This is a genomic window from Streptomyces sp. RKAG290 (assembly GCF_023701695.1).
Taxonomy (GTDB): domain Bacteria; phylum Actinomycetota; class Actinomycetes; order Streptomycetales; family Streptomycetaceae; genus Streptomyces.
On the sequence record NZ_JAJOZC010000001.1, the window covers coordinates 2,068,421 to 2,183,763 of the forward strand.

The 115,343-nt window shown below is 70.2% G+C and carries 89 protein-coding genes, 2 tRNA genes, 14 pseudogenes and 1 riboswitch (2 of these 106 running past the window's edge); of the genes and pseudogenes, 43 read left to right on the forward strand and 62 right to left on the reverse strand.

Annotated elements, in window-relative coordinates:
- Together LNW71_RS08625 and LNW71_RS08630 are read right to left on the reverse strand one after the other, a co-directional pair.
- Window positions 1–216: the 5' portion of a SigE family RNA polymerase sigma factor gene (locus tag LNW71_RS08625; RefSeq protein WP_250967702.1), read on the reverse strand. 273 nt of this gene lie to the left of the window's left edge; only the first 216 of its 489 coding nucleotides appear in the window; it begins with the start codon at window positions 214–216; the stop codon falls past the left edge of the window.
- A 176-nt stretch (window positions 217–392) separates the two neighbouring features.
- Window positions 393–1,154: a class I SAM-dependent methyltransferase gene (locus LNW71_RS08630; RefSeq protein WP_250967703.1), complete on the reverse strand. Its 762-nt coding sequence runs from the start codon at window positions 1,152–1,154 to the stop codon at window positions 393–395.
- Window positions 1,155–1,244: 90 nt separating this feature from the next.
- Here LNW71_RS08630 and LNW71_RS08635 point away from each other — a divergent pair, with 90 nt between their 5' ends.
- Complete coding sequence (locus LNW71_RS08635) at window positions 1,245–1,874, forward strand: CGNR zinc finger domain-containing protein (RefSeq protein WP_250967704.1); 630 nt, start codon at window positions 1,245–1,247, stop codon at window positions 1,872–1,874.
- Here LNW71_RS08635 and sodX read toward each other — a convergent pair.
- Window positions 1,778–2,236: a nickel-type superoxide dismutase maturation protease gene (gene sodX / locus LNW71_RS08640; RefSeq protein ID WP_250967705.1), complete on the reverse strand. Its 459-nt coding sequence runs from the start codon at window positions 2,234–2,236 to the stop codon at window positions 1,778–1,780. The two genes, LNW71_RS08635 and sodX, sit on opposite strands and share 97 nt — an antisense overlap.
- Before the next feature lie 180 nt (window positions 2,237–2,416).
- Between sodX and sodN the strand changes: the two genes are divergently transcribed.
- A complete protein-coding gene (sodN, locus tag LNW71_RS08645; protein ID WP_033298259.1) occupies window positions 2,417–2,812 on the forward strand; it encodes a superoxide dismutase, Ni in 396 nt (131 codons plus the stop codon).
- A gap of 7 nt (window positions 2,813–2,819) precedes the next feature.
- Here the strand turns inward: sodN and LNW71_RS08650 are convergent, their stop codons facing one another.
- Entirely contained in the window at window positions 2,820–3,974 is a 1,155-nt protein-coding gene (locus LNW71_RS08650) for a site-specific integrase (protein ID WP_031091380.1), read from the reverse strand.
- Between the two features lie 24 nt (window positions 3,975–3,998).
- Entirely contained in the window at window positions 3,999–4,499 is a 501-nt protein-coding gene (locus LNW71_RS08655; protein WP_250967706.1) for a helix-turn-helix transcriptional regulator, read from the reverse strand.
- Between the two features lie 120 nt (window positions 4,500–4,619).
- Between LNW71_RS08655 and LNW71_RS08660 the strand changes: the two genes are divergently transcribed.
- From LNW71_RS08660 to LNW71_RS08675, 4 genes are all read left to right on the forward strand, one after another.
- The gene (locus tag LNW71_RS08660; protein ID WP_031091378.1) at window positions 4,620–4,814 is read left to right on the forward strand and encodes an AlpA family transcriptional regulator; all 195 of its coding nucleotides are present in this window, start codon (window positions 4,620–4,622) and stop codon (window positions 4,812–4,814) included.
- A gap of 143 nt (window positions 4,815–4,957) precedes the next feature.
- Window positions 4,958–6,397, forward strand: coding sequence for a DUF3631 domain-containing protein (locus tag LNW71_RS08665; RefSeq protein WP_250967707.1), 1,440 nt, complete (start codon window positions 4,958–4,960; stop codon window positions 6,395–6,397).
- A 314-nt stretch (window positions 6,398–6,711) separates the two neighbouring features.
- Window positions 6,712–7,281: a MobC family plasmid mobilization relaxosome protein gene (locus tag LNW71_RS08670; protein ID WP_250967708.1), complete on the forward strand. Its 570-nt coding sequence runs from the start codon at window positions 6,712–6,714 to the stop codon at window positions 7,279–7,281.
- A complete protein-coding gene (locus tag LNW71_RS08675; protein ID WP_250967709.1) occupies window positions 7,271–8,971 on the forward strand; it encodes a relaxase/mobilization nuclease domain-containing protein in 1,701 nt (566 codons plus the stop codon). The genes LNW71_RS08670 and LNW71_RS08675 overlap by 11 nt, the downstream gene beginning before the upstream one ends.
- A 31-nt stretch (window positions 8,972–9,002) precedes the next feature.
- On the opposite strand, the gene LNW71_RS08680 is transcribed toward LNW71_RS08675, so the two are convergent.
- From LNW71_RS08680 to LNW71_RS08700, 5 genes and pseudogenes are all read right to left on the reverse strand, one after another.
- Window positions 9,003–10,427, reverse strand: coding sequence for a hypothetical protein (locus tag LNW71_RS08680; protein ID WP_250967710.1), 1,425 nt, complete (start codon window positions 10,425–10,427; stop codon window positions 9,003–9,005).
- 123 nt (window positions 10,428–10,550) lie between these two features.
- Window positions 10,551–11,095: pseudogene (locus tag LNW71_RS08685) on the reverse strand (hypothetical protein).
- A gap of 15 nt (window positions 11,096–11,110) precedes the next feature.
- Complete coding sequence (locus LNW71_RS08690; protein WP_031091367.1) at window positions 11,111–11,803, reverse strand: cyclopropane-fatty-acyl-phospholipid synthase family protein; 693 nt, start codon at window positions 11,801–11,803, stop codon at window positions 11,111–11,113.
- Window positions 11,804–12,715, reverse strand: coding sequence for a phosphotransferase (locus tag LNW71_RS08695; RefSeq protein ID WP_250967711.1), 912 nt, complete (start codon window positions 12,713–12,715; stop codon window positions 11,804–11,806).
- A 79-nt stretch (window positions 12,716–12,794) separates the two neighbouring features.
- Window positions 12,795–13,544: a hypothetical protein gene (locus tag LNW71_RS08700; RefSeq protein WP_250967712.1), complete on the reverse strand. Its 750-nt coding sequence runs from the start codon at window positions 13,542–13,544 to the stop codon at window positions 12,795–12,797.
- Between the two features lie 194 nt (window positions 13,545–13,738).
- On the opposite strand from LNW71_RS08700, the gene LNW71_RS08705 reads away from it, so the two are divergent.
- Complete coding sequence (locus LNW71_RS08705; protein WP_250967713.1) at window positions 13,739–15,094, forward strand: tetratricopeptide repeat protein; 1,356 nt, start codon at window positions 13,739–13,741, stop codon at window positions 15,092–15,094.
- A 1-nt stretch (window position 15,095) separates the two neighbouring features.
- Window positions 15,096–15,626, forward strand: coding sequence for an NUDIX domain-containing protein (locus tag LNW71_RS08710; protein WP_250967714.1), 531 nt, complete (start codon window positions 15,096–15,098; stop codon window positions 15,624–15,626).
- A 154-nt stretch (window positions 15,627–15,780) separates the two neighbouring features.
- Here the strand turns inward: LNW71_RS08710 and LNW71_RS08715 are convergent, their stop codons facing one another.
- Both LNW71_RS08715 and LNW71_RS08720 read right to left on the reverse strand, forming a co-directional pair.
- Window positions 15,781–20,883, reverse strand: coding sequence for an ATP-binding protein (locus tag LNW71_RS08715; protein WP_250967715.1), 5,103 nt, complete (start codon window positions 20,881–20,883; stop codon window positions 15,781–15,783).
- A 428-nt stretch (window positions 20,884–21,311) separates the two neighbouring features.
- A complete protein-coding gene (locus LNW71_RS08720; protein ID WP_250967716.1) occupies window positions 21,312–22,787 on the reverse strand; it encodes an MFS transporter in 1,476 nt (491 codons plus the stop codon).
- A 101-nt stretch (window positions 22,788–22,888) separates the two neighbouring features.
- On the opposite strand from LNW71_RS08720, the gene LNW71_RS08725 reads away from it, so the two are divergent.
- Window positions 22,889–23,500 (forward strand): TetR/AcrR family transcriptional regulator, encoded by a 612-nt coding sequence (locus tag LNW71_RS08725; RefSeq protein ID WP_250967717.1) that lies wholly within the window; start codon window positions 22,889–22,891, stop codon window positions 23,498–23,500.
- Between the two features lie 12 nt (window positions 23,501–23,512).
- Here the strand turns inward: LNW71_RS08725 and LNW71_RS08730 are convergent, their stop codons facing one another.
- From LNW71_RS08730 to LNW71_RS08750, 5 genes are all read right to left on the reverse strand, one after another.
- On the reverse strand, window positions 23,513–24,127 hold the full coding sequence (locus tag LNW71_RS08730; protein WP_250967718.1) for a nucleotidyltransferase domain-containing protein: 615 nt from the start codon (window positions 24,125–24,127) through the stop codon (window positions 23,513–23,515).
- A gap of 86 nt (window positions 24,128–24,213) precedes the next feature.
- Window positions 24,214–25,146 (reverse strand): SDR family oxidoreductase, encoded by a 933-nt coding sequence (locus LNW71_RS08735; protein WP_250967719.1) that lies wholly within the window; start codon window positions 25,144–25,146, stop codon window positions 24,214–24,216.
- Window positions 25,143–25,499, reverse strand: a complete 357-nt coding sequence (locus tag LNW71_RS08740; RefSeq protein ID WP_250967720.1) for a DUF952 domain-containing protein — start codon at window positions 25,497–25,499, stop codon at window positions 25,143–25,145. The genes LNW71_RS08735 and LNW71_RS08740 overlap by 4 nt, the downstream gene beginning before the upstream one ends.
- A gap of 227 nt (window positions 25,500–25,726) precedes the next feature.
- Window positions 25,727–26,728 (reverse strand): NAD-dependent epimerase/dehydratase family protein, encoded by a 1,002-nt coding sequence (locus tag LNW71_RS08745; RefSeq protein ID WP_250971936.1) that lies wholly within the window; start codon window positions 26,726–26,728, stop codon window positions 25,727–25,729.
- A 152-nt stretch (window positions 26,729–26,880) separates the two neighbouring features.
- The gene (locus LNW71_RS08750) at window positions 26,881–27,831 is read right to left on the reverse strand and encodes a LysR family transcriptional regulator (protein WP_250967721.1); all 951 of its coding nucleotides are present in this window, start codon (window positions 27,829–27,831) and stop codon (window positions 26,881–26,883) included.
- 265 nt (window positions 27,832–28,096) lie between these two features.
- On the opposite strand from LNW71_RS08750, the pseudogene snpA reads away from it, so the two are divergent.
- A pseudogene (gene snpA, locus LNW71_RS08755) lies at window positions 28,097–28,766 on the forward strand (snapalysin).
- A 265-nt stretch (window positions 28,767–29,031) separates the two neighbouring features.
- On the opposite strand, the gene LNW71_RS08760 reads toward snpA, so the two are convergent.
- The 5 genes and pseudogenes from LNW71_RS08760 to LNW71_RS08780 all read right to left on the reverse strand — a co-directional run bounded on the left by LNW71_RS08760 (window position 29,032) and on the right by LNW71_RS08780 (window position 34,442).
- On the reverse strand, window positions 29,032–29,391 hold the full coding sequence (locus tag LNW71_RS08760; protein ID WP_250967722.1) for a GntR family transcriptional regulator: 360 nt from the start codon (window positions 29,389–29,391) through the stop codon (window positions 29,032–29,034).
- Between the two features lie 2 nt (window positions 29,392–29,393).
- Entirely contained in the window at window positions 29,394–30,377 is a 984-nt protein-coding gene (locus LNW71_RS08765) for a DUF1648 domain-containing protein (protein WP_250967723.1), read from the reverse strand.
- 252 nt (window positions 30,378–30,629) lie between these two features.
- Window positions 30,630–31,298 carry a DUF6304 family protein gene (locus LNW71_RS08770; RefSeq protein WP_250967724.1) on the reverse strand — a complete coding sequence of 223 codons (669 nt, stop codon included), beginning with the start codon at window positions 31,296–31,298 and terminating at the stop codon, window positions 30,630–30,632.
- Window positions 31,299–31,841: 543 nt separating this feature from the next.
- Window positions 31,842–32,884, reverse strand: a pseudogene (locus tag LNW71_RS08775) (family 2 encapsulin nanocompartment cargo protein polyprenyl transferase).
- Window positions 32,885–33,035: 151 nt separating this feature from the next.
- Window positions 33,036–34,442, reverse strand: coding sequence for a family 2B encapsulin nanocompartment shell protein (locus tag LNW71_RS08780; protein ID WP_250967725.1), 1,407 nt, complete (start codon window positions 34,440–34,442; stop codon window positions 33,036–33,038).
- Between the two features lie 433 nt (window positions 34,443–34,875).
- On the opposite strand from LNW71_RS08780, the gene LNW71_RS08785 reads away from it, so the two are divergent.
- Window positions 34,876–35,466 carry an N-acetylmuramoyl-L-alanine amidase gene (locus LNW71_RS08785; protein WP_250967726.1) on the forward strand — a complete coding sequence of 197 codons (591 nt, stop codon included), beginning with the start codon at window positions 34,876–34,878 and terminating at the stop codon, window positions 35,464–35,466.
- Between the two features lie 41 nt (window positions 35,467–35,507).
- Window positions 35,508–36,449 carry a 1-aminocyclopropane-1-carboxylate deaminase/D-cysteine desulfhydrase gene (locus tag LNW71_RS08790; protein ID WP_250967727.1) on the forward strand — a complete coding sequence of 314 codons (942 nt, stop codon included), beginning with the start codon at window positions 35,508–35,510 and terminating at the stop codon, window positions 36,447–36,449.
- On the opposite strand, the gene LNW71_RS08795 is transcribed toward LNW71_RS08790, so the two are convergent.
- Window positions 36,425–38,023 carry a Na+/H+ antiporter gene (locus LNW71_RS08795; RefSeq protein WP_250967728.1) on the reverse strand — a complete coding sequence of 533 codons (1,599 nt, stop codon included), beginning with the start codon at window positions 38,021–38,023 and terminating at the stop codon, window positions 36,425–36,427. The genes LNW71_RS08790 and LNW71_RS08795 overlap by 25 nt on opposite strands.
- Window positions 38,024–38,058: 35 nt before the next feature.
- Between LNW71_RS08795 and LNW71_RS08800 the strand changes: the two genes are divergently transcribed.
- The 3 genes and pseudogenes from LNW71_RS08800 to LNW71_RS08810 form a co-directional block, all read left to right on the forward strand.
- Window positions 38,059–38,319 (forward strand): UBP-type zinc finger domain-containing protein, encoded by a 261-nt coding sequence (locus LNW71_RS08800; RefSeq protein WP_250967729.1) that lies wholly within the window; start codon window positions 38,059–38,061, stop codon window positions 38,317–38,319.
- Window positions 38,320–38,551: 232 nt separating this feature from the next.
- Window positions 38,552–38,965 carry an anti-sigma regulatory factor gene (locus LNW71_RS08805; protein ID WP_003966375.1) on the forward strand — a complete coding sequence of 138 codons (414 nt, stop codon included), beginning with the start codon at window positions 38,552–38,554 and terminating at the stop codon, window positions 38,963–38,965.
- Window positions 38,926–39,942, forward strand: a pseudogene (locus LNW71_RS08810) (RNA polymerase sigma factor SigF); the annotation flags it as partial. The gene LNW71_RS08805 and the pseudogene LNW71_RS08810, both read left to right, overlap by 40 nt.
- 70 nt (window positions 39,943–40,012) lie before the next feature.
- Here the strand turns inward: LNW71_RS08810 and LNW71_RS08815 are convergent.
- Window positions 40,013–40,402 (reverse strand): hypothetical protein, encoded by a 390-nt coding sequence (locus LNW71_RS08815; protein WP_250971938.1) that lies wholly within the window; start codon window positions 40,400–40,402, stop codon window positions 40,013–40,015.
- Between the two features lie 235 nt (window positions 40,403–40,637).
- On the opposite strand from LNW71_RS08815, the pseudogene LNW71_RS08820 reads away from it, so the two are divergent.
- Window positions 40,638–41,605, forward strand: a pseudogene (locus LNW71_RS08820) (diacylglycerol kinase family protein).
- A 318-nt stretch (window positions 41,606–41,923) separates the two neighbouring features.
- The gene (locus tag LNW71_RS08825) at window positions 41,924–42,181 is read left to right on the forward strand and encodes a WhiB family transcriptional regulator (protein ID WP_003953983.1); all 258 of its coding nucleotides are present in this window, start codon (window positions 41,924–41,926) and stop codon (window positions 42,179–42,181) included.
- A 207-nt stretch (window positions 42,182–42,388) separates the two neighbouring features.
- Here LNW71_RS08825 and LNW71_RS08830 read toward each other — a convergent pair.
- Window positions 42,389–43,854: pseudogene (locus tag LNW71_RS08830) on the reverse strand (sensor histidine kinase).
- Between the two features lie 364 nt (window positions 43,855–44,218).
- Window positions 44,219–45,287 (reverse strand): annotated as a pseudogene (locus LNW71_RS08835) (SIS domain-containing protein).
- A 217-nt stretch (window positions 45,288–45,504) separates the two neighbouring features.
- Between LNW71_RS08835 and nagB the strand changes: the two are divergent.
- Window positions 45,505–46,290, forward strand: a complete 786-nt coding sequence (nagB, locus tag LNW71_RS08840) for a glucosamine-6-phosphate deaminase (protein ID WP_250971939.1) — start codon at window positions 45,505–45,507, stop codon at window positions 46,288–46,290.
- Window positions 46,291–46,535: 245 nt separating this feature from the next.
- On the opposite strand, the pseudogene LNW71_RS08845 reads toward nagB, so the two are convergent.
- From LNW71_RS08845 to LNW71_RS08860, 4 genes and pseudogenes are all read right to left on the reverse strand, one after another.
- Window positions 46,536–48,106, reverse strand: a pseudogene (locus LNW71_RS08845) (glycoside hydrolase family 3 protein).
- 8 nt (window positions 48,107–48,114) lie between these two features.
- Complete coding sequence (locus LNW71_RS08850) at window positions 48,115–48,945, reverse strand: carbohydrate ABC transporter permease (protein WP_250967730.1); 831 nt, start codon at window positions 48,943–48,945, stop codon at window positions 48,115–48,117.
- A pseudogene (locus LNW71_RS08855) lies at window positions 48,942–49,927 on the reverse strand (carbohydrate ABC transporter permease). Before LNW71_RS08855 ends, LNW71_RS08850 begins: the two are co-directional and overlap by 4 nt.
- Before the next feature lie 81 nt (window positions 49,928–50,008).
- A complete protein-coding gene (locus LNW71_RS08860) occupies window positions 50,009–51,295 on the reverse strand; it encodes an extracellular solute-binding protein (RefSeq protein ID WP_250967732.1) in 1,287 nt (428 codons plus the stop codon).
- 306 nt (window positions 51,296–51,601) lie between these two features.
- Between LNW71_RS08860 and LNW71_RS08865 the strand changes: the two genes are divergently transcribed.
- The 6 genes from LNW71_RS08865 to LNW71_RS08890 all read left to right on the forward strand — a co-directional run bounded on the left by LNW71_RS08865 (window position 51,602) and on the right by LNW71_RS08890 (window position 58,929).
- A complete protein-coding gene (locus LNW71_RS08865; protein WP_250971940.1) occupies window positions 51,602–52,366 on the forward strand; it encodes a GntR family transcriptional regulator in 765 nt (254 codons plus the stop codon).
- A gap of 261 nt (window positions 52,367–52,627) precedes the next feature.
- Window positions 52,628–52,882, forward strand: a complete 255-nt coding sequence (locus LNW71_RS08870) for a DUF3311 domain-containing protein (RefSeq protein ID WP_250967733.1) — start codon at window positions 52,628–52,630, stop codon at window positions 52,880–52,882.
- Window positions 52,879–54,513 carry a monocarboxylate uptake permease MctP gene (gene mctP, locus LNW71_RS08875; RefSeq protein WP_250967734.1) on the forward strand — a complete coding sequence of 545 codons (1,635 nt, stop codon included), beginning with the start codon at window positions 52,879–52,881 and terminating at the stop codon, window positions 54,511–54,513. Before LNW71_RS08870 ends, mctP begins: the two co-directional genes overlap by 4 nt.
- Before the next feature lie 130 nt (window positions 54,514–54,643).
- Window positions 54,644–55,156, forward strand: a complete 513-nt coding sequence (locus tag LNW71_RS08880; protein ID WP_250967735.1) for a GNAT family N-acetyltransferase — start codon at window positions 54,644–54,646, stop codon at window positions 55,154–55,156.
- A 52-nt stretch (window positions 55,157–55,208) separates the two neighbouring features.
- Window positions 55,209–55,346, forward strand: a riboswitch (cobalamin riboswitch).
- Between the two features lie 140 nt (window positions 55,347–55,486).
- Window positions 55,487–57,913, forward strand: a complete 2,427-nt coding sequence (locus LNW71_RS08885; protein ID WP_250967736.1) for a ribonucleoside-diphosphate reductase subunit alpha — start codon at window positions 55,487–55,489, stop codon at window positions 57,911–57,913.
- On the forward strand, window positions 57,913–58,929 hold the full coding sequence (locus LNW71_RS08890) for a ribonucleotide-diphosphate reductase subunit beta (RefSeq protein WP_250967737.1): 1,017 nt from the start codon (window positions 57,913–57,915) through the stop codon (window positions 58,927–58,929). Before LNW71_RS08885 ends, LNW71_RS08890 begins: the two co-directional genes overlap by 1 nt.
- Before the next feature lie 44 nt (window positions 58,930–58,973).
- Here the strand turns inward: LNW71_RS08890 and LNW71_RS08895 are convergent, their stop codons facing one another.
- The gene (locus LNW71_RS08895) at window positions 58,974–59,186 is read right to left on the reverse strand and encodes a hypothetical protein (protein WP_250967738.1); all 213 of its coding nucleotides are present in this window, start codon (window positions 59,184–59,186) and stop codon (window positions 58,974–58,976) included.
- Window positions 59,187–59,267: 81 nt separating this feature from the next.
- On the opposite strand from LNW71_RS08895, the gene LNW71_RS08900 reads away from it, so the two are divergent.
- Together LNW71_RS08900 and LNW71_RS08905 are read left to right on the forward strand one after the other, a co-directional pair.
- Window positions 59,268–60,242 carry a GlxA family transcriptional regulator gene (locus tag LNW71_RS08900; RefSeq protein WP_250967739.1) on the forward strand — a complete coding sequence of 325 codons (975 nt, stop codon included), beginning with the start codon at window positions 59,268–59,270 and terminating at the stop codon, window positions 60,240–60,242.
- Between the two features lie 280 nt (window positions 60,243–60,522).
- Window positions 60,523–62,253 carry a family 20 glycosylhydrolase gene (locus tag LNW71_RS08905; protein ID WP_250967740.1) on the forward strand — a complete coding sequence of 577 codons (1,731 nt, stop codon included), beginning with the start codon at window positions 60,523–60,525 and terminating at the stop codon, window positions 62,251–62,253.
- 46 nt (window positions 62,254–62,299) lie between these two features.
- Here LNW71_RS08905 and LNW71_RS36100 read toward each other — a convergent pair.
- From LNW71_RS36100 to LNW71_RS08955, 9 genes and pseudogenes are all read right to left on the reverse strand, one after another.
- Window positions 62,300–63,027 (reverse strand): annotated as a pseudogene (locus tag LNW71_RS36100) (D-Ala-D-Ala carboxypeptidase family metallohydrolase).
- Between the two features lie 162 nt (window positions 63,028–63,189).
- Window positions 63,190–63,828 (reverse strand): peptide deformylase, encoded by a 639-nt coding sequence (def, locus tag LNW71_RS08920; RefSeq protein WP_250967741.1) that lies wholly within the window; start codon window positions 63,826–63,828, stop codon window positions 63,190–63,192.
- Between the two features lie 105 nt (window positions 63,829–63,933).
- Window positions 63,934–64,926, reverse strand: a complete 993-nt coding sequence (locus tag LNW71_RS08925) for a hypothetical protein (RefSeq protein ID WP_250967742.1) — start codon at window positions 64,924–64,926, stop codon at window positions 63,934–63,936.
- A 91-nt stretch (window positions 64,927–65,017) separates the two neighbouring features.
- On the reverse strand, window positions 65,018–66,295 hold the full coding sequence (locus LNW71_RS08930; RefSeq protein ID WP_250967743.1) for an HD domain-containing protein: 1,278 nt from the start codon (window positions 66,293–66,295) through the stop codon (window positions 65,018–65,020).
- Between the two features lie 370 nt (window positions 66,296–66,665).
- Window positions 66,666–68,081: pseudogene (locus LNW71_RS08935) on the reverse strand (HD-GYP domain-containing protein); the annotation flags it as partial.
- 103 nt (window positions 68,082–68,184) lie between these two features.
- Window positions 68,185–68,504 (reverse strand): annotated as a pseudogene (gene rsrA, locus LNW71_RS08940) (mycothiol system anti-sigma-R factor).
- Window positions 68,501–69,157 carry a sigma-70 family RNA polymerase sigma factor gene (locus LNW71_RS08945; RefSeq protein ID WP_250967744.1) on the reverse strand — a complete coding sequence of 219 codons (657 nt, stop codon included), beginning with the start codon at window positions 69,155–69,157 and terminating at the stop codon, window positions 68,501–68,503. The pseudogene rsrA and the gene LNW71_RS08945 overlap by 4 nt, the downstream one beginning before the upstream one ends.
- Before the next feature lie 273 nt (window positions 69,158–69,430).
- On the reverse strand, window positions 69,431–70,081 hold the full coding sequence (locus LNW71_RS08950) for an alpha/beta family hydrolase (protein WP_250967745.1): 651 nt from the start codon (window positions 70,079–70,081) through the stop codon (window positions 69,431–69,433).
- Between the two features lie 120 nt (window positions 70,082–70,201).
- Window positions 70,202–71,017: an SOS response-associated peptidase gene (locus LNW71_RS08955; RefSeq protein ID WP_250967746.1), complete on the reverse strand. Its 816-nt coding sequence runs from the start codon at window positions 71,015–71,017 to the stop codon at window positions 70,202–70,204.
- A 65-nt stretch (window positions 71,018–71,082) separates the two neighbouring features.
- Here LNW71_RS08955 and LNW71_RS08960 point away from each other — a divergent pair, with 65 nt between their 5' ends.
- From LNW71_RS08960 to LNW71_RS08975, 4 genes are all read left to right on the forward strand, one after another.
- On the forward strand, window positions 71,083–71,796 hold the full coding sequence (locus LNW71_RS08960) for a M50 family metallopeptidase (protein ID WP_250967747.1): 714 nt from the start codon (window positions 71,083–71,085) through the stop codon (window positions 71,794–71,796).
- Window positions 71,797–71,887: 91 nt separating this feature from the next.
- Window positions 71,888–73,228 carry a 3-phosphoshikimate 1-carboxyvinyltransferase gene (gene aroA / locus LNW71_RS08965; protein WP_250967748.1) on the forward strand — a complete coding sequence of 447 codons (1,341 nt, stop codon included), beginning with the start codon at window positions 71,888–71,890 and terminating at the stop codon, window positions 73,226–73,228.
- Between the two features lie 3 nt (window positions 73,229–73,231).
- Window positions 73,232–74,248, forward strand: a complete 1,017-nt coding sequence (rsgA, locus tag LNW71_RS08970; protein WP_250967749.1) for a ribosome small subunit-dependent GTPase A — start codon at window positions 73,232–73,234, stop codon at window positions 74,246–74,248.
- 167 nt (window positions 74,249–74,415) lie between these two features.
- A complete protein-coding gene (locus LNW71_RS08975) occupies window positions 74,416–74,739 on the forward strand; it encodes a multidrug efflux SMR transporter (RefSeq protein WP_250971941.1) in 324 nt (107 codons plus the stop codon).
- A 77-nt stretch (window positions 74,740–74,816) separates the two neighbouring features.
- Here LNW71_RS08975 and LNW71_RS08980 read toward each other — a convergent pair whose 3' ends face one another.
- Window positions 74,817–75,437 (reverse strand): TetR/AcrR family transcriptional regulator, encoded by a 621-nt coding sequence (locus tag LNW71_RS08980; protein WP_250967750.1) that lies wholly within the window; start codon window positions 75,435–75,437, stop codon window positions 74,817–74,819.
- A 121-nt stretch (window positions 75,438–75,558) separates the two neighbouring features.
- Between LNW71_RS08980 and hisN the strand changes: the two genes are divergently transcribed.
- Window positions 75,559–76,359: a histidinol-phosphatase gene (gene hisN / locus LNW71_RS08985; RefSeq protein WP_250967751.1), complete on the forward strand. Its 801-nt coding sequence runs from the start codon at window positions 75,559–75,561 to the stop codon at window positions 76,357–76,359.
- Between the two features lie 229 nt (window positions 76,360–76,588).
- Entirely contained in the window at window positions 76,589–76,990 is a 402-nt protein-coding gene (locus tag LNW71_RS08990) for a cyclic nucleotide-binding/CBS domain-containing protein (RefSeq protein WP_250967752.1), read from the forward strand.
- Between the two features lie 60 nt (window positions 76,991–77,050).
- Here LNW71_RS08990 and LNW71_RS08995 read toward each other — a convergent pair whose 3' ends face one another.
- Together LNW71_RS08995 and LNW71_RS09000 are read right to left on the reverse strand one after the other, a co-directional pair.
- Window positions 77,051–80,371, reverse strand: a complete 3,321-nt coding sequence (locus tag LNW71_RS08995) for a S8 family peptidase (protein WP_250967753.1) — start codon at window positions 80,369–80,371, stop codon at window positions 77,051–77,053.
- A gap of 175 nt (window positions 80,372–80,546) precedes the next feature.
- The gene (locus LNW71_RS09000) at window positions 80,547–81,539 is read right to left on the reverse strand and encodes a helix-turn-helix domain-containing protein (protein ID WP_250967754.1); all 993 of its coding nucleotides are present in this window, start codon (window positions 81,537–81,539) and stop codon (window positions 80,547–80,549) included.
- Window positions 81,540–81,630: 91 nt separating this feature from the next.
- Between LNW71_RS09000 and LNW71_RS09005 the strand changes: the two genes are divergently transcribed.
- Window positions 81,631–85,878 carry a S8 family serine peptidase gene (locus tag LNW71_RS09005; RefSeq protein ID WP_285802074.1) on the forward strand — a complete coding sequence of 1,416 codons (4,248 nt, stop codon included), beginning with the start codon at window positions 81,631–81,633 and terminating at the stop codon, window positions 85,876–85,878.
- Between the two features lie 99 nt (window positions 85,879–85,977).
- Here the strand turns inward: LNW71_RS09005 and LNW71_RS09010 are convergent, their stop codons facing one another.
- Window positions 85,978–87,447, reverse strand: a complete 1,470-nt coding sequence (locus tag LNW71_RS09010) for a catalase (protein ID WP_285802075.1) — start codon at window positions 87,445–87,447, stop codon at window positions 85,978–85,980.
- Window positions 87,448–87,598: 151 nt separating this feature from the next.
- Here LNW71_RS09010 and LNW71_RS09015 point away from each other — a divergent pair, with 151 nt between their 5' ends.
- The 4 genes and pseudogenes from LNW71_RS09015 (at window position 87,599) to LNW71_RS09030 (ending at window position 91,196) form a co-directional block, all read left to right on the forward strand.
- A complete protein-coding gene (locus LNW71_RS09015) occupies window positions 87,599–88,018 on the forward strand; it encodes a Fur family transcriptional regulator (RefSeq protein WP_250967756.1) in 420 nt (139 codons plus the stop codon).
- A 310-nt stretch (window positions 88,019–88,328) separates the two neighbouring features.
- Window positions 88,329–89,150 (forward strand): ABC transporter ATP-binding protein, encoded by an 822-nt coding sequence (locus LNW71_RS09020; protein WP_250967757.1) that lies wholly within the window; start codon window positions 88,329–88,331, stop codon window positions 89,148–89,150.
- Window positions 89,147–90,015, forward strand: a pseudogene (locus LNW71_RS09025) (ABC transporter permease). The gene LNW71_RS09020 and the pseudogene LNW71_RS09025 overlap by 4 nt, the downstream one beginning before the upstream one ends.
- A 32-nt stretch (window positions 90,016–90,047) precedes the next feature.
- The gene (locus LNW71_RS09030) at window positions 90,048–91,196 is read left to right on the forward strand and encodes an ABC transporter substrate-binding protein (RefSeq protein WP_250967758.1); all 1,149 of its coding nucleotides are present in this window, start codon (window positions 90,048–90,050) and stop codon (window positions 91,194–91,196) included.
- Window positions 91,197–91,259: 63 nt separating this feature from the next.
- On the opposite strand, the gene LNW71_RS09035 is transcribed toward LNW71_RS09030, so the two are convergent.
- From LNW71_RS09035 to LNW71_RS09050, 4 genes are all read right to left on the reverse strand, one after another.
- A tRNA-Met gene (locus tag LNW71_RS09035) sits at window positions 91,260–91,333 on the reverse strand.
- A gap of 156 nt (window positions 91,334–91,489) precedes the next feature.
- Complete coding sequence (locus LNW71_RS09040; RefSeq protein ID WP_250967759.1) at window positions 91,490–93,547, reverse strand: sel1 repeat family protein; 2,058 nt, start codon at window positions 93,545–93,547, stop codon at window positions 91,490–91,492.
- Between the two features lie 213 nt (window positions 93,548–93,760).
- A tRNA-Met gene (locus LNW71_RS09045) sits at window positions 93,761–93,834 on the reverse strand.
- Between the two features lie 52 nt (window positions 93,835–93,886).
- Entirely contained in the window at window positions 93,887–96,835 is a 2,949-nt protein-coding gene (locus tag LNW71_RS09050) for a UPF0182 family protein (RefSeq protein ID WP_250971943.1), read from the reverse strand.
- A gap of 127 nt (window positions 96,836–96,962) precedes the next feature.
- On the opposite strand from LNW71_RS09050, the gene LNW71_RS09055 reads away from it, so the two are divergent.
- The gene (locus LNW71_RS09055; protein WP_250967760.1) at window positions 96,963–97,532 is read left to right on the forward strand and encodes a PPA1309 family protein; all 570 of its coding nucleotides are present in this window, start codon (window positions 96,963–96,965) and stop codon (window positions 97,530–97,532) included.
- Between the two features lie 30 nt (window positions 97,533–97,562).
- Here LNW71_RS09055 and LNW71_RS09060 read toward each other — a convergent pair.
- The 4 genes and pseudogenes from LNW71_RS09060 to LNW71_RS09075 all read right to left on the reverse strand — a co-directional run bounded on the left by LNW71_RS09060 (window position 97,563) and on the right by LNW71_RS09075 (window position 100,952).
- Window positions 97,563–98,650, reverse strand: a pseudogene (locus LNW71_RS09060) (PDZ domain-containing protein).
- 145 nt (window positions 98,651–98,795) lie between these two features.
- Window positions 98,796–98,984 (reverse strand): hypothetical protein, encoded by a 189-nt coding sequence (locus LNW71_RS09065; protein WP_250967761.1) that lies wholly within the window; start codon window positions 98,982–98,984, stop codon window positions 98,796–98,798.
- A 126-nt stretch (window positions 98,985–99,110) separates the two neighbouring features.
- Window positions 99,111–99,572 carry a molybdenum cofactor biosynthesis protein MoaE gene (locus tag LNW71_RS09070; protein ID WP_250967762.1) on the reverse strand — a complete coding sequence of 154 codons (462 nt, stop codon included), beginning with the start codon at window positions 99,570–99,572 and terminating at the stop codon, window positions 99,111–99,113.
- Window positions 99,573–99,809: 237 nt separating this feature from the next.
- Window positions 99,810–100,952: an SDR family oxidoreductase gene (locus LNW71_RS09075; protein WP_250967763.1), complete on the reverse strand. Its 1,143-nt coding sequence runs from the start codon at window positions 100,950–100,952 to the stop codon at window positions 99,810–99,812.
- A 190-nt stretch (window positions 100,953–101,142) separates the two neighbouring features.
- Here LNW71_RS09075 and LNW71_RS09080 point away from each other — a divergent pair, with 190 nt between their 5' ends.
- The gene (locus tag LNW71_RS09080) at window positions 101,143–102,693 is read left to right on the forward strand and encodes a zinc-dependent metalloprotease (protein ID WP_250967764.1); all 1,551 of its coding nucleotides are present in this window, start codon (window positions 101,143–101,145) and stop codon (window positions 102,691–102,693) included.
- Entirely contained in the window at window positions 102,690–103,238 is a 549-nt protein-coding gene (locus LNW71_RS09085; protein WP_250967765.1) for an NUDIX hydrolase, read from the forward strand. The genes LNW71_RS09080 and LNW71_RS09085 overlap by 4 nt, the downstream gene beginning before the upstream one ends.
- A 78-nt stretch (window positions 103,239–103,316) precedes the next feature.
- Here the strand turns inward: LNW71_RS09085 and LNW71_RS09090 are convergent, their stop codons facing one another.
- The 4 genes from LNW71_RS09090 to LNW71_RS09105 form a co-directional block, all read right to left on the reverse strand.
- A complete protein-coding gene (locus LNW71_RS09090; protein WP_250967766.1) occupies window positions 103,317–104,072 on the reverse strand; it encodes an AIM24 family protein in 756 nt (251 codons plus the stop codon).
- A 19-nt stretch (window positions 104,073–104,091) separates the two neighbouring features.
- Window positions 104,092–104,772: an AIM24 family protein gene (locus LNW71_RS09095; RefSeq protein WP_250967767.1), complete on the reverse strand. Its 681-nt coding sequence runs from the start codon at window positions 104,770–104,772 to the stop codon at window positions 104,092–104,094.
- 11 nt (window positions 104,773–104,783) lie between these two features.
- The gene (locus LNW71_RS09100) at window positions 104,784–106,385 is read right to left on the reverse strand and encodes a TerD family protein (RefSeq protein ID WP_250967768.1); all 1,602 of its coding nucleotides are present in this window, start codon (window positions 106,383–106,385) and stop codon (window positions 104,784–104,786) included.
- Window positions 106,386–106,491: 106 nt separating this feature from the next.
- Complete coding sequence (locus LNW71_RS09105) at window positions 106,492–107,115, reverse strand: M48 family metallopeptidase (RefSeq protein WP_250967769.1); 624 nt, start codon at window positions 107,113–107,115, stop codon at window positions 106,492–106,494.
- A 187-nt stretch (window positions 107,116–107,302) separates the two neighbouring features.
- Between LNW71_RS09105 and LNW71_RS09110 the strand changes: the two genes are divergently transcribed.
- Together LNW71_RS09110 and LNW71_RS09115 are read left to right on the forward strand one after the other, a co-directional pair.
- Window positions 107,303–108,448, forward strand: a complete 1,146-nt coding sequence (locus tag LNW71_RS09110) for a ThiF family adenylyltransferase (protein WP_250967770.1) — start codon at window positions 107,303–107,305, stop codon at window positions 108,446–108,448.
- A 41-nt stretch (window positions 108,449–108,489) separates the two neighbouring features.
- Window positions 108,490–109,983: an AarF/ABC1/UbiB kinase family protein gene (locus LNW71_RS09115; RefSeq protein WP_250967771.1), complete on the forward strand. Its 1,494-nt coding sequence runs from the start codon at window positions 108,490–108,492 to the stop codon at window positions 109,981–109,983.
- Between the two features lie 120 nt (window positions 109,984–110,103).
- Here the strand turns inward: LNW71_RS09115 and LNW71_RS09120 are convergent, their stop codons facing one another.
- From LNW71_RS09120 to LNW71_RS09140, 5 genes are all read right to left on the reverse strand, one after another.
- The gene (locus tag LNW71_RS09120; RefSeq protein WP_250967772.1) at window positions 110,104–110,307 is read right to left on the reverse strand and encodes a hypothetical protein; all 204 of its coding nucleotides are present in this window, start codon (window positions 110,305–110,307) and stop codon (window positions 110,104–110,106) included.
- Window positions 110,308–110,608: 301 nt separating this feature from the next.
- Window positions 110,609–110,932, reverse strand: coding sequence for a hypothetical protein (locus tag LNW71_RS09125; RefSeq protein ID WP_250971944.1), 324 nt, complete (start codon window positions 110,930–110,932; stop codon window positions 110,609–110,611).
- Window positions 110,933–110,964: 32 nt separating this feature from the next.
- Complete coding sequence (locus tag LNW71_RS09130) at window positions 110,965–111,333, reverse strand: WhiB family transcriptional regulator (protein ID WP_250967773.1); 369 nt, start codon at window positions 111,331–111,333, stop codon at window positions 110,965–110,967.
- Between the two features lie 172 nt (window positions 111,334–111,505).
- Window positions 111,506–111,841 carry a hypothetical protein gene (locus LNW71_RS09135; RefSeq protein ID WP_250967774.1) on the reverse strand — a complete coding sequence of 112 codons (336 nt, stop codon included), beginning with the start codon at window positions 111,839–111,841 and terminating at the stop codon, window positions 111,506–111,508.
- Window positions 111,842–112,005: 164 nt separating this feature from the next.
- Window positions 112,006–114,195 (reverse strand): ATP-dependent DNA helicase UvrD2, encoded by a 2,190-nt coding sequence (locus LNW71_RS09140; RefSeq protein ID WP_374119370.1) that lies wholly within the window; start codon window positions 114,193–114,195, stop codon window positions 112,006–112,008.
- Between the two features lie 373 nt (window positions 114,196–114,568).
- Between LNW71_RS09140 and LNW71_RS09145 the strand changes: the two genes are divergently transcribed.
- Window positions 114,569–114,811, forward strand: a complete 243-nt coding sequence (locus LNW71_RS09145) for a mycoredoxin (RefSeq protein WP_123523692.1) — start codon at window positions 114,569–114,571, stop codon at window positions 114,809–114,811.
- Between the two features lie 75 nt (window positions 114,812–114,886).
- On the opposite strand, the gene LNW71_RS09150 is transcribed toward LNW71_RS09145, so the two are convergent.
- A protein-coding gene (locus LNW71_RS09150; RefSeq protein WP_250971945.1) for a bifunctional 5,10-methylenetetrahydrofolate dehydrogenase/5,10-methenyltetrahydrofolate cyclohydrolase crosses the window boundary here: on the reverse strand, window positions 114,887–115,343 show its 3' portion. Its footprint extends 377 nt past the window's final position; the window shows 457 of its 834 coding nt (coding positions 378–834); its start codon lies beyond the right edge, outside the window; its stop codon occupies window positions 114,887–114,889.

Consider the following 115,343-nt stretch of genomic DNA (forward strand, 5'->3'; position numbering starts at 1 on the left):
CGCGATGAAGGTGTTGACCAGGGTTTTGCGGGCGTACGCCTCGATGTTGTCGAGCCGCCCGTGCCGCCGTCCGCCGAGCACCACCTTGACCAGGGTCGCCTGGACCAGGTCCTCGGCCTCGTGACGGTCGCCGCAGAGCAGGTACGCGCTGCGGAACAGCGCGGTACGTCTGCTCTCGACGAAGGCGTGCAGCGCGGCGTCGTCATCGCTCCGCATCGTCAGCGCCCCTCTCCCGGTCCGCGGGTGCGGACCGTCTCACCCTTCCAGTGCGGTGAGGGGTACGGCAGGTTGCGGCAGCGCGCGGAAACAACGGCAGGGGCGGCCCGGACCGTCGTCCGCACCGCCCCTCCCGGGCCTTGCCGCCTCTACTTCACCTACTTCACCTACTTCACCTACTTCACCGCGAGCACCAGGCTGTCCGAGGGTGAGGACCAGACGGGCCGCGCCTCGGCGAACCCGGCCGCGCGCAGGGTGTCGGCGTGCCACTGCACGGACGGCATGTCGCCGTCGGCGTGCTCGCCGTAGATCTCGTAGCGCTCGGCGGTCGGCCCGGCGAGCACCGGGTCCTTCGCGGCCAGGGCCCACCAGTCCGCCCAGTCCAGGGCGCCGTCGGCCTTGTGCGCGTCCATGGCGGCGTGCCGGTGGGCGCGTTCGGCGGCGTTGATCCGGGGGGTGCCCGTATCGATCATGTGGTCGGCGTTCATGAACACCCCGCCGTCCGTGACGAGGCCGCCGATCTGGCCGTAGAGGGCGGCGAGCGGTTCACTGTGCAGCCAGTGCAGAGCGGTGGCGGTGAGGACCGCGTCGTACGAGTCGTGCGGCAGTCGCGTCGTCCACCGCGGGTCCTTGAGGTCCGCGGTGACGAAGGTGGCGCGCGCGTCGCCGGCGAAGGAGCCGCGGGCGATGGCGAGCAGGGCCGGGTCGAGGTCGACGCCGGTACTGGTGGCGTTCGGGAACCGTCGCAGCAGCCGGTCCGTAATACTTCCCGTACCGCACGCGAGGTCGAGCACCCGCGGTTCGGGGCCCACGAAGGCCTCGACCATGTCGAGCATCACGCGGAAGCGTTCCTCGCGGTCGGGCATGTACCACTCCTGCTGCCGATCCCAGCTCTCCTGCCAGGCCTGCCAGTCGGTACCCCGCACAGTCTCCGTCACTCGAAACCCTCCCATGTAATACCCTGGACCCAGTAAAGCCCATTACTTCTTCGCTGCATCGACCTTAGACCGACGCTGTAAGGACTACAAGTGGAACTGGCCTATTACTCGGACTACGCCGTGCGCCTGGTCAACACCGAGGAGCCGGCCCGCAACAAGGACGCCCTCAACTCGGTCGACGCGGTGCGCGAGCTGTTCGGCACCAACGGGCAGGCCGCCCGCCGGGCGACCGACGCGGACGTGACCCGCTTCAGGTCCGTACGGGCGCGGCTCCGCTCGGTCTTCGAGGCGGCCGACGGCGGGGACGAGACACTCGCCGTCGACCTGCTCAACTCGCTGCTGCTGGAGTTCCCGGTCAGCCCGCAGATCTCCGGCCACGACATCCGGGACGCGGACGGAAAGCCGGACTGGCACATGCACCTGGCCGACCACCCGTCCAACGTCACGGCGGGGTACGCCGCGACCGCGGCGATGGGGCTCGCCTTCCACCTCACCTCGTACGGTGTGGACCGGCTCGGCCTGTGCGAGGCGGCACCGTGCCGCAACGCCTACCTCGACACCTCGACCAACCGTTCCCGCCGCTACTGCTCGGACCGCTGCGCCACCCGCGCCAACGTGGCCGCCTACCGGGCCCGCAAGCGCCTGGAGACGGAGCGCGCCGCCGAGACCGGCCGCAACGCCGAGACGGCCCAGCCCACCACTCCGAGCACCGAGCGCTGATCCTTCGTCAGCGGCCGGTAGCGGGCCCGGACCCTGGCCAGTACGAGCTCCTCGGGAACCGTCCCGTAGTCCGTACTGTCGCCGCCCGCGAAGCGGTTGTCACCGCGCACCCACCAGCCGCCGGTCCGCCGCTCGACGGCTCGTTTGACCACCAGCAGGTCCTGCTGGAACGGATGTCGCAGGATCACCACGTCACCGGGGCGCACCGGCGCCCCGTACTGCACGAGCAGCCAGTCCCCGTGGTGGAGCGTGGGCACCATCGAGGGCCCCGTCACCTCCACCACCTGGAACGGCACTCGCGCCGACAGCCCCCGTGCGGGCTGTTCATCGGTCAGCTCCGGCACCTCCGGCACCTCCCGCATCTCTCCGGCACCTCCCCGGTCCGTCCAGTACACCGTCCACTACAGGGTTCCGTACATTCGGCCACTGGTCCCATCCTCACCCTGGACTTTTGGCCTAAGCCCACGGGGGCACCCGCCAAATCACACTTCTCACGGAGTAATGTCCCACCTGAGAAGACGATCACGAGGAAGGACAGCTCCATGCTTTCCCGCCTGTTTGCCCCCAAGGTGAAGGTCAGCGCCCACTGCGACCTCCCCTGCGGCGTTTACGACCCGGCCCAGGCCCGCATCGAGGCGGAGTCCGTCAAGGCCGTCCAGGAGAAGTACCAGGCCAACGAGGACGCGGACTTCCGCACGCGCGCCGTTCTGATCAAGGAACAGCGTGCCGAGCTCGCGAAGCACCACGTCTCCGTGCTCTGGAGCGACTACTTCAAGCCCCCGCACTTCGAGAAGTACCCGGAGCTGCACCAGCTGGTCAACGACACCCTGAAGGCGCTTTCGGCGGCCAAGGGCTCGAACGACCCGGCCACGGGCCAGAAGGCGCTCGACCTGATCGCCCAGATCGACAAGATCTTCTGGGAGACCAAGAAGGCTTGATCTCTAGTTAGGCGGTCTGACCTGCGGTTTCGCTGGTCGGACTCCCTACTGGTCCGCACCCGGTCCGCAGGCCGCCGAGAACGGCGTCCATCACGGACCGGGTGCGGTCTTCTTCGCCCGGCCACAGGTGCGCGTAGATCCGCAGCGTGATGACGGCGGACGCGTGGCCGAGGACCATCTGGACCTGCTTCACGCTCGCCCCGCCCGCGATGAGCGCGGAGGCGTAGAAGTGCCGCAGGTCGTGGGTCACCATGTGCGGCAGCTCGACGGGTTTGCGGCCCTCACGCTTGGCTGCATCGCTCTCCGCCGCCTGGAGCGCCCTACGTGCGCAATTCCACTCGGTTTTCCAGCGGCGGTAGTTGAGCGGTTCCCCCTCCTCCATCGTGAACAGCCACTCCGTGGAGGGGCGCGCGGCGAGGTGCCCGAGGAGCGCGTCGGTGACGACCTCCCCGACCGGAACCGTACGCCGGGACTTCGCGGTCTTCGGCGGGCCGATCTTCCCCGACTGGAGCCGCTGCCGCTCCACGCGAATGCTGCCGGCCTTGAAGTCGACGTCCGACACCTTCAGGCCCAGCAACTCACCTATGCGCAAGCCTGACCCTGCGAGCACGACGACGGCTGCCCGGATGTACGGCGGCATCACGCGTGCCATGTCCTCCACCTGGGCGACGGTGGGCGGAGTGACCTCCTCGTCCGGCATGACCGGAAGGGTGATCCGGCGGCACGGAGTGGATGCGATGACCTTGTCGTCCACGGCCGCGGTCATGACGCGCACGAGGACGTCGTGGACGTTACGGACGCTGCCGGGGCCGAGCTGGTCGGACAGGTGCTTGAAGAGCACCTGTATGTCATTACGGCGTATCGCCGCCAGTGAGCGGGCGCCCAACGCCGGTACGAGGTGGAGCCGGAGCGCGTTGTCGGTGATGCGCTCACCCGCCTCGCTCGCGATGAGCGAGCCCTGCCACCTCTCGGCGTACTTCTGGAACGTGATGCGACCGGCGCGCGGGTCGACGTACTGACCGGTGACCACGCTGGTCGTGACTTCGTCGAGCCAGCGCTGGGCGTCGAGCTTCCGGTCGAAGTGGCGGGCGTGCTCCTTGCCGTCGAGGTCACGGTATCGGGCGCGCCATTTGCCGTTGGGGCGCTTCTGGATGTTCGCCAAGTGGCTTCTCCTCTGTGCTGGTTGTCAGTAGTGGCCCCCGTCCTCGATGTCGCCGCTGAGGACGCGGGCGTCTCGCCCGTCCCCCATGAGGCGGAGGCATTGCTCATGGATCGCCCGCGAGCTGTCCGGGTGGGCCTTGATGTGGCCGGCGACGGCGACCACGGCACGGTGCAGACGGTCGCGGGCGTCACGGGTTTCGTAGAACGCTTCGACGGCTTCCTGGACGAGCCGTCGGCTGTCGACGTCGAGCCCCTCCAGGGGCGGCGACATCAGCTCTTCGAGGGGGAGCTCGAAGACGCGGGAGAAGGCGAGCGCCTCGTCGAGGTTGATCCGGCGACGGGGTGAGCCGTTCTCGATGCGCCAGACGGCCGTCTGGTTCATCTTCACGCCGGCTCTGGTCACCCGTTCGGCCAGCTCGGTCGTGCTCCACCCTCTGACCTCGCGCTCCAGGGCCACGCGGCCCGCCACGTTGCCTTCGCTGTAGAGCAGCGGCACCTCGCCACCCTCGGGCTTCTCGCTTGCCATCGAACCTCCATCGCGACCATCGCTATCCAAATTGAAACACGGGCTTCCCGGTTTGGCTAACCGCCGATCATGAGGTACTGATTATGCAGATCGAATCACCACCTAGCCGAATGGGAACGCATGCGATACCTGACCACCGCCGAGGTAGCCGAGCGCTACCGCACCGCCGAGAGCACCGTCCGCTACTGGCGCCAGCTCAAGAAGGGGCCGCGCGGCATCAGGGTCGGCAAGCGGGTGCTCTACCCCGAGGCCGAACTGCTGCGCTACGAGCGCGCGCTTATCGACGGCGGAGACGAGTGGGGCCTGGCCTCATGAGCCGCCGGACCGCCCGGACACAGGAACGGCCCTCGGCGCGCCTACGCCGAGGGCCGGAGATCCCCTTGCACCTCGCCCATCCCTGAACGAACTGGTCGGGGGCGAGACCTTGCCCGTCTCGCCCCCACCTGAGAGGAACATCTATGAAGGACCCTACGTCCCCCGCCACCTCGAAGGCATCCGGTGTTGCCTGGCCACCGATCGCGGTCCCGGGCCAGGGTCTGCCTCGCGACCGAGAAGCACGCCCCGCCATCGGAGGCCCGCCCGCCGATGCTCCGAGCCGGAGCTCACGCGACTCGCGACCTGCCGAAACTAGTGCCCCGACAACAGCGTCGGACAGCGCAGGCGTTCCTGCTCCAGGCGGACCAGAGTCCCAAGATAGCGGCGGGCCGGCAGGCGAAGGCAGCGCGCTGCTGGACGACCTCCGTACCGCGATCGGGCGGTACGTGGTGCTGCCGAGCGACGAGGCCCTGACCGCGGTCACCCTCTGGGTCGCGGCCTCCCACATCCAGCCCGCCCTCCAGCACGCGCCACGGCTTGCCGTGGTGGGACCGACCAAGGGGTGCGGCAAGTCCCGTCTCCTGGACGTTCTCTACGAGACCGTCCACCAGCCGATGATGACGGTGAACACCTCCCCCGCGGTCGTCTTCCGCGTCATCGGCAAGAACCCGCCGACGCTGCTGGTGGACGAGGCCGACACCATTTTCGGCCCCAAGGCGGGCGACAAAGAGGACCTGCGCGGCCTGCTGAACGCCGGGCATCAGCGCAACCGGCCGGCCTGGCGGATCTCCGGGCCGGAGCACAAGCCGACCGCGTTCCCCACCTTCGCGATGGCAGCTCTGGCCGGTATCGGCGACCTGCCGGACACGATCATGGACCGCGCGATCGTCATCCGCATGCAGAAGCGCAAGCCGGGCGAGCGGATCACCCCGTTCCGCTCGCGGTACTCCGTGCCGGAACTGCACGCGCTTCGCGACCGGCTGGCCGACTGGCTGGTCCCGCAGCGCGGCACCGTCGCGGGCGCGGTGCCGAAGATGCCCGTCGAGGACCGCGCCGCCGACACATGGGAGCCGCTCGTCATCGTCGCCGACCTCGCCGGCGGGCACTGGCCCGCGCGGGCACGTGCCGCTTGCCTCGCGATGACGCGCAACGAGGTGGTCCAGGACGAGCAGACGACGCTGAAGACGCGGCTGCTGCGTGACATCCGCCGCATCTTCGACCAAGAGGCCGGCAAGGAGGCCATGCGCAGCCAGGACCTGCTCGCGGTCCTCATCCAGGACGCCGAGGCCCCGTGGGCGGAGTACGGCACGAAGGGGCTGAACGCCTACCACCTGGCGAATCTGCTGCGCGACTTCGGTATCAGCCCGGCCAACTACCGATTCGAGAACGGCAGGCAGGCCAAGGCGTACGCCCGCAACCAGTTCGTGGACGCATGGGCCCGCTACTGCCCCGACCCCGCCCTGTCGGCACCCACCGCCGAGGTCCCGGCACATCCGACCCGGGGCAGGCCGCCCGCCCCTCCGTCCGGGACGCTGCCCACCGGCCCGCCGGGAGGGCCCGCAGGCCCCAGGCCCACTCGCTGACACCAGGTCCGCATCAATCCGTCGCATCCGTCCCCGCGCAGGTCAGCGCGGGGACGGATCTCCTCGGCGTTACGGATCACTCCGTACCTGCCTCCGTCTCCGTACCTGTGCTGACCAGCCACGCGACGGATGCGACGGATGCGACGACGGGCCACCCCACACGACTGACGGAGCACCACCATGCCCGAATCGAACGCCGACGACCCCGCCTCCCGCCGACGCAGGAAGTTGTTCAGGCTCACCCGACGACCAGCAGCAAGCTGGAGCGAACGAGCCTCTAACGAGGCTTCGTCCGCGCTTGCCCCCGCCCAGGGGTGGCGGAGGACAAGGCCGAGCGCCAGGGGGCGCCCGAGCCGAAGGAGGGGGCGGCCGAGGACTCTGGCCGGCCCGCAGCCGACTCCGCTCCTCCCCGTACGCCTACCGATGCCCAACCACTCGTCGAGCAGCCCTCCTGGCGGGATCTCGACGCCCCCGCCCTGCCCGCGCAGATGAACCGCAAGCGCACCGTGGAGAAGCGCGACCAGGAGAAGAACATTCGCTTCACGCGCACTGCGGTCCAGGTGATCAGCGCCGCCGCTCAGCAGCGCGGTCAGAGGTTCGCCGGATTCGTCGGGGACGCTGCCCTGGCTGTTGCGCAGGGCAAGGCGGGGATGGTCGGCAGTCCGGAGGACGATCCTCTGCGCCCGCTAATCGAGGCCGTCGAGGTGCACACGGTCGCGCTGAACCGCATCGGCGGCAACCTCAACCAGATCACCGCAGCAATCAACCGGGGAACCGTGCCCGATCGCGCCGAGGCGGTTCTGGACCGCGTCGAGCAAGCAGCACAGAACAGCTTCCACCTCATCGACCAGCTCCTGGCGAACGGCACGCCTCATGGTTCCTGACGTCTCCACCGGCTCCGACAGCCGCGGACTGATCGCCTACCTCTTCGGCCCCGGCCGCCGCGACGAGCACACCAACCCCCACATCGTCGCCGCCTGGGACATGGCCGGCGCTGCCGACCCCGGCCGCGACCCGGCAGCCACCTACTCCCAGCTCGCCAGGCGACTCGACCACCACGTCGACCTGCGCACCCGCGAGCTGGACGGCAAGAAGCCATCGCAGCACGTCTGGCACTGCCCGGTCCGCACCGCACCCGGCGACCGCTACCTCACCGACACCGAGTGGGCCGAGGTCGCCCGCCGCGTAGTGCACGCCACGGGCATCGCCCCCGAAGGCGACGAGAGGGCATGCCGATGGATCGCGGTACGCCACGCCGACGACCACATCCACATCATGGCCACCACCGTCCGCGCCGACGGACGCCGCCCACGCACCCACCAGGACGGTCGACGGGCACAAGCGGAGTGCCGCAGGATCGAGACCGAGTTCGGCCTGCGCCGCCTGAAGTCCGGTGACCTCACAGCCCCCCGTACCCCCACCAGCGCCGAACGCGCCAAGGCCGAGCGCCAGGGCCAGACAATCACGGCACGAAAGTGGCTGCGCGAGCGGGCGTACGCGGTCGCCGCCGCCGTACACACCGAGGCCGACTACTTCACCGTGCTGCAATCCCTCGGCATCAAGGTCAAGACACGCCTCGGCCCCGAGAGCGGCGACGTGATCGGCTACAGCCTCGCCGCACCCGGCGTCACCAACGCAGCCGGCGAACCCGTTTGGTACGGCGGCTCGAAGCTCGCCCCCGACCTCTCCATCAACCGTCTCCGCGAACGCCTCCCCGACCAGGAGATAGCCGACCGCCCCCGGTATGCGGCGGATCCTGCCGAGCCGTGGCAGCACGCCACCGCCGCCATGTTCGAGGCAGGGACCGCCCTCGACTCCGACGACGATGCCGCCGCCGCCCAAGGCCAGCTCGCCGCCTTCGGCGATGCCCTATACAACATCGCCAGCGCCACGCCCGGCCCGCACCGGGCAGAGCTGCGCGCAGCAGCCATGGCGTTCAACCGCGCCCGCCGATCGACCACCCTCGCGGACCACCAAGCAGCTCACGCCCTACGCCAAGCCGCCAAGGAACTCGCTTACGCCTCCAACGAGCCCGGAGGACTCGGCATCGCCCTACTCTTCGCCACCGTGCACCTGGCGCGCGCCGCCGCCAAATGGCACGAGCAGCGAGGCCACGAACAGCAGGCCGCAGCCGCCGACGAAGCCTTCCACCACCTCCAGGCGGGCTACGAGCAGGCCGCCGCGCCCGTCTTGGCGGACTTGGCCCGCCGCGCACCACGAGCCGCGACCGCCAGCCGCTACGAGCAGTACGTTCGTGCGACTCTCCCCGACCACGCCGACCGGATCCTCGCCGACCCCACTTGGGCCGCTCTGACCACCACCCTCGCCCAAGCCGAGACCGCCGGCCACAATCCCCGACGTCTCCTGGCTGAGGTGGGTACCCAGCGGGAACTCGACAGCGCAAAGCACCCCGCCGAGGTCCTCAACTGGCGCATCTCCGCACAGCCGAACAAACGCGTTCAGGCAGCACGTAGGCGAAACACCGTCAGCGGCCCATCTCCCATGTCCACTGCGCCACACCTTCCGGCCACACCAGTGGCCATGAGGCTCGGAGAGCGCAGTCGGCACCACTGACGGCCTGGGCAGATGCTCTCCCCACGCCCTTTTAGGCGAAGTTCCACTCTTCGCTGGGCAGCGAGTGCCACAGGTCGAGCCAGTCATGGAGCAGGAAGAGCGGTCGGGTCAGGACGACGTCGCCGGCCCGCTGGGACCGGATCGCCAGGCCGAGGTCGGCGAAGACCGGATCGCCGGCGACGCTGTACGCCAGGCTGCCGGGCCGTGTGGTGCGGTGGACGAGCCACTCCTCCACGTGGGAAGGCACACAGCCGGTCAGCGGGGCTGCGTCCAGTCTCACCTGGGGGCCGGTGAGAGCGTCTGCGGCGATGCACCCCAGGCGGTCGTCATGGAAGAGGGCTCTGATCCCGCTCTCAGTGAAGTCGGCGTAGTTGAGCTGCTGGTCTTCGCCGTGGTGGGAGTAGGACGAAACGGCTGGCCCTTCTCCGAGGGCACTGGTGATCTCCTCCAAGGTCATCCCGAAGTGCAGGGGGCCGACTCCTACGTACGGCGTGAACGTCCACTCGGCGCGCTCCTTTGCCCTGGCGATTCGCCATGGGCCGCAGTGCCCCACCTCGCTACCTGAGGCGGCCACGGGCGGCTCAGGTGCCGGCTCGTGCGGGGCGGCCGGTATGGGCGCGGTCCGGTCCTCACGCCGGTGGCCGAGTCGTTCCGGGGCTGCGGTGTCCTCGGGTTGCTCTTCCAGCCAGCGGATCGCCTGCTCCTGGTCTTGGCCGAACGGGTCCTCCGCCAACTCGCCTGCCCGGTCCAGGGCCGCGCGGCGCTCCTCCTCCGCAGTGACGAGACCGGTGACGTCCTCGCCCCAGGCAGCCAGCCGTTCCCGGGCGATCCACCGGTAGTACGAGTCCGCGCTCACGGCAAGGCCCTCGCGAACGGCGGGCGCATACAGGGGTACGGACGAGGCGAGGGCGGGGTCGGCCAGGAGCAGTGCGGTGGCCGCGAGCGCGGCCTCCTTCACCAGCGGATCGCCAGCGTCGCAGAAGTCCGCGATGCGGTCGTGGAGTAGCGGCCTGGCAGTTCGGGCGGCGGTCAGATTCTGCGCCGTGCCGCCACCGTCCTCAACGTCCAGGCGGGCGATGTCGGCGAACGCAGCCAGCCAGTTCAGCAGTTCGGCGCGAAGTGACCGGCGACCGGCCCTGCGCTCCCACCGGTCTTCGGCGAGGGTGCGCGGATCGTCGAGAAGACAGGCCAGGACCAAGGCTGCCGGAGCGGTCGCCGGAAACACCTGCTCCTGATTGAGGAGCAGCCGATATAGGTCGTCCACCGCCCGTACTCGGCGGGCCGGGTCGGCTGCGAGCACAGCGCCGAGGATGCCCGCCGTGTCAGGCACACCGTGACGGCCCGTACAGACGTGCGGCAGCTCTTCCCAGGCGGTGCCGGCGAGCTCTGCCTGTGCTCTGGGCGGCAGGGAGCCGGCGGGAGCACCAGAAAGGTCCGGGGTTGATTCGTTGATCACGGCCGCAGTGTTTCAGCCGACTCCGACATCAGGGGTGCCGATACGTGCTACAGACCGCAGACGGCTCACGCACGAGCAATACCCTGATGCCCTCGCTGCTCGTGGCCGCGACGGCATCAGTCGTCAGACGGCGCGGGCTGTGGGTAGCTGCGAGACCCATGTCGTGAGCTCGGTCAGGTGCTCGGGCTGCAGCCCGAAATGTGGGTCGGGCTGAACGAGAAGGGTCGGCGTTCCCCTGGCAGTGCGCTCCGCCGCCCAGGCGTGGTCGAGGCCGGTGAAGTCGTCGTCGATCCAGACGGCCGGGGCGTCTGCCAGCCAGATGTCAACGTGGTCGCGTTTCCAGAGGTAGCCGTCGGGGTGGCTGGTGGTGATCTGGGGGCGAGGCAGGTCGAGGTAAGGGAAGTCGGGCAGCCCCAGGAGAGGGCCGATGATCGTGGTGGCGTCCCTGCGCCAGCTCGTGCACCACACGGGGTGACGAGTCCGCTGGTCAGGAGGTCGGTGAGCATGCCGCCCTGGCTCGGGTCGAGCCAGATGGGCACGGGGTCGTCGGGGTGCCGACCGGTGGGCAGGACGGTGTGGCGGACGTGGGTGGGCGGGGTGCTGCCGTCGGCGGCCGGGAACGGGATGAGGACGCCGTCGATGTCCAGGAGTAGGTAGGGCAGGGGCATCGTTGCCTCCATCGGTCAGCGTTTGCGGGCGGTGATCAGGAGCGTGGTGGGCCACGGGTCGCGGCGCGGGTGCCGCAGCTCCAGCGCCGATGTGATGCGCAGGCCGGTCCGGGAGAGGTGGGCGTCCCAGCGGCGGGCGTCGAACTCCCATCGGGCGAGGGGCAGTCGGGTGCGGTCGGGCATGGTGACGTAGTCCTCGCGCGGACGGTCGTCCGTGGATGGATGTCTTCCGGCCCGTGCCGGGTGAGGGACGGAGAAGGCCAGCACACCGCCAGGTTTCAGGCGTCGGGAAACGGCGGTGAGGAGGAGTTCGGGGGCAACGAGGCCGACGGCGCCGAAGACGGAGTAGATCGCGTCGAAGGTATGGCCGGTGGCCTGCAGGTGGTGCAGTGCGTGGCCGGCGGCGAAGGTGGCGCCGTCGATGTGGCCGTAGTGGGAGCGGGACCGGCGTACCTGGAGGCCGACCAGGTCCACGCCGGTGACGCGGGCCTGGTGGTGCTTTGCGAGGTGGGCCACGTTGTGGCCGGGGCCGCAGCCCAGCTCCAGGACACGTTTGCCACACAGGTCCCGTCCCAGGATCTCGGCGCCGGGACCGATGCCGGCGTGGGTGCTCCATTCCATCCGGGCCGGTGCGGTGAGGGCGTGCGCGGGGGCAGCGGCTGTGCGCTGGGCTGCGTGGGCGTACCAGGGGGAGATCCGGGCGAGCACCTAGACCTCCAGGAGGTGGACCACGTCGTTGAGGTGGCGGCGGACGACGGGGATGTACGCGGGGTCCTTGGCCGGGTCGTCGATCCAGCGGATGGCCTGCTCCATGAACCACTCCACGGCCCACATGCGATGCCAGCCCAGGGCCCATGCCTCGGCGCTCAGGCCGCCCCGGGTGGCGAGGGCGTCTTCATGACCGCCTGCGGTGACGTACTGCTCCAGGAACACCCGCATTCGGAAGGGGCTCGGCACGTCGGTGGTGCCGTGGTAGGAGGCGAGGTCGATCAGGCCGGGTCCGGTGAAGGCGCGGGCGAAGTCGAGGAGGTGCCAGCCGTTCTCCCCGATGTGGACGCTCGTGGGGTGGAACTCGGAGTGGACCCATCCGAACGGGTCGAGCGTCGTACCTTCGACGCGGGCCTCAGCTGCGGCGGAGATCTTCCCCAGGGCGATCTCGACGTCGTCGCAGTCCGTCCATCGGTCGGCTTTCCGCAGCCGTTGGAGGTGGTTGAGGGCTCGACCGGGCAGGGCTGCGAGGCCCGCCCTGTCGAGGAGGGGTAGACCGCCTGCCGGGCGGGCGGCATGGAGCATCACGGCGGCGGCGACACCGTCGAGGTCGTCGGCGTCCCGTACGGGGGTGCCAAGATCGTCCATGAGCATCCCGAGCCAATTGTCCTGCATCGCGGTGGCGTGGAGCGCGGGGACCGGGAGCCCGCGCTGGTATGCCATCCGCAGGGCCTGGGCCTCGCGGTCGAAGGGCTCCTTGGCGTACTTGAAAACGGCCGTGGTGCCGTCGGGGAAGGTGACGCGTTCGACGCCGGACATGCCCCAGACGCGAATCTCGGCACGTTCGGGGAGGGGCTTGCCGACGAGGGCGCACAAGTCGTCCAGCAGGGTGGCGGACAGGCTCTGGTCCATGGGGGTCTCCAGGGGACTGGTGGGCTCCGGGGCGGGCGCGCGCGAGCTGGCCCGCCCCGGAGCCGTACTGGGGGCGGGGTTACTCGGCTGCGGTCACGCGGTGGGCGTAGACCTGCTCGATCCAGCCCGCCTTGAACGCGGCGAGGTCGTCGCGGAAGTTCGCCATCGAGGCACCGTAGGGTGCGACCACGCCGCCGGACTGGTCCGGCACGGACTGGCAGCCGTGCACGAGCCGTCCGCCGAGCGCCGCGTGGGCCTTGATGGACTCGATCCGGCGGTGCTCGTTGAACCAGCCGCCGTGGTAGACCTCGTCGAGCATCCCGCCCGTCGCGTCGTCCAGGTCGAAGACGACGGAAGTAGCGGCGGGAAAGAACCAGCACGGGCCGACGTTGGAGATGTGCCCGTCCAGCTCCACCTTGTTGAGCGCCATCAGCGTGGCCGCCTCGCGAAGCATCCGCAGGTGCTCGGCGGTGACCTGCGGGAGGCCGAGGCCGGCCAAGTGCTCCTCGCGGAAGAGGTACGAGTACACCCCGTACGCCGTCGCCAGCACGCGGGCCGCGTCGGAGGTGGACTCGCCGTGGTTCTTGATGAAGTCGAGCGCAAGCTGCTCGACCGCGCTCCCGGTCGTCTCGTCCACGTCGAGAAGCTGGGCCTTCACCAACTCCCAGTCGGCGACGAGCCAGGTGCTGGACTCGAAGCGGAAGAAGTACTCGGCCGAGTCGATGGTGATGCGCCGGCCGTCCACCTGGATGCCGGGCAGGCGGTTCCAGCGCGGGTCGAAGGCGTCGGGCAGCTCGACCGTGATGGTCGCGGTGTCGATGGTGGTCACCGTGTCTCCGTCTCTGATCGTCCGGGCCGGGGCATAGGAATGCCCGAGCCCGGTGGGGCGTACGGAACTTGGGGGCCGCCCGGCCCGAGAGTGGGGCGGCTGTCGATAAGTGAACCGCCCGCTACGCAGAGTGGGTACGGTGTGAGCGAGGCCATGCGGTATACACGGTTTACGGACCCGGAGCGGAGGCGACCGTGCCGACACCGACCAGCGCCAACTCCCGCCTGCGCGACACGATCAACGCCGCCGGGTGCACATACGACGCACTCGCCAAGGACGTACGCCGCATCGCCGCCGAGAACGGCGAACTACTCCAGACCAACAAGTCGGCCATCTCCCACTGGGTGGGCGGTGCCCGCACACCGTCCGGCCAGGCAGGCCAGTACCTCGCCGAAGCCCTCTCCCGGCGGCTGGGACGCGTCGTCACCCGAACCGAGCTCGGCCTCCACTCACCCGACACGGAGTCGCCACCGGACACCGACCCCGTCACCGCGGTCACCGACCTCGGCCGCGCGGACGTCGAGCGCCGCCGCTTCCTCGCAATCGCCGCCTTCACCACGGCCGGCGTGGCCATGCCGCTCCTGCACGATCAGGAAGCCACCTCGCGGATGCTCCGCGCCCGCACCGCACGCTCCCTCGTCGGAAGCGACGACATCGACGTCGTACGACAGATCACGGCAGCCTTCAGCGCCGCCGACGAACGCCTCGGCGGCGGCCACGGCCTGACCACTGTTACTGCCTACCTCGCCGACACCGCCGCCCCCATGCTGCGCGGACGGTTCCCCTCCGAACCCTTACGCCAGGCCGCCTTCGGCGCTGTCGCTGAACTCGCTTACCTCGCAGGGTGGAAGCACCACGACCTCGGCCACGAAGGCGCCGCCCAGCGCTACTACCAGGTCGGCTACCAACTCGCCTGCGAAGCCGACCCCCACGGCCACGCCGCCTGGATGATGCGTGCCCTCGCCCATCAGTCCCTCAGCCTCAAGCAACCCCACTACTGCGTGGACCTCGTCAAAGGCGCGCTCGCCCGCGGCCTCGGCCACGTGGACGGCCAGACCGAAGCCCTCCTCCACATCACGCACGCCCGCGCCTACGCAGCGGTCGGCGAGAACCCATTGGCCGCCCGCGCTCTCCTCGCCGCTGAAGACGCACTTCTGCGCGAGGACGGGCCCCAGCCCAGCTTCTCCCGCGTCAGCGGTCCCGCCGCCGGCACCGTGGCCAGCCACACCGCACGCACGCTGACCGACCTCGCCGACCACATCGGTACGGAACAGCAGCACCGCGACGCGCTCACCCGCTGGGACCCGGAGAAGTACAAGCGAGTCCACGCCCTCACCCACGCCGACCTCGGCGACAACCTCGCAGCCCAAGCCCGAGCCGACGAAGCGGTCGGGGCCTGGACCCAGGCCCTGGTCCTCATGGAGGGCATGACATCCGACCGCACCCGCAAGGCGATCACCTCGATCCGCTCCACGCTCGCGGTATACCAGCGCCGCCGCGTCCCAGGCGCAGCAGATCTCGCCCGCCGAGCCCGCGAGGCCCTCGCCTAACATGCCCAACAACCCGCCCGACGAAGGGAACCCCGTGGCCCAGCAGACCGACAACCGCCCCCCGGCCCTCAAGCCGGCACTCGACTCCATGACCCTGCTTGTCGCGGCCGTCATCGTCCACGACAAGGCCACCAACCGCGTCGTCCTCCTCCAGCGCAGCGAGAACGCCAAGTTCGCCCAGGGGATGTGGGACCTGCCCGTCGGCAAGAGCGAACCGGGCGAGCCCATCACTGAGACGGCAGTCCGCGAGCTCTACGAGGAGACCGGCCTCACGGTGAAGCCGGAGGCCCTCAAGGTCGCCCACATCATCCACGGAGCCTGGGGCGTTGAGTCCCCCAACGGCTTCCTCACGGTCGTCTTCGCCGCCTATGAGTGGACCGGCGAACCCGAGAACCGCGAACCCCGCAAGCACGCCCAGGTCCGCTGGGTCGACGCGAACGCCATCCCCGAAAACTTCGTAGTCACCACCTCAAGCGCCCTCCACCATTATCTAGGGGGAGACTCAGAGGTCTCCCTCGACGGCTGGCAATAGCAGTACGAACCCGCCCCGGCTATAGCCAGGGCGACCGTTCGCAACAGGCGGACGCGCGCCACGATCGTTCGCACGTCGTCAAGGCATCAAGCCCGTCGCCTCCGAGCCAAGCGATCCGGAAGTGTCGCAGGAGATCTGACGGGTCCCTGAGGCATCACCTGCTGTACGGCGCCAGCGTCTTATTTCCGGCGACCACCAAAGAGTCGACGAGCATCTGCCATTCATCCAAGTTGCCGAGTTCCTCGGCCGCTCTGCGAATGTCCTTGAGCCAGCTATCCGAAAACCACGACTGCTTGACTGTGACACGTCCATCTTGAATGCACAGATCGGAGACCCAGGAAATGCCGCGGGTGGCTTGCACTTCCTTCGGGAGCTTTCGCAGGATGCCGATGAGCGCATCGACAGGCTTGGCCTCCCCGGGAGCGGTCAACAACCAATCCTCGATAGACCCAACGAGGTCTTCAGCACGGGCCCAGTCGATGGGAAGACCGACGACCTCGTTGTACAGACCTTGCACCCACGGAAGAGGGTCCGGTAGTAGCGCAGCAGCGGCCCATGCGCCCCAGTGACGGTCGCGGTAGGGATTCAGGTCGTCACTCACGTAGCCAACGGCGTGGCGCAGCAAAGATGGCCAGACACCTCGGGCAGCTGCGGCTAGCCGCTCGTTCTCTGCACCTGCTGCGGCAAGGCCGTGCAGAAAGTTCGACATCAGTCCCGCATCTGCGCGAAGAGCATCGAGGTGCTCGAGCATCGGTCCGGCGTCACTGCCCGTTGCGAAGCATCCGAGCAGAGCTCGTGCGGCGGCCAGGGTATGCGTCCCGCGGTCGTCCGCGGACCAGCCCTCGTTTGCCTGCACGACCATGGCGCGCCGCTGGACGTGGAGGAACACGGTGAGCAGCATGGCTGCGTCGTCGGTACAACAATGACCTGTCGACGCAGCGGCGCCGAGTCCGCGAATGGCTGCGTCGAGAACCGCGATGTCGACGGAGTCACCCGGTAGTTCCTGGAGGCGTCGGGCAACATCGCCGGTAACTCGGACCCTCGACCGTCGCTGGCCGTCCTGGTCCCACGGACCGATTTCTGCGCCACGGGCGGTCTCAAGCAACCAGTTCAACGCGGTCCGGTGGGTGCAGGGATCGAAGTGACATGGGGATCTCCAGACGACATCGCATCCACGAGCGAGGTATAGCCGAGTCTCCAGGGACGCCTTGCCTGCCATCGCAAGACCAGCCTCGGCAATATCTTCGATCGAGCCGTCGGCCGCTGCCAGCGGCGCAGCCAGTGCGGGTGTTAGGAACGCCGGCACGGCTTGTGCCACGGCTCGGTCGGCACCAAGATCGAAAAACTGGTCCTCGTGACGTTGGTCCTCGGCCTCCTGGAAGGACAACGCGATGCCGACGACAAATTCCGTTGCGAACTTCGCTTCGTTGCCCAGCACCCCTGTATCACCAGTGGCAGCTCGTTCCACCGCTGCCCGGACAACGTGAGAAACGGCATTCAAATACCGGCTCGGGCTCACAGCTTCATCGTCTTCCAGCAGGGCACGGCCCGCCGCTAGGTCCGCGGCGATCTCATCCGACGGAGGAGGCATGTGATTGGCGCCAGTCTTGGCCGATCCCCAGTATCGATTCTGTATCCGCAAGCTAGTCTGCACAGTCTCCTGGTAGGCCGCTTCCTTTTCTAGGGCGGCTCGCAACTCAGACGGGGGTTCGACCTCGATGTATACCTCATTGCCCTGTCGCTTGAGTCGATATTGGTCCGCGTCCAGGCTGGCGGCCCAGTTCTTCGTAAGCTCCTGACTTATACCGATCCGGTCGCCATTTTCGACAAGCTTGTGGCCGACCTCCTTCAAAGCTGGGAAACGCTCCTGCCCGCCGTGCACCATCAGTTGCATGGCTACCTCACGCGGCGTCCATTGGCGACGTTCGAGGTTCTCAAGCCCCTCGGTTTTTACACTCAGCCCTGAATGCTCTCTCGTCACACGACCGAATTCCAACTCCCAGACGATCGGTTCGGCGAGGAACAGGTCAAGTTCGGTGTCGACATGCTGCATGTGGCGTGCGAGCAGCCCGAACAGCAACCCCGGAACCGCTAGATTCTCGCAGCCATTTAGGAGTACCTCAACGATTCTTTTCGGGGCTACGCCTCGGCTCAACCACATGTCGGCAATCCGCTCCATTGCCTGAAGCGCGCTCATCGCCGAGTATGGGCCGACCGACGCGCCCCGGTACCAACTCCATACATGACTGTCGCCGACGTACAAGCGGGCAGTGCCGTCAATGTTCAGAATGGCACCGCGGTCCTCACCCTGCGGCTTCTCCGTATCACCACCAACACCCTCACCCTCGCCATCAAATGGATCACTCAACACAAAAGGCGGACTAGGGCGCGACAGCATTTCCACTCGCGCCTTCGCGCCACTATTCAAGATATTGTTCAACACCCGCACCGAAGTAGCCGGAGACGCCGTCTGGAATAGCTGCCAGAATCCACCAAAATAGTACTGAGAGAAAGGTACTCCGACCCCCTTCCACCGACCCTGGTGCTGTCGAACACCCTCATCTCGGTGCCAGAGTCGCTCGTTGTCAACGTAGTAGGCCATCATCAGCGTCGCCAATAGCTCCGGATCCCTCTGCGTCAAGGCTCGGGCACTCAACGGCGCGTCTGCTGCCGGGGCCAGGAAGGCTGGCGCGTCTTCCCCGATAGCCCGAAGGCAAGCTTCGACGGCATCATCGATGTCCGGACCGAGCAGCGCCAACGTTTCGACGAACTCCTCGCCAGTCAGGTGGTGATCCAGATCGCGCCGGCGTCGACGACGTTGCAGCATCCGTCCGGACGGTGCGTCCCCTTGGGCCTTGCGTAGAGGAAAGGAGTTCCAGTGCGCAAGTAGACGTTCCCGCAGACGGATTCGCAGTTCGTTACCAGCAGAAATGTTTGCCAAGGACAGAGCTTGCAGCCAATCCGCGAGCAGCTCGAAGGACTCTTTCGAAACGTCCCACGGTTGCTCGGAATCAAGGAGAATCCGCACAACGGGATTCGCGCTAGGCCGGTCGATCAGCCCATTGACCTTATGCCTCTGCTGGATAACCCGAACCACGTCGCCGAGCACCAAGCCGACAGACTGATCCTTGCATGCTGACTTCAGGCATTCGTACGCGAATGGCGTCTCCAGTACCGCCTCCACTGGGACATCACTCCATCGGATTCCGCGCGCAGCAGCGAACTCATCAAACTGCGAGCGCAGTTCGATGAACTTCCGGACGGGCCGAGCACCCGGCGCTTTCAGCAGTCCTTTGCACGCAAGAGTGGCCGCCGACAGTGCCCACCGGGGCGCCCCCGCTGCCTGAAGCAAATCGGTCGGGCTCTGGCCACGGACGAGAAGGATGGCAGTCGCGTAGCGTCGGACTTCGTCATGTGCAAAATCCGGCTGGTTCTGATATCGGCTCGGTGGCGCAAGCAGATGATCCCGACGCAGTGAGTCGACCGCTGCAGCATCGATGCCTGTGCTGGGTCGACGGCCCTCGGGCAGCTCCATGATTGCTGCGGCTACCGCGAGCAATGTCTGTTCGCGCGCCTCCGCCGAGCCGACACCGGGCCGCCCATCGCCCCGAACCATTCTGCTCCACACCAGATCAAGGCACTCCCACTCACCCAGTGACCTATCTGGCTCCGCACCGGTCCGAGCCAGAAGGTCCAGCACAACGGGTCTGCGCAGCAGCGAGTTCACGGGCAGGTCTCTTAGGACCGTACGCAAGAGTGGAAAGCGGCCTGAGACGACCGAGATGTCCTCATCGCCCAACGGTCGCATCGCAAAAGATGAAACGGACTTCGCGAACCCCAGCTCCACCTGCTCCCGTACGAAGCCCAGTGCCACGTCAGATGTCACCGCGACGAGCCCCAAACCCGCCGCAGCCGCTGCCAGCACCAGGTCGCTCAAGAGGCCGGCGGACCGCTCCAGAGCAGCATCAGCCGCGTCGATGACCAAGACCCGAGACGGTGCCGATGTCTCTGCGAGCACGTCTTCCAGCGACATCCCAAGTGCAGCTCGCAGCTCCAAGCTCGACTGCGGCAGACCTCGGAAGTTCACGACCACCCCTTGGAACCCGGCGGGGTCTGCGGCTTCCAGCTCTGCGACGGCCGACAGCGTCAGCGCACTCTTGCCGATGCCCGACTCGCCGGATACCAACAGAGCCGAAGCACGAGTACCGGCATCGCGCAGGGCCTCAGCGAGTTGCTCACGGCGGTCGGCGAACGAGATCTCGACCGGTCCGCCGGATGACTCATCACCGATAGTGGTCCGAACGCCAGCGATAGCGAGCTTGCGTTGTTCAGCGAGCACCGACCACGCGTGTCGGCTTCGAGTCGCGGTCGACTCCAGGACCACATGAATGTCACGGCGAAGCATCTTGAGGTCCACCACGCCGCCCGTCGCGTCGTAGCGGGTTGCCTCGACCTCTAGCTGGTTCCGGACCTCCACCCCGTCGGCTGCAGCCGAAGCCACGACATCCAGCGACGTCGCGGCCGCCGCGCGGTCACCTTCATCCGGGCTCTGAACCGCGAATCCGAGGATGTGTAGCCGACCAAGCAGCCGCCACGCCAGGCGCAGGGCCTCTTTCGGCGTGGTTTCGCCTTCGACCACCTTCTCGACCATTTTCAGGAAATGCTCATGGCGCTCGCGTACCGGCTTCGACCAGCGGCCATCGACGTCCATAGACGCTTGAAACGCCTCCAGGTCGGCATGAGCACGCGCGATATCGCAGAGCGTTGCGAGCTCGTCCCACTGGTTGCGCCGACCGGCGGTCGCGACAGCCACCTGGTGAGCATCAGTGTCGAACTTCTCGACCTCGGCGAGCAGCGACCCAACCAGCTTCACCGTATCGTCATGGCTCTGCACGAAGTTTGGCGTTGCTCGACATGCCACGGCAAGGACGACCTTGGCTGCTTCATCACCGCACTCAACGAGAAGGTCATCCACCGGGTGTGCCGGACCGGTTTGGAATGAGACCCTCCGAACCGGCAGTTCAGATACCTCCGCCCGTCTTGCGCCGGTCAACATGCCAGCGAGATAGACGGCCGCGACGCGGTGCGCGAACGAAACGCCGCCACCGCCTGTGGCGTAGGTGCTCGATCCTCGCTCCGTTTCACCGGCCGCAGCGGTGGCGCCCCGGGCGGTCGCATCCTGGGGAACAGTGGCAGATCCAAATGTCGCCTGGCCCTCGGACCGAGCAGCAGCATCCGGTGCAACAGACTCGTTCATGTGTTCCTCGGTGGCATCGTGCTATCAGTGGCCGCACTGCTCACCGTAGCCGTGCGTCGAGAGCCGTGAAGTGGTATCGCATCAGTCCCTTCCCGGTCCGCACACAGTCCGCAGGACACCCGATCAGGACCGTCACGACCCATCGCTGGCCAACGGTAAACGGCCAGGTCAACGGCCCGCAGGGAAAATCCCTGCAGGTCGCCGACCTGGCCCATTACTAGGAGACCAAGAAGGCCTGATCTCCGGCCAGGCCCAGTGACCCGCGTTCGCGTGGGCCATGTCGCCTACCTGACCGCACCCGGCCCGCAGGCCGCCTCACAACGGCGTCCATGCGGGGCGGGTGCGGTCTTTTCTGCGGCTTTCGCCTCTCCCCTGGGGGTAACTCGTCCGCCGCCGAATAACTGCCGATCACCGTAGGCGAGTTCCGATCACGGCCGCTCCGGACGCGCCCGCCGCGGCCGCAGGAAGACGGCCGCGAGCAGCGCGCCGGCCAGGACCAGTGCCGAGTTGACCAGGATGGCGAGCGAGACGCCGGACAGGACGGCCTGCGGGCCGCTGTCGCCGAGGCCGGACATCCGGGCGGTGGCGACGGCGCTCATGACCGGGATGCCCAGGGTGATGCCGACCTGCTGGGTCATGGTGGCGAGGCCGGTGGCCAGGCCCTGTTCCTCGTCGGGGAGTCCGGAGGTCGCGGTGACCATGAAGCCGACGATCACCAGCATGTTGCCGATGCCGCCGACGAACGTGGCCGCCAGCAGGAGCCAGATCCAGAGGCCGGACGTGCCGAGCGCCACGAGCGAGAGCGTGGCGACGGCCTGGACGACGCCGCCGGCGACGATGGTCGTCCGGTTGCCGAAGCGGCCGACCGCACGGCCGCCGAGGGTGCCGCCGATGACGGTGCCGACGCCCAGGACACCGAAGGCGAGACCGGTGGCCAGGGGCGAGTAGCCGAGCACCTCCTGGAGGTAGAGCGTCAGCAGGAAGACCAGCGAGGTCTCGGTGACGAAGGCGATCAGCCCGGCGGCGTTGCCCCAGATCACGCTGCGGCGCTTGAGGATGCGTACGGGCACGAGCGGTGCGGTGGCCCTCTTCTCGACGAACCAGAAGCCGATGAGCAGAGCGACGCCGGCGAGGAGGGCGGCCAGGGTGGTGGGCGTGGTCCAGCCGGTCGCACCGGCCTGCGTGAGCCCGTAGACCAGGAGCAGCAGTCCGCCGGTGACGGTCACGGCTCCGGGCACGTCGAGCCGGGGGCGGTCGGCCGGGCGCGAGTCAGTGATGACGGCCGGGGCCAGCGCGACGACGAGGGCGGCGACGGGGACGTTGACGAAGAAGGCCCAGCGCCAGGAGAGCAGATCGGTGAGCAGCCCGCCGAGGATCGCGCCCGCGGTGAACCCGGCCGACATCAGGGCCCCGTTGAGGCCCAGGGCGCGCTCCCGCAGCGGCCCCTCCTTGAACGCGGTGGTCAGCAGGGCGAGTCCGGCCGGGGTGACGGCCGCGGTGGCGAGGCCCTGGAGGACGCGGGCGGCGAGCAGGACCTCGGGCGAGTTCGCCAGTCCGCCCAGCGCCGAGGAGAGGCCGAGCACGACCATGCCGCCCACGAAGAGGCGCTTACGGCCGACGAGATCGGCTACGCGGCCGAACAGGAGCGTGAACCCGGCGGCGGCCAGCGCGAAGGCGGTGGCTATCCACTGCAGGTCCGGGAGGGAGAAGCCGAGCCCCTCGCCGACGACGGGAAGCGCGACGTTCAGGATCGAGAAGTCCACGGCGATCATGAACTGGGCGCCGAGGAGAAGAGCGAGGACGAGCTTCTGCCGGCCGGTCATGCGGGGTGCGGCCGCCGACGGAGCGGTGCCGGCCTGAGCGGTGCCGGTGGTGCGTGAGGGGGTCTCGCTGGGTGCGGACATGGTCGGCCTTCCTCGGAGAGAGGTTTTAACGGAGCTGTGGTTCCGTTAAGATGAGGTGACCGTAGCAGAGCAGAGTGAATTAATGGAACTGGAGACCCGTTATGACCTCGGAGAGCGTGGAACCCGGTACGGTCCGGCCCGGCGGCCGCACGGCCCGGGTCCGGGAATCCGTCCTGCGCGCGGCGGGTGACGCGCTGGCCGAGCACGGCTTCGACCGGCTCGACCTCGCCGATGTCGCGCGCCGCGCGGAGGTCGGCAAGACGACCGTCTACCGCCGCTGGTCGACCACCACCGGGCTCATCGCGGATCTGCTCGACGACATGGCCGAGCAGTCGTCGCCGCGTACGGCGACCGGCTCACTGGCCGAGGACCTCAGGGCCAACGCCCGGCTCGTGCTCAAGACCCTCACCGACCCGCGCCAGGGCGCCCTGTTCCGGTCCGTGATCGCGGCGGCGGCGTGCGACGCGCGCACCGCCCAGGCCCTGCACCGCTTCTACGCGATCCGCATCAAGGAGTGGTCCGGCTGCGTCGCCGAGGCCGTCGAGCGCGGCGAACTCCCCGCGGGCACGGATCCGGACGAGGTGATCCGTGCCGTGTCGGCGCCGCTCTACTACCGCCTGCTGGCCAGTGGCGACCCCCTCGACACGGCCGCCGCCGACCGCGCCGCCGAGGCCGCGGCGGCTGCCGCGAGGGCCGGGGCGTACGTGAGCTGAGCTCCGGTCGGGTCAGCCCGCCCGGAGCCGGGCCGCCCAGGGGTGGTCCGCGCCCTCGGCCAGGGTGATCGTCTCGGTCAGCCAGGAGCGCCGGTCCTCGTCGAGCACCGGCAGTGCGGCCTCGAAGTCCTGTTCGTCCTTGGGGCGTCGGGACCTCGACTTGTAGAGGAGCTGGACCTCGGGGACGACGTAGGGGACGCCGTCCCCGGAGATCTCGCCGAGCCGGTCCAGCGGGAGGCGGATCCTGGGATCGCGGCGGAACACCCAGTCGGCGCCCTCCGCGTCATCGAGCATGAACTGGACGCGCCACGGTTCGGCCGGGCCCGGCCGGCACCAGATGTCGTGGACGTGCGCCGGCAGGATCTCGCCGGGGCGCCAGGGCCGCAGCGTGCCGGGCGGGTCGGCGGCCCACCACTCCCAGCCCGGCAGCACCTGCTGGGCGGCGAGCTGATCGCGGCGCAGCAGGAGCACGTCGATGTCGCCGTGTTCCCGGTAGGCGCGGCCGACGGCCAGTTCGACCGCGTAGCCGCCCGCGATCCACCACGGCGTGCGCAGCGGGGAGAGCAGGCGGACGGCTTCGCCGAGCGGCGGCGGGTCCCAGGGGCCCCAGGGGGTTTCCGTACGCATCGGGTTCCGGTCGGTTCGTGGCGTCGGTCAGCCGGTCGTTCGCTCAACCGTCGTGACTGTCATTCGACTATTCGGCTGTTCGTCCGTCAGGCCGGTGTGAGGAGGTGCCGGTAGCTGTCCGGGTGTTCCTTGAGGTACGTGGCCAGGCTCTTGGCCGGGCGGCCGGTGAGCCTCGGTACGGCGTCCGAGACCGTGGCCATCTCTCCGGCGGCAATGGCCTCGTAGGACGTGACCCAGCCGGCCACCTCCCAGTCCTGCGCGCCGTAGCGGGACCGGGAGGCGTAGGCCTCCTCCCGCGTCTCCGGGGCGTAGGTGATCGTCCGTCCGGTGACCCGGCCCAGCTCCTCGGCCGCTTCGGCGAGGGTGAACGCCTCGGGGCCCGTCAGGTCGTACGTCTGCCCGTCGTGGGAGGGGCCCGAGAGGTCGGCGCCGGCCAGCAGGACCGCCGCGGCCGAATCGGCGATGTCCTCGTGGGCCACCGCTGCCACCCTGCCGTCACCGGCCGGTCCGCGCAGCACGCCGTCGGTACCGGTCATCGCCGGGAGGCCTGCGAGGTACCAGCTGTCACGCAGGAAGGTGTACCGGATCTCGGTCGTACGGATGTGCGCCTCGGTGTCCCAGTGGTCCCGGGCGAAGGTGAACGTCGCGTCGGGTGCGGCCCCGAGAAAGGAGACGTACACGATCCGTTCCACGCCGGCCGCCACCGCCGCGTCCACCGCGGTCATGTGCTCGCGGACCCGGTCCGGGCTCTCGTGCGCCGAGACGAGGAACAGCGTGTGCGCCCCGGCCAGGGCGCGGCGCATCGCCTCCCCGTCACCGTAGGCAGCGGCCGGAGCGGTGTCGGCGCCGGGCAGTTCGGGCAGCCTGGACGGGTCGCGCCCCAGGAGCCGCACCGGAACACCTGCGCGGGCCAGCCGCTTCGCGACCCGGCCGCCGAGCGCGCCGCTCGCACCGGTGACCGCGGTGAGGGGGCCGCTCGTGAGGCCTTCGGAACCGTGCGGGTGGTCTGTCGGGGTCATGCGGGATCACCTTCCTTGCGCTGCCAGGGGCGCACCTCCACGACCGCGTCGACCGGAACGGGTCCGTAGATGTGCGGGAACTCCTCGCCGCCCGGTGCGGCCGGCTCGTACCGGACGGGCGCGGGAAGCCGCTCGGTGTCGATGACGAGCACCACGAGGTCCTGGTCGCCGGCTCCGGCCCGGCACCCGGCGCCGTACAGCATCTCGGCCACACCGGCGAGCTGGTGGGGCAACGAGCAGTGGATGAAGCCCTCTTCGTGCAGGGTGCGGCCGCGGGTGGACATCTCGTACGTCCCGATCCCGCGGGCCGCCTCCCACAGCGGGCCTTCGGTGAGGTGCAGCAGTTCGGCCATGGGCCAAAACTAGTCGCGGTGACGCGTCCGCCGGGCCATCGGCGTGGCCGCCGATCCCGCGATCGACAGCACGGCCGCGATCCCGCCGGTCCCCTGTTCACCGCCGCGCGAACCCGTGTTCGGGAGTTCGCCTCCGGGCCCTCGGTCGCCGCGGCGGCCTCCCTGACCTGGCCACGACGCCCACGAAGGTGCCGGTGTTGCTGATGTGGGTTCCGCCGGCGGCCCCCTCAGCCCGCCAGCAGCTTCGCCTCGATCTGCGGATCGAGGCCCACCGGGGGGCGGTCGGGCCGCTGCGGTGCGGTGCCGCCCTGTTCGCACAGCCACGTCCAGGTGTCGGCCACCGTCTCCGCCACCGGCCTGCAGTGCAGCCCCGTGGCGTACGCCCTGCTGACGTCGCCCTGGTGCAGGGTGTCGTACAGCTCCCCCGGCGGCAGCCAGACCGGCAGGTCGCTCCAGGGCTCGACGCCCGCCGCGAGGATGGTCTCGGTGTCGGTCCAGCGCAGCTCGGCTCCGGAACCGGTGGCACGTACACAGGCGTCGAGCAGTTCCCCCATCGTGGTGTGTCCGGGGCGGCTGACCAGGTTGTACGGGCCGTGCAGGCCGCCCTCCGCGGCATCCAGCAGCCATGCGGCGAGGTCGCGGACGTCGATGTACTGGAGCGGCAGATCCGGTGTTCCCGGTGCCAGCACGGGGCCGCCGCGGGCGATCCGGTTCAGCCACCACGGCAGCCGCCCGATGTTCTCCCAAGGGCCGATGACCAGCCCCGCCCGAACCAGGAGCGCGCGGTCGCCGAAGGCGTCCAGCGCCGCCAGTTCACCGCCGCGCTTGGCCTGGGGGTAGGGGACGTCGCCGCCCGCGTCGGGCGAGGCGCCCTCGACCAGCGGTGCGTCTTCGTCCAGGCCCGCCGGTGTCGGGTAGTCGTACACGGAACGGCTTGAGACGTACGCGTACCGCGCGGCCCGGCCGGACAGCAGCCGGGCCGCGTCCCGTACGACCGACGGGGCGGCGCTCCAGGTGTCGACCACCAGGTCCCACGTGTAGGTGCCCTCGGCCGGCGCCTCCACGGCCGCGAGCGCGGCCAGACCGTCCTCGGCGGTGCGGTCGCCGAGCAGTTCGGCCACACCGGGCGGCGCTCCGTGGTGGCCGCGGTGGAACACCGTGACCTCCCACCCCCGCGCCAGCGCATCGTCGGTGACGGCCCGGCCGACGAATTCCGTACCACCCAGCATCAGAAGCCTCATGATCTCGACTCTGCCCTTCGGCGCCGCGATCCGGAAAGGTCCTCGCTCTGGGCTGAATCACCCCGGACACGGGAAACCAAGGGGGAATCGGGGCCCGAGCATGAGCGGGTGTCGGGGCCCGGCCGGGAAGGGCGCCGTGCTCAGGAGAGAGCGAGCGGGCTGCGGTTGCGCAGCAACCACTGGTGGTAGCCGTCCGCCCGGCGCGCCGCCTCCCGGTAGGCGGCCTCCAGCTCGCCGTACACCGCCGCCATGTCGGCGCCGGGCCGGGAGACCAGCAGCAGCCGCACGGCGAGCGGGTCGTCGCGCAGCGGGCGGATCGCCATGTCGTCGCGCGGGCCCGAGGTCGGCTGGCAGGGGGCGACCGCCTCGCCGAGAACGACCAGGGAGGCGGCGGTGAGGTAGTCGCCGTGCAGCACGGTCGGCTCGACACCGGCCGCGCCGAACACCCGGCGCAGACCGTCCCATTCACCGTCCACCGTGGGATCGACCATCCACCGGTCGGCGGCCAGGTCGGTCAGGTCGACGACGGGAAGGGCGGCGGCCGGGTGGTCGCGGGCCATCGAGACGAACTGCGGCTCGCGGTCCACCAGCACCCGCTGCACCAGGCCGTCCGGCATGTACAGCGGGCAGCCCTCCACCTCGTGGACGAAGGCGACGTCGAGCCGCCCGGCCTCGACGGCCCGCAGCAGGGCATGGGCCGACACGTCGACCCGAAGGGAGATGTCCGTCCCGGGCAGCCGGATCCGCAGCCTGCGCAGCCAGCCGCCGATGACCCGGCTGGCGGTACAGCCGATCCGCAGCCGGGGGCCGCCGGAGCGGGCCGCGTCGGCCTCCGCCTTCGCGTCGGTGACCAGGGCCCTCATCCCGTCCACGAGCGGACGGGCCCGGCTGAGGACGGCGTGGCCGAGCAGAGTGGGGCGGCAGCCGGTGCGTTCGCGGCTGAACAGCTCGGCCCCGAGGGAGTTCTCGATCCGCCGCAGCTGCGTGGTGAGCGAGGGCTGGCTCACGCCCAGCCTGCGGGCGGCCCGGTGCAGGCTGCCCGTGTCGGCGATGGCGCACAGCGCCCTGAGGTGCCTCACCTCAAGCTCCATGTGCCGAGGGTAGGACGGCGGGACCCTACCGCACCAGACACCCCAACCCCACCAAACGCCGCCAATTCAGCGGTCGTCGGAATGCACGGCACCGTTTGTGTCCGCTCGCGGCCCTCCGGTTCTCCGCGGGGTGATAGGGCCGTGCTATCCCCAGTTGGCATCATCCGCACCGGCTCCGATTCGCCGACACTCTCTCCGTACCGCCCCCGTCCGAGTCCGATCATCGGACGGGTTCCTCTGACAGGTAACTGGTAGGAGATCCCCCATGAGACACCCCAGGACCGTCACGTCTGCCGTGCTCGGCCTCGGCTTCGGCCTTGCCGCCGCGCTGGGTACCACCCCGCGCTCGCCTCTGCCGCCCCGGCGCCTGCCGCTCCCTCCTCGGCCCCCACGCCGCGTACACCGCCCACGCCGGCTCGCACGAGAGCGCCGCCGCCAACAAGGCGTTCTTCGATGCGGTGGTGAAGTCCGTTGCCGAGAAGCGCGCAGCGAACCCCGGCCTCAAGTCGGTCACGATCGTCTACAGCACCGCCAACGCCCCCAGCTTCCGCACCCAGATAGCCAACAGCGCACAGATCTGGAACAGCTCGGTCTCCAACGTCCAGCTGCAGGAAGGCTCCAACGCCGACTTCACGTACTACGAGGGCGACGACCCGAGCGGCTCGTACGCCAGCACCGACGGGCATGGCAACGGCTACATCTTCCTCGACTACGCGCAGAACCAGCAGTACGACTCGACCCGCGTCACGACCCACGAGACCGGGCACGTGCTCGGCCTGCCGGACGACTACTCGGGTCCGTGCAGCGAGCTGATGTCGGGCGGCGGCCCCGGCCCGTCCTGCACCAACCCGTATCCGGACACGAACGAGCGCAACCAGGTGAACTACCTGTGGCAGAACGGCTTCGCGGCCGCGCTCGCCCGCAGCGGTTCCTGACCCTGCCACCCGGGGCCACCTCGCAGGACGAGGTGGCCCCCTCGTGACCCAGGGGGTCCCTCTCCGATACGGAGGGGGACCCTCGTGCACGGACGTTGCCACCTTCCGGCACGGAGGCGGGCCCTTAGCAGCACGCACGGACGTTGCCTCCCGGTACGGCGGCGGGCACTCGCGGCACGGAGGTGCCCTTCGTGGCAGTGCACGGACGTTGTCCCTCCCGGCACGGAGATGCCTGCTCCCGCGGCATGGAGCGTCGTACCGGCCGCTACCCGGCGTTCAGTTCGGTACGGACGAGGGCCAGGAGTTCCTCCTCCGTCATCCCGATCTCACGGGCGTCGACGACCACCGCGCGTACCCGCTCCAGCAGCCGGGCGCGGTGCGGGGAGGCACCCGCGGTAACGACCGCGCCGCGTCCCCGGCGCAGTTCGATCAGGCCCTCCTCGCGCAGCCGCTGGTAGCCGCGCAGCGCCGTGTGCACGTTGACCCCCAGCGACTCGGCAAGGACCCGGGCGGCGGGCAGTCTCTCGCCGGGAGCCACCGCCCCGTCGACGACGGCACGGCGCACGCAGGCCGCGATCTGGTCCCCCAGCGGAACGGTGGAGGTGGGGTCGACCCGGAAGAGCATGGTCAGTGTTCCGTTCGGCGTTGGTCGATCAGGGTGTTGAGGAGCGCGGCAGCGGTCGCCGAGTCGTCGACGGTCACCGCGAAGTCCCGGCCGCCGGACAGCCGCGCCACGAGCCCCTCCCCGGAGCGGATCATGACCCCGGTGCGCCCCGCCCGGACCCGGTACCCCCATCCCCCGTACTCCGCCAGGGCGTTGATGTTCCGGCTGGTCGCCGTCTCGATCCGGTCCAGCGGGACCCTTATGCGGGGCCAGGGCAGCACTCCGGAGACGGTGATGCCCCGCCGGTCCACGCTCACGTACGGGTGGGCGAAGCTCGCCAGGACCGCGCCCACGAGGAGAGCCGGCACCGCCGCCGCCCAGCCCGCGGTGAACAGCAGGATGAACCCGCTTCCGACCACCACGAGCGCGACCGCCGGCGGCCACCAGGTCCCGGCACTGCGCGCCCACCCCGCGACCTCCCCGTCGGCCAGCACGATCCGTTCGCCCTCCCCGGCAGGCCCGGCGGCGGACGGGCCCTGCGGCACCGGAAGGAGCCCGGCGATCAGCAGCCCGAGCCCGAAGGCGAGCACCGCGACCCCGATCCCCGCGGCCAGGTGCCACATCGGGAACGAGACCGCCTGGGCCCGGCCCTTCGCGTCCTCGGCGGCATCCACGTTGATGAGCAGGACGACCGCCATCAGGTAGCCGAGGAATCCCGCGACGGCGTAGCCGCCGGCGACCAGTCTGCGGTGAGCGGCGCCGGAGAACTTCCCCGCGACCGTCATCAGGGTCGACAGCGTGCCTGTACCGACCAGCAGCAGCACGGTGACCACGACGTAAGAGGTCTGGCTCGCATGGTCGTTCGCCCTGCCGTTGCCCACGAAATGGCTGGCCAGCTGCGCGGGCAGCCGGTCCCGGCGGGTGGCGAAGAGGGTCAGGTCGGCGGCGGTTGCGAGCAGGAACGGCAGCGCGGCAAGGGCTGCACGGGCGGCATTCTTCCGGTTCATTAAAACCTCCATTGTTCGCATGCTAGTAGAACAATGGAGGCGCGGCAATGCCGAACCCGCCTGACGGTGACGCGCTGTCAGGCGGGTTCGGCGGTAGGGGGTTCGGTGGTAGGCGTTCCGGGATACGTGAGCCGGTGCGGGCGCTCAGGCCCGGTTCAGGCGGTCAGCACCGGGACGGGTGGACGGAACCGGGTCGGGCGGTCCGCATCGGGGCGGGCGGTCGGAACCGGGGCGGGGCGGTCCGGGCGGCGGTCAGGCCAGTTCGAGCGGGAACGCGCCGCGGTGGCCGGTGCCCGCGCCTGCCGCCGGACGGGGTTCGAACTCCCGGCAGCTCCAGACCTCCTGGACGAAACCACTGCGCCGGTCCCACAGGTCCAGGACATCACCCTCGCCGTCCGCGCCGCGGTATGCCTCCTTGGCACCGCGGAAGCAGGCGAGGCCGCCGGAGAGACCGCGTCCGGGCGCCGGGAAGTAGTCCGAGAAGGCACAGGCGATGCAGGTCTGGAGGCGGACCCCGGCCGGCAGGACCCGCTGGATGGTCGCGAGCGCGGCCCCGAAGTCGCTCTCGGCCCGGTGGGAGCGGAAGGCCGCTCCGCCGAACTGCAGCTCCAGGTAGAGGTAGGGGTCCGGCCTGCGCAGCGACAGCAGGCAGCTGAGGGTCGCCCGCTGGGCCGCCCCGTCCACGGTGACCGGGAACGGCAGGTCCCATTCCAGGACACAGTCGTTGAGCACACCGTCCGCCAGGGCGAACATCTCGCTCCCGGGCGGCATACCGGCCACCGGGCAGAGGTTGTCGAAGCTCTCGCCCTCGAAATCGACGCCCCTTACGCGGAGGCGGAGTTGCTGTCCGTCGGTGGTGAGGATGACGGCATCGGAGCCCTGCCGGTCCCGGTACCACCCTGCCCACGACTCATCTGTCATGGGCACGGACTGTAGCCCGTGCCTCCGACACTCCCGGTGCCGCCCTCCGTTTCCTCGCGTTCCTCGCGCGCCCGGTGACCTCGCCGCTGACGGACGGCCCCGCTCGACCGCCCCGGCCCGGACCCATCGCACCGCCCCGGCCCGGACCCATCGCACCGCCGCGCCCGCGGCTCTCCCGCCCGGCGGTCACGGGCTGACGCACCCACCCGCGCGACCGAAAGCCACCCCGCCCGCCATGTCCGCCCCGCCCGCCACGCCGCCGGGCGTCCGCCCACCGCACCGTGGCCCTTCGCTCCGGCACCCGGCACCGGCACCTGGCACCGACAGCCCCGCATCGCCCGACCGCCCCAACCGGTGTGACCCGCTGGTTGCGTTGAGGTCGTACGGACTCCGCGAGGGCTGCCCTGCTCCCTCCTCCGTTCCCCGGCCCCGGGACACGGATCCGATCCGATGTACGGGCTTCGTCCTGGGCTCCTTCCTTCACGGCCGCTTCCGTGTACGGCCGGCCGGCCGGTCTCCGCCGCCTCCTCTCCGTCTGTTCGGTCAGTGCGTCCGGCGGGTGACGAACTCCGCCAGGGCAAGGAGGTCGCCCGCCGCGGACAGGTCGGGCACCGCGCGGGACAGGTGGTGCACCGCGCGTGCCATCCGGTCCGCGGCGCAGACCTGGGCCCAGTCGCGGCCGCCGGCCCGGTCGACTGCGTCGGATGCCCGGCTCACCTCGCCGGCCGTGCTCATGGCGCCGCGGTAGAGCGCGGCGAGCTCCGCCGCCGCCGGGGTGCCGGAGGTGAGTGCGGCGACCACGGGCAACGACTTCTTGTGGGCGCTGAGGTCGGCGCCGACCGGCTTACCGGTCTGGGCCGGGTCCCCCAGATGCCGATCAGGTCGTCGATGAGCTGAAAGGCCAGTCCGGCCTCCCTGCCGAAACCGTCCATCGCGCCGACGGCCCGCTCATCCACACCCGCGTAGAGCGCGCCCATCGCGCAGGCGCAGCCCAGCAGTGCGCCGGTCTTGGCCGTCGCCATGGTGAGGCACTCGTCCAAGGTGACCTCGTCCGGGCCGCGTTCCTCGAAGGCGCAGTCGGCCTGCTGGCCCGCGCAGAGCTCGATGACACAGGTCGAGAGCCGGGCCGAGGCGCGCGCCGACACCGATCGGGCGTCCTCGGCGAGGAGCCGCTGGGCGAGGGCGAGCATGGCGTCCCCCGCGATGACGGCATCGGGGATGCCGAAGACCGTCCAGGCGGTGGCGCGGTGGCGACGGGTCCGGTCCTCGTCGATGACGTCGTCGTGCAGCAGGGTGAAGTTGTGGGCCAGTTCCACCGCGACGGCCGCCCGCACGGCGTCCCGGGGGTCGCCGCCGAGCGCCCGGGTGGTGGCCAGGACGAGCGCGGGTCTGATCGCCTTGCCCGCACCGCCCCCGGCCGGGCTGCCGTCGGCGTGCTGCCAGCCGAAGTGGTACATGGCTACGCGCCGGATCGATCCCGGCAGTGAGGCGACCGCGGCCCGCAGGTGCGGGTCGACGAGGGATCGGGTGTATTCCAGAAGTGCCGCGGCCTCGTTGCCCTCGGTCGCGGCATCTGTACGGGTCATGGTCAATCGGTCACCCCGGTCGTTGCCGTCCCGGCCCCGGTCAGTGTCGTCCCGGGGCCGGGACGTGGGTGGTAGCTGTGGGTACTGCGCGCCGTGGCCGACGAGGGCCGGACCGAAGGCGGGCTGCCCCGGCGGTCCGGTCCCCAGGGGCTTACCGCCAGCGGCTGACCTCGACGTTCTCCAGGACGCCGAGGGCGTCCGGCACGAGTACGGCCGCCGAGTAGTAGGCCGTCACGAGGTAGGAGATGATCGCCTGCTCGTCGATGCCCATGAAGCGGACCGAGAGGCTGGGCTCGATCTCGTCCGGGATGCCCGTCTGCTGGAGCCCGATCACGCCCTGCTCGGACTCACCGGTCCTCATGCAGATGATCGATGTGGTGCGGGCGTCGCTGACCGGGATCTTGTTGGACGGGAAGATCGGCACCCCGCGCCAGGCCGGCACGTGGTGCCCGCCCACGTCCACGCTCTCCGGGACCAGACCGCGCTTGCTGCACTCCCGGCCGAAGGCGGCGATGGCCCGCGGGTGGGCCAGGAAGAGCTTCGACCCGCGGCGGCGCGACAGCAGTTCGTCCATGTCGTCGGGGCCGGGCACCCCGTCGTGCGGCTGGATCCGCTGGCCGTAGTCGCAGTTGTTGAGCAGGCCGAACTCCCGGTTGTTGATCAGCTCGTGCTCCTGGCGCTCACGCAGCGCCTCGACCGTGAGCCGCAACTGCTGCTCGGTCTGGTTCATCGGCTGGTTGTAGAGGTCGGCGACCCTGCTGTGCACCTTCAGCACCGTCTGCGCGACGCTCAGTTCGTACTCGCGCGGCGCGGACTCGTAGTCGACATAGGTGTGCGGCACGACGGCCTCGCCGACGTGGCCCGCCGACAGGTCGATCTCCGCCTCGCCGTAGTTGTTGGTGCGCTGGTGCGGGATGGTCAGCAGCCCGGCGAGATGGGTGCGCAGTGATTCGGCCCGCTCGGCGAGGTTGAGCACGTCCGCGCGCCGCAGCGTCAGTACGGTGCAGGCGGTGACGGCGCGGGCCGAGTACTCCCAGAGGGCGTCTCCCTCGATGAGGGAGTGGTCACCGAAATAGGACCCGTCGGCATGCACCCCCAGCACCGTCTCGTCCCCGTACTGTCCGGTGCCGATCTTCTCGACCCTGCCGTGCGCGAGCAGGAAGACCCGGTCCGCGGCCTCTCCGGCCGTGGCCAGGAGCTGACCGGCCGGGATGTCGCGCTGTTCGCACCTGCGGGCCAGCTCGGCGAGCACCTCCTCGTCCCCGAAATCCCTCAGGGCCGGAAGTTCGCCGAGCTCGGCGGGGATGACCGCGACCCGGTCCCCGGTCTGCACAAAAGTCACCCGGCCGTCCCCGACCGAGTAGCTCAGCCTGCGGTTCACCCGGTATGTGCCGCCCTGCACCTGGACCCACGGCAGCATCTTCAGCAGCCACCGTGAGGTGATTTCCTGCATTTGCGGGGCGGACTTGGTGGTCGTCGCGAGGTTCCGCGCGGCTGCCGTGCCGAGACTCTGCTGCGGCGGCAGCTGCACGTTCTGAACCTCTTCGCCAACGGACATCTGACGTCCTTTCGATCTTCGACTGACCTGCGAGAAGAAGCCTTTCAGCAGGAGGACTCGGCACGCCATTACACAAAAGAGTGTGACTAATCGGGCTTTGGGCTGGGCACCACGCTGCGCGATGCCCGCTGGCCCGGATCACTTGCTGCCCGTACCGGAGTCCGCGAAGGCCCCGCCCCTCGCTCAGCTCCCCGGTCACCGTCGTGCACGGCGACCGCTCCCCCGGCGACCCTTCGACATCCGCCGCAAGGTGCTCGGCCCCGACCTGTGGCTCGCCCGGGACCGAACCGGGTCCGGTGGGCGCGGATTTGACCGGATCGGCTCGCACACGGCCCGAACAGACTCGCTCAATCGGCCCGCAACCGGTCCGGGACCCCGTTCCTCGGGTAGAAGCGCTGTACGGACATACTCCCCACGCACAAAGGAGACGGCCATGTCCTCACCCATGTCCGCGAGCACCTTCCTCGCCGCCCTGAAGAACGAAGGGCTCACCGTCGTCCAGGTCGGTGACTGGCGTACCCACAACCGCAACCACAAGGGCGCCTGGGGCCCGGTCAACGGCGTGATGATCCATCACACCGTCACCAAGGGCACCGCCGCCACCGTCCGGATCTGCCGCGACGGCTACGCCGACCTGCCGGGGCCGCTGTGCCACGGGGTCATCGCCAAGGACGGCCGGGTCCACCTGGTCGGCTACGGCCGGGCCAATCACGCCGGCCTCGGCGACGACGACGTCCTGCGTGCCGTCGTGGCCGAGAAGGGCCTGCCGTCGGACAACGAGGCCAACACCGACGGGAACCGGCACTTCTACGGCTTCGAGTGCGAGAACCTCGGCGACGGCAAGGACCCCTGGCCCGCCGTCCAGCTCGAAGCCATCGAGAAGGCGGCGGCCGCGATCTGCCGCCACCACGACTGGACCTCCAAGTCGGTCATCGGACACCTGGAGTGGCAGCCGGGCAAGGTGGACCCGCGCGGCTTCACGATGGCTTCGATGCGTGCCCGGATCCACGACCGGCTGAAGTAGCCCGCCCCGCCGGCGGCCCGGAGCACGTCCACAATGGAGGCATGCCCTACCCACCGCCCGGCCTCTCCCGACTGCAGCCGGTACTCCCGTCGCCGCTGCAGCCGGCCGAGGACGAGCGCTTCGCGCGGCACGGCGTGCGGCTGCTGCTCAAGCGCGACGACCTGATCCACCCGGATCTGCCGGGCAACAAATGGCGCAAGCTCGCCCCCAATCTGGTCTCGGCCGCCGGGCGCCCCGTGCTGACGTTCGGCGGGGCGTACTCCAACCACCTGCGGGCCACGGCCGCGGCGGGCCGGCTGCTCGGCTTCCGTACCGTCGGCGTCGTCCGCGGCGACGAGCTCGCCCACCGCCCGCTCAACCCCTCGCTCGCCCGGTGCGCGGCCGACGGCATGCGGCTGCACTTCGTGGACCGCGGGACCTACCGCGCCAAGACCGATCCGCAGGTCCTGGCCGGGCTGCTGAGCGTCCACGGGGACTGCGAGGTCATCCCGGAGGGTGGCAGCAACGCCCTGGCCGCACAGGGCTGCACAGAGCTCGGGCGCGAGCTGCGCGGCCGGGCCGACGTGGCGGCGGTGGCCTGCGGCACCGGCGGCACCCTCGCCGGTCTCGCCGCCGGACTCGCACCGGGACAGCGCGCCCTCGGCGTCCCGGTGCTGCGCGGCGGGTTCCTGGGGGACGAGGTGCGGTCCCTGCAGCAGGAGGCGTTCGGCGGCCCGGCCGGCACCTGGTCCCTGGACGAGCGCTTCCACTTCGGCGGATACGCCCGCACCACTCCCGGGCTGCACGCCTTCGCGGACGACTTCGAGGACCGGCACGGGCTGCCGGTCGAGCGGCTCTATGTGGCCAAACTCCTGTACGCGCTCACGGTGCTGGCCGAGGAGGGCGCCTTCCCGGCCGGCAACGCGGTCGCCGCCGTCATCACGGGCCGCCCGGACCCGGCCGAGCCGACACCGCCCGCTCAGCCGTCCGCCTCCTCCCGGTAGGCCGCCGCTTCCTCCAGGTCGAGGCGCCTGAGCAGGGTCCGCATCATCTCGTCGTCGATGCTGCGCTCGTCCCGCAGCCTCACGAAGACCTCGCGCTCGGCCTCGATCATCTCGCCGGCCAGCCGCCGGTAGGTGTCGTCCGCCGACTCCCCCGTCACCGGGTTGGACGCCCCGAGCCGCTCCCACACGGCGTTGCGGCGCCGCTCCAGGACGGTGCGCAGCCGGTCGGTCAGCGGCTGGGGCAGGGAGTTGCGCTCGTCGGTGAGCAGATCCTCCAGCCGCGCCTCGGCGGCCGTGGACGCCTCGCTCTGCGCCTGCGCCTCGGCGAGCGTCTCGGCCTGCCTGTCGCGCCCGGGAAGCCGCAGGACGCGCACCAGGAGCGGCAGCGTGAGGCCCTGGATGACCAGGGTGCCGATGACCGTGGTGAACGTCAGGAAGAGCACCAGGTTGCGCGCCGGGAAGTCCTCGCCGTCGGACGTGAGCATCGGGATGGAGAAGGCGATGGCGAGCGAGACGACACCGCGCATCCCGGCCCAGCCCACGATCAGCGGCGCGGTCCAGTCGGTCTCGGGTTCCCGCTCCCTGATCCGTTTCGACAGCCGGGGCAGATAGGTCGCCGGGTAGACCCAGATGAACCGGACCACGACGACTGCCAGGAACACCGCCACCGCATACCAGAGGGCCTCCGCCACGGCGTAGGTACCGAGCCCCTTCAGTACGAAGGGCAGCTGGAGGCCGATCAGTGCGAAGACCGCGGACTCCAGGACGAAGGCGACCATCTTCCAGACGGCTGCCTCCTGGAGCCTGGTCGCGAAGTCCACCTGCCAGGAACGGTGTCCCAGATAGAGCGCGACGACGACCACCGCGAGCACTCCCGAGGCGTGCACGCGCTCGGCTGCCGCGTACGCCACGAAGGGGATCAGGAGCGACAGGGTGTTCTGGAGCAGCGCCTCCCTGAGGTGCGTGCGGAGCCAGTGCAGCGGCACCATGAGCACCAGGCCGACCCCGACGCCGCCGACCGCCGCCAGGAGGAACTCGCCGATCCCCGCGCCCCAGCTCATCCCCTCGCCCACGGCGGCCGCGAGCGCCACCTTGTACGCGGTGATCGCGGTGGCGTCGTTCACCAGGGACTCGCCCTGCAGGATCGTCGTGACCCTCGCAGGCAGGCCGACCCGGCGGGCGATCGCCGCCGCCGTGACGGCGTCCGGCGGGGCGATCACGGCACCCAGCACCAGCGCGGCGGTGAGCGGCAGATCGGGCACCAGCCGGTACGCCAGCCAGCCCACCGCCACGGTCGCGAACAGCACGTAGCCGACGGAGAGCAGGGCGACGGGGCGCAGATTGGCCCGCAGGTCGAGGTACGAGCTGTCGACGGCGGCCGTGTACAGCAGCGGCGGCAGCAGGAGCGGCAGCACGATGTGCGCGTCCAGGGTGTACGTCGGCACCCCCGGCACATACGCGCCGATCAGCCCCAGCGCCACCAGCCACAGGGGGGCCGGCACCGGCGTGCGGCGGGCCAGCCCCGCCACCGCCGCACTGGCGGCGACCAGTGCCACCAGGGGCAATGCGTCCATCTCACGGTCCTCGCATCCGTCGTAACCTGGCCATCATGAGTGAGTGCCCGCACGTATCCGAACTGCCCCGCCCCGAGCCCGCGCCCCTCAGTGAGACCTGTCTCGAGTGCGAGGCGACGGGCACCCACCCCGTGCAACTGCGACTCTGCCTGATCTGCGGCCATGTCGGCTGCTGCGATTCGTCACCCCTGCAGCACGCCACGACGCACTTCAAGGAGACCGGTCATCCGGTGATGCGGAGCTTCGAGGCCGGCGAGAACTGGCGCTGGTGCTTCGAAGACGGTTCGATCGTCTGACGTCTGGGTACGTCAAACCGGCGCCTGTTGTTCGTAATTGACCGCCGCATACCTCTAGCCACTGTGTGTACTCATGGGCTTACCATGAGTGACAGTCATGGGACGGGGTCCCGGCGACACGGCATCATGGATCGCGATAGCGTCGCCGGACCAATAACCGAAGACGTACCGCATGGCTCCGGGGCACTCTTCCCGGATCCTCGAATGAGTTTGTGCCACCTTGGAGGTGAGGGTGTCCCAGATCGCAGGCGAGCCCGGGAATCAGGACTTCGTAGAGGTCCGGCTGCCCGCTGCGGGTGCCTACCTGTCGGTGCTGCGTACGGCTACGGCCGGACTCGCAGCGCGTTTGGACTTCACTCTCGACGAGATCGAGGATCTTCGCATCGCGGTCGACGAGGCCTGCGCGATCCTGCTTCAGCAGGCCGTGCCCGGCTCCGTCCTCAGCTGCGTCTTCCGTCTCGTCGACGATTCACTCGAGGTGACGGTTTCGGCCCCGACGACGGACGGCCGGGCCCCGGAGCGCGACACCTTTGCCTGGACGGTGCTCTCCGCACTGGCGGGCAAGGTCGACTCCACGGTCGCCGATGACCGGACGGTCAGCATCAGCCTGTACAAACAGCGCGGCGCGGGACCCGGGCCGGCGTGAGCAACGGGAACGGGGACGGTCCCGTGCGGGACGAGACGATCCGACCGGGGGTGGTGCGCCCAGCAGGCATCCCGGAACAGCAGGCCCTGCCTCATCCGGTGGACGGGGCGGACCTGCCCCGTGCGGTGGACGGGGCGGACGGGCCCGCTGGACGTACGGTCGCGGTGGAGCAGTCGCAGGCGGAGCGGGCAGGCCAGATGAGCGAGCACGGGCACCACGATCCACACGACCGCAGCGCGGCGCGGGCGCTGTTCATCGAGCTGGGCAAGCTCCCCGAGGGCTCACCCCAGAAGGCGGAGCTGCGCAACCGGCTGGTGCGGATGCACCTGCCGCTCGTGGAGCACCTGGCGCGGCGCTTCCGTAACCGCGGCGAACCGCTGGACGACCTGACCCAGGTGGCCACGATCGGCCTGATCAAGTCGGTGGACCGGTTCGATCCGGAGCGGGGTGTCGAGTTCTCGACGTACGCGACACCCACGGTCGTCGGCGAGATCAAGCGCCATTTCCGTGACAAGGGCTGGGCGGTGCGGGTGCCGCGCCGGCTCCAGGAACTACGGCTCTCGCTGACCACGGCGACCGCGGAACTCTCCCAGCAGCACGGCCGCTCACCCACCGTGCACGAGCTGGCCGAGCGGCTCGGCATCTCCGAGGAAGAGGTCCTGGAGGGCCTGGAATCGGCCAATGCCTACAGCACGCTCTCGCTGGACGTGCCGGACACGGACGACGAGTCCCCCGCGGTCGCGGACACGCTCGGCTCCGAGGACGAGGCGCTGGAGGGGGTCGAGTACCGGGAGTCGCTCAAGCCGCTGCTGGAGGACCTGCCACCGCGGGAGAAGCGGATCCTGCTGCTCCGGTTCTTCGGCAACATGACCCAGTCCCAGATCGCGCAGGAGGTCGGCATCTCCCAGATGCACGTCTCACGGCTGCTGGCGCGCACCCTGGCGCAGCTGCGCGAGCGGCTGCTCGTCGAGGAGTAGCCGGACCTCCGGACGGCGGCGTGCGGCCTCGGGGAACCGACGGCCGCACGCGGGACGACCGGTGTGCGCCTCAGGCGTCGGTGTCGGTCCTGGACGCCGCGCCCGGCCGGCGGATGCCCAGCGCCTCGATCGTCGCCGGCCTGGCCAGCTGGAACAGCGCGGTCAGCGACACGGCCGCGAGGACGATCCCGGCAGGGATCAGCACCCCGTGGGAGCGCAGCAGCGTCCAGGCCACCGGCAGTGCGATGATCTGCGTGATGAGTGCCGGACCGCGGCTCCAGCTGCGTCGCAGCAGCAGTCCGCGGGCGGCGAACAGCGGGATGAGGCCGAGTGCGACCAGCGTCAGGCCGCCCGTTTCGGCCTGCTGCGGGCTGTCGGGACGCCCCAGCAGCCCCATGACCAGCAGATAGATCCCGCCGATGACGAGGGCCGCACCTTCGAGGGCGTTGAGCACGGCCACGACCGTGAGCCTGGCCGGTTTCGACGGTCCGGCCGCAGGCATCGACGAGGGCGCGTTCTGCTGAGTACTCACTCCTGCAGGTTGGCATCCCGGGCCCGGGAAAGTGAAGCCGGGGTCCGAAACACCCCACAACGGGGCGGCCCCGATCGCCCCACCGCGCCCGGGTCGTCACCGAGCGTGAAGGTCACCGGGCAGGACTTCAGGCCGAAACCCCGCGGTAGGTAGTCTGGCGGGCATGCGCGCACTTCTTGTGGTCAACCCAGCTGCCACCACCACCAGTGCGCGGACGCGTGACGTGCTCATTCACGCGCTGGCCAGCGAGATGAAGCTGGAGGCCGTGACCACGGAGTACCGCGGTCACGCCCGCGACCTGGGACGACGGGCCGCCGACAGCGACGACATCGATCTCGTGGTGGCACTCGGCGGCGACGGCACGGTCAACGAGGTCGTGAACGGCCTGCTGCACAACGGCCCCGACCTCGACAGCCTGCCGAAACTCGCGGTGGTCCCCGGTGGCTCCACCAATGTCTTCGCACGCGCCCTCGGTCTGCCCAACGACGCCGTGGAGGCGACCGGCGCCATTCTGGACGCGCTGGCCAACAGCACGGAGCGCACGGTCGGCCTCGGCCTGGCGGCCGGTACCCCGGGACCGAGGACGAGTCCGTCCCGGAGCGCTGGTTCACCTTCTGCGCCGGTCTCGGATTCGACGCCGGCGTGATCGGCCGGGTCGAACAGCAGCGCGAACAGGGCAGACGTTCGACTCATGCGCTTTACGTGCGCCAGGTGGTCCGCCAGTTTCTCCAGGAACCGCACCGGCGGCACGGAATGATCACGCTGGAGGTGCCCGGCCAGGACCCGGTCACCGAGCTCGCGCTCTCCATAATCTGCAACACGGCACCCTGGACCTACCTGGGGAATCGTCCGATGTACGCCTCCCCGAAGGCCTCGTTCGACACCGGCCTGGACGTCCTCGGCCTGCAGCGGCTGTCGACGGCGGCGGTCACCCGCTACGCCACCCAGCTGCTCACGTCGAGTCCCGAGAAGGGTCCGCACGGCAAGCACGCGGTTTCACTGCATGACCTCACAGACTTCACCTTGCATTCAAAGGCCCCACTGCCCTTCCAGATGGACGGTGACCACCTGGGGCTGCGTACGAGTGTGACGTTCACAGGCGTACGCCGTGCACTGCGTGTGATTGTGTGAGCGGAAGGGACCAAAGTCCTTTAACTCGAACGTTTGGACTGGCTTCCACCCTCTAGAAGTACGGCTGTGACCTAGCCGACACCGAGGAATCAAAAAAAACTTTCCTGAAGGGGTTGTATCCGTCGCCGAGGTTTGCGAATCTCTACATGGCGATCGGGACGGCCCGCAACAACGGCCTCCACTGAGAGCCAGAACCCCTCCTCACTTCACAGGACCACAACCAGTTCATCTGGGCGTCGGCCCGACATCTGTGGGGGATTCGTGAAAGCGTTCACATTCACAAGCCACAGTACGTAATACCAAGGAGAGGTAGCAGCCATGGACTGGCGTCACAACGCCGTTTGTCGTGAGGAAGACCCGGAGCTGTTCTTCCCCATCGGCAACACCGGTCCTGCGCTGCTGCAGATCGAGGAAGCCAAGGCCGTCTGCCGTCGCTGCCCCGTCATGGAGCAGTGCCTGCAGTGGGCGCTCGAGTCCGGCCAGGACTCCGGCGTCTGGGGTGGCCTCAGCGAGGACGAGCGCCGCGCAATGAAGCGCCGCGCCGCTCGCAACCGGGCGCGCAACGCCAGCGCCTGACCGACGCCACCGCTACGAACCTCAGCCAGGCGGCGCGTACGGAGTGTACGCATCACCCCGCCCCCGAGTCGCAGCGCGCAGTAACCCCGAAGCGCAAGCTTGACCAGGAAGCCCGGACCGTGACCAACGGTCCGGGCTTCCTGCTGTGCCCACATCCGGCAGCAGCTCCCGGAGCGCGCGCGAAAGCACGTCCGGGAGTGTGCGGCGCTACTTGTCGGCGCTGACCGGGATGTCGAGGACGACCTGGGTGCCACGCTCGGGCGCCGGCACCATGCCGAACGTCCCGCTCAACTCACCTTCCACCAGCGTCCGCACGATCTGGAGCCCCAGATTGCCGGCGCGCTGCGGGTCGAATCCCTCGGGCAGACCGCACCCGTCGTCCTGGACGGTGATCAGCAGCCGCCCTTCCGTGGGTGAGCCGCCCCGCACCGCGGAGACCTCGACCGTGCCGGATTCGGCGACGGTGAACGCGTGCTCCAGCGCGTTCTGCAGCACTTCGGTGAGGACCATCGCCAGCGGCGTGGCCACTTCGGCGTCGAGGATGCCGAAGCGTCCCGTGCGCCGGCAGGTGACCTTGCCCGGCGAGATCTCGGCGACCATGGCGATGACCCGGTCGGCGATCTCGTCGAACTCCACCCGCTCGTCCAGATTCTGGGACAGCGTCTCATGCACGATCGCGATCGAACCGACGCGCCGCACCGCCTCGTTGAGCGCCTCCCGGCCCTGCTCGGAGTCCATCCGGCGGGCCTGCAGCCGCAACAGGGCAGCCACCGTCTGGAGGTTGTTCTTCACCCGGTGGTGGATCTCCCGGATGGTGGCGTCCTTGGTGATCAACTCGCGCTCGCGGCGGCGCAGTTCCGTGACGTCGCGCAGCAGGACCAGGGAGCCGATCCTGACCCCTTGGGCTTGAGCGGGATCGCGCGGAGCTGGATCACACCGCCCGTGCACTCGACCTCGAACTCACGGGGCGCGTAGCCGCTGGCGAGTTTGACCAGTGCCTCGTCCACCGGGCCCCGGGAAGGAGCGAGTTCGGCGGTGATCTTGCCGAGGTGCTGGCCGACCAGGTCGGAGGCCAGGCCGAGCCGGTGGTACGCGGAGAGGCCGTTGGGGCTGGCGTACTGGACCACGCCGTCGGCATCGAGCCGGACCAGACCGTCGCCCACCCGTGGCGAGGCGTCCATGTCGACCTGCTGACCGGGGAACGGGAAGGATCCGGCGGCGATCATCTGGGCCAGGTCGGAGGCGGACTGGAGATAGGTGAGCTCCAGCCGGGACGGTGTGCGCACCGTGAGGAGGTTGGTGTTGCGGGCGATGACTCCCAGGACGCGCCCCTCCCGGCGTACCGGGATCGACTCGACCCGGACGGGGACCTCCTCGCGCCACTCCGGGTCGCCCTCGCGCACGATCCGTCCCTCGTCCAGCGCCGCGTCCAGCAGCGGACGGCGGCCGCGGGGCACCAGGTGGCCGACCATGTCGTCCTGGTAGGAGGTGGGACCGGTGTTGGGCCGCATCTGGGCGACGGACACATAGCGGGTGCCGTCGCGGGTGGGGACCCAGAGCACCAGGTCGGCGAAGGAGAGATCGGAGAGCAGCTGCCACTCCGAGACCAGCAGATGGAGCCACTCGAGGTCGGTGTCACTCAGGGCGGTGTGCTGGCGGACGAGGTCGTTCATGGAGGGCACGTGTGCGAGCGTACCTGTGGATGCGCACAGGTTCCGAACCGGAAGGCCCGGCCGCACGTGCAAGGGGAAGGGCCGGAAATTATCGTGCCCCACGGATGGACAGGGACGAATGGTCTAGTCCACAATGCAGTAGAAAGAGCCTCCGCTCTCCCCGCACAGGAGAGCGGAACGAGGTACCGGCGCTCTCTGCCCTGACTGCGCGAGGTACCTCTCCCGGCCGGGGGCACCGCACACCGCCGGCCAGGCAGACCGCCCCTTCGGCGGGCGGTCTTACTCCGGGCTGCGGTGCTGGTCGGGCTGAGGGTCCCGGCCCGGCGCCGCGGCCCGCGGGTGTTTCCCGGGCCTTCCGGCCCCTTCAGCGGGTCTCGGTGACCTTCGCGAGCGCGCGCGGCGCGTCCGGGTCCTGGCCGCGGGCGATAGTCACCTCGTAGGCCAGCATCTGCAGCGGCAGGATCTCCAGGACCGGCTGGACCTCTTCGGCGACCCCGGCCGTCGGCAGCACGAAGCCCGCGGACGCCGCTTCCACCTGCGCCTTCGGGCCCACTACGAAGAGGTCGGCGCCGCGCCCGCGCAGCCGGTCGAGCACCGGCTGGAGCGCCTCGCCGCCCGGCCGTCGGTGACCACGGCGATCACCGGGGAGATGTTGTCGACCATGGCGAGCGGGCCGTGCAGCAGGTCAGCGCCGGAGTAGGACAGGGCGGGGATGTAGCTCGTCTCCATCAGCTTCAGCGCGGCTTCCTTGGCCGTGGGGTAGCCGTAGCCGCGCGAGGTGATGACCATGCGCTCGGCGAAGCGGTAGCGCGACGCCAGGGCCCTGACCTCGTCCTTGCGGGCCAGGATCGCCTCGGCTAGTTCCGGCAGGATCGCGGCCGCCGCTCCGTCGCCGCCGCGCAGGCCCTCCACGAACAGGTACAGGGACAGCAGCGAGGCGGTGTACGTCTTCGTGGCCGGCAGGGCCTTCTCGGGGCCCGCCAGGATGTCGATGTGGTACTCGGAAACGGCGGCGAGCGGCGAGTCCGGGTTGTTCGTCACCGCGAGCGTCACCGCGCCGGCCTCCCGCGCGGCCTTGGTGGACGCCACCAGGTCGGGCGAGCCGCCGGACTGGCTGACGGTGACGACCAGGACGTCCCTGAGGTCCGGTTTCGCGCCGTAGGCGGTGGTGGTGGACATCGAGGCCAGACCGCACGGCAGGCCGAGCGTGATCTCGATCAGGTACTTCGCGTAGAGCGCGGCGTTGTCCGAGGTACCACGGGCGGTCAGCAGGACGAAGCGCGGCTTCCTGGCCGCGATCTCGGCGGCCACCGCCCGGATGGCAGGCGCCCCTGATCGAGGATGCGACGGAGCATCGCGGGCTGTTCGGCCATCTCCCCGGACATGATCCGGCCGGGCGCATCGTCCTCACCTGCCGGGTACGTGGCGGACATGTCTGGTGCCTCCCGAGGGGTGTCGCGGTGCGTCGGTCAAGTCGAACACGGGCCACCGCGGTGCCGCCAGCGGACGGCACCCGGCGGGACCGCGGCCCAGGCCGTCCACAGTTCGTCCGAGGGGGCCGGCTGCCGTGTCCGCGGACGCGAGTTCTGCTAGATTAGGAGCTGGATTGGTCTATACCACATGCACTCACTCCAGATCGGCAGGCCCCGCGTGGAAGTTGTCATCGTCCCGGACGCCAAGGCAGGCGGCGAACTGATCGCGGGGGCCATCGGCGCCCTGCTGAGCCGCAAGCCCGACGCCCTTCTCGGCGTTGCCACCGGCTCGACCCCGCTGCCCATCTACCAGGCGCTGGCGGACAAGGTCCGCTCCGGCGCGGTGGACGCCTCGCGCGCCCGCATCTGCCAGCTCGACGAGTACGTGGGGCTGCCGGCCGGGCACCCGGAGTCGTACCGCTCGGTGGTGCTGCGCGAGGTCGTCGAGCCGCTCGGGCTGTCCGAGGCGTCGTTCATGGGCCCCGACGGCTCCGCCGAGGACGTCCAGGCCGCCTGCGAGGCGTACGACAAGGCGCTCGCCGAGGCCGGCGGGGTGGACCTCCAGCTGCTGGGGATCGGTACCGACGGGCACATCGGCTTCAACGAGCCGTGCTCCTCGCTCGCCTCCCGCACCCGGATCAAGACGCTGACCGAACAGACCCGGGTCGACAACGCGCGCTTCTTCGACAACGACATCGAGCAGGTGCCGCACCACGTCATCACCCAGGGCATCGGCACGATCCTGGAGTCCCGCCACCCGATCCTGCTCGCGACCGGCGAAGGCAAGGCCGACGCGGTGGCGCAGACGGTCGAGGGGCCGGTCGCCTCCCTCGTGCCCGCGTCCGCGCTGCAGCTGCATCCGCACGCGACGGTCGTGGTCGACGAGGCGGCGGCGTCGAAGCTGAAGCTGGCGGACTACTTCCGCGCCACGTATGCGGCGAAGCCGCTGTGGCAGGGTATTTAGGCTTTCCGTACGCGTGAGGGCCGGGGCACCTGGTGGTGTCCCGGCCCTCATTTGTGCGGGCGTCCTGGCTTGTGCGGGTGCGTCCCGGTGGACGCTCTTGTCCTCAATCGCCGGACGGGCTTGATTTTCCGGTGCGGGTCTCGCCCCTCAGTCGCCGGACCGGCTTGATTTCCCGGCGCGGGTGCGTCCCGGTGGACGCCTTGTCCTCAAACGCCGGACGGGCTTGATTGTGCGGGTCTCGTCCCTCAGTCGCCGGACAGGCTTGATTCCGACGGGCTTCGGTGGGGTGAGGTGATTGTTTCTGCTGCTGCCAGGCCGCAGACCCGGGCCGCTCCGTGGGTGGCGATGTGGAAGCTGCCCCTGGGCTCGGCCTGGGGTACGCCCATCTCGACCACGATCGTGTCCGCACGCTCCGCGAGCAGCGCGTCGAGAGCCTCGGTCATCCACGGGTGGCGGTGCGCGTCGCGGACCACCGCGACGATGCGCCGGTCCCCCGCGGCCCGCAGCACCTCGGCCGCGAGTTCCTCGCTCTCGCTGCTGTACGTGTCGGTCCCGGTGCCCGGCACCAGGCGGGCCAGTTCGGCGGCGATGCCCCAGGGGGTCTCGTCACCGACCGCGATGTTCGCGACCGGGGTGAGGGCGGCGACATACGCGGGACCGGTGAGCGGTTCGGCCGGGCCCGTCACCTCGACCGCGCGGCGGGCGGCGACCAGGCCGATGTCGGCACCGATGCCCGTGATGTGTCCGGTGCCGGGCGCGGTCCCCTCCTGCACTGCCGCGCCCGGCTCCGGTACAGCCCCCTGGCCCGCTGCGTCCAGGACGCGAGGGCCCTCACCCGTGCAGCGGCATCTGCCAGCCGCTCCTCGGGCAGTTCACCCGCACGGACCGCCGCGACCAGCGCGTCGCGCAGCCGCAGCACCGTGCTGTCGTCGTCGAGGCCGCCGCCGACGCAGAGCGCGTCGGCACCCGCCGCGATCGCGAGGACCGAGCCGCGCTCGATCCCGTACGTCGAGGCGATGGCCTGCATCTCCACGGCGTCGGTGACGATCAGGCCGTCGTAGCCCAGTTCCTCACGCAGCAGACCGGTGAGGATCTGCGGGCTCAGTGTCGCCGGGCGGTGCGGGTCGAGCGCGGGAAGAAGAATATGCGCGCTCATCACCGATTTGGAACCCGCCGCGATCGCCGCCCGGAAAGGCACCAGTTCACGGGCGTGCAGGGTTTCCAGGTCCACGTCGATGCGCGGCAGGGCGTGGTGCGAGTCGACCGCGGTGTCGCCGTGCCCCGGGAAGTGCTTGGTGCAGGCGGCGACGCCGGCGGCCTGGAGGCCCTCGACGTACGCGGCGGTGTGCCGGGCGACCAGTTGGGGGTCGGCGCCGAAGGACCGTACCCCGATGACCGGGTTGCCCGGGTTGGAGTTGACGTCCGCGGACGGCGCCCAGTTGAGGTTGACGCCGCAGTCGGCGAGCCGGCGGCCCAGCTCCTGGGCGACGGCGCGGGTCAGCGCGACGTCGTCGACGGAGCCCAGCGCCAGGTTGCCGGGGAAGGACGAGCCATGACGCACCTCCAGCCGGGTGACGTCACCGCCCTCCTCGTCGATCGCGACGAGCACGTCGTCACGCTCGGCCCGCAACTGCGCGGTGAGTGCGGCGAGCTGCTCGGGGGACTCGATGTTGCGGCCGAACAGGCCGACGGAGGAGAGACCTTCACCGACCCTGCGCAGCAGCCAGTCCGGTGCGGTGGTGCCGGTGAACCCGGGCTGCAGGACGGCGAGGGCGTCGCGGGTGACGGTGTCCGTGGTGGGTGTGAGCGTGGTCATGGGCTGCGTTATCCCTTCACGGCGCCGTCGGTCAGGCCGCTGACGGCCTTGCGCTGCAGGTAGATGAAGAGAATCAGAATCGGGATGGCGAAGAGCGAGGAGGCGGCCATGGTCGCACCCCAGTCGTCACCGAACGCGGTCTGGAACTGCGAGAGCCACAGGGGCAGGGTCTGGGACTCGATGTCCTTGTTGAGGATGAGCACGAGCGGGAACTCGTTCCACGCGGTGATGAAACCGAAGAGCGAGGTCGCCATCAGACCGGGGCCGAGCAGCGGCAGGATCACCTTCATGAACGCCTGCGGACGGGTGCATCCGTCGACCATCGCGGACTCCTCCAGCTCCTTGGGCACCGCCGCGACATAGCCGCGGAGCGTCAGGATGGTGAAGGGCAGGACCATCATCATGTAGAAGGCGGTCAGCGGGATCAGACTGTTCAGCATGTCGCTGTCGCGCACGAGCATGTAGACCGCGATGACCATGACTTCCCAGGGCGCCATCTGCGCGACCATGAAGGTCAGCAGAATGCCCCGGCGTCCCTTGAACCGCATCCGGGCCATAGCGAAGGACGCCGCGAGCGCGATGACCAGCGAGGCGACCACCGAGATCACGGTGACGAGGAACGAGTTGCGGACCAGTGTCCAGAAATGGTCCGCGTGTATCGCCTTCGAGAAGTGGTCGAACGTGATGTCGGTGGGGAACCACACCGGCGTGTCCGTGATGATGTCGCCGGTCGGCTTGAAGGCCGTGCTGAACATCCAGTAGACGGGGAAGGCGAACCCTATGAAGAGGACGATCGCCGTCACGTTGGGCCAGATGCGGCCGAGCAGTGAGCGCCTCACAGTTCGTCCTCCTCTTGCTTGAGTACGGTGCGCAGGTAGTAACCGGTCAACGCCAGCAGCACGATGATCGTCAGGAAGGAAATGGCTGCGCCCATACCGAAGTGCTGGTTTCCCACTCCTTCGACGAAGGCGTAGACGGGCAGGGTCTCGGTGAGCCGGTCAGGGCCGCCGCCGTTGATCGCGAACAGCTGGGCGAAGGACTTGAACACCCAGATGACTTCGAGGAACGTCGTGGCCAGCAGGAACGGCTTGAGGAACGGGAAGGTCACCGAGGTGAAGCTCTTCCAGGCCCCGGCACCGTCGAGCGACGCGGCTTCGTAGAGTTCCTTGGGGATCGTCGTGGACGCGGCGTAGAGGTTGATCGCCACGAACGGGATCGACTGCCAGACGATGACCAGGGTGACCAGGGAGAACGTGGAGAACTGCGTGCTCGTCCAGTTGTAGTCGGCCATCGAGTGCCAGCCGAGGCTGTCGAGGACGTAGTTGACTATGCCGAAGCGCTGGGCGAAGAGCCACTGGTAGACGGTCGTCGCCGCGATGATCGGCATGGCCCAGGCGAGCACGAGGCCGAGCATGAGCAGGAGCCGCATCTTCTTACCCAGGCGGGCGAGCAGCAGCCCGACCAGTGAGCCGAGCAGCATGATCAGGATGACGTTGGCGGCGGTGAAGAAGACCGACCGTTCGACGACCTTCCAGAAGTCCGATCCGCCCAGGGTCTCCTGGTAGTTGTCGAAGCCGTTCCACTCGGTCAGGTGGAGGATCAGCTGGCGCGGATTGAGGTTCTGGAACGACAACAAGCCGTTCTTGACCAACGGGTAGCCCAGGAGCACCGCCGTGGCGAGCAGTGCGGGCAGGAGGAGGAGGTAGGGGCGGCTTTGCCGACCCGCTCCTCTCTCGGTGCGTCGGGGCCGGCAGGAGGGGCGTCACCCTTGCTGACGCCGACTGCCGGGACCGATTCCACTTGTTCGGTCTGCACTGACATGCTCGCCATCTCTTCTTTGGCCGTACGGTCGAGTCACACGAATGCGCCGGGGGGCGGTGTTCCGCCCCCCGGCGCGCGCGATCAGCTCTTCTGCGCGAGACGCTTGTTGATCTCCGCCTCGACCGCCTTGGCGGCGTCGGCCGGGGACTTGCCGTTCAGAACCGCGGTCATGTAGCCCTTGATCGGGTTCGGGTTGTTCTCGACGGCGGCCCACTCGGGGATCAGCGGGGTGGTGCCACCACCGGCGGCGGCCGGAGCGGCGGCCTCGGCGGCCGCGTTGCCGGTCAGGTTGGTGTTGAGCGACTCCTTGTTGGGGATGACGCCGTTCTCCTTGGCCAGCTGGCCCTCGAACTGGTCGGAGAGGGAGAGCTTCAGGAACTCCTTCGCGAGGTCCTGCTTCTTGCTGCCCGCGGCGACCGCGAAGTTCGAGCCACCGAGGAAGACGCCCTCGGGCTTGTCGGCGGTCTCACCCGGAATGGTGAAGTAGCCGATGTCGCTCTCGATCTTCTTGTTGGCCGCGATGGCCGTGCCGGCCTCCCAGCCCATGCCGATGAAGGCACCGACGTTGCCCTTGGCGAAGACCTCGGCCTGCTGCGGGGTGGCCTCGTCCTTGTCCTTGGGGGCCTTGGAGTAGGACTGGTACTTCTTGTAGAGCTCCATGGCCGCGGTGACCTTGGGGTCGGCGAGGTTGGAGACGTACTTGTCGCCTTCCTTCTTCACCAGGTCGGCACCCTGGCCGATGGTCAGGCCGTCGAAGAAGTACCAGTTCTGGCCGGGCAGGTAGATCGGCTCGGCCTTGCCCTTCGACTTGATCTTGTCGAGGTCCTTGAAGAACTCGGCCCGCGTCTTCGGGGTGTCCTTGATGCCGGCGTCGGCCCAGACCTTCTTGTTGTAGACGACCACGCGGTTCGCGAAGTACCACGGGGCGCCGTACTGCTTGCCGTCGAAGACCGCCGACTTGTTCAGGGACTCGGCCCAGTCGCCGCCGATCTCGGTCTTCAGGTCGCTCAGGTCGCTGAGGCCACCGGTGGCCGCGTAGGCCGGGGTCTGGGTGTTGCCGACCTCGATGACGTCCGGCGGAGTCGACTCCGAGAGCGCCGTCGTGATCTTCTGCTGGATGCCGTCCCACTTCTGGGTCTCGAACTTCAGCGTGGCGCCGGTCTTCTTCTTGAAGGCAGCGGTGAGATCCTTGGTCCAGCCGGGAGGCGTGGAACCGTCCATGGCCCAGACGGTCAGCGTCTGGCCCTTGTAGCTGTCGGGGCCCGCCTTCTTGGCGGAGCCGTCCGACGAGTCGTCGTCCGAGCCGCACGCGCTGGCGCCCGCCAAGAGAGCCACGACACCAATGGCCGCGATGAGTCCACGCTTCACGACACCCTCCTCAGGGCTGTGCAAGAGAATCCCCCACCACCCGAGGTCGCCGACCGCCGCGCGAATCTCTCACGACGTGTACTGCCCGTGGGGCTGGGACCTGGTCTTTAATGGTTTAGACCAGTACCGGGAGCTTGGCCTAGACCTTTAGGGGTGTCAAGGGTGTATAAGAAGTGCACTCGCGTCCGTTACAGGACCGACACCTGAGGGAGGGCGACGAGCCGTGACCGGACCGTGCCACCATGTGAGCCGCGACAGACGGAGGAGCCGGTGACGGCAGCAACGCAGCAGTCGGGAAGGCGGGCCATGGGTGCCGACGGGGGCAGTGCGGGGAACGAAACGGGCGCGAACACGCGCACCGCGCGCGTCCCGAAGTACTACCGGCTGAAGCGGCATCTCCTCGACATGACGGACACGATGCCGCCCGGCACCCCGGTGCCCCCCGAGCGGACCCTGGCCGCCGAGTTCGACACCTCGCGCACCACCGTGCGCCAGGCGCTCCAGGAACTGGTCGTCGAGGGCCGGTTGGAGCGCATCCAGGGCAAGGGCACCTTCGTCGCCAAGCCGAAGGTCTCGCAGGCCCTGCAGCTCACCTCGTACACCGAGGACATGCGGGCCCAGGGGCTGGAGCCGACCTCTCAGCTGCTGGACATCGGCTACGTCACGGCGGACGACACGCTCGCCGGGCTGCTCGACATCAGCGCCGGCGGCCGCGTGCTGCGCATCGAGCGGCTGCGGCTGGCGAGCGGTGAGCCGATGGCGATCGAGACCACCCACCTCTCGGCCAAACGCTTTCCGGCGCTGCGGCGTTCACTCGTGAAGTACACCTCCCTCTACACGGCCCTGGCCGAGGTGTACGACGTGCGGCTCGCCGAGGCCGAGGAGACCATCGAGACCTCCCTGGCCACCCCCAGCGAGGCCGGCCTGCTCGGTACGGACGTGGGTCTGCCGATGCTGATGTTGTCCCGGCACTCCCTGGACGAACAGGGCGAGCCGGTCGAGTGGGTCCGCTCGGTCTACCGCGGCGACCGCTACAAGTTCGTGGCCCGGCTCAAGCGTCCGCTGGACTGAACGAATGCCCGGCCGCCCGCCGGAAAAGGACAGCCCTCGTGGAGCCCCTTCCACGGGGGCTGTCCGCGCTCCGCAGACCGGCCGGAACCACCATTGGTCTGGACCAATCCCCGGGCTTTTGCCGCTATTCCCACCATCCCGCCCCGGCCGTGCGACCGTTGCCGGACCGCAATGCGGACAGGGGGTGACGATGGCCGGGACCCTCGCCTAGATTTCCTGCGCATTACAACAGGTGATCAGCGAGGGGACGGAGTCGCCGCAATGCCAGCAGACCCAGAAGGAAAACCACCCACGGTCACCCCCGTGCGAGTGGTCATCGCCCTCTGTCTCATCGCGCCGTTCGTGGCGATGCTCTGGGTGAGTTCTTACGCCAAGGTCGACCCGACCTTCATCGGTATCCCGTTCTTCTACTGGTACCAGATGCTCTGGGTGCTGATCTCCACCGCGCTCACGATGGTCGCGTACAAGCTGTGGCAGCGTGACCAGCGCGCCCGCAAGGGGGGTGCTTCCGCATGAAGGACGGCGTGAACGGCGTCGCGCTCGGCGTCTTCATCTTCTTCTTCCTGGCCGTCACGGTCGTCGGCTTCATGGCGGCCCGGTGGCGCAAGGCCGAGAACGAGGCCAGCCTGGACGAATGGGGGCTGGGCGGAAGGTCGTTCGGCACCTGGGTCACCTGGTTCCTGCTCGGCGGCGACCTCTACACCGCGTACACCTTCGTCGCCGTCCCGGCGGCGATCTACGCGGCGGGCGCGGCCGGCTTCTTCGCGGTGCCCTACACCATCCTGGTGTACCCGCTGATCTTCACCTTCCTGCCGCGCCTGTGGTCGGTGTCGCACAAGCACGGCTACGTCACCACCTCGGACTTCGTCCGCGGCCGCTTCGGCTCGAAGGGGCTCTCGCTGGCGGTCGCCGTCACCGGCATCCTCGCCACCATGCCGTACATCGCACTCCAACTCGTCGGCATCCAGGCGGTGCTGGACGTGATGGGCGTCGGCGGCGGCGAGAACACCCACTGGTTCATCAAGGACCTGCCGCTGCTGATCGCGTTCGCCGTGCTCGCCGCGTACACGTACTCCTCGGGCCTGCGCGCGCCCGCGCTGATCGCGTTCGTCAAGGACGGGCTGATCTACCTGGTCATCGCCGTGGCGATCATCTACATCCCGATCAAGCTCGGCGGCTTCGACGACATCTTCGCCAAGGCGGGCGAGGCGTTCTCGGCGAAGAACGAGGCGGCCGGCAAGCCGGTGGCCGGACTCGCGCCCGGCGAGGCGGGCCAGTGGGGTTACGCCACCCTGGCCCTGGGTTCGGCGCTCGCGCTCTTCATGTACCCGCACTCGATCACGGCGACGCTCTCCAGCCGCAGCCGCAACGTGATCCGCCGCAACACCACGATCCTCCCGCTGTACTCGCTGATGCTGGGGCTGCTCGCGCTGCTCGGCTTCATGGCGATCGCCGCCGGGGTCAAGGTGGACAACGGCCAGCTGGCGATCCCGCAGCTGTTCGAGAACATGTTCCCCGACTGGTTCGCGGGCGTGGCGTTCGCCGCCATCGGCATCGGCGCACTGGTGCCCGCGGCGATCATGTCGATCGCCGCGGCGAACCTGTTCACCCGGAACATCTACAAGGACTTCATCAAGCCCGACGCGACGCCCGCGCAGGAGACGAAGGTCTCCAAGCTGGTGTCGCTGCTGGTGAAGGTCGGCGCGCTCGCCTTCGTCCTCACCATGGACAAGACGGTCGCGATCAACTTCCAGCTGCTCGGCGGGATCTGGATCCTCCAGACGATGCCGGCCCTGGTCGGCGGACTGTTCACCCGGTGGTTCCACCGCTGGGCGCTGCTCGCCGGCTGGGCGGTCGGCATGCTCTACGGGACGCTCGCCGCGTACGGGGTCGCCAGCCCGACCCAGGCGCACTTCGGCGGGTCCTCCAAGGAGATCCCGGGGATCGGCGAGATCGGCTACATCGGCCTGACGGCGTTCGTGCTGAACGTCGTCACCACCGTCGTCCTCACCTTCGTCCTGAACGCCGTGAAGGCGCCTGCCGGGATCGACGAGACCTCGCCGGCCGACTACACGGCCGACGCGGGCGACCCGGGCGTGCAGACGGAGCTCCCGCCGGCCACGGCGGGGGCGCCGGGCGGTCACTGACCGCGGAGCACCCGCGCCACGCGTACGGGCCGTCGCATCCCCTCCGCGCAGGGGGTGCGGCGGCCCGTTCGTGCGCCCGGGGCCCCCGCCCCGGAAAATCCGGCAGCCGGGGTGCGGCAGACTTCCGGGTATGGACATAGCGATCAGGCCGATCGGGCCCGCCGAGCACGAGATCCTCGGCGAGATCACCGCCGAGGCCTATCTCGGGGACGGGCTGCTGGACTTCGGCGCGGACGATCCGTACCTGGAGCGGCTGCGGGACGTCACCCGGCGGGCGGCCGAGGCCGAGGTCCTTGTCGCGGCGGACTCCCGGGGCCAAGTGCTGGGCGGCGTGACCTACGCCCCGCCGGGGAACCCCTGGTGCGACATCGCGTCCGCCGACGAGGCCGAGTTCCGGATGCTGGCGGTCTCCCGCGAGGCCCGCGGGGCCGGGGCGGGCGAGGCGCTCGTACGGGCCTGTATCGACCGCGCACGGTCCACCGCGGGGGTCAGGGGGATCGTCCTGTCGACGCAGGCGGGCATGCACGGCGCCCACAGGATCTACCGGCGCCTCGGCTTCGAACGGACCCCGGAAAGGGACTGGTACCCCGTCCCCTCGGTCCCGCTGCTGACGTACCGTCTGGAGCTCCGGCCCATGCCGTGACACTCCACTCATATCTCGCACGACACAACATGTGGGGGCTGCCGCATCCGGCTGCCCCCACATGTATGCTCGTGCTCGCTGTCGCCGCAGGGAAATCCGGTGCGAATCCGGAACTGTCCCGCAACGGTGTGTTCGGTGTGCTTTTGCGCACCCCCCAGTCCGAGGACCTGCCGACAGCGCGTCCGGCTCGACCGAACCGGACGCCCAGACGTCCGGGCCTCGTGGATGGGCCGGTGGACGCCGCACGGAGTGCTGCCCTGCCCGGGCCCGGCTCCGCCCGGCTGCCCCCGCTCCCCCGCCGGCCCAGAGCCGAGCGAGGGAGAGCACCCCGTGACCATCGCGCCAGCCGATCCGGTTTCAGCGACCGAGTCCGACGCAGCCGAGTCCGAGGCGAACCGGTCCGCGGGACCCGCGAAGGACGCACCGGGGACCGCGCTGCTGCGGACCCTCACCGGCCTCACCGCGGATCTGCCCGACACCGACCCCGGACGCGTCGCCGCCGCCGCACTGCGCGGCCGCAACGCCCGGTCGGACGAGGCCGAGCTGCGCTCGCTGGCCACCGAGGCCGCCGCGGGTCTGATCTCCGAGGACCCCGCCTACTCCCGGCTCGCCGCGCGCCTCCTCACCCGCACCATCGCGGACGAGGCGGCCGGACAGGGCGCGACGTCCTTCTCCGCCTCGGTCGCCGTCGGCCACCGCGAGGGCCTGATCGCGGACCGTACCGCCGAGTTCGTGACGCGCCACGCGGCCGCTCTCGACGCGCTGGTGGAGCAGTCCCTCGCCGACGGCGCCGACGACCGCTTCGGCTACTTCGGGCTGCGCACCCTGCACAGCCGCTACCTGCTGCGCCACCCGATCACCCGCCAGGTCGTCGAGACCCCGCAGCACTTCATGCTGCGGGTCGCCGCCGGGCTCGCCGAGGACGGATCCGAGCGCGCCCTGGCCGAGGTCGCCGCGCTGTACGGGCTGATGAGCCGGCTGGACTACCTGCCCTCATCCCCCACCCTCTTCAACTCCGGCACCCGGCACCCGCAGATGTCCTCCTGCTATCTGCTGGACTCGCCGCTGGACGAGCTCGACTCGATCTACGACCGCTACCACCAGGTGGCGCGGCTGTCCAAGCACGCGGGCGGCATCGGCCTCTCGTACTCCCGCATCCGGGCCCGCGGTTCGCTGATCCGCGGCACCAACGGGCACTCCAACGGCATCGTGCCGTTCCTGAAGACGCTCGACGCCTCCGTCGCCGCGGTCAACCAGGGCGGCCGGCGCAAGGGCGCCGCCGCCGTCTACCTGGAGACCTGGCACGCGGACATCGAGGAGTTCCTGGAGCTGCGCGACAACACGGGCGAGGACCAGCGGCGCACGCACAACCTCAACCTGGCGCACTGGATCCCGGACGAGTTCATGCGCCGGGTCGACGCGGACGGTACGTGGTCGCTGTTCTCCCCGGCCGACGTGCCCGAGCTGGTCGACCTGTGGGGCGACGAGTTCGACGCCGCCTACCGGGCGGCCGAGGACCGTGGCCTGGCCCGCAAGACGATGCCCGCCCGTGAGCTGTACGGCCGCATGATGCGCACGCTCGCGCAGACCGGCCAGGGCTGGATGACGTTCAAGGACGCCTCCAACCGGACCGCGAACCAGACCGCCGAGCCCGGCCGCGTCGTGCACTCCTCGAACCTGTGCACCGAGATCCTGGAGGTCACCGACGACGGCGAGACGGCAGTCTGCAACCTCGGTTCGGTCAACCTCGGCGCGTTCGTCGCCGACGGTGCCCTCGACTGGGAGCGCCTGGACGCCACCGTCCGTACGGCCGTGACTTTCCTCGACCGGGTCGTCGACATCAACTTCTACCCGACCGAGCAGGCCGGGCGCTCCAACGCCCGCTGGCGGCCGGTGGGCCTGGGCGCGATGGGCCTGCAGGACGTCTTCTTCCAGCTGCGGCTGCCGTTCGACTCCCCCGAGGCGCGGGCCCTGTCGACGAAGATCTCCGAGCGGATCATGCTCGCCGCGTACGAGGCGTCCTGCGACCTCGCCGAACGGTCCGGTCCGCTGCCCGCCTGGTCCGAGACGCGTGCCGCCCGCGGTGTGCTGCACCCGGACCACTACGACACCGAGCTGAACTGGCCGGAGCGCTGGGACGCGCTGCGCGCCCGGATCGCGCGGACCGGCATGCGCAACTCCCTGCTCCTCGCCATCGCGCCGACGGCGACGATCGCCTCGATCGCGGGCGTGTACGAGTGCATCGAGCCGCAGGTCTCCAACCTCTTCAAGCGCGAGACGCTCAGCGGTGAGTTCCTCCAGGTCAACGCCTACCTGGTGGACGAGCTGAAGAAGCTCGGCGTGTGGGACGCGCGGACCCGTGAGGCGCTGCGCGAGGCGAGCGGCTCGGTGCAGGGCTTCGCCTGGATCCCCGAGGACGTGCGGGCGCTGTACCGCACCGCGTGGGAGATCCCGCAGCGCGGCCTGATCGACATGGCGGCGGCCCGTACGCCGTTCCTCGACCAGAGCCAGTCGCTGAACCTGTTCCTGGAGACGCCGACGATCGGCAAGCTCTCCTCGATGTACGCGTACGCCTGGAAGCAGGGGCTCAAGACGACGTACTACCTGCGCTCGCGCCCGGCGACCCGGATCGCGCGTGCCGCGTCCGGCCAGGCCGCTGCCGCCGCCCCCATTCCCCTGCAGCAGGCCGCCGCGCCCGACGCGGAAGCGATCGCCTGCTCCCTCGAAAACCCCGAATCCTGCGAGGCGTGCCAGTAATGAGCTCGAACGAGAACAAGAACCTGCTCGACCCGGGCTTCGAGCTGACCCTGCGGCCCATGCGCTACCCGGACTTCTACGAGCGCTACCGGGACGCGATCAAGAACACCTGGACGGTGGAGGAGGTCGACCTCCACTCCGACGTCTCCGACCTCGCCAAGCTGTCGCCGGGCGAGCAGCACATGATCGGCCGGCTCGTCGCGTTCTTCGCGACCGGTGACTCGATCGTCTCCAACAACCTCGTGCTGACGCTGTACAAGCACATCAACTCCCCCGAGGCGCGGCTGTACCTGTCGCGGCAGCTGTTCGAGGAGGCCGTGCACGTCCAGTTCTATCTGACGCTGCTCGACACCTACCTGCCCGATCCGGACGACCGGGCGGCCGCCTTCGACGCGGTCGAGGAGATCCCCTCGATCCGGGAGAAGGCGCAGTTCTGCTTCAAGTGGATGGACTCGGTCGAGAAGATCGACCGGCTGGAGACGAAGGCCGACCGCCGCCGCTTCCTGCTGAACCTGATCTGCTTCGCGGCGTGCATCGAGGGGCTGTTCTTCTACGGCGCCTTCGCGTACGTCTACTGGTTCCGCTCGCGCGGTCTGCTGCACGGCCTCGCCACGGGGACGAACTGGGTCTTCCGTGACGAGACCATGCACATGAGCTTCGCGTTCGAGGTCGTGGACACGGTCCGCAAGGAGGAGCCGGAGCTCTTCGACGACGCCCTCCAGGAGCAGGTCACCGACATGCTCAAGGAGGCCGTCGAGGCGGAGCTGCAGTTCGGCCGCGACCTGTGCGGCGAGGGGCTGCCGGGCATGAACACCGAGTCGATGCGCCAGTACCTGGAGTGCGTCGCGGACCAGCGGCTGGCCCGGCTGGGCTTCCCCGCGGTGTACGGATCGCAGAACCCGTTCTCGTTCATGGAGCTGCAGGGCGTCCAGGAGCTGACGAACTTCTTCGAGCGCCGCCCGTCGGCGTACCAGGTGGCGGTCGAGGGCACGGTCGGCTTCGACGACGAGTTCTAGGCCTCTCGTTCGGATCATGCCGGGCTCGACCCGAACGAAAGACCCTAGATCCTCGCCCAGCTCCTCACGTACGGACGCCGTGCGGCTCTCACCGGCTGCGCGGCGTCCGCCGTTTCCGGCGGCCGGGCCTCGCGCTCTCGTTCCGCCTCCCGGAGCTGGCGGTCGATGCGGCGCTCGCGTGCGATCCCGATCAGCGTCGGCAGCAGGAAGAGTGCGAAAACGGCGGTTACGCCCAGGTAGTTCAGGAATGTGTTCATGCCTCTACTGTCGTCCGTGCGAGCCGAATCCGGCAGTGGCAGGACTGTCATGGAACGTCGAATTACTGCCACACTGTGGGCATGCTGAAAAATGTCGCCGTCCTGCTGCTCGACGAGGTCAATCCCTTCGAACTCGGCGTGCTCTGCGAGGTGTTCGGCCTCGACCGCAGCGAGGAGGGGCTGCCGGTGCACGACTTCGCCGTGGTGTCCGCCGAGGGCCCGGTGCTGCGGACGCACGCCGGATTCACCCTCAGCGCGCCGCACGGCCTCGACCGGCTGGAGGAGGCCGACCTGATCGCCGTGCCGGCCGGCGGCAACTTCCTGGGCCGGGAGTACCCCGAGGAGGCCCTGGACGCCCTGCGCCGGGCCGTGGACCGCGGCGCCCGGGTGCTGAGCGTCTGCTCGGGGGCGTTCGTGCTGGGCGCGGCCGGACTGCTGGACGGCCGCCGCTGCACCACCCACTGGCGCCACGCCGACGAGCTCGCCCGCCGCTTCCCGCGGGCCGTCGTCGAGCCGGATGTGCTGTACGTGGACGAGGGCTCCGTCATCACCTCGGCGGGCACGGCCGCGGGGATCGACGCCTGCCTGCACCTGGTCCGCCAGGCCTACGGCACGGCCGCCGCAAACACCATCGCCCGCCGCATGGTGGTGCCGCCGCACCGGGACGGCGGGCAGGCCCAGTACATCGAGCGGCCGCTGCCCCGCACCCGCTGCGACACGGTGGGCGACACCCTCGCCTGGATGGAGCGGCACCTCGACCAGGAGATGACCGTCGAACAGCTCGCCGCCCAGGCCCACATGTCGCCGCGCACCTTTGCCCGGCGCTTCCAGCAGGAGACCGGCACCACGCCGTACCGCTGGCTGTTGCGTCAGCGCGTACTGCTGGCACAACAACTCCTGGAGACATCGGATGAAACGATGGACACCATCGCCGGCCGGACGGGCTTCGGGAACGCCGCTGCGCTGCGCCATCAGTTCGTACGTTCGCTGGGCACCACCCCGAACACGTACCGGCGGACCTTCCGCGGGCCGTCCGTGATGCCGGAAGTTGCCTGATCCAGCGGGACTGACCTCCGATCATTCGTCCAACCATTTCCCGCACCTGTCCATGGACCGGGCCCCCGCGACCGGCCAGGGTCGGGCGCATGGACATCCGGATCGCAAGACGAAGGACCATCGGGGCCGTGGTGGCCGCGCTCACCGCCGCCCTGCTGCCCTGGCAGAGCGCCGCGGCCGTGGACGGAACCGCCGCGGCGCCCCCGCCCGAGGTGCTGCCCTCGCTGCGGCAGTGGACGCCGGGTGAGGGGAGTTCGTCCTCGGCGGCCGGGCCAGGATCGTGCTGGACGGGGCGCGGGAGCAACGCACCACCGCCGATGCGAAGAGGTTCGCGGGCGAGCTGGACGGGCGCCATGCGCTGGCGCAGGGCCGGTCCACCGCCCGGTCCGGGGACATCGTGCTGCGCCAGGACCCCGCCCTGAAGGGGTCGTTGGGCGCGGAGGGCTACCGGCTCGCCGTCGGCGACCGGGTCACCGTCACCGCCGCGACCTCGACGGGCGTGTTCTACGGTTCGCGCACCGTGCTCCAGCTGCTGAACGACGACGGCCGCGCCGCACGGGGCTCTTCGACCGACGTGCCCGCGTACCGTGAGCGGGGGGTCGGGGTCTGCGCCTGCTACATCAACGTCTCGCTCCCGTGGTTCGAGCGGCTGATGAAGGACATGGCCTCCCAGAAGCTCAACCAGCTCTGGATCGAGGCGAAGGTCAGGAGCGACACGGACCCGAAGTCGGCGTTCTGGGGTTACTACACGAAGCCGCAGGTCCGCGCCCTGGTCGCGATGGCGCAGAAGTACCACGTCGACCTGGTGCCGGAGATCAACTCCCCCGGCCACATGGACACCTACCTGGAGAACCACCCGGAGCTCCAGCTCAAGGACAAGGACGGCGTCGCCTCGCCGCCCCGGCTGGACATATCGCGGCCCGAGGCGCTGACGTACTACACGTCCCTGGTGGACGAGGCCCTGAAGGTGTGGAACACCCGCACCTGGCACATGGGCGCGGACGAGTACATGATCGGCTCCTCGTACCCGGACTACCCGCAGCTGCAGACCGCCGCGACCGCGAAGTTCGGCGCCGGGGCCACCCCCGACGACCTCTTCGCCGACTTCATCAACCAGGTCAACGCGCACGTGAAGGCCGGCGGCCGGTCGCTGCGGATCTGGAACGACGGCCTGGCCGGCCACAACGGCATCGTGCCGCTGGACCGTGACATCACCGTGGAGCACTGGCTGGGCGGCGGCGCCATCCAGCAGCCTTCCGAACTGCTGGCCGAGGGCCGTCCGGTGATGAACTCCGCGTACTCCCTCTACCTGGTGCGCGGCGGCTTCACGATGGACACCGAGAAGCTGTACGAGAGCGACTGGACGCCGCTGCGCTTCGAGGGTCAGACGCTGCCCGCCACGGCGGCGAACCTGACCGGCGCGAAGATCAGCCTCTGGCCGGACAGCGCGGCCGCCGAGACCGAGAACGAGGTCGAGGCGAAGGCCTTCATGCCGCTGCGCTTCCTCGCGCAGGCCACCTGGGGCGGGCCGAAGCCCAGCGGGACGTACGCGGGCTTCGAGGCCCTCGCCCGGCAGATCGGTCACGCCCCCGGCTGGGAGAACACCGACCGCTCCCCGCTCGCCGACGGCACCTACCGGCTGACGACCGGCGGCAAGGCGCTCGCGCCCGCCGCGGCCGACGGGGTCTCACTGGCCCCGGGCGCGAAGGCGGCCTGGACGCTGACGGCGACCGCCGACGGCTACTACACCGTGAAGTCCGCCGGGAACAGCCGCTGCCTGGACGCGGTGCGCGGGAAGAAGTATCTGGGCGCCCCGCTGGAGGTGGGGGCCGAGCTGACCCTCGGGACATGCTCGGCGGGTGTGCGTACCCAGCGCTGGCAGCTGGACACCGGGGCCGGTGCCCTGGTCCTGCGCAACGCCGTCTCGCAGCTGCGGCTGACGGAGCGGGCCGCGGACGGCGCGGCGGTGCAGACGACGGACGGTACGCGCCTGACGGCGAAGTCCGCCTGACGCACACGTGTGGGGCCCGCCGGTGCGGCGGGCCCCACAGGCGTGTTCAGATGCCGCAGTTGGGCGCCGACCAGAAGTGGCTCGGGCCCTGGTTCACGTGGACGTGGTCGTTGTGGTCCGGGTAGCCCGGGCCGAGGATCCCGTTGAACCCGTGGTTGCGGGCCTCCGTGGCCAGGGTGCAGAAGGCGATGCCGCCCAGGTCGGCCGCGTCGCCGTAGAGATGGCGGCTGTTCGAGGCGCCGCCGGCCGCGCTGTTGCAGGACGTGGAGCGGAAGCCGCTGTTGATGGTGATGGGCCGGTCACCGAGCGCGTGGCGCAGCGCCTCCAGCTTCCACATGGTGCTCAACGCGTTGGCTCTCGCCGTGCCGGCAGCGACAGCACCACCCGCCCAGGTGCTGTTGCAGCGGTTGAGCTCGGCGTAGTCGAAGTGGGCCGGCGTGCAGTCCTCGTCCTGGAGCTCGTAGAGCTTGGCCTGGGTGGCGGGGCCGGCGACGCCGTCCGCGGCCAGTCCGTAGGCGGCCTGGAAGCGCTTCACGGCGGCAGCGGTGGCCGGTCCGTAGCTGCCGTCGACGGCGAGTACGGAGTTGTATCCGGGGTACCCGGCCACCCTGATCTGGAGCTGGACGACATCGTTGCCGGTGGCGCCGGAGGACAGGGGGTCCAGGTGAAGCAGCCGTCGGCATGCGCCGTACCGGCGGTGGCCATGGCCCCGCCCAACGCGAATGCCATGGTCATGACAAGTCCGAGCAGAAGTCTTGCGGTTCGTTGGAGCATGGGGGGATCCCTCCCACGAAGAAGGTGTGGACAGAGAGACTGTCGGACGAGTCGACGCGCGTCAACTGCGCGTGAGAGAACGCTAGTTGGCGGTATACGAACGAGTAAGGGCCGGTCCCGGCGCACCGGGATCGGCCCCACTCGAATCCGCGTTCAGCCGGTTCAGTCGTTCGGCACGACCTCGTAGCGCGGGGTGTTCTCCTCCATCTGCCGCAGCGCGTCCTTGCGGTCGCGCTTGGAGAGCCGGTCGATGTACAGGTAGCCGTACAGGTGATCCGTCTCGTGCTGGAGGCAGCGGGCGAAGTAGCCGTTGCCCCGCACCTTGACCGGGTTGCCCTTCGCGTCCTGTCCGCGCACCACCGCGTAGTCCGGGCGGGCCAGCGAGGCGTACGCCGTCGGGACCGAGAGGCAGCCCTCGTTGGCATCGTCCAGGACCCGCTCCTCGGGCGGCAGCTCGTCCAGCACCGGGTTGCAGATGACCCCCGTGTGCCGCACCCCGTCGTCGTCCGGGCAGTCGTAGACGAAGACCTTGAGGTCGACCCCGATCTGGTTGGCCGCCAGGCCCACGCCCTCCGCCGTCCGCTGGCTCGCGAACATGTCGTCGATCAGCGTGGCCAGCTTGTCGTCGAAAGCGGTGACGTCCTTGCACTCCTTGTGCAGGACCGGGTTGCCCACGACCGTGATCGGATGCGAGGTGCCACGCTCGCGGTATGCCGCCTCACGCGCCTCACAGTCCTCGGTGTCGATGAGGAAACCCTCGTCGTCGAAGCTGATCTGCTCGTCCGTCTCCTGCTGGGCCATGTCCGCCGTACGCCTTCCTCACAACCTGAGACCCGGGTCCGCGGCTCGCGAGAACCCGGGCGCCCGAGCACCGGAATCGGTGCCCGTACAGCCTACGGGCACCGGTCAGCAGACTTCTTCGAGATCCCGCCACTCGCGGCTGTCCGGGCTGTCCGCCACCCAGCCGTCGAGCAGCCCGCGCACCAGCCCGGCGGGGGCCGCAAGGCCGCACTCCCGCTCCGGCACCCACAGCTCGCCCGCGGTGCGGTGGCCGAGCGGGCCGGGGTGTCCCGGCTCGCTGTGATCGTGCGGGTCGAGGTGCTCGCCGTCACCCTCGTCGCTCTCCATCCGGCTCTCCGAGCAGGCCCGGCAGAGCAGCCGTACGGACGACGACCAGTCCTCGGCGGCGAAACCGGCGTCGGACGCCAGCTGCTCCAGGGCGTCCCGGTCCGCCTCGGTGGCGGCTTCGAGGAGCACCACCCAGGTGGGCACGGGGGACGGCGCCCACAGCTCGATCTCGTCGAAGACGGGGTACGAGGGCCCGGCGGCGGTGATCCGCTCGCCGTTCGGCACCCCGTCGTGGAGCACGACCTCGCCCCAGCGCCGCCCCGAGGACGGCAGCGGGATCGACAGCACTTCCATGCGCGCCGGGTCCAGCCTGCGGCCCCACACGACCTCGGCCTCACCCTCGGGCGACAGCCTCACTGCCGCGCTGCCCAGCTCCATGCCGACCGGCTCGCTGTTGGACGCCGGCGTCTGCTGCCCGCCGCCCGGCACCTTCAGGCCGTACGCCTGCCAGGCCCGGCGCGCCAGCGGCCAGTCCTGCAGCGCGGTGGCGGCGATCCCGACGTTCCACCAGTCGGGGGCGCCGGACTCCTTGTCGAGCAGCGCGACGGCCCGCAGGCCCGCGGCCCGCGCCTGTTCCCAGTCATGCCGGAACTTGTGCAGCAGCGCCAGGTTGAACCACGACTCGGAGAGCCATGGCTCCAGGTCCGCCGCACGCGTCAGCAACGCGCCCGCGTCCTCGTACCGGCCGTCGCCGATCAGCGTGAACGCGCGGTCGGTGGCCTGCCGCCAAGAGGCGGAGGGCCGATGCCGTACCTTCCCGAAGATCCTCACGATTCCCGCCTGTCCCGACTGGACACCCTCGTTTTTCGCTCTCCTTCGCATCCAACCATGCCCGGCCGGACGCCCGCTCATTACCCATGGGTTACCCAGGTGGGACAGGGGTCAGACCGTCCCTGGCCAGAACCCGGGCGAGCGATTCCACGACCTGGGGCTGGTAGTCGTGCCCGGTCCCGAGCCTGAGCTGTTCCAGCGCGCCGAGCGGCCCGCTGAGGCGTTCCCCGCACAGGTCGTCGTATGCGTTGACCGCCCGGACGATCCTGGCGGACAACGGCTGCTCGCGGTAGGGGTCGGCCTGCTGTTCCACGACGACGGCGACCAGTGCGTCGACCCCGGTCTGGCGGACCACCGCACCACCGAGCAGCGCGATCCGGCGCTGCTCGGCGGCAGGCAGGGTGGCGGTCGCCCCGTCCGGGACCGGGTCGACGAGCGAGAGCTGGCCGATGTCGTGCATCAGCGCCGCGTACTCCAGGACCGTGAGCTCGGGCCCGGAGAGCCCCATCTCGCGGCCCACGGCCGTGCAGAGCGCCGCCACCCTGCGGGCATGGCCGTGCGGGGTGTACCCGGCGATCTCGGTGGACCGGGCGAGCGAGGTGATGGTCTGCCGGTAGGTGGTGCGTACGGCGACGAAGCGGCGGAACGACACCTGGGTGAGCAGCAGCGGTACGCACAGGACGGGCAGCGCCCACAGCCCGGCGGCGGCTACCCCGAGCGCCATCACCGCACCGGTCGCGCAGACCGCCGATCCGATGCCGATCAGGGCCCGCAGCTCGTCGCGGAGCAGCGGGCCGTACGGGACGGGCGTGATCCCCGTACTGCGGAAAGCGCGGGGAAGTGTGCGGGCGCGCAGCAGCAGGGCGCCCAGTACGGCGTCGCACAGCGCGGTGAGCCCGAGCAGCAGGAGCAGGAAGACCGCGTAGTAGGGCCCGTCGCCGAACCAGCTCTCGGACCGGCCGGAGTTGTAGACCGGCTGGAAGCACACGGCCGCGAAGGCGACGGTCAGGATCCGGCGGGCCACCTGGTCCGGGCCGGGTCCGCTGCCGCGCGCCACGTGGGGCACACAGGCGACGAGCTGGGCAGCGACGAGGACGGCGATCACCTGGAGGGTGCCGTGCCCGGTGGGCTCCCCGCCGCTGCGGCCGAGCAGGGCGTACGCGAGCGCTCCGGCGGCGCCGAGCGGTGCGGGCTCCCGCTCACCCGGCAGAGCGCCCCACCGGGCCAGCTCACCGATGGTGATGAGCACCCCGAAGGCGAGGGCGTGGCCGGGGTCGTGGAGGCCGTGCCAGAAGGTGTGCCCCAGCGCGGCGACGGTGAGCACGAGGGCGGCGCCGCGCACGCCGAGCACGACGGACGGCAACCGCACCCACTCCACCCTCACCGCCACCGACCCGAACCAGGCCCGTCCGGCGACCGAAACGGCCGAAGGCCCGTACCAGGCCCATCCGCCGACAACGAAGCCGCACCCGAATCAAGCCCGTCCGGCGACGACGAGGACGCAGCACCCGCATCAAGTCCGTCCGCGGACGACGAGACCTCATCCACATCAGCCCCGCCCCCGAAGACGAGACCCCACCCAAATCAAGCCCGTCCCCCGCTGACGACGAAGCCGCACCCCAATCCAGCCCGTCCGGCGATTGAGGACAACCCGTCCCCCGGACGGCCCCGGCACCCGACGACGAGACCCCACCCACATCAGCCCCGCCCCCCGACGAGGACGCCGCACCCGAATCAAGCCCGTCCGGCGATTGAGGACGAACCGTCCCCCGGACGGCCCCGGCATCACCGGCCACACCGCCGCCCCCACCCCGCGACACAGGCACCGCCACCCGCACCGCCACCCGCCCCTCGTCCGCCGTCACGGCCACCGCCGCCCCCGACCACCCGTGCCGCTCCAGCCCCCGCGCCAGCGCCCGGACCATCTGCGGATCGAACTGGGTGCCGGCACACCGCTTGAGCTCCTCCACGGCCACCGGCACCGGCCGCCCCGGCCGGTAGGACCGGGTGGACGTCATCGCGTCGAAGGCGTCCGCGACGGCGACCACGCGGGCGAACTCGGGGATCTCGCGGCCCGTGAGCCCGTACGGGTACCCGCTGCCGTCGAGCCGTTCGTGGTGGTGCAGGATCGCCGCCCGCGCCTCGCCGAGGAAGCCGATGCCGCGGACGATCTCGTGCCCGTACTCCGGGTGCAGCTCGATCACCCGCCGCTCGTCCGGGGTCAGCGGCCCTTCCTTGCGCAGCACCCGGGTCGGCACGCCGAGCTTGCCGACGTCGTGCAGGATGCCGGCGAACCGCAGTACCTCGACGCGGTCCTGCGCCATGCCCAGCTCATGCGCGATCAGCACGGAGGCGCGGCCCACCCGCTCGCTGTGCCCCCGGGTGTAGGTGTCCTTGATGTCGACGGCCTGCACCAGGGCCCTGATGGTGGCCCGGTGCGCGGCGTGCTCGCGGTGGTACTGGGCGAAGACCCAGCAGGAGATGTACATCGGCAGCAGGACGAAGAGCGCGGCCGGCGGCCCGTACGAGCTGCTCCACAGGACCGCCATCATCAGCCCGGCGAGGCCGTGCACGAGGTGCGGGCCCAGCGAGCGCGGCAGCAGCCCCCGCCAGGCGCGCCGGACGGGCAGCTGCTCGGCCGCGGCCAGGATGGAGCCGTCCAGGGCCGTCAGCACGAGGCTGAAGGCCAGGGCGGCCGCACAGGCGGGCAGCAGGGCGTACGGGAGGTCGGGCAGCCGTCCCGGACCGGGGCCGCCGAGCGCGGCGGGACCGCCGAGCAGGGCGTGGACGGAGGAGGCCACCCAGACGGTGACGGCCAGCTGCGCCGCCCGCCAGATCCGGCGGGCGGCGGCCGGCGCCTTCTCCACCCGGCCCACGAGCGAGCCGGGGACCACGACCAGCGCGGCGGCCGCGGGCGGCAGCAGAAAGGCGGCGGCGAGCAGCAGCGGGAAGAACGATCCGGCACTGATCGGCACGGAGCTGCCGAAGAAGGGGCAGCGTCCCGGGAGCTCACAGGCCAGGTACAGCCCGGTGAGCAGTCCGAGAGTGGTCCACGGGGTGCCGGCGCCCGGACGCAGCGCGGGCAGCACACACATGGTGGCGCAGAGCGCGACGGCCAGGATGTGCGCCCGCGCCGCCCCACGTGTGGCTCTCACCCGTTCGCCCGCCCCCCAGCATCGCCAATGGAGGCGCCAGGCTAGCGAGTTGAGCGTCCCGGCTGAGTGCCGACGACTGCGATTAGCACGTTCGGGTGATGCGTCACTCCTTGGCGGCGGCCGGCTGCTCCTTGTCGGAGACCGTCACGTCCTGCTCCGGCACCGCCTGGCCGGAGCGGATCAGGTCGATCCGCCCCATCACCTTGGACCGCAGGTCGGACGGCACGTCGTCCTGACCGCAGCAGCGCTTGACGAGCTTCTTCACGGCCTGTTCCAGCCCGTACTTCTCCAGGCAGGGGAGCACTCACCGAAGTGCACCTCAAACTTGGTGCAGTCGCTGTCGGGCATCTCCCGGTCGAGGAATTCGTAGAGGTGGTCAAGGACCTCTGAGCAATCCGTCTCGTGCGGCTCTCCGCAGCTCATGAGCCCGAGCCTTTCAGATCGTCCGACTCACCGGCGCCCGCGGGGACGAGCCCGCGGTCACGGGCGTAGTCCTCCAGCATGCCGCGCAGTTGACGGCGGCCCCGGTGCAGCCGGGACATCACCGTACCGATGGGAGTCCCCATGATGTCCGCGATCTCCTTGTAGGCAAAGCCCTCTACATCGGCGAGATAAACCGCGATGCGGAACTCTTCGGGAATCGCCTGCAGCGCAGACTTCACATCGGAGTCGGGCAGGTGATCCAGCGCCTGGGACTCGGCGGACCGCAGACCGGTCGACATGTGCGACTCGGCGCGGGCGAGCTGCCAGTCCTCGATCTCCTCGGCGGCACTGCGCTGGGGTTCACGCTGCTTCTTGCGGTACGAGTTGATGAACGTGTTGGTGAGGATGCGGTACATCCACGCCTTGAGGTTGGTGCCCTCACGGAACTGATGGAAGGAGCCGTACGCCTTGGCGTACGTCTCCTGGACCAGGTCCTCGGCGTCCGCGGGATTGCGCGTCATGCGCAGCGCGGCCGAGTACATCTGGTCGAGGAAACCGAGGGCATCACGCTCGAAGCGCGCGTTGCGCTCGGCGGTCGTCTCCTGCGGGCGGCCGTCGTCGGTCCCTGTGTCGGTCCCAGTGACCGGACCCACCTCCTCCAACGCTGTGACGGATCCGAAACCGGACCCGCTCGAATCGGAGAATAGTCGACCTTGGTCCTGCGCGGGCTGTCGATCCGATCCGCTCAGTGCCCGCTCGGGAGTGGTCTTGGCCGCATGCAGGACCGTCCACTCCAGGTCAGCGGCGTTCGAGCGACGCGGGCAGATGGTCGAACCCATGCGACGGACTCCCTCTCCACATACGACGTTGGTGTACCGATGTCCCGAACAACAGTGGCCCCCCGCTCAACATTCCCGGGGTGTGCGTCACCCGATTCCGGCCAGCCAGGCGGTCACCGACGTGGTGAGGATCTCCATCGCCTGAGCCTCGGTCAGCCCCGACCTCTTGGGCACGGCGAAGCCGTGGTCCCCGTGCGGCACCTCGGCCATCCGGTACTCCCCCGGCGGGAATTCGGCGGGCCTGCCGAACGGGTCGTTGCCGCCCTGGACGACGAGGGTGGGCACGCCGGATGCCAGCAGCTCTTCCTTACGGGACTTCTCGGGCCGGCCCGGCGGGTGCAGCGGGAAGCTGAGCGCCAGGACCGCACGGGCGCCGAGCGCGGTCGCTGTGCGGCAGGCCACCCTGGCCCCGGCGCTGCGCCCGCCGGAGACGACCGGGAGTCCCGGCCCGGCCAGCGCCGGCCACAGCCCGCGCCAGCCGGTGTCCAGGGTCTTCGGCGCGGGCGCGAGCTTCTTGCCGGAGACCCGCCAGGGCTGCTCCACCAGAGCGACGCTCACTCCGTGCGCGGGCAGTGCGGCTCCCAGCGCGCGCAGGTCCCGGGCCTCGATGCCGCCGCCCGCACCGTGGCCGAGTGCGAGCAGGAGGCGGGGCTTCTTCGCGGGCAGCCAGGTGATCCGGGCCGTCCCGGCCTCGGTGTCGACCGTTTCGGTCCGGGGGTCTGTCTCGGTGGCTTTCACGCCCCCATCCAACCAACCCGTGACCGGCCTTCAGGGGTCCGGCGGGTCCGGCGGGTCCGGCGGGTACACCCCACACACCTCGGAACGTCCCGGCGCGCCTCGGTCATCCCGGCGCGTCCCTCAGAAGAGCGTGCTCACCTCGGGCGCGGCCAGCTCGTCCAGCAGCTCGGGGCCGTTGTTGCGGACGTTGCTGACGGCGGTGGCCACCGGATAGGCCCGCATCAGTCCGCCGGGCGGCGGGGCGAGCAGCGCCCGCAGCTCCTCCACGTCGGTGTGCGAGGGATCCAGCCAGTCGTCCCAGCGGTCCCGGGTCAGCATCAGCGGCATCCGGGGGTGGATGTCGGCCAGTGCGGCCGGCCCGTCGGCGGGGGCGACGGCGAGCGGGCTCGTCTCGGCCTCGGTGGTGATCACGGAGCAGGTGACCCACCAGGCCTGCGGGTGGTCATCCGGCAGGGTCCGGTCGCGCCAGAACTCGTACAGCCCGGCCATGGCGAAGACCGTCCCGTCGGCGGGGGTCACGAAGTACGGCTGCTTGCGGGGCCGCTTCTTGCGGCCCTTCTCCTCCAGCTGCCGCTCCTCGCTGCCGGTCACCCACTCGTAATAGCCGTCGGCCGGCAGGATGCAGCGCCGGGAGACGAAGGGGCGGCGGAAGGACGGCTTCTCGTGCACCGTCTCGGCGCGGGCGTTGATCATCCGGGCGCCGCCCTCCGGCGACTTGGCCCAGGAGGGGACGAGTCCCCATTTCAGTGCGCGCAGCTGGCGAACCGGACGCTGGTCATCCGCGTCCTTCACAGGACGCTCCAGTACGGCGTAGACCTCCTTGGTCGGCGCCACGTTGTAATCGGGTTCCAGCGTCTCGGCCGGTTCCCACTTCTCCACCTGGAAGAGTCCGGTCAGATCCTCGGGCCGCCGACTCGCTGCATACCGTCCGCACATAAGTGCCAGACTGCCACGACCGTCATCCCGACCGGACGTCAATACCGCAAGGAGCCGCCCACCCCATGGACAGCACCGATCTCGGCAATCTGTGGGACCGCGTCTTCGGCACCCAGCCCGCCCCCGAGCAGTGGCTGGTCGTGGTGACCGCCACGGTCGCGCTGATCGCCGTCGTGCCGAACGTCATATGGCGGCTCTCGCGCAACGCGATCACCATCGCCCACGAGGGCGGCCACGGGCTGATCGCCCTGGTCACCGGGCGGCAGCTCTCGGGCATCCGGCTGCACTCGGACACCAGCGGGCTGACCGTGAGCCGGGGCAAGCCGACGGGCATCGGCATGGTCCTCACCGCGGCGGCGGGCTACACCGCTCCGCCGCTGCTGGGCCTGGGCGGCGCCTGGCTGCTGGTCAACGGCCGGATCACCCTGCTGCTGTGGCTGGCCACGGCGCTGCTCGCGGTGATGCTGGTGATGATCCGCAATGTGTACGGGGCGTTGACGGTGATCCTCACCGGTTCGCTCTTCCTGCTGATGTCGTGGCTGGCCTCACCCGCCTGGCAGTCGCTGTTCGCGTACAGCGCGGTCTGGTTCCTGCTGCTGGGCGGCGTGCGTCCGGCGTTCGAGCTGCAGTCCAAGCGGCGGCACGGCGGTGCGCCGGACTCGGACGCGGACCAGCTGTCCCGGCTGACGGACGTACCGGCCGCGCTGTGGCTGTTCCTGTTCCACGCGGTGTCGCTCTGCTCGCTGATCGGCGGCGGGCGCTGGCTGCTGGGTCTGTGACCTCGCTCCCTTTACCACTCCCGCGTTACACCCCGGTTTCACAGCATTTGGTCAAAATCCTGGGTGGCCCGAAGCCATTAAAGTGAGCCCCATGACCGAAAGTTCCGTGCACCCCGCCCTCTGGCCCGCCCCTCACGCGAGCGGAGCCGTCGACGCGACCGTCACCGTGCCCGGATCGAAGTCGGTCACCAACCGTGCGCTGGTGCTTGCCGCGCTCTCCTCGGAGCCGGGCTGGCTGCGCCGCCCGCTGCGCTCCCGCGACACCCTGCTGATGGCCGAAGCGCTGCGCGCGATGGGCGTCGGCATCGAGGAGACGGTGTCGTCCAGCTCCTCCGTCACGGGCGGTCCGGACGCCTCGGGCGAGGCCTGGCGGGTCATCCCGGCCGGTCTGCACGGCCCGGTCACCATCGACGTCGGCAACGCCGGCACGGTCATGCGCTTCCTGCCCCCGGTGGCCGCCCTCGCCGACGGCCCGGTCCACTTCGACGGCGACCCCCGCTCCTACGAGCGCCCGCTGAACGGGGTGATCGACGCCCTGCGGGTGCTCGGGGCACGGATCGACGACGACGGCCGCGGCTCGCTGCCGATGACCGTGCACGGCGGCGGTGCGCTGGACGGCGGCCCCGTCGCGATCGACGCGTCCTCGTCCTCCCAGTTCGTCTCGGCACTGCTGCTGTCGGCGCCGCGCTTCAACCAGGGCGTGGAGGTGCGCCACACCGGCGCCCGGCTCCCCTCCATGCCGCACATCCGGATGACCGTGGACATGCTCCGGGCCGTCGGCGCCCAGGTCGACGAGCCGGAGACGGGCGGCGAGCCGAATGTCTGGCGGGTCTCCCCCTCGGCGCTGCTCGGCCGCGACCTGACCGTGGAGCCCGACCTCTCCAACGCCCAGCCGTTCCTGGCCGCGGCCCTGGTCACGGGTGGCCGGGTCACCGTGCCGGACTGGCCGCTGCGCACCACGCAGCCGGGTGACGCGCTGCGCGACATCTTCACCGCGATGGGCGGCAGCTGCGAGCTGACCGAGCACGGACTGACCTTCACCGGATCGGGCCGGATCCACGGCATCGACGTGGACCTCGGCGAGGTCGGCGAGCTGACCCCGGGCATCGCGGCGGTCGCGGCGCTGGCCGACTCCCCCTCCACCCTGAGCGGCGTGGCCCACCTGCGGCTGCACGAGACGGACCGGCTGGCCGCGCTCACCAAGGAGATCAACGAGCTCGGCGGCGAGGTCACCGAGACCGCGGACGGCCTCCACATCCGGCCGCGACCGCTGCACGGCGGTACCTTCCATACGTACGACGACCACCGGATGGCCACCGCGGGGTCGGTCATCGGCCTTGCAGTCCCCGGAGTGGAGATCGAGAACGTGGCGACCACCGCCAAGACCCTGCCGGACTTCCCGCAGATGTGGACCCGAATGCTCGGGGCCTGAGACATGCGCCGCTACGGCAAGAACCCCGACGAGGACGACATCCCGGTCCGCCCCAACCGCAAGGGCAACCGGCCTCGTACACATATCCGTCCCAAGCACGAGGACGCCGAGGAGGGCATGGTCCTCACCGTCGACCGCGGCCGCCTCACCTGCCTCGTCGAGGGCCGCACGGTCATCGCGATGAAGGCCCGTGAGCTGGGCCGCAAGGCCGCGGTGGTCGGCGACACCGTCTCCATCGTCGGCGATCTGTCCGGCGACAAGGACACCCTCGCCCGGATCGTCCGGATCGGTGCGCGCCGCTCGGTGCTGCGCCGGACGGCGGACGACGACGACCCGTTCGAGCGGGTGGTGGTCGCCAACGCCGACCAGCTCGCGATCGTCACCGCACTGGCCGATCCGGAACCCCGCCCGCGCATGATCGACCGCTGCCTGGTCGCCGCGTACGACGGCGGGCTCACCCCCCTGCTGGTGCTGACCAAGTCCGACCTGGCCTCCCCGGACAAGCTGCTGGAGGCGTACACCCCGCTGGGCGTGCCCTTCATCGTCACCAACCGCGAGGAGCTGGAGAACGGCGACGCCGCGGAGCGGGTCCGCGAGCAGCTGCACGACCGGGTGACCGCCTTCGTCGGGCACTCCGGAGTCGGAAAGACCACGCTGGTCAACGCGTTGGTGCCGAAGGACAGGCGGCGTACGACCGGAGTGGTCAACGCGGTCACCGGCCGGGGGCGCCACACCACGACGTCGGCGCTGGCCCTGCCGCTGCCGGACTACCGCGGCTGGGTGATCGACACCCCCGGCGTCCGTTCCTTCGGCCTCCACCACATCGACCCGTCCCGGGTCATCAACGCCTTCCCGGACCTGCAGCCCGGCACCGAGGAGTGCCCGCGTGGCTGTACCCACGACAGTCAGCAACCGGAATGCGCGCTGGATGCCTACGTGGCGGCGGGGCACGCCGATCCGGCCCGGCTGGACTCGCTGCGCCGGCTGCTGTCCACGCGGGAGCGACGCGAGGGCGACTGATCCCCGGCCCGCGGGCGAGTGACGCGGGGGCGGCAGGCCGGGGGTCTGCGCCCCGGAGCGACGCGGAGGCGACTGGCCCGTCCACGTTTGCGATCACTCGCCACCGGTAAGTGCATAATCACGCCCAGCGGTACAAGGCGGTCACCGACGCGGGAGGGGCACTGACGATGGCGTGGCTGCTGGTCGTGGTCGCGGGGCTGCTGGAGACCGGTTTCGCCGTCTGCCTCAAGCTCTCGCACGGCTTCACCCGGCTCTGGCCGACCATCGCGTTCTGCATCTTCGCGCTCGGCAGCTTCGGTCTGCTGACCATGTCGCTGAAGAAGCTCGACGTCGGGCCCGCCTACGCTGTGTGGACCGGCATCGGCGCCGCGGGTACCGCCATCTACGGCATGGTCTTCCTCGACGACGTGGTCTCCACACTCAAGCTGGTCTCGATCTCGCTGGTCATCCTCGGCGTGATCGGACTCCAGCTCTCGGGCTCCTCGACCTGACTCCGGCACTTCCGTACCACTGCGGCAGGCTCAAGGGGCGCATGGGCTCCGGACCGCACGGATCAAGGACTCAAGGCTCAAGCAGCGGCGTCCGGCGCCAGCTCGACCACGTAACCCACCAGCGGCGCCGTCTCCCCCTCCGCCCCCGGCGGAGCCGGCACCAGTGCGTACGACAGGGCGAGCCGCAGAGCGAGCTCGCAGGTCACCGCCAGGGCCGCCGGATCGGGCGGCGGGCGTCCCTCGTCCAGGGCGGCGACCGCGCGGTCCCTGGCCTGCCGGAGCAGCTCGGCGGGCGTCGGCGGTCCGGCGTCGGCGCGGCGCTGCGCCGGCACGAGCGAGCCGGGTGGCCCGGCCGGGTGGGCGGGGAGGGGTAACCACTCCTCCCAGCATCCGGTGAGCAACGCCCTGACCAGTGCGTCCGTCCGCGTGGCGCGGAGCGTCCAGGTGGCGGTGGCGGCCAGCCTGTCGCCCGGGCCGCCGGCCGATGCCAGCGCCCGTTCGACGCCGGTCAGATAGCTGTCGGCGGCGCACCGGACCAGGGCGCGCGCCAGTCCGTCCTTGCTGCCGAACTCGTTGTAGAGGGTCTGCCGGGAGACCCCGGCGGCGGCTGCCACGTCGACCATCCGCACGGCCGGCCAGGGCCGGTTGGCCAGAGCCGCACGGGCGGCGTCCAGCAGGGCTTCTCGCGCTGTCGGCATCGTCGCCTCCCAGCCGGGACTCTGCGTTTCAGAGTTGATGCGCTCCCCCGCACTGTCAAGAGTCCGGGCGGCCTCCGGGGCCCTGTGGCTCTGTTCACCCGCGGTCGATACTGTGACGGTCATGCCCGACTACCACGATGATCTGCGCCTTGCCCACGTTCTGGCGGACGCCGCCGACGCGACGACGATGGACCGGTTCAAGGCTCTGGACCTCAAGGTCGAGACGAAGCCGGACATGACGCCGGTGACCGAGGCCGACAAGGCCGCCGAGGAGCTGATCCGCGGCCACCTCCATCGGGCCCGGCCACGCGACGCGATCCTGGGCGAGGAGTTCGGGATCGAGGGGACCGGTCCCCGGCGCTGGGTGATCGACCCGATCGACGGCACCAAGAACTACGTGCGCGGCGTGCCCGTCTGGGCGACGCTGATCTCGCTGATGGAGGCCGGCGACGACGGCTTCCAGCCGGTGGTCGGCCTGGTGTCCGCGCCCGCGCTGAACCGGCGCTGGTGGGCGGCGAAGGGTGCCGGGGCCTTCTCCGGCCGCAGTCTGACCTCGGCGTCCCGGCTGCAGGTGTCGAAGGTGGAGCGGATCGCCGACGCGTCGCTCGCGTACTCCTCGCTCACCGGCTGGGAGGAGCAGGGACGGCTCGACGGCTTCATGGATCTGACCCGGGCCTGCTGGCGTACCCGCGGGTACGGTGACTTCTGGCCGTACATGATGGTCGCCGAGGGATCGGTCGACATCTGCGCGGAGCCGGAGCTCTCCCTCTGGGACATGGCGGCGAACGCAATCATCGTGCAGGAGGCCGGCGGCCGCTTCACCAGCCTGGACGGGGTCTCCGGTCCGGGCGGCGGCAACGCCGCAGCCTCGAACGGGACGCTCCACGACGAATTGCTGGGGTATGTGAACCAGCGCTACTGACCGCCGGGCCGGCCTGCCGATGCGGGCCCCGACCGTCTGAGCAGCCAGGCCGGACGTCTCAGCAGGCGCACCGGAACCACGAGGGGCGTGCCGCACCACCGCGCGCCCCTCGAATGATCTTCACCACCCCTTGTTGCCGCCCGCCAACAGTGCGACTCTGAGAGTCCCCCCACTTGTGAACTTGTGAATCGGCTCACGCAGTCGCTTCACCGAGGAGGTGGCTCCCTTCATGCTCGTCCGTGACGCCATGAGCACGGTGGTCCTCACCATCGGCCCGACCCACACCCTCCGCCAGGCTGCCCGGCTGATGTCGGCACGCCGGGTCGGAGCAGCCGTCGTCCACGACCCGGACACCTGCGGTCTCGGCATCCTCACCGAGCGCGACATCCTCAACGCGGTCGGATCGGGCCAGAACCCCGACATCGAGACCGCCTCCACCCACACCACGACCGATGTGGTCTTCGCCGCGCCCACGTGGACCCTGGAGGAGGCGGCCGAGGCGATGACCCACGGCGGCTTCCGGCACCTGATCGTGCTGGACGGCAACGGCCCGGTCGGCGTCGTGTCGGTGCGCGACATCATCCGCTGCTGGTCGCCGGCCCGACGCCGGCCGGTGGAGCTGGTCGGCTGAGCGGACGCGCGGACGCCCGGCCGGCCCCGCGTGCGGGAGCGGGCCGGGCGTGCGGTGGTGCTACTTCGCCCGGTAGGCGTCGATGACCGACTGGGTCAGCGTGTTGCCCTGCCGGTCGGTGACCTCGGCCTTGAGCGAGACCGTGGCGCCTGCCGCCGGGGTGCGCAGCAGCGCGGTCCCGTGCAACACCGCGACCTTGTGCCAGGTGGTTCCGCCGTCGAACGAGGCGGAGACCTTCAGCGACTCCGTGTTGCCGTCGGCCGCGGCTCCTTCCACCGTGACCGGGACCAGCTGCAGCCGGCCGGCGGGGGCGGTGGAGTCGATGCCGAGCTTCGGGGTGAAGCGGACCGTGGAGACCGGCAGCATCGTCGGCGCGGCCACGGTGTCCGAGGAGAACGTCCACTCGGCGTCGATCCGGCTGGAGACCGCGGCGGTCTTCGCGTGCGCCGCCGAGGTGGTCAGCCGGTACGCGCCCTTGCCCGCCGGGACGGTGAACCGGACACCCGTGGGCGGCGCCGCGATGGTCCCGACCAGTTCGTCACCCTTGTACAGCTCGGTCTTCGTCGCTTCGGGGTCCCACACCGTGGCGCCGGTGTGGCCCGCGCCGTCGGCGAACATCGGGAACGCTGCCGTGATCGCGTCGCCCGAACGCTGCACACCCGTGGTGACACCGTTCACCCGCGGCCCGAACACCCCGACGTTGTAGTCGAGGCGGTAGGTCCGGCCCCGGGTGAAGGTGCGGTCGAGGTCGCTCTGCGTCGACTCCAGCGCGCCGTCCGGGTCGAGCTGGCGGGACTGGAGGTCCCAGGTCAGCTCCGCGTCGGTGTTGAGGTACATCCGGTAGGCGGCGGGCAGCGGGTTGACCATGGCGAACGCCGTGCCCACACCGGTCCCGGTGTTCGGGGTGATCATCAGGTTGCCCTGGCGGCCGGGCAGGGTCGAGCCGAGCCGGACGTCGGTAGTGGCGAAGTCCTTCTTGCCCAGGTGCCGCTCGAAGCCGACGGGCACGCCCTTGCCGCCGTAGGCGACGTTGTACTCGGTGCCGTCGGACTTCTTCTTCCAGGTCCCCATGAACTCGTGGAGCAGCTCCTCCTTGGGGTCCGGGCCCACCTGCGCGGTCCGGATGTCCTGGTAGGAGTTGGTGAGGGCGAAGCGGGCGATCGGCAGCAGCCACTCCAGCTCGACGCCGGTCCGGGCCAGCAGCGGCTCGGCGCGGCTGTCGGGCACGGTGATGTCCACGGGCTTCGCCGTACGGGCATCGACCGTGACGGTCATGTCGTGGTCGACGGTGAGGGCCGGCTGGACCATCCAGTCCATCCCGGTGAAGTCCTCGCCCGTACCGGTGGGATAGAGGGCGTGGGTGCCGAAGTAGGTCCCCCTGCGCACCTCGACGGTGGTGTCGGAACCCTCGGCGAGGCTGAACGTGTTGCCGACCGTGCCGTCCGAGGTGCCGGTGAGGCTGCTGTTGTAGTGCTGAGCGGGCTGTCCGTCCCGGCCGATGTACTTGAAGGTGACCTTGTAGGCCTCCTCGCCGCGGTTGACGACGGCGGCGGTCTGCACGCTCTGGCCGCTGCCGGTCGCGGTGATCCGGGCGCTGTAGACGCCGTCGAGGGTGCCGCCGGTCCGGGTGTCCGCCGTGACGGCGGCCTCGGCCGTCCCCCCGGCGGGCACGGTGAGCTGCTGCGGGGACACGGCGAACATGCCCTCGGGTGCCGCCGCGCCGCCCGGGGCGGTGGCGGTCACGGCCAGATCGAAGGTGACCGGCTCCGTGCCTTCGTTACGGTACGTGACGGACTTGCTGACCGGTGCGTCGTCGTCGTGCGGCCAGGACTGCTTGCCGAAGTTGAGGCTTCCGGTCTCCGGGACGACCGTCTGCTTGATGGCCTGAGTCAGGTCGATCCGGCCCGAACCCTGCTGGTAGGACGTGTATTTGCCGGGCTTCGTGGCCGAGGAGAGCAGCTGCTTGAGCTGCTGGCCCGACCAGTCGGGGTGCTGCTGCTTGAGCAGGGCTGCGGCTCCGGAGACGTGCGGGGTCGCCATGGACGTACCACTGGCGGAGACGTAACCGTCGGCGACGGGCGTGCCCATCGCGGTGCCCGTTGCCTGGGCGGCGGCGATGTCGACACCGGGCGCCGTGACGTCGGGTTTGATGCCGCCGTCACCGAGGCGCGGGCCGGTGCTGGAGAAACTCGCGATGCCGTCCTGCTTGTCGACCGCTCCGACGGTCAGGGCCGCGTCCGCGCTGCCCGGACTGCCGATGGTGCCGTTGGCGGCGGGACCCGCGTTGCCCGCGGCGACGACGAACAGCGGTCCGCCGTCGGCGGAGAGCCGGTCGACGGCCTCCTCCAACGGGTCGGTGCCCGGGGTGTCGTCGGCGCCGAGACTCATGGAGACGATGTCCGCGCCCTGCGCGACCGCCCACTCCATGCCCGCCAGGATCCAGGAGGTGTCACCGCTGCCGGCGGCGCTGAGCACCTTGCCGTCCAGGATTCGTGCGCCGGGTGCGACACCCTTGTACTTGCCACCCGACTTGGCTCCGGTACCGGCGACGGTCGAGGCGACGTGAGTACCGTGCCCATGTCCGTCCGCAGCGGTCGGGTCGGTGGTGAAGTTCTGCTCAGCAAGCTGCTGACCTGCGAGGTCGGGGTGGGTCTCGTCGACGCCGGTGTCCAGGACGGCAACCTTGACGCCGGCGCCGTCATATCCTGCCGCCCAGGCGTCCGGCGCGCCGATCTGGGGCACGCTCACGTCGAGCGAGGCCTTCACGGGGGCATCCAGCCACACCTTTCGCACACCGGGGGCCGCACCGCGGGCGTCCGGCGCGGTGAGCGCGTGCCACACACCGGCGGCGCCCTCCTTCGGGGCAGTGACGGCTTCCGCGTTCAGCCGGGGGAAGGTGCGGGTCACCTTCGCGCCGTCGGCCGCGCGGAGTGCCGACTTGGCGCCCGCGGCTGACCGGCCGGCGCTCTTGGCAGCCGCGTCGTAGCCGACCACGAGCTTCAGACCGTCGCGCAGCGAGGTCCGGTAAGCCGCGCCGGTCAGCTCCGTGACGTCGAACAACCGCTGGTCCAGCACGCCCTGGGTGACCAGGCGGTCCGCGTCGGCCGGCACCACGAGGGTGTGGTCGCCGGTGCGCCGGACCTCCACGGGTATGCGCTCGCGTCCGGGCGCCCGGTCGAAGACGACCGGGCTGCCCTTGCCGTCGACGGCCACACGGTCGCCGGTGACGAGGGTGACCCAGTGCTCGGCCACCGCCTGAGCGGTCTGCCGTGGTTGCTGCGCGGCCACGGCCGGCGAGGAGATCATCCCCGCCGTCAGGCCGATGACGGCCGCTGCGGCGATGACCGCTACGCCCGATCTCGGTGCGTTGGTGTTCAACATGCCTCCTGGTGCAGTCCGTTCACATATGGAGAGGGAGGACATCCCTCGGACCGCCCAGCAGTATTCGTTTCGGTATACCGAAAGCACCAGAGGCGCGTGTTAATTCGCGGTCACAATCGTTGGATCAAGGCTGCGGTACCTCCAAGAACCCACACCTTTGCCCGGCTACGGGTCGTCAGGGCCCGGCCGGCCCGGCCACCGGCCCCTCGGACGACGGGCCCTCGATCCACCCCCGCCGCGCGGCGATCACCCCGGCCTGGAAGCGGTTGGCCGCGCCCAGTTGCTCGTGCAGCCTGCTGATCCGCCGCCGCATCGTCCGCACCGACCAGCCCAACTGGCGCGCTATCGCCTCGTCCTTGAGGCCGCTGACCAGCAACGTCAGCATCTGACGGTCCTCCGCGCCGAGCGGGTCGTCCGCCGGGGCGTCCAGCGGCGTCGCCGTGCGCCAGCACAGTTCCCAGTAGTCGATCAGCCCGTCCAGCAGGGCCGACGGGCGGATCACGGCGGCACGTACGTTCTCGGCGAAGTCCAGCGAGAGCGGCATCAGGGCGAGCCGCCGGTCCGCTATCGCGAGCTTGATCCGCAGCCCCGGCAGCACCCGCGCGTGCTCCCCGTGCGCGACGAGCTCCCGGATGTCGCCGAGCACACCGGGCCACTCCAGGGCCTCGGGGGCGTACACCGCGCGGTAGCGGACCCCACGCGAAAGGGCCGCTGACTCCACCGGGTTGGAGGTGGTGAGGGCGTACGGCGGACGGTCCAGCGTGATGACCTCGCTGCGCGCCTCCTGCTGAAGCCGTACGAACCACCGGCCCAACGCCTCGCTGCCGTCGACCACTTCGACCTGCTCCGAGCTGCCCTGCCGGGCCGTGGCGAAGAGCCGCGACAGCTCCCCGGCCGCCGCGCGCACCCCGTCCAGCTCGGCGGTCCGGGCCCGCACGAGGGCGTCGACCGCCCCGTTCGGATCGATTGCCGCGTAGCGGCGGCGCGCCCCCGAAAGGCGTCCGACCAGGCCGTTCTCCCGGAGGCGGTCCAGTGCGCGGCCGGTGCGCTCGGGGGTCGAACCGAGGTCGGCCGCGATATCCGCGGGGCCTGCGGTGTGCCGGACGAGGATCGCCCGGTAGACGCTCTCGTCGAACGGGTCGATACCGGCTGCGCTGAGTGGGGACATGCGGCGGATCATGGCCCGTGTGTGCCAGTGACAGCAATGGGCCAGCCCAAATCGTTGTCCTGACCCTGCCACGGCGATTAGTCATCAGTGCATGGCAATTCCTCGGGTCCCTCGTCCACCCCGCCCGTCTCGAAGATCGGGCCGGGTTCCGCGGCGCGCACTGACGGCCGGCATCGCACTGTCCGCCACGCTCGGCGGGCTGCTCGCCGCGGCGCCCGCGCCGGCGACCGCCGCCCCGGCGAACGACCCCGAGCAACGGGTGATCGTGACGCTGACGGGTGAGGCCGCCGCGGGTGGCGGCGGCAAGCTCCGCTCGGCCGGACCGGCCGACATCGCCTCGGCCCGCCGGGCCGTGGCCGGACGCCAGCAGTCCTTCCTCGACGACGCCGAGCGCGCGGGCCTGCACACCGGCTCGCCACGCAGGATGAATCTGCTGGTCAACGCGGTGGCGATGACGGTAAAGGCCTCCGAGGTCGACCATCTGCGCACCCTGCCAGGGGTCGCCTCGGTGCAGCCGGACGCCAAGATCAGGATGTATACCGATGACAGCGTGCCCCTCATCGGTGCCCCGGAGGTCTGGAAGCGCAAGGACCCCGGCGGCAACCGGGCGGACGGCAAGGGCGTGACCGTCGCCGTCCTGGACAGCGGGGTCGACTACAGCCACCCCGACCTGGGCGGCGGCTTCGGTGAGGGCCACAAGGTCGTCGCGGGCCACGACTTCGTCAACGGCGACGACGACCCGATGGACGACAACGGCCACGGGACGCACGTGGCCGGGATCATCGCCGGACGGGCCGCGGCCAAGGGCGGAGTCACGGGTGTCGCGCCCGGGGCCGACCTCACCGCGTACAAGGTCATGAACGCGAACGGCGAGGGCACCACCTCTGACATCGTTGCCGGGATCGAGGCCGCGATCGACCCGGCGAACCCGCACCGCGCCGATGTCATCAACCTCAGCATCGGCGGCTACGGCGACGGCAGCGACCCGCTGGGCCAGGCGGCAACGGCCGCCACCCGGGCCGGAGTCGTGGTCGTCGCGGCCGCGGGCAACGAGGGTCCGGGTGCGGGCACCGTCGGCTCGCCCGCGGCGGCCGACGGCGTCATCGCGGTCGGCGCCTCGGTCAGCGGGCTGCGCCTGCCGGGTGCCACCTACCGGGACGGCGAGAAGATCCAGACGTACCGCGGCGTCCTGTCCGCCAACCCGCCCGCGAAGCCGCTCACCACCGAACTGGTCGACGTGGGCCAGGGCGCTCCGGAGGACTGGCAGCGCGTCGGGGACGTCAAGGGCAAGGCCGTACGCCTCGACGTGCCGGTGTCCCAGCAGACGCAGGACGTCACCACCTGGGAGATCGAGCAGGCCCGCGCGGCCGAGGCGCACGGCGCGGTCGCACTCCTCGGCGGCTCCTCGGGCGGCGGCCCGGTCTTCTCCGCACCCGGCAACGGGACCGCGGACGCCGGCCCGGCGGCCGACCCGCTGCGACTTCCCGCGGACAGTGCCGGGATCAAGGAATCCGGCGACTCGATGCGGATGGACTCGGTCGTCATGCTCGGCATCGACTCCACCCAGTACGAGGAACTGTCGAGGCGGCTCGGCGCCGGGAAGGTGGAGATCACCCTCACCGGTGAGGACGTGACGGACCAGATCCCGTCGTTCTCCTCACGCGGCCCCGACCAGCGCTGGAACCTCAAGCCCGACCTCGTGGCACCCGGCTACGACATCCTCTCCACCGTCCCCAAGTCCGTCTACGCACCCGGCTACTACCGCATGTCGGGTACCTCGATGGCCGCGCCGCACGTCGCGGGCGCAGCGGCCCTGATCCGGCAGCTCCATCCGGAGCAGACCCCGGACCAGGTGCGTTCCGACCTGGTAGGCGCGGCGAAGAAGGTGGCGGACGGCGAACCGACGAGCTACGGCTCCGGCCGGCTCGACGTCCTCGCCGCGGCGGACGCCGCCGATGCCGGCATCACGACCTCACCGGCCTCCCTGTCGTACGGTCTCGCCGACACGGCGGGGTCAACCGTCGGCGGTACCCGGAAACTGACGGTGAACAACGCCTCGGGCAAAGCCCGTTCGGTACGTCTGCGGGTCAGTGGCGACGCGACGGTGAGTCCGCACACGCTGCGCGTCCCGGCGGGCGGCAGCGCCACCGCGACGGTGACCGTAAGGGCCGACCGGCCCGCCGGCGAGGCGGAGGTCACCGGCGAGGTGACCCTCACCCCGGCCGGCGGCCGGGCGGTGCGGGTGCCCTACCTCCTCGTCGTACGACAGCTCTTCGTCCAGGCGGGGCCCGACCCCAGCGACGGCAACTCCGGAGTCGCGATCTTCACCCCGGCCCCGCTCGCCGAGGCACCCATCGTGACCGTGAAGCCGAAGCACGGCCACAGCCGCGAGATCCGGGCGACCCTGCGGTCCGGCAACGTCTACGAGGCGCGGGTGACCGGCGAGCCCGAGGGCACGTATCTGGTGTCCGTCCGGGCGCGGACCACGACCGGGCAGACCCTGCGCGGCAGCGACGGGTTCGAGGTGACTCCGCAGGACAGTCGCCACAGCCGCTGGACGCCGGTCGGTCCGTACGACGCGAACGGGCAGATCACCGTGGCGGCGAACAGGCCCGGCCGGGCCGCACTGACGCAGGCCGCGAAGGTGGGCCCCTGGGTCACCGACGACGGCGACAACTGGCGTCAGCTCGACCGGCTCCCGGTCACCGACCAGAACGGCACGGGAAGCCTGGTCATCGACGCGAAGAACGCGGACCGCTGGTGGTACACGGTCAACAGTGCGAGCAACTTCCCGCGCACGTCCTCGATCCTGCGCACCGAGGACGCGGGCCGCACCTGGCAGACCCTGGACACCCCCGACTCCGTGATCTCGCAGCTCATCTCCGACGCGCGCACCCGCACCCTGATCGCGGTCACCGAGGGCGGGCTCCAGATCAGTACGGACGGCGGTGACCACTGGTCGGCCGGACCGACCGGCGTACCGGGCACGGTCTACGACGCGGCGATCGGCGGCGACACCCTGTACTACGCCACCGGCGACGCGGTGTGGGCCAGGTCCGGGGTCGCCTCGGGCGTCCTCGGCGAGGCGAGGAAGGTGTACGACTCGAAGGGCTCCCCGGCCGTCACGATCGCCGCGGACAGCGGGGTCGTGGCCCTGTATGTGATCGGTACGGGCGTCGTCGGCTCGCACGACGGCGGCGAGACCTGGTCGACGTTGCTCGACCAGGGCTACGGCGGCAGCGGACTCAGCGCGAGCGGCGGTGACCTCTATCTGGGCACGGGCGACGGCATCCGGGTCGGCCGCGACCACGGACGGAACTGGTCGCTCCTGCCCGGAGTGAGCGATGCCTCCGTACTGACCGACCTCGACCGCTGGAGCGACGGCTCGCTGACCCTGTCCGAGAGCAGCAACGGCATCTACCGGGGCACGGCGGAAGGCAAGGACTACCGGCGCATCGGCATCCAGGGCGGCACCGTCAACGACCTGGTGGTCAGCGGCGACGTCCTGCTGGCCGCCGACGACATCGGCACCCAGCGCACCACCGTCCCGGCCGCGAAGCCGGACTGGGGCACCACGGGCGGCGAGGGCACCATCGGCAGCGGTACGTCGGCGCTCGTCGTCTCACCGCAGGACTCCAGGGTCCTGTGGCGCACCCAGGCGGACGCGTTCGGCGGATTCTCCGTCGAGCGGAGCGGCGACCGGGGCGCGACCTGGGAACAGAAGGGCCACGGCTCGGGTCAGGTGTTCTCCCTCGCCGTGCACGCGGCCGACCCCGACCGTGTCTACGTCGGGTACGGCAACCAGGAGAGCTCCGGCCTGTTCAGCACCACGAACGGCGGCGCGACGTGGAAGAACCTGCGCCACGACACGTACTTCACCGCCGTCTCCGGTGATCCCCGGAACCCGGAGAAGCTGCTGCTGGGCACGCCCGACGGCCTCTACCGCTCGGACGACGGCGGCGCCACGATCAGCAAGGTGGCGGACGGCCGCGTCGACACGATCGAGCGCACGGGCTCGCAGCTGCTGATCGGGGGCGACACGATCCGGGTCTCCGACAACGGCGGCCGCACGTTCCGCACCGCCGACACCGGCCAACTGCCGCTGCGGGTGAGCGATCTGCTCAAGGTCGGCCACACCCTCTACGCGTCGACCACGAGCATCTGGGAGACGGCCCTCCCGCGCGGCGGCCGGGGCGTGCTGCGCTCCACCGACGGCGGGCGGAGCTGGCAGAACATCTCCACGGGCCTGCAGAATCTGGACGCCACCAGCCTGGCCACGGACGGCCACCGGCTGTACGTCGGCACGGTGCAGGGAGGTGTGCACCGGCTCACCCTGTGAGGGAGCGCACGGACGGGGGCGGGGTGGCGCAGCGGTTTCGCTGCGCCACCCCGCCCCCGTGTGCCGTGCCTGCGCCCGCCAGGGATTACGGGACGGCCCTCAGCCGCGCCGGGACCGGACCGCCTCTTCCAGCCGCTTGCCGAAGTCCGCGTCGGCCTGGCGGAAGTTGTCGATCGCGCGCTCGGCGATGTCGTCGCGCGAGACCTTCGAGATGAACTGCGCCAGGTTGTCGATCAGCCGGCTCTTCTCGTCCTCGGAGTAGAGCCGGTACAGGTCGCCGGCCTGGACGAAGTCGCTGTCCTCGGCATGGGCGACGGCCTCGTGGGCGCCGGCGTCACCGGTGACCGGGACCGGCTGCCACAGCGGCCTGTCCGTCTGGACCGGGCCGCCGAAGCTGTTCGGCTCGTAGTTCTTCGTACCCTTGTGGCGGCCGTCGTACAGGGCGCCGTCGCGGCTGTTGGTCCGCGCCTCGGTGGCGTGCGGGCGGTTCACCGGCAGGTGGTCGGCGTTGATGCCGACGCGGTAGCGGTGTGCGTCGCCGTAGGCGAAGAGGCGGCCCTGGAGCATCTTGTCCGGGGACGGGCCGATGCCGGGCACGAAGTGCGTGGGGCTGAAGATCGACTGCTCGGTCTCCGCGAAGATGTTCTCGGGGTTCCGGTTGAGCTCCAGCTTGCCGATCTCGATCGGCGGGTAGTCCGCGTGCGGCCACACCTTGGTGAGGTCGAACGGGTTGAAGCGGTACGTGGCCGCCTCGGCCGCCGGCATGATCTGGACCTGCACGGTCCAGGACGGGAAGTCCCCGCGCTCGATCGACTCGCGCAGGTCCCGCTGGTGGCTGTCCGGGTCCACGCCGGACAGGCGGTTCGCGTCGTCGGTGGTGAGGTTCTTGATGCCCTGGTCGGTCTTGAAGTGGTACTTGACCCAGAAGACCTCGCCGGCCTCGTTGTTCCACTGGTAGGTGTGCGAGCCGTAGCCGTTCATGTGGCGCAGCGTGGCCGGGATGCCCCGGTCGCCGAAGAGCCAGGTCACCTGGTGGGTGGACTCGGGCGACAGACCCCAGAAGTCCCAGACGTTGTCCGCCTCCTGCGAGCCGGTGTACGGGTCGCGCTTCTGGGTGTGGATGAAGTCGGGGAACTTGATGGCGTCCTTGATGAAGAACACCGGGGTGTTGTTGCCGACGAGGTCGTAGTTGCCGTCCTCGGTGTAGAACTTCAGCGCGAAGCCGCGGGGGTCACGCACCGCGTCGGCGGAGCCGAGGTTGCCCGCGACGGTGGAGAAGCGCAGGAAGGTCTCGGTCTGCTTGCCGACCTCGGAGAGGAACCTCGCACGCGTCCACTGCGAGACGTCGCGGGTCAGCGTGAACGTGCCGTACGCACCGGCGCCCCGGGCGTGCACGATGCGCTCCGGGATGCGCTCGCGGTTGAAGTGCGCGAGCTTCTCCAGCAGCGACTGGTCCTGCACCAGGACGGGACCGCCGGCGCCCGCGGTCTGACTGTTCTGGTTGTCGGCGACCGGCGCGCCGGCCTCCGTGGTGAGCGGTCCCTGCGTCACGTGCGCCTCCTGCGTCATTCCTGCACATTCGCCATGCCGTCATGGCGTGCACAGCCTGTCCCTCGGCGTATGCCGTGCTCGATCCTACATTGGACTTAGTCCAAGTCAAGCAGGCATCCAAAGTCACACCTGTTCGGGACACGGCCCCTCCACTGCTAGGCTTGCCCTCATGAGTGACCTGCTGGAACGACTTCGTGGACGCGGCTGGCGCATGACTGCGCAGCGGCGCGTCGTGGCCGAGGTCCTCGACGGGGACCATGTGCACCTGACGGCCGACGAGGTCCACGCACGGGCCGTCGACCGGCTGCCCGAGATCTCCCGCGCCACCGTCTACAACACGCTGGGCGAGATGGTGACCCTCGGCGAGGTCATCGAGGTCTCCACCGACCGCCGGGCCAAGCGGTACGACCCGAACGCCCACCGCCCCCATCAGCACCTGGTCTGCGCGACGTGCGGCGCGATCCGTGACGTACACCCGGCGGGCGATCCGCTCGCGGACCTGCCGGCCGGGGAGCGCTTCGGCTTCACGGTCTCGGGCGTCGAGATGACGTACCGCGGCACCTGCCCGAACTGCGCCGCGAACGCCTGACCCAACCCCCGAGCCCCGTACCGGAGACCACTCCCGGCGCGGGGCCGTTTCGGGTTGCGCCGGGGCGGCCGGGCCGAATCCGTAGACACCCGGCCGGGGTGGACAACTCACGGGCCGAGTCCGTGCCCCCCCCTGCCGACACGGTCGCTGCGGGGCGGTGCACCCGGCCGGAGGGATCACCCGGACGCACCCCCGCCACACCTCCGCCCCGCGTACCCCCTTCCCGAATCTGACGGGCCGTCATATCGTCATCGGCGATCACCGCCGCCCCGCGGCGGCTCCGCACCTCGACACGTACGAGGAGAGACCCGTGGGAGACCCGCACCCGAACCCACCCCCCGCACCACCGCCACCGCAGCCCACCACCCCCAAACTCCGCGCCCGCTCGCTCGCCCGCTCCTTCGGGCGGGGAACCAAGGCCGTCGCCGCACTCGGGCCGGTCGATCTCGACATCGCCCCGGGTGAGTTCGCCTGCATCGTCGGGCCCTCTGGCTGCGGCAAGTCCACTCTGCTGAGGATCGCCGCCGGACTGCTCCGGCCCAGCGCCGGCGAGCTGTCCATCCGTACGTCATCGCCCCGCCCGGCCGCGATGATCTTCCAGGACTACGGGATCCACGACTGGAAGACCGTCCTCGCCAACGTCCGCTTCGGCCTCGACATCCAGCGGGTACCGCGCCGGGAGGCCGATGCCAGAGCGCGCGACTGGCTCTCCCGGATCGGCCTCGCCGAATTCGCCGGCGCCTATCCCGCGGCGCTCTCGGGCGGGATGCGCCAACGGGTGGCGATCGCCCGGGCGCTCGCCGTGGAGCCGGAGATCCTGCTGATGGACGAGCCGTTCGCGGCACTCGACGCCCAGCTGCGCACGATCCTCCAGGACGAACTGCTGGAGCTCACCCAGACCACCCGCACCACCACCCTCTTCATCACCCACAGTCTGGAGGAGGCGATCGTGCTCGGGGACCGGGTGCTCGTGATGTCCGCCAGACCCGGCCGGATCATCGCCGAACACCACCCGCCGTTCGAGCGGCCGCGCACCGGGGACATCCGCTCGACCCCCGAATTCACCGCGCTGAAGAGCGAGTTGTGGGACCTGCTGCGCGGCGAGGTCCACGGAGAGGCGGCCCTGGCATGAGCACCGCCCTGAAGACCGCGAGCAGTGACGAGCAGGTGCTGGTCCGCAGGCCGGGCCCGCAGGAACTGCGTCCCGTACGCACCCACCGCAGGCGCCGCACCCTGGAGATCACGCTCGCCGTCGCCGTACCGCTGCTCCTGGTGCTGCTCTGGCAACTGGCCGCAGCCAGGACCTGGATCGACGACCGCGTCTACCCCGCGCCGTCCACGATCCTCGCGGACGGCTGGGACCGGGCCGCCGACGGTGAGCTGTGGCCGGATGTGTGGGCAACGCTCAAGCGAGTGCTCGGCGGCTACGCGATCGGCACGGTCGCGGGTTACGCGCTCGGCCTGCTGATGGGGTCGCTCGCCCTCGTACGGGCGGCGCTGGAACCGCTGCTCGACGCCCTGTACGTCGTACCGAAACTGGCTCTGCTGCCCGTCTTCCTCAATATGTTCGGCCTCGGCGAAGGGCCGCAGATCGCCCTGGTCGCGGCCACCGTCTTCTTCTTCGTCTGGATCTCGACCATGGCGGCCGTGCTCGCCGTCCCGGCCGGCCACCGGGACGCGGGGCAGGTCTTCGGTGCCTCCCCTGGCAGATGTTCCGGCACGTGCTCCTGCCCGCCTCGCTGCCCGCGGTGCTGGTCGGTGCGCGGATCGCCGCGGGGGTGGCGGTGCTCGTCATCGTCGCGTCGGAGCAGATCGCCGCGGCCGACGGGCTGGGGCACCTGATCTTCGACTCCCGGGCGCTGTTCCAGAACGATGTGATGTTCGTCGGCATCGTCTGTGTGGCGGTCCTCGGTGTCGTCTTCTCCGAAGTGGTGCGGATCGTCGGCCGGCTGCTCACCCCGTGGGCCCCGCGTGACCGCGGCCGCAGTCAGTCGTGAACGGCCCACCTCGCTCTTCGTACGGAGGCACTGTGCGTACACGTACCCCTCTCACCCGCACCGCCGCGCTCGTGGCGGCAGCCCTGCTCGGCGCGGCAGGCTGCGCCGGGAGCGACGCCTCGGGCGGCGACAGGCCCGCCGACGCCGCGCCGCGACCCGTCAAGCCCGTCGCGGGCTGCGGGGCCGGGAGCTGGACCGACCCCTCGGACCTCGCCCCCGACCGCAAGCCCGCCCGCTGCGACAAGGGAGCCCCGGCCGCCCGGCCGCTGGCGAGGAAGCGGAAGATCACCCTCGCCACCGGCACCCTGAGCGCGGAGTACGTCGCCCCGCTCCAGGTCGCGGTCGCCAGGGGCGAGTTCGCCAAGGAGGGCCTGGACGTCCGGCTGAAGGTGCTCCCCACCCCCGACGCCCTGCCCCTGCTCGCCAAGGGCGACGTCGACGCCCAGTGGGCGGCGCCGGAGGCCGCGGTGATGAACGGCATCAACGGCGGCTTCGACATCAAGTGGGTCGCGGGAAACTTCTCCCCCGACCCGGCCTCCAAGAGCGGCCTGTGGGTGCGGCTCAAGGACGGTGAGAGCGCCGATCACGTCGACATGGCCGGCCGGAAGCTCGGCACGATGATCGGCAAGGGCTCGGTGATCGCCTATCCGATGGACACCTCGCTGAAGAAGCACGGCGGCGGCCTGGACCGGATCAGCTTCCAGCAGCTCGGCTCCGCCGACGTGCTGACCGCCCTGCAGAACGGGGGCGTGGACTCCGCCTGGCTGCTCGACCCGATCTGGCGCAAGGTGGACGGCGACAAGAAGTACGCCTTCCTCGGCGGCCAGCCGGTCGGCGAACCGCTCGGCGGGCTCCTGTTCGGCCCGACGTTGCTGAACAAGGACCCGGACGCGGGCGTCGCCTTCCTCCGCGCCTACATCCGTACGGTCAACACCTACTTCGCCGGCGACTACAAGTCCGACCCGGCCTTCGTCGCCGAACTGTCCGAGCTGATGAAAACCGACGAGGCCACCCTGCGGTCGACACCGTCGATGCGGATGGACTGGGAGATCCGGAAGGGGACCACGGACCGGCTGCAGAAGGCGTACGCCGACTCGGGAGTCTCCACGGGCACGGCAGTGCCGGAGCAGAAGGCCGTGGACCGTGCGATGTACGGCGAGGCCGTGGGCCACAAGCCCTGACTCGCGTGGGACGGGGAAACACAGAGGGCCGGATCCTTGAAGGATCCGGCCCTCTGTCTTGAGTAGCGGGGACAGGATTTGAACCTGCGACCTCTGGGTTATGAGCCCAGCGAGCTACCGAGCTGCTCCACCCCGCGTCGTTGTGATCCCCACCGTACGTGAGCTCCCCCGACCAGCGCAAATCCCTTGGGCGGGGTCCCGAGGACAGGCCGCGGAGGGGCGTCTTCGAGCGTCGTGGACGAGGCGGGGCGGAAGGTCCGCACACCGGAGCCCCCGCCCACCGCACCCGCCCGCTACGCGGTCAGCTCCTGATGCAGCGCCTCCCGCAACCGCGCCGCCCGCTCCGAGACCTCCGCCGGTCCCAGCTCGACCGCCCGCGCACACCAGCGCTGCCCCTCGGTGAGCTCGCCGCGCCGCGCGGCCAGCAGGGCGAGGCGCAGGGCGGCCCGCCCGTGCCCCTCGTTCGCGGCACGGCTCCACCACAGCGCCGCCTCGCGCTCGCTGCCCTCGCGGGCGAGCAGCAGTCCGAGGTTGAAGGCCCCGTTGCGGCTGCCCGCCTCGGCCGCCTCCCGGTACCAGCGGGCGGCGCTCTCCACGTCCCCCCGTGCCGCGGCGAGCATCCCGACGCGCACCTGGGCGCGGCGGTGGCCCTGCTCCGCCGCGCGCTCGTACCACTCCTCGCACTCGGTCTTCTCCGGCATCGGCTCGCCCAGGGCGGGCGGTCCTGGCGGCGGCTGCCGCGAGTCCAGCACCCCCGCCAGCCGGAAGGCCGCCTCCGCGCTGCCGCCGCCCGCGGCGCAGCGCAGATGACGCTCCGCCTCCTGCTCCTCGCCGTGGTGCAGCAGCGCCATGCCGACCTGGAGAGCGGCCTCGGTGTGACCGGCCGCCGCGGCCCGCTCGTACCAGAGCAGGGCCGCCCGGTCCTCGTCGCGCCCGGCGTGCAGGATGCCGAGGTTGAAGGCGGCGTCGACGCTGCCGGCCTCGGCCGCCTTGGAGAACCAGGGCTCCGCACCGGTCGCGTCGCCCGCCTGGAGGAGCAGCACGGCCAGGGCGTTGGCGGCCTCGCGGTGACCGGCGTACGCGGCGCGCCGGTACCACTGCTCGGCCTGCGGCGTACGGTCCTGGGCTGCGCAGAGCAGCCCCAGGTTGTACGCGCCGTTGACGTCGCCCGCGTCCAGCGCGGCGCGGTACCAGCGCTCGGCCGTCTGCTGCTCGCCGCGGGCGGCGTGCACCGCGCCGAGCGCGTTGGCGGCGTTGCCGTCGCCGTCCTGGGCGGCACGCAGCCACCACACGGCGGCGCTCTCCTGGTCGCCCGCGTCGCGCAGCAGGAAGCCGAGCGCGCAGGCGGCCCGTGCCTCGCCGGCCTTGGCGGAGATGAGGTACCAGCGGCCGGCCTCCTTGAGCTCGCCGCGCTGTTCGAGGATGGCGCCGAGGTGCAGGGCGGCACGCCGGTGACCGCGTGCGGCTGCCTGCCGGAACCACTGCTCCGCCTCGCCCACCCGCCCCTGCTCGGATCCGGCCACGGGGCTGTCGTCCTTGCGCACGGCGGCCCGGCGCGGGCCGCGGCCCTTCCCGGCATCCGATTCCGCAGCCGGACCCAGCCCCGGGCGGCCGAACGCGTCGTGTGCGTCGTCCGCCGTGTCCCGCTCCAGCAGGCGCGCCAGCCGGTAGGCGGCCTCGCGGTGCCCCTGCTCGGCGGCGGCGCGCAGCCAGCGCTCGGCACCTACGTCGCTGCGGTGTTCCAGCAGGTCCGCGAGGGCGTACGCGCCCAGCGCGTGCCCCTGCTCGGCGGACTGGCGCAGCCAGTACTCGGCGCCGGGCTCGTCGCCGCGCTCACGGTAGTGGCGCCCGAGGGCATGCGCCGCGGCGGCGGAGCCGGCGACGGCCGCGATCCGCCACCAGTCGGCCGCCTCGTCCGGGTATCCGCGCTGGTGCAGGAGGACGCCCAGGTTGTTGGCCGCGGCACGGTCGCCGTCGGCCGTGGCCGCGCGCAGGTAGGACTCGGCGCCGGCCAGGTCGCCCCGGCGCAACAGCAGCGCCCCGAGCACGCTCATCGACGCGGTGTCCCCGGCGTCGGCGGCACGACGGTGACGCGCCTCGCTCTCGGCGTTGTCCGCACTCTCAGCGGTCTCCGCGCCCTCGGCGTTCTCCACGCCGTCCGCGGACTCTGCGGTCTCTGCACTCTCGACGGTCGCGGCACACTCCGCAGTCTCGGCGGTCTCGATGTTGTCGTTGTATCGTGCGGCGGCTGCGGCGAATGCCGCATCCGTCAAGTTTTCCGCCGGATGGACGCGACGCTGCACAAACCGCCCTGTCTCCAACAGAGTTGCCCTGTCCCCCATAAATACCATCGTCGCACCACCTGTTACCCGCGTACACCTGGTATATCGCGGCCAGTGAGGTCACTTCAGCGTTTTGTCGACATGCCCACAGAGAGACAAGTCAAACACGCCCAAGCCCAACTCGTGCCCCATGAACCGCACTTCACGCCCAATGTGCGGAAAAGTCACGGCGGCACGACGAAGGCCCGGATCCTCGAAAGGATCCGGGCCTTCGTCTTTCAGTAGCGGGGACAGGATTTGAACCTGCGACCTCTGGGTTATGAGCCCAGCGAGCTACCGAGCTGCTCCACCCCGCGTCGTTGTGTTCAAACCGTACCACGACGCGAAGGTGAAGCTTTACCGACTTACTCAGCCGCCACTGTCGGCGCTTTCCGTACTGCTCGGCTTATCCGTCTTGCCCGCCTTGTCTGACTTCTCCGTCTTTGCGGGGCTGCCTGACTTCGGCTGGGCGGCGGCTGCGCGCTGCAGTGCGTCCTGCAGATCCGTCTGGGCCTTGCCGTAGGCGGTCCAGTCCTGGTCCTTCAGGGCTGCCTCACCTGCCGTGTAGGCCTTCTGCGCATCGGCGATGGCCTTCTTCAGCGCGGCGTCGCCGGTGGCCGGGGTCTCCGTGTCACCCGGTGGTCGCGTGGTGTCGGCCGGCGGCTCGGTCGTATCGGAACCGTCCGCCCCGAAGACCGAGTTGAGTGCCTCACCGAGGCTGTTCTCGAAGACGATCTTCGACCCGTACGAGGCGGCGACCTTGCGCAGCAGCGGATAGTTCTGCGTGCCACCGCGCGTGTACACCGGCTCGATGTAGAGGAAGCCTCCTTCGAGCGGCACCGTGAGCAGGTTGCCGTACTCGATGTCGGAGTCGGTTCCCTTGAGGTTTCTCACGAACTCGGCGACGTCGTCATTGCCGTTGAGCTCGCTCTGAACCTGGCCGGGGCCCTTCACCGTCGTGGTGACTCTCAGCAGTCTTATCGTGCCGTAGTCCTTGCTGGCCGCATCGGCGTCCACCGCCATGAACGCCCCGAGGTCGGGCCGTCCCTTCGGAGTGAACGTCGTGGTCAGCGAGAACTTCTGAGCCTTCTGGTCCGGCATCTTTATGCTCAGGTAGTACGGCGGCACGGCACCGGACTCCTGGTTGGTCGGGTCGTCCGGGACCTGCCACGCGTCACTGCCGCTGTAGAACTGGGCGGGGTTCGTCACGTGGTAGCGGGTGAGCAGCTCACGCTGCACCTTGAACAGGTCCTGCGGGTACCGCAGATGGTCCATGAGGTCCTGCGGGATGTCCGCCTTGGGCTTCACCGTCCCGGGGAACGCCTTGCGCCAGGTCTTGAGGATCGGGTCCTCGGTGTCCCACTCGTACAGCTTGACCTTGCCGTCGTACGCGTCGACGGTGGCCTTCACCGAGTTGCGGATGTAGTTGACCTGGTTCTGCTGGGCGACGACCGCACGCTGGTTGGTGGTCAGCGAGTCGGCCGTGGTGTCGCCCAGCGTGGTGCGCGAGGCGTACGGGTAGCCGTTGGTCGTGGTGTACGCGTCGACGACCCACTGGATACGGCCGTTGACGACGGCCGGGTAGGCATCGCCGTCGATGGTCAGCCAGGGCGCGACCGCCTCGACGCGCTCCTTGGGGGTGCGGTTGTACAGAATCCGGGAGCCCTCACCGATGGCTCCCGAGTACAGGATCTGCGGTTCGCTGAACGCCACCGCGTAGGCGGCTCGGTTGAACGCGCTGGAGAGGCTGACCCCGCTCTTGCCCTTGTAGCTGGTGGTCTTTTCGCCGTCCTCCTCGTAGTCGAGCTCCTTCTGGGGCCCGCCGACGATGGAGTACTGCTCGGTCTTCTCGCCGTAGTAGATCTCCTGCTGGTAGGAGCCCAGCTCACCGGTGGTCGGCAGACCGGACTCGGTGAAGTCGGGAGATCCCAGCGGGTTCTTGCCGGTCGTGGTGCCGCGTGCGGCGATGGCACCGTAGCCGTGGGTGTAGGTGAAGTGGTCGTTGATCCAGTTGCGCTTGGGGATGCCCTGCAGGTTGAGCTCGCGCAGACCGATGACCGTGTCCTGCTCCTTGCCGGCCTTGTCCTCGTAGCGGTCCACATCCAGCGTCTTGGGGAACTGGTAGTAGTTCCTCTTCTGCTGGAGCTGCTGGAAGGCCGGGGAGACGACGTTGGGGTCCATCACCCGGTAGCTGGCCGCGGCGTCGGCGCTCGCGCGGAGCTTCGCGTCGTCGTCCGTGGTGCTCTTGCCGGAGTAGTCGGTGACCTCCGCGTCATCGATGTCGTACGCGTCGCGCGTGGCCTCGATGTTCTTGCGGATGAACGGGGCTTCCTTGGCCTGCTCGTTCGGCTGGACCTGGAACTTCTGCACGATCGCCGGGTAGAGGCCGCCGATGAGGATGGCCGAGAGGACCATCAGTCCGAAGCCGATCACCGGAAGCTGCCAGGTGCGGCGCCACAGCGTCGCGAAGAACAGCACGGCGCAGATCGCGGCGATGCAGAACAGGATGGTCTTCGCCGGGAGGTAGGCGTTGGCGTCGACGTACCGCAGGCCCGTCCAGCTGTCCGTGGCCTTGAAGTCGCTGGACTTCACGGCGAGACCGTAACGGTCGAGCCAGTACGCCACGGCCTTCAGCGCGACGAAGATGCCGAGCAGCACCGAGAGATGTCCGGTGGCCGCTCCCGTCGCCCGCGCGCCGGGGCTGGTGATGCGCAGCCCGCCGTACAGGTAGTGGGTCAGCGCGGCGGCGATCAGCGAGAGCACCGTGGCCGCGAAGCCGAAGCCCAGCAGGAAGCGGTACCAGGGCAGGTCGAAGGCGAAGAAGGACACGTCCAGATGGAACTGGGGGTCCTTCTGGCCGAACGACACCCCGTTCACGTACATCAGCCAGGTACGCCACTGGCCCGAGGAGGACGCTCCGGCGATCAGACCGACGAGCGCGGTGATCGCGAGCAGCACCCACTTCTTGTACGGGGCGAGACTCATCCGGTAGCGGTCCAGGCTCTGCTGCTCCAGCGACATCGCGCTCAGCGGCGGCCGGAGCCGGTGCGCGAGCCAGATGTTCACACCGACGGCGATGGCCATCAGCAGTCCGAAGACGAGGAACAGTCCGATCTTGGTCCACAGGGTCGTGGTGAAGACGGATGAATACGCGACCGACCGGTACCAGAGCCAGTCCGTCCAGAACCCCGCGAACATGACGAACGCCATGGCGAGGATCGCCAGGACGCCCAGTGTCATGAGCAGGGTTCGGGCGCGCCGGGACGGGCGGCCGACTCTGATCCGTGGCCCTGTCGGGCCTCCGCCGCGGTCCGGCATCTGGAAAGCCAACGTGCGCACCTCGAAGTTCGCGGTCGTGTGAAGCGGGCCCAGCGATCGTAGAGCCCACCTATGCAACTTACTGAGGCTTTACCTAGTTCCCGTTCCCGGGGCGGAAGGAGGCAGGATGTTGTCCATGCCCAACGTTTCCCCCTCAGGCCCTCCGATGGCCGCGAGCCCGCTCACCGTCGCGGTGCTCGAAATCGACGAATACATCTCCGGCCTCGGCTGGGACCAGCCCGCCCGGCTCTTCGCCCTTGTCGACACCGCCCGGCTGCGGGTCCAGGAGCCCGGCCTCGCCGCCCAGCTCGGCCTCGACGACGACGGTTCGAAGGCCGCCGCACTCACCCCTATCGAGCAGGAGGAGCTTCCCGCAGGTACCGCGCTCGACGAGTTCCTCGCCACGATCGCCTGGCCGGACGCGGTGGTCGGGTGCGCGATGACGGTGGAGCGGCTGATGCTGCCGCCGTCCGCCGAGGCCTCCGTACCGGAAGGCCTCGATGACGCCCAGCTGACCAAGTGGGTCGCCCGGCACCCCGACCGTCAGGAGGTCCGGATGACGGTGGCCGTCCTGCGCGACGGTGCCCGGGAGTCGGCCGTACGGCTGCGGGAGAAGGACTCGCCGAACGACGTGCTGACCGGTGCCGGTCTCGTGCCGGGGCTGGCCGAGGCGCTGGCCGCCACCTTCGAGTCCTGACCTCGCGCGTCCGCCGGTGCGGGGACGCGGTCAGCCTGTCGAGCAGCTGGGCAGTGCGGCCGTGTCCCCCGAGCGGATGCTGTCCAGGGACTTCTTGGCGTCGTCGATGTTCTTCACCCGCACCAGCGTGAGGCCGTCCGGGGTGTCGGAGGCCGCCGCCTTGCAGTTCTCGTCGGGGGTCAGGAAGTAGCGTGCGCCCGCGTTGCGCGCGCCGACCAGCTTCATGTTGATCCCGCCGATCGGGCCGACCTTGCCCTTGTCGTCGATCGTTCCGGTGCCGGCGATGAACTTGCCGCCCGTCAGCTGGGACGGGGTCAGCTTGTCGACGATGCCCAGCGAGAACATCAGACCGGCGCTCGGACCGCCCACGTCGGCGAGCTTGATGTCGATCTCGAACGGGAAGGTGTGGTCCGTCCCCGCCTGGATGCCGACGATCGCGCGGTTCTCCTTGGGGCCTTCTCCGTCGTGAGGGTGATCTTCTCGGTGCCCCGGGGTTCCTTGCCGGCCTTCTCGGCCGCTGCCGCGGTCTTGGCCGGGATGACCGTGAACGTGACGTCCTGGCCGGGCTTGTGCCGGGTGACGAGCTTCGCGACGTCCTCGGGCTGCTTGACCGCCGTACCGTCGACGGCCTTGATCACGTCGCCGGCGTGCAGCTTGCCCTGCGAGGGGCTGTCCTTGATGACCGTGGAGACCACGACCCGCGACGACACCGGGATGCCGAGTTCCGTGAGCGCCGCGACCTTGGCGCTCTCCTGGGACTGGCTGAACTCCTCGGCGTTCTCCTGCGTCGACTGCTGCTCGGTCTTGCCGTCCGGGTAGAGGGTGTCGTGCGGGACGACCAGGGTGTCGTGCCCCAGCCATCCGTAGACGGCCTCGACGAGGTTCATGTTGTAGTCGGCGCCGGTCACCCTGACCGTCGTCATGTTGAGATTGCCGGACGTCTTGTACGTCTTGTGCCCGCTGATCTGCAGGACAGGCTCACCGCCGACCTTGCCGAGCGTGTTCACGGTCGGCCCCGGGGACATTTCCGAGTACGGAACTTTGATCAGCACGCCTGCGCAGAGCAGCGCGATCAGGACCAGGGTGGAGGCGAGCATCGTCGCGGTGCGGCGTGGCATGGAACGACAGTACGGGAAGGGTCCGTCTGTGCACCGTCGGGGCCGGTCCGTACGGGGGCCGGGGAAGGACGCGAGGGGTGCGCCCGGAAGCCTCGGCAGCCGGTGCGGTGGCACGGATTGGCGACCGCGTACGTCGGGAGTGGCGTCAGACGTTCGATATCTGCTCGACCGGCTCCGAAGCGGAGTGCGACTTCTCCATCGCGGCCCGGAACCGGGCGTAACCAGCGAGCTCGGTGACGTCGCCGGTGGTGCGATTACGGGCAGCCCAGCTTCCCCATATCGCGGCACCGAACGCAGCGAAAAGCGGAATCAACAACCAGGCGAGTGCTGCCATAACGACCTCCCTGCCCATGAGCAACCGCAACTGCCGATCAGCAGATTAACCATCTGCAGAACCAACGCTCATGGCAGGGGTGCGGTTACGCAAATCGGGGCGGATGTCCTCCCGTCCGGTTTGCCCTCAGCAGGCGCCGACCCACTCCTCGGTACCGTCCGAAAAGCGCTGGTGCTTCCAGATCGGGACCTCGTGCTTGAGGTCGTCGATGAGCTTGCGGCAGGCTTCGAAGGCCTCTCCGCGGTGCGGGCAGGAGACCGCCACGACCACGGCGAGATCCCCCACCTCCAGTTCACCCACTCGGTGGACCGCGGCCAGCGCCCGGACCGGGAAGGAGGCGACGACCTTCTCCGCCACCCGGCGCATCTCGTCCTGCGCGGACGGGTGGCACGAGTAGCCCAGGGCCCCGACGTCCTGGCCGCCGTCGTGATTGCGCACGGTGCCGACGAAGAGTGCGGTGCCGCCGGCGGCGTCGTCGCCGACGGCACGGAAGACCTCGTCCACCGACAGGGGTGTGTCGCGGATCTCCATCAGCCGGATGGGGTCCTGTGCCGCCTGCTCGCCGGGGTGGTCAAACGTGGGTGCCATGTCAGCCATCGTGCCGCACCGCGTCGAGATCGCGGAATAGCGCTTTCCACCGGCGGCCCGCGGCCGGCCTTGGAGCCTTCTACAGCCGCCGGGGCGCACGGGCACCCCGCCCCGGTCCGGTCCGGTGCGGTCCGAGGGCGGACGCGCGCGGGCGCGCGCGGGCGCGCCGGACGCCTGGCCCAGGCGGGCGCCACCCCCGATCGCCGCACCGGCCCGGCCTGATCCAAACGAGAGGCCTCAGATGCGGCGGCGCGCCTTGCGGGCGCGGCGTACCAGCGCGGCGGTGCCGAGCAGCGCCACGGTCGCCCCGGCCGCTCCGGCCGCGGTCGCGTCCTTGCGGCCGAGGCGGCGGCCGGCGACGGTGTGGCGCCCCTCCACCTCCTCCAGGAGCGCGGCGAGCACCTCCTCGTTGGTCCAGCTCGGACGCCAGCCGACGTCGTGCAGCCGGCTCACGCTGACCACCCAGGGATGCATCGTGTACGCCAGATCGCCCGCCGGGGACGGGGTGAGGCCGATCCGGTGCAGCCGGGCGGCGGCGCCGAGCGCGACGGCGGAGGGGAGCTCCATCCGGCGGACGCCGCTGATCTCCTCGACCTCCTCCTGTTCGAGCCAGCCGTCGCAGCCGACCGCGAACTCCCCGTCGATCTTCTCCAGCGCGGCGTACTCCAGCGCCGTGACCAGGTCGTCGACATGGCAGAACTGCCAGGTGGGGCGTGATCCGGCGACGACCAGCAGACGCGGCGACTCGAAGTAGCGGGTCAGCGCGGTGTCCGTACCGCCGACGAGGACCGTGGGGCGGACCACCGTGACGTGGAGCCCGGGGTGGGCGCGCGGCGCGCGTCTGCCGAGCCGTTCGATCTCCAGCAGGTCACCGACGCCGGTCGCCTCGGCCGTGGCCCGCAGCTCGGCGTCCTCGGCGAGCGGGACGTCGTTGTCGGGCAGCGCCCCGTAGACCATCGCCGAGGTGCACAGCACGACCCGGTGGACGCCGACTGCCGCGGCGGCGGTCAGCACGGTCTGGGTGCCGCGCACGTTGTAGGCGGTGCGGGCGGCGGGGTCGGTCTCCAGGTCGAGGTCGAGCGCCAGGTGCACCACGACGTCCGCGCCGCGCAGCTTCTCCGCGATGGCGGGGTCACGGACGTCGAGGATGTGCCAGGTCGCCTCCGAGACCTCCCCGCGGCGTTCGTCGATGGCGATGACCTGCTTGATCTCCTCGGAGGCCGCGAGCCGGGCCGCGAGCAGCTCACCGACACCCGTCGCGGCTCCGGTGATGGCCACGACGGGGCCGCGGCTCCTGGAGCGGCTCCGGACGGTCTTGTTCTCGGGCAAGGGGTCGGCCAGGTTTCGCGCTGCGCGAACCTGAGGATCTGGGGAACTCACCGGGCGTCTCCAGCGGTTGTCTTCAGTACGTACCCGAATGACGCGTACGTACCAGGTGGCGTCCATCCTGCCGCAGGCCGGGAGCCGACGGAGCACTGAGGCCCTAAGCGGACTTGGTGTCTACGCTGGATGGTGATGTCGGGCAGTCGCCGTCGGTTCGAGCCGGCGGCCCTACGAGCCGAGGAAACCCGTGAGTGACACCCCATTCGGATTCGGCCTTCCGCCGGAGGAGCCGGACGACGGCGACGAAGGCAAGAAGAAGGACCCCACCGGAGGTGGGCAGGGTTCGGGCGGTCCGGCGAACCCGCTCGGCTTCGGCCCCGGCGCGGGCGGTGACAACCCCTTCGCCGCGATGTTCGGCTCGATGAACCCGAACGACCTGGGCGCCGCCTTCCAGCAGCTCGGCCAGATGCTGAGCTACGAGGGCGGTCCCGTGAACTGGGACATGGCCAAGCAGATCGCCCGGCAGGCGGTCTCGCAGGGCACCCCGGACGGCACCAAGGACGCGAGCGTCGGACCGTCCGAGCGCGCCGCGGTGGACGAGGCGCTGCGCCTGGCCGACATCTGGCTGGACGGTGCGACGTCGCTGCCCTCCGGGTCGGTCTCGACGGTCGCGTGGAGCCGTGCGGAGTGGGTCGAGGCCTCCCTCCCCGCCTGGCAGAAGCTGGTCGACCCGGTGGCCGAGCGTGTCGGCCTCGCCATGGGTGACGTGCTGCCCGAGGAGATGCAGGCCATGGCCGGGCCACTGATCGGCATGATGCGGTCGATGGGCGGCGCGATGTTCGGCCAGCAGATCGGGCAGGCCGTCGGTGTGCTGGCCGGCGAGGTGGTCGGCTCGACCGATATCGGTCTGCCGCTGGGCCCGGCCGGCAAGGCCGCCCTGCTCCCGCTGAACGTCGAGCGGTTCGGCAAGGACCTGAGCGTGCCGCAGGACGAGGTGCGGCTGTATCTGGCGCTGCGCGAGGCCGCTCACCAGCGGCTCTTCGCTCACGTGCCGTGGCTGCGCGGACATCTTTTCGGTGCCGTGGAGGGCTACGCGCGCGGCATCAAGGTCGACACCAGCAAGCTGGAGGACGTGGTCGGCCAGTTCGACCCGTCGCAGCCCGAGCAGCTGCAGGAGGCCCTTCAGCAGGGCATGTTCCAGCCGGAGGACACCCCGGAGCAGAAGGCCGCCCTGGCGAGGCTGGAGACGGCGCTCGCGCTGGTCGAGGGCTGGGTGGACGCCGTGGTGCACGAGGCCGCGAAGTCCCGGCTGACCTCGGCGGACGCCCTGCGCGAGACGATGCGCAGGCGCCGCGCCTCCGGAGGACCCGCCGAACAGACGTTCGCCACGCTCATCGGGCTGCAGCTGCGTCCGCGACGACTGCGGGATGCCTCACGGCTGTGGGCCTCGCTCACGGACGCGCGGGGGCTGGATGGCCGCGACGCCCTGTGGGAGCACCCCGACATGCTGCCGACCGCCCACGACCTGGACGATCCGGACGGATTCGTGCACCACGAGCAGCTGGACTTCTCCGAGCTGGACAAGATGCTCGGTGAGGCAGCGAACGGGCCGCAGAAGCCCGTCGCCGGCACGGACGGCAAGGCCGGAACCGGCTCGGACGCCACCGCCGAGGACAGCGGCGCCGATGTCAGCGACGCTGCGAGCGGTGACGCCACCGATGTCGGTGACGCCGCGACCGGTGACGCTGCGGACAGTGACGACAAGGGCAGCGACGGCAAGGACGACACCGACAAGTGAGCCTGCACGAGGACGCGGTTCTCGTACTGAAGAGCTACGAGTACGGCGGGGACACCGCCCAGGAGGAGCTGCGCCGGACCTATCTGGACCATCTGGCGCTGCATCCCGACGGCATGTGGAAGGCCTGTGGGGCCGGGCACCTGACGGCCAGCGCGCTGGTCGTCGACCCGGAACGCGGCCGGGTGCTGCTCACGCTGCACCGGAAGCTGCGGATGTGGCTGCAGATGGGCGGTCACTGCGAGCCCGGGGACGCCACGCTGGCCGAGGCGGCGCTGCGCGAGGCGACGGAGGAGTCCGGCATCGCCGGGCTGACGCTGCTGGCGGGCGGCCCGGTGACCCTGGACCGCCATCCGATCCCGGCACCCTGCAATTGGCATCTGGACGTCCAGTACGCGGCTCTGGCGCCGTCGGGATCGACGGAACGGATCAGTGACGAGTCGCTGGACCTGCGCTGGTTCGCCTATGACGAGGTCGCCGGGGTCGCCGACTCCTCGGTGGCGCGTCTGGTGGCACGTACGCGTGCCGCACTGGACGGCGGCCGGTAACGGAAACAGCAGCACGGGTAAGGGGCGGCCTCTACGGAGGCCGCCCCTTACCCGTTCACCTGTGCCGTGACCCGGTTCTCAGTTCCAGGCGTTGTTCTGGTTCTGGGCGTGGGATCCCTGCTGGCCCATGCCGAACTGGGCAGCCATGCCCTGGCCGATCTGGGCGCTCTGCGGCGGCAGCACCTCGCTCGGCTGAACCAGGGCGAAGCCCTGCCCGAGGAAGCTGAGCTCCCAGCCCTCGCCGGTGTTCCCGCGCCGGCGGAAGACTCCCGAGGAGTGCGTCTGGGCCTGCATCTGCACGCGCAGGGAACTGGACCAGGCGACGATGGCGTCCGCGTCGGCGTTGACGTACTTGTCGGGCGTGACCTGCATCATCAGCGGCTGGCCGGAGGTCATCAGAGCGACCTTGCCGGTACCGGAGATGTTGAGCTGGTACTTGCCACTGCCCGAGATGCCGTACTGGCTGTCCACCGCGATGACCTCGGTGTGGAGCGACGAGTCGAGCGCCAGGACATAGGCGCTGTCCACCGTCATGCCGTCCCGGTCGACATCCACCACGTGGACGTACTGCGCCAGGTTGGCGAGGTAGACGGTGCCCTGCCCGGAGCAGCGCATCAGGTCGAGGCCCTCACCGGTGCTGGCGCGGGCGCGGCGCTGTCCGTGCGACTGGTACTCGCCGTCGAACTCCATCAGCCCCTGGTAGGCGACCATGGCCCCCTTGCGGGCGAGGATGTCGTCGTGGCCGGTCAGCGAGACCCGCAGGAGCTGCGGATTCTGAACCGTGTACCGGTCCTGGGACTGCTGTTCCGTGAAGCTGAAAAGCGGACTCTGCATGGTGTGTTCTCCCTCCCCGTCAGTTCCGGACCCGCAGGCGGTCGGTACTGTCCTCGCTCGGCTGGACGACGACGATTCCCTGGCCCGAGAAGGCCATCTGGAACGCCTCGCCGCTGCCCCGCCCGATGAGGGAGGAGGCCTTGAAGCTGCGCTTGCCCTTCACCTTGAGGTTCGGGGACCACGCCACCAGGGCGTCCGGGTCGACGTACGTCTCGTCCTCACCACGCCCGCAGTCGACGACGATCGGCGTGCCGCGCGAGGTGATGGCGACCCAGCCGGTGCCGGAGATGCAGACGTTCCACAGGCCCTGGCCGGCGAACTTGGCCAGCCCCTTGACCCTTTCGACGCCCCAGGTGAGGTGGCCGTCGAAGGCGAGGACGTTGGTGCCGTTGACCGAGAGGGAGTCGTTGTTGAGATTGACGACGACCACATCCGCGCCGTAGTCGGCGAGGTAGAGCAGACCGTCACCGGCGCACTTCATCAGAGGCGCGCCCTCGCCGGTGATCCACTGCGAGGCGATCTGGCGGACGGCGGGCGGATTGGGCTCGTACTGGATGAAGCCCTCGTACGCGACCATGGAGCCGGTACGCGCGTACAGGTCCTGGCCGGTGGCCATGGCGACCTTCAGCATCGAATGGCCGTGGTTCTCCATCCGGGCCGTGACGGGGGTCGGGGCGTAGCCCGCGAGTTGCTGATTCATGACGGGCTCCCTCAGACCTCGTAGGGCTGGACGACGATGAAGTTCCCGGGCGCGCCCCGGAACTGGAGGTTCACGGTCTCTCCGCTGTGTCCGGGGTAGGCGTTGCGGCGCAGCCGGACCTGGCTGGAGATGATCACCTGGGACGCGGACGACCACGCCACGACGGCGTTGCAGTCGGCGAAGGTGGTCGGGGTGACCGGCAGGACGACCGGCACACCGTGGGTCTTGACGACGACGGTGCCGCTGCCCTGGAACTGCATGGTGAACAGGGCGCCACCAGGGATGCCGTGGCCCTCGATCCTGCGGACCTCGTGCTGCAGCGACTCGTCGAAGGCGAGGACGTTCTCCGCCGAGACGCAGATGCCGTCGCCCTGGAGTTCGATCGCGTGCAGGTGGGAGCCGTCCTCGGCGAGGAAGACCTGGCCCCGGCCGGTACAGCGCATCAGCTGCATTTCCTGGCCGGTGGCATTGCCGACCATGCGGCCGGCGAAACCTGCGCCCTTGTAGCTGAAGTCGACCTTGCCCTGGTACATCACCATGCTGCCCTGCCGGGCCAGCACCCCGGCTCCGCCCATGGTGAGGTCGACGCGCATGAGTTGCTGGTTCTGCGGGGTCCAGCGCTGGCCGGTGGCCGTCTCCTTGTACGGCTGCAGCGCGGCCTGGAGGCCTGCCCCGGCCTGCGGCACCCCTTGCGGCATGCCCTGGGGGACGCCCGCCGGCATACCGGGAGGCTGTTGCCCGTACGGCGCGGGAGCCTGCTGACCGTAGGGTCCGGGTGCCTGCGGCGGGACCTGTCCGAACTGCGGCTGCTGGGGCGGCTGCCCCGGCTGCCCGTACGGGGCGGGCGCGGGCGGCGGCGGCATGGTGCCGCCCTGCGGGGCCAGCGGCGCCGCGATGGTCGGCGCGGCATGCATCTGCTGCTGTGTGTGCGTGGTGGGCGCGGGCGCTGCCGGTCCACCGAAGGACGGTGCGGGCTGCGGTGCCTGCGGTGCGGCCGGGGCTCCGAAGGACGGCGGCACCGCCGCCTGGGCGGGCGGGGCGAACGACGGGGTGGCGGACTGCGGCTGGGGAGCGGCGGGCGCCTCCTCGGCGACCTCACCGCCGAAGTTCTTCAGCAGCGCGTCGAGACCGCCGTCGAAGCCCTGGCCGACAGCGGCGAACCGCCAGACGTCCTTGAGGTAGAAGTCGCCCAGCATCACGGCGCGCTCGGTGGAGAACTCCGAGCCGGTGAACGCGTACCTGACGACTTCCTCGCCGCCCGCGACGATCCGGATGTACCCGGGACCGACCTGCGACATCTGTCCGGCGCCGTCCAGCGTCGCGGTGAACGACAGCTTGTGGATGTTCGCCGGAATGCGGTCCAGAGTGACGCGGAACGACTCGGTGTCACCTGCCTGGGCACCGAGGAGCTGAATGGACTCCTCGGGCGATTTAGGCTGATTGAAGAAGATGAAATACCGGTCGTCGGAGAGCTGCTCATTGGCATCGAGGCCGAAGCAGCTGATGTCAAAGGTCAGTCCCGGGCCGGCGATCTGCACACCTACGTACAGGTCCGTCCCCGGTGTGAGATCGCTGATCTTGGCCTTGTGGCCGCTTTGGAATTCCCTGGCCATGCGTAACGACCGTCCCCATCCGGAAAGTAAATGCGTCGCGCCAGGCTAACCGCAAACTCCGGCGCTGGGCCAAGCCGGTACAGACCCGGTACAGAATCACCGAATGTCACTCGCCGCGCGCGGCGGGCAGGTGCGGCAGCCGCTCGGCCGCCACCACTCCTTCGAGATAGCCACGGGCCCGTTCGGTACGGGGGTAGGCGTCCATGAGCCGCCAGAACCGCGGCCCGTGGCCGGGAACCAGGAGATGGGCCAGTTCGTGGACGAGCACGTAGTCGACGACGTACTCCGGCATCCCCTGCAGCCGGTGCGACAGCCGGATGCTTCCCTCAGCCGGGGTGCAGGAGCCCCACCGGGTGTTCTGGTTGGTCACCCACCGCACCGAGGCGGGCCTCGCCCGGCCCTCGAAATACAGCGCGGACAAGCGCTCCGCCCGCTCGGCGAGTTCGCTGTCACCGAGGATGCGTTTGCGCTCCTGGGCGGCCAGCTTGTCGAGCATCACGCCCACCCAGCGCCGCTCCTCGGCCTCGGACATCCGGGCGGGAATCAGCACGATGGTGCGGTCACCCTCGCGGTAGGCGGAGACCGTTCTGCTGCGGCGCGCGCTCCTGCGGACCTCGACCGCGCTCGTTGCCGAGCCGCGGGGCGGATGGTCTGCCGCGCTGCGCTGATCGGTTCCGGCGCTGCGCGCGGGGGTCTCGCCGGCGAAGCCGGGTGACGGGTCGGCGGGCACGGCACGACGTTACCCGCTGTCAGTGGGGGAAGTCCCGCCTCCTGAACGGTTCACACATGATCCACCCCAAGGCTTGCACCATTTGAACGACTAATACCCCCCGCCTGTGGATAACTTTCCGCACGCTTCCGCGCCCCGCTGCATTCTGGCAATGGATCTCACGCAGCCACACAGACCGGGGGAAGCCGTGCATCCGATGTTGAAGCCCGCACTGCGCCGCGCATGGCGCGGCCGCGGCACCGTCCAATTCGGCGTGACGCCCGCACATGCGGTGAAGGTCGGCCCGATGGATATCGCGACAGGCTGTTTCCTGGAGCTGCTCGACGGGACGCGCGGGATGCCGCTGCTGCGCGAAGAGGCCAGGGCGCTGGACCTCACCGATCATCAAGTGGACACGCTCGTGGTGCGGTTGCTGGACGCGGGACTCATCGACGACGTGCGGGCAGGCGGACCGGAAGCCGACGCGTTACGAAACCGGGTGGACGTCCTGGAGCGCCACCGGCCGGACCTGGCGTCACTCTCCGTCGTGCATCCCGAGCCCGGTGGAGGGATGCGCCGGCTGGCGGCCCGGCGTTCCATGCGCGTGCAGGTACGGGGAGCCGGCCGGGTCGGTGCGGCCGTCGCGGCAGTGCTGTCCGGATCCGGGGTGGGCCGGGTCGAGGTCCTGGACGGCGGGTGCGCCGAGCCGTGCGACATCTCGCCCGGCGGTCTGCCCGCATCGGCGGTCGGAGAGCGCCGGGACTCCGCGGCCCGGCAGCTGGTACGGCGTGCCGCCCCGGGTCCGGCGCCACGGGCGACGCCGCCGGCCGGTGGGCCCATGAGCGGTGAGCCCGGTCTGTCCCTGATCGTGGTCGCCCCGCGCGACGGGCTCTCCGGCTACGTCCCCGATCCGCGCACCGCCGAGCCGTGGATCGCCTCGGGCACTCCCCATCTCTATGCCGGAGTGATCGAGGCCACCGGATTCGTCGGGCCCCTGGTACTGCCGGGAGGCACGGCGTGCGCGGGGTGCCTGGATCTGAACCGGCGCGACCGGGACTCGCAGTGGCCACGGATGCTGGCTCAGTGGCAGTCCGGGCGGCGTACCGCCGTTCAGGCATGCGACCTGGGCCTGGCCACAGCAGTGGCGGGTCTGGCGGCTGCCCATGCGCTGGCCTTCCTCGACGGGGAACTGCCCGCCAGCACCGGGGCCCGGTCGGAAGCGTCACTGCCGCTGTTGGACTGGCAGTCGGAGCAGATCGGCGCACACCTCGACTGTTCCTGCGGAGCGGGTAGGCACACTGAAGGGGTGGGCGCCTCCGGGGCCGGCACGGCGCACGACACAATGGCCGGATAACCGCCGCACGCAGCGCGGCAGTCTGGGATTTGGAGGGGTATATGTCTGATCTTCCCCGAAAGGCGGTCACCCGAACCGCCAAACTGGCCGCGCTGCCTTTGGGGTTCGCAGGCCGTGCCACGTGGGGGCTGGGCAAGCGCATCGGCGGGAAGTCCGCGGAATTGGTCGCCCGTGAGGTGCAGCAGCGCACCGCCGACCAGCTCTTCAAGGTGCTGGGCGAGCTGAAGGGCGGGGCGATGAAGCTCGGGCAGGCCCTGTCCGTCTTCGAGTCCGCCCTGCCGGAGGAGGTCGCCGGCCCGTACCGCGCGGCCCTCACCAAGCTCCAGGAGGCCGCCCCTCCCATGCCGAGCAGCACGGTCCACGCGGTGCTGGCCGAGCGACTCGGCGAGGACTGGCGGGAGCTCTTCCTCACGTTCGAGGAGAAGCCGTCGGCCGCAGCATCGATCGGGCAGGTGCACCGGGCGGTCTGGCACGACGGCCGGAACGTCGCGGTGAAGGTGCAGTACCCGGGCGCCGGAGAAGCTCTGCTTTCGGACCTCACCCAGCTCAGCCGGTTCGCCCGGCTGCTCGGGCCGCTGATCCCCGGCATGGACATCAAGCCGCTGATCACGGAGCTGCGCGACCGGGTCTCGGAGGAGCTGGACTACGAGCAGGAAGCGCAGTCGCAGCGGGAGCACGCCGAGGAGTTCGCGGACGATCCCGATGTCGTCGTCCCAGGAGTGGTCCACCAGTCCGATCAGGTGCTGGTCACCGAATGGATCGACGGCGTACCGCTGGCAGATGTCATCGCCGACGGCACGACGGAACAGCGGGACCGCGCGGGGCAACTGCTGGCCCGGTTCCTCTTCTCCGGTCCCGCCCGCACCGGGCTGCTGCACGCCGACCCGCACCCGGGAAACTTCCGGCTGCTGCCCCCGGACCCGGACGGCACGGCCGACGCCAACGACGCCGACGGCACCGAGGACGCGTGCGCCGAGGCGGCCCAATGGCGGCTCGGGGTGCTCGACTTCGGCACGGTGGACCGGCTGCCGGGCGGGCTGCCGCAGACCATCGGGGACTCCCTGCGGCTGACGCTGCAGGGCGACGCCGAAGCGGTGTACGAGCTGCTGCGCGAGGAGGGGTTCGTCAAGGACTCGATCGACCTCGCCCCGGACGCGGTGCTCGACTACCTCCTCCCGATCATCGAACCGGCCGAGGTGGAGGAGTTCACCTTCAGCCGGAGCTGGATGCGCCATCAGGCCGCCCGGATAGCGGATCCGCGCTCCCCCGCGCACCAGCTGGGCAAGCAGCTGAATCTGCCGCCCTCCTATCTGCTGATACACCGGGTGACGCTGAGCACCATCGGGGTGCTGTGCCAGCTCGGCGCGACGGTCCGGCTGCGGGAGGAGCTCGAGACCTGGCTGCCGGGATTCCTGCCCCTGGACGAGGAGGAGTGGGCCGAGGAGGAGTGGGCCGAGGCGCAGGAGACCGATGCGGAACACGACGCGGCGGCGGAACCCGCGGAGGGCGCCACAGCCGGCGCGGAGGTCAAGTAGCGGTTTTCGGGGGCCTTCTCCGGAGGGTCGCCCGGCCGGGTGCGGCAGCGGCGGCGGGTGCGTCGGCCCGGCCTGCCCGTGTCACCAGACCGGCCCGTGCCGCCCCGCCAGTCCGTGCCGTCACCACCAGGTGGAGTCGAGTCGGCCCTCGATAGCCCTGATGTGGGTACGGGAACACGCCTCGCAGAAGTAGCGGCGGCTGCCGTTCTCGACGGAACAGATCCAGGTCGGTGGTGCGTCGTCGCTCCCGGCACCGGTACCGCACAGAGCACATACGACGCCCTTGGGGCCCGCCGTTTCGGGGCGCTGCGTCTCCTCGTCCACCTCGTGACGATAACTCCACCGCCGCGGTCCGGCACGGCACCACACAGCACCGCCTCGCAGGACCGCCCCGCAGCACGACCACACGGCAGAGCCCCGCAGCACGGCCTCGGGCCGGTCCGAGTGGACCGGCCCCGAGGCAGGGGTGGTGCTGTGGGTACTGGTTGCTGCGGGTCGGAGAGCGGCCGGCCCGCAGCGGAACCACGGTTGTTCATCCTGCTGGTACTTCGACCTGCTGGTACTTCGACCTGCGGGTGTTTCGTCCTGCTGGTACTTCTCCTGCTGGTGTTCGGTCCAGCTCGGATCAGTGCATGACCGCCATGGCCAGCGCACGGCGAGCACGCATCGAGGCGCGCTCGGCCCGGCGCTGCATCCGCCGCGCGTTGATCAGGCGCACGGCCTGACGTTCCGCTTCGGCTTCCCGCAGGCGGTCGTGCATATGAGCACGAGCCAGGGCTTCTGGGATGAGTTGCATCTCACGGGTCCTGTTCTGACGCGAGTCGTTCGCGCCGGTGATGGTGACGTTCGGTGTCGCGGAGCCGACGGGCTCCCTCGTGGGGATGGTCATTGGGTCCTGGTTTCGGGGGTCGTGGGTCTGGGGACGGTCGATGGTTCCGATGCGCTTCATGGGCTTGAGGGCCGCAGCCCCAAGGTCGGCGGTCACGCCGCGACCGGGTTCTTGCGCGGACGGCCACGCGGCCGCTTGCGAGCAACGACGACGCCCTGGATGAAGAGCTCGCCACCCCAGACACCCCACGGCTCACGACGCTCCTTGGCGCCGGCGAGGCAGGCCTCGACGAGCGGACAGGTCCGGCAGAGGGACTTGGCGTACTCGACGTCGGCCGGCGACTCGGCGAAGAAGACCTCAGGGTCGTAGGAACGGCAGGGGACGGGTACGCCGAGGTTCTCGATGGCGTCGTCGAGCGCGGTGAGCGCAGTGAGCGGGATCAAGGTGGAGTCCTCCGTGAGGCCGGGCGGGGGGAGCGTTTCGGAAGGCGGTACTGACGGGGCGTGCGCTTCGAGTTGCACGGTGGTGGTGTCCTCGTCTGGTCATGTCCGGCCTGTTGGCCGGGGGCGGCTGGTACCAGTTGTTGCTTGTCCCGAGGCTCCTTCTTGCTGTCCCGTCCGTTCGGACAAAACAAAAGGGCCGCGGATCCCGAGTGGGGTTCCGCGGCCCTGAAGGCGCCGGCCTGATTCTCGATCAGGCTGGATCACTCCAGGGTTCAGGCCCACGGAAGGCCCACATCGTGTGGTGGTGCGTCGTCTGCTTCTTGGCTCCGGCTTCAGTTCCCGCACCGGCGGCCGCAAAGGCATAGGCCTGGGCCTGTCCCTTCGCTACTGCTGCCACCGGTGCCTGGGTCGGTCGCTCATTGCGCTCCCGCACAGGAAGGCTTGCCAGGGACAGCGGGCTGACGGCGGAAATGCCGGACAGACCGGTGCCGGGCAGCGAAGACTTCGAAGAGCAGGCGAGGCCGAGCGAGCAGGCGGAGACGACCGAGAGATCGGTCATTTTGTTGGTCTCGATGATGCTGATCACTTCAATCGCCTCCTCTCGGCGTCTCGGGGGACCGGCCAGGCCGATCCTGCGTATTCGTCAAGTACAGCACAGGACCAGGGCTTCAGAGAAGCCGCTGTTCCGACGGTTAAGAACCTATGGTGATTACTGGGGCGGGCGCAAACTATTTTTTCGACGAGTTTTTCTCACATCTCCTCGTCGGCCTCGGCAAGCCCCTCCACCCCGTCCCCACCTGCGCAGATGTCCAGCACGGCGGAGCCGAAACGGCCCAGCTTCCGCGCGCCGACCCCGGGGATCCCGGCCAGTTCGCCCTCGCTGCCCGGCACCGCCTCCGCGATGGCCATCAGGGTCTTGTCGGTGAACACGCAGTAGGCGGGCTGGCTGATCTCCTGCGCCCGTACCGCCCGCCAGTCACGCAGTCGCTCGTACAACGCCTCGTCCATGTCGGACGGGCAGTCGTCGCAGCGCATCAGCTTCATCTCACCGGCGTCGGTGAGGGTCTTGCCGCACACCCTGCACAGCGCGGGACCGCGCCGCTTGCGCCGGGCCGGGGCCGGGCGCTCGATGCCGGCCCCGCCGCCCGCCGAAGCCCGGCCGCCCAGCGCCCCCGATCCCGGGCGCAGCCCGTTCAGGAAGCGGCTCGGCCGGCGGCTCGCCCGGCCACCGGGCGAGCGGGCCAGCGACCACGACAGCGAAAGGTGGAAGCGGGCCCGGGTGACGCCGACGTACAGCAGCCGGCGCTCCTCCTCGATCTGCTCGTCCGTCTTGGCGTAGGTGATCGGCATCATGCCCTCGGTCAGCCCGACCAGGAACACGGCGTCCCACTCCAGGCCCTTCGCCGAGTGCAGCGAGGCCAGCGTGACTCCCTGGACCGTGGGGGCATGCTGGGCCGCGGCCCGCTCGTCCAGCTCGGCGACCAGATCGGAGAGCGTCGCCCCAGGCCGCGCCTGCTCGAAGTCCTCGGCCAGCCTGACCAGTGCGGCGAGGGACTCCCATCGGTCGCGCACCGCCCCGGATCCGGCGGGCGGTTCGCTGCTCCAGCCCTTGGTGGAGAGCACCGCACGGACCTCGGCGGGCAGCCCCTCCGCGTCGTCCAGCAGGGAGTCGTTGCCCCCGGCCCGGGCAGCGCCGCGCAGTGCGACGCCCGCTTCCCGGACCTCCGCGCGCTCGAAGAACCGCTCCGCGCCGCGCAGCTGGTACGGCACGCCCGCGTCGGCCAGGGCCTGCTCGTAGACCTCGGACTGGGAGTTGACCCGGTAGAGCACGGCGATCTCGCCGGCCGGGACGCCCGCGGCGATCAGGTCACGGATGCGGCGGGCCGTGCCCTCGGCCTCAGCCGGCTCGTCCGCGTACTCCGTATAGGCGGGCTCGGGGCCGCGCTCGCGTTGCGAGACCAGTTCGAGCCGGTGCTCGGCGGCCCTGCCCCGGGCCTGGCCGAGCAGCCCGTTGGCCAGGTGGACCACCTGGGGGGTGGAGCGGTAGTCCCGGACGAGTTTGACCACGGTGGCCCGGGGGTGGCGGGTGCGGAAATTCAGCAGGTGGTCCGGGGTGGCTCCGGTGAAGGAGTAGATCGTCTGGCTGGCGTCGCCGACGACGCAGAGGTTGTCCCGGTCACCGAGCCAGAGGTCGAGCAGCCGCTGCTGGAGCGGGCTGACGTCCTGGTACTCGTCGACGACGAAGTGCTGGTACTGACGGCGCACGTGGTCGGCGATGTCGTGGCGGTCCTGCAGGATGCCGACGGTGAGGAGCAGCACGTCCTCGAAGTCGATCACCGTGCGGTCGCGCTTCAGCTGTTCGTACATCGCGTAGACCTGGGAGATCTCGGCAGGATCGCGCGGGGCGTCCCGCTGGGACTTGGCGACCACGGCCGGGTAGTCGGCGGGCACCGTCTGGGTGACCTTGGCCCACTCGATCTCGCTCGTCACATCGCGCAGCTCGTTGCGGTCGAGGCGGATACCGCAGCGGGCCGCCGCCTCGGCCACCAGCTGGACCTTGCGCTCCAGCAGACGGGGCAGGTCGCCACCGACTGCTTTCGGCCAGAAATACTGGAGCTGACGCAGGGCCGCGGAGTGGAAGGTCCGCGCCTGCACCCCGCCGGCGCCGAGCTGGCGCAGCCGCCCCCGCATCTCCCCGGCGGCCCGGTTGGTGAACGTGACAGCAAGCACGCTCGTCGGCTGGAGTATGCCGGCGCGCACCCCGTAGGCGATGCGGTGCGTGATGGCGCGCGTCTTGCCCGTACCGGCTCCGGCCAGCACGCACACCGGGCCCTGCAGGGCCACGGCGACCTCGCGCTGCTCGGGGTCGAGCCCGTCGAGGACGGCGTCGGCGGAGTCGGGGACCTGAGGGAAGAGGGTGGAATGCGTTGCTGATGTCACCCCGCCATGCTGCCAGGTCCGAAGGGGCGGACGGGGAAGTTGTCCACAGGGCTGCCGCATCCGTCGTACTAATCGGGAGCGGGCCCCGCTGATCAGGAGCACGCCCGGCTGATCCGAGGCAGGCCCCGCTGATCAGGAGCACGCCTGGCTGATCAAAGGCAGGCCCGGCTGATGAACGGGCACAGGCCCTGGCTGATGAACGGGCGCGGGCCCCGGCTGATGAACGGGCGCGGGCCCGGGAATGGTGGCCAGGTCGTGTGCGTTCTCCTTCCGTGCGGCAACGCACGTCCCCGCTTCCCGGTGTGACGGACCGGACACCGGGACGGGATGTGGCGAGATTGCCGAGACCGATGAGACAGAGGAGCGCGTAGACATGCCGGGCACTGTGACGATGTACAGCACCACGTGGTGCGGCTACTGCCGTCGGCTCAAGGGCCAGATGGACCGCGAGGGCATCGCGTACACCGAGATCAACATCGAGCACGACCCGGACTCCGCGGCCTTCGTCGAGAAGGCGAATGGCGGGAACCAGACGGTACCGACCGTACTTTTCCCGGACGGTTCGACGCTGACGAACCCTTCGCTGGCCCAGGTGAAGCAGAAGGTCGGCGCCTGAGCGCTCGTCTCGCCTGCGCACATCGCCCGCCGCTTCCGGTATGGACCGGAAGCGGCGGGCGCTTGTGTGCGGGGGTCAGCTCAGGCCGAACCGGCGGGCGGCCGCGGTCACCGTCTGTTCGAGGAGGACGGCGATGGTCATGGGGCCGACGCCGCCCGGGACCGGGGTGATGAGGCTCGCGCGCTCGGCCGCTGTCCCGAAATCGACGTCGCCGACGTTGCCCTCGTTGTAGCCCGCGTCGATCACCACCGCGCCCGGCTTGATGTCCGCTCCGCTGATGAAGCGCGGCCGGCCGACCGCTGCCACCAGGACGTCCGCCTGCCGCACGATCGAGGAGAGGTCCCTCGTGTGCGAGTGGCAGTACGTCACCGTGGCGTTGCGGCCGAGGAGGAGCATTCCGGCGGGCTTGCCCAGGATGGCGCTGCGCCCCACGACCACGGCGTGCTTGCCCGGGAGGCCGACCTCGTACGCGTCGAGCAGGCGCATGATGCCGCCGGGGGTGCAGGAGACGAAGCCGGGGAGGCCGAAGCCC

What these genes read in the sequence shown, in the direction of transcription:
- LNW71_RS08880 (WP_250967735.1), top strand. Translation starts at nt 54,644, where the DNA reads ATGGACATAGCGATCAGGCCGATCGGGCCCGCCGAGCACGAGATCCTC.
- LNW71_RS09070 (WP_250967762.1), bottom strand. Translation starts at nt 99,572, where the DNA reads ATGGCACCCACGTTTGACCACCCCGGCGAGCAGGCGGCACAGGACCCC.
- LNW71_RS09095 (WP_250967767.1), bottom strand. Translation starts at nt 104,772, where the DNA reads ATGAATCAGCAACTCGCGGGCTACGCCCCGACCCCCGTCACGGCCCGG.
- mctP (WP_250967734.1), top strand. Translation starts at nt 52,879, where the DNA reads ATGAAGGACGGCGTGAACGGCGTCGCGCTCGGCGTCTTCATCTTCTTC.
- LNW71_RS09050 (WP_250971943.1), bottom strand. Translation starts at nt 96,835, where the DNA reads ATGCCGGACCGCGGCGGAGGCCCGACAGGGCCACGGATCAGAGTCGGC.
- LNW71_RS08735 (WP_250967719.1), bottom strand. Translation starts at nt 25,146, where the DNA reads ATGACCCCGACAGACCACCCGCACGGTTCCGAAGGCCTCACGAGCGGC.
- LNW71_RS09100 (WP_250967768.1), bottom strand. Translation starts at nt 106,385, where the DNA reads ATGGCCAGGGAATTCCAAAGCGGCCACAAGGCCAAGATCAGCGATCTC.
- LNW71_RS08975 (WP_250971941.1), top strand. Translation starts at nt 74,416, where the DNA reads ATGGCGTGGCTGCTGGTCGTGGTCGCGGGGCTGCTGGAGACCGGTTTC.
- LNW71_RS09000 (WP_250967754.1), bottom strand. Translation starts at nt 81,539, where the DNA reads ATGTCCCCACTCAGCGCAGCCGGTATCGACCCGTTCGACGAGAGCGTC.
- rsgA (WP_250967749.1), top strand. Translation starts at nt 73,232, where the DNA reads ATGCGCCGCTACGGCAAGAACCCCGACGAGGACGACATCCCGGTCCGC.
- LNW71_RS08715 (WP_250967715.1), bottom strand. Translation starts at nt 20,883, where the DNA reads ATGAACGAGTCTGTTGCACCGGATGCTGCTGCTCGGTCCGAGGGCCAG.
- LNW71_RS09115 (WP_250967771.1), top strand. Translation starts at nt 108,490, where the DNA reads ATGTCTGATCTTCCCCGAAAGGCGGTCACCCGAACCGCCAAACTGGCC.
- aroA (WP_250967748.1), top strand. Translation starts at nt 71,888, where the DNA reads ATGACCGAAAGTTCCGTGCACCCCGCCCTCTGGCCCGCCCCTCACGCG.
- LNW71_RS08710 (WP_250967714.1), top strand. Translation starts at nt 15,096, where the DNA reads ATGCCCAACAACCCGCCCGACGAAGGGAACCCCGTGGCCCAGCAGACC.
- LNW71_RS08865 (WP_250971940.1), top strand. Translation starts at nt 51,602, where the DNA reads ATGGGTGCCGACGGGGGCAGTGCGGGGAACGAAACGGGCGCGAACACG.
- LNW71_RS08895 (WP_250967738.1), bottom strand. Translation starts at nt 59,186, where the DNA reads ATGAACACATTCCTGAACTACCTGGGCGTAACCGCCGTTTTCGCACTC.
- LNW71_RS09090 (WP_250967766.1), bottom strand. Translation starts at nt 104,072, where the DNA reads ATGCAGAGTCCGCTTTTCAGCTTCACGGAACAGCAGTCCCAGGACCGG.
- LNW71_RS08695 (WP_250967711.1), bottom strand. Translation starts at nt 12,715, where the DNA reads ATGGACCAGAGCCTGTCCGCCACCCTGCTGGACGACTTGTGCGCCCTC.
- LNW71_RS08655 (WP_250967706.1), bottom strand. Translation starts at nt 4,499, where the DNA reads ATGGCAAGCGAGAAGCCCGAGGGTGGCGAGGTGCCGCTGCTCTACAGC.
- LNW71_RS08730 (WP_250967718.1), bottom strand. Translation starts at nt 24,127, where the DNA reads ATGCGTACGGAAACCCCCTGGGGCCCCTGGGACCCGCCGCCGCTCGGC.
- LNW71_RS08890 (WP_250967737.1), top strand. Translation starts at nt 57,913, where the DNA reads ATGAGCTCGAACGAGAACAAGAACCTGCTCGACCCGGGCTTCGAGCTG.
- sodX (WP_250967705.1), bottom strand. Translation starts at nt 2,236, where the DNA reads ATGCGGGAGGTGCCGGAGGTGCCGGAGCTGACCGATGAACAGCCCGCA.
- LNW71_RS09040 (WP_250967759.1), bottom strand. Translation starts at nt 93,547, where the DNA reads ATGGTATTTATGGGGGACAGGGCAACTCTGTTGGAGACAGGGCGGTTT.
- LNW71_RS08960 (WP_250967747.1), top strand. Translation starts at nt 71,083, where the DNA reads ATGGACAGCACCGATCTCGGCAATCTGTGGGACCGCGTCTTCGGCACC.
- LNW71_RS08980 (WP_250967750.1), bottom strand. Translation starts at nt 75,437, where the DNA reads ATGCCGACAGCGCGAGAAGCCCTGCTGGACGCCGCCCGTGCGGCTCTG.
- LNW71_RS09015 (WP_250967756.1), top strand. Translation starts at nt 87,599, where the DNA reads ATGAGTGACCTGCTGGAACGACTTCGTGGACGCGGCTGGCGCATGACT.
- LNW71_RS08900 (WP_250967739.1), top strand. Translation starts at nt 59,268, where the DNA reads ATGCTGAAAAATGTCGCCGTCCTGCTGCTCGACGAGGTCAATCCCTTC.
- def (WP_250967741.1), bottom strand. Translation starts at nt 63,828, where the DNA reads ATGGCCCAGCAGGAGACGGACGAGCAGATCAGCTTCGACGACGAGGGT.
- LNW71_RS08990 (WP_250967752.1), top strand. Translation starts at nt 76,589, where the DNA reads ATGCTCGTCCGTGACGCCATGAGCACGGTGGTCCTCACCATCGGCCCG.
- LNW71_RS08955 (WP_250967746.1), bottom strand. Translation starts at nt 71,017, where the DNA reads ATGTGCGGACGGTATGCAGCGAGTCGGCGGCCCGAGGATCTGACCGGA.
- LNW71_RS08675 (WP_250967709.1), top strand. Translation starts at nt 7,271, where the DNA reads ATGGTTCCTGACGTCTCCACCGGCTCCGACAGCCGCGGACTGATCGCC.
- LNW71_RS09125 (WP_250971944.1), bottom strand. Translation starts at nt 110,932, where the DNA reads ATGAAGCGCATCGGAACCATCGACCGTCCCCAGACCCACGACCCCCGA.
- LNW71_RS08750 (WP_250967721.1), bottom strand. Translation starts at nt 27,831, where the DNA reads ATGGAGCTTGAGGTGAGGCACCTCAGGGCGCTGTGCGCCATCGCCGAC.
- LNW71_RS08995 (WP_250967753.1), bottom strand. Translation starts at nt 80,371, where the DNA reads ATGTTGAACACCAACGCACCGAGATCGGGCGTAGCGGTCATCGCCGCA.
- LNW71_RS08745 (WP_250971936.1), bottom strand. Translation starts at nt 26,728, where the DNA reads ATGCTGGGTGGTACGGAATTCGTCGGCCGGGCCGTCACCGACGATGCG.
- LNW71_RS08665 (WP_250967707.1), top strand. Translation starts at nt 4,958, where the DNA reads ATGAAGGACCCTACGTCCCCCGCCACCTCGAAGGCATCCGGTGTTGCC.
- LNW71_RS08825 (WP_003953983.1), top strand. Translation starts at nt 41,924, where the DNA reads ATGGACTGGCGTCACAACGCCGTTTGTCGTGAGGAAGACCCGGAGCTG.
- LNW71_RS08800 (WP_250967729.1), top strand. Translation starts at nt 38,059, where the DNA reads ATGAGTGAGTGCCCGCACGTATCCGAACTGCCCCGCCCCGAGCCCGCG.
- LNW71_RS09055 (WP_250967760.1), top strand. Translation starts at nt 96,963, where the DNA reads ATGTTGTCCATGCCCAACGTTTCCCCCTCAGGCCCTCCGATGGCCGCG.
- sodN (WP_033298259.1), top strand. Translation starts at nt 2,417, where the DNA reads ATGCTTTCCCGCCTGTTTGCCCCCAAGGTGAAGGTCAGCGCCCACTGC.
- LNW71_RS08790 (WP_250967727.1), top strand. Translation starts at nt 35,508, where the DNA reads ATGCCCTACCCACCGCCCGGCCTCTCCCGACTGCAGCCGGTACTCCCG.
- LNW71_RS08785 (WP_250967726.1), top strand. Translation starts at nt 34,876, where the DNA reads ATGTCCTCACCCATGTCCGCGAGCACCTTCCTCGCCGCCCTGAAGAAC.
- LNW71_RS08870 (WP_250967733.1), top strand. Translation starts at nt 52,628, where the DNA reads ATGCCAGCAGACCCAGAAGGAAAACCACCCACGGTCACCCCCGTGCGA.
- LNW71_RS08660 (WP_031091378.1), top strand. Translation starts at nt 4,620, where the DNA reads ATGCGATACCTGACCACCGCCGAGGTAGCCGAGCGCTACCGCACCGCC.
- LNW71_RS08720 (WP_250967716.1), bottom strand. Translation starts at nt 22,787, where the DNA reads ATGTCCGCACCCAGCGAGACCCCCTCACGCACCACCGGCACCGCTCAG.
- LNW71_RS08725 (WP_250967717.1), top strand. Translation starts at nt 22,889, where the DNA reads ATGACCTCGGAGAGCGTGGAACCCGGTACGGTCCGGCCCGGCGGCCGC.
- LNW71_RS09145 (WP_123523692.1), top strand. Translation starts at nt 114,569, where the DNA reads ATGCCGGGCACTGTGACGATGTACAGCACCACGTGGTGCGGCTACTGC.
- LNW71_RS08770 (WP_250967724.1), bottom strand. Translation starts at nt 31,298, where the DNA reads ATGACAGATGAGTCGTGGGCAGGGTGGTACCGGGACCGGCAGGGCTCC.
- hisN (WP_250967751.1), top strand. Translation starts at nt 75,559, where the DNA reads ATGCCCGACTACCACGATGATCTGCGCCTTGCCCACGTTCTGGCGGAC.
- LNW71_RS09010 (WP_285802075.1), bottom strand. Translation starts at nt 87,447, where the DNA reads ATGACGCAGGAGGCGCACGTGACGCAGGGACCGCTCACCACGGAGGCC.
- LNW71_RS09005 (WP_285802074.1), top strand. Translation starts at nt 81,631, where the DNA reads ATGGCAATTCCTCGGGTCCCTCGTCCACCCCGCCCGTCTCGAAGATCG.
- LNW71_RS08795 (WP_250967728.1), bottom strand. Translation starts at nt 38,023, where the DNA reads ATGGACGCATTGCCCCTGGTGGCACTGGTCGCCGCCAGTGCGGCGGTG.
- LNW71_RS09065 (WP_250967761.1), bottom strand. Translation starts at nt 98,984, where the DNA reads ATGGCAGCACTCGCCTGGTTGTTGATTCCGCTTTTCGCTGCGTTCGGT.
- LNW71_RS08780 (WP_250967725.1), bottom strand. Translation starts at nt 34,442, where the DNA reads ATGTCCGTTGGCGAAGAGGTTCAGAACGTGCAGCTGCCGCCGCAGCAG.
- LNW71_RS08765 (WP_250967723.1), bottom strand. Translation starts at nt 30,377, where the DNA reads ATGAACCGGAAGAATGCCGCCCGTGCAGCCCTTGCCGCGCTGCCGTTC.
- LNW71_RS08740 (WP_250967720.1), bottom strand. Translation starts at nt 25,499, where the DNA reads ATGGCCGAACTGCTGCACCTCACCGAAGGCCCGCTGTGGGAGGCGGCC.
- LNW71_RS08760 (WP_250967722.1), bottom strand. Translation starts at nt 29,391, where the DNA reads ATGCTCTTCCGGGTCGACCCCACCTCCACCGTTCCGCTGGGGGACCAG.